This window comes from Nocardioides maradonensis, from assembly GCF_054777115.1.
The window spans coordinates 222,704-303,682 of record NZ_BAAHAZ010000006.1; the positions used below are offsets into that span (position 1 = coordinate 222,704).

Sequence of the window (80,979 nt, forward strand, 5' to 3'; positions counted from 1 at the left end):
CTGCTTCCCGCCCTCGTTCGGCTCGTTCTCGAAGATGGACAGGCCCTGGTCGCTCATCGCGGAGTGCTCCATACGGAATCGGGGGTGATCGGGTCCGGACAATGATCCCCGATGGAACCAGCAGATCCCACCCCGGCATGCCGGAGTGGGATCTGCGGAAGGTGAGGTACGCCGCGGCGTACGGGCTCAGATGCCTCGGAACAGGTTGATCTTGTCGAGGTGCTGGGCGCGCATCTCCTCGTTCTTGACGCCCAGGCCCTCCTCGGGGGAGAGGCACAGGACGCCGACCTTGCCCTGGTGCTTGTTGTGGTGCACGTCGAGGGCCGCCTGGCCGGTCTCCTCGAGCTTGTAGGTGCGCGACAGCGTCGGGTGGATCTTGCCCTGCGCGATGAGGCGGTTGGCCTCCCACGACTCGCGGTAGTTGGCGAAGTGGCTGGAGATGATCCTCTTGAGGTTCATCCACAGGTAGCGGTTGTCGTACTCGTGCATGTAGCCCGAGGTCGACGCACAGGTCGTGATGGTGCCGCCCTTGCGGGTGACGAAGACCGAGGCGCCGAAGGTCTCGCGGCCCGGGTGCTCGAAGACGATGTCGATGTCCTCCCCGCCGGTGAGCTCGCGGATGGCCTTGCCCAGGCGCAGCCACTCCTTCGGGTTCTGCTGGGTGCCGTCCTCGTTCCAGAACTTGAAGTCCATCTCGGAGCGGTTGATGATCTTGTCCGCGCCCATGTTGCGCACGATCTGGGCCTTCTCCTCGTTGGAGACCACGCAGATCGGGTTCGCGCCACCGTTGAGGGCGTACTGGGTGGCGAAGCCGCCGAGGCCGCCGGAGGCGCCCCAGATCAGGACGTTGTCGCCCTGCTTCATGTTGCCGCCGTTGGCGGAGACCAGCTGGCGGTAGGCGGTGCAGTTGACCAGACCCGGCGACGCGGCCTCCTCCCAGGTGAGGTGCTCGGGCTTGGGCATGAGCTGGTTGGCCTTGACCATCGCGACGTCGGCGAGACCGCCGAAGTTGGTCTCGAAGCCCCAGATGCGCTGGGACGGGTCCATCATCGTGTCGTTGTGGCCGTCGGGCGCCTCGAGCTCGACGCTCAGGCAGTGCGCGACGACCCGGTCGCCCGGCTTCCACTTGGTGACGCCCGCACCCACGGCGAGGACGACGCCGGACAGGTCGGAGCCGACGATGTGGTACGGCAGGTTGTGGCGGGCGCCGAGGTCGGACTCGCGGCCGTAGCGCTCGAGGAAGCCGAAGGTGGAGACGGGCTCGAAGATCGAGGTCCACACGGTGTTGTAGTTGATGGCGGAGGCCATCACGGCCACGAACGCCTCGCCCGGGCCGAGCTCGGGGAGCGGTACGTCGTCGACGTGGAGGGACTTGCGCGGGTCCTTCTCCTTCGAGGGGATGCCCTCGAACATGTCGACCTCGTCCTTGTGGACGGTCACGGCCCGGTAGGACTCGGGAAGCTCGAGGTTGGCGAAGTCCTCCGCAGAGGCTTCGGCCTGGATGGCGTCGAGGATGTGCTGCACGGTCGTCTTCTCCCTGACCTCTGTTGTTCGGGGTGTTCGGGGGCTCACGGGGGCGGAGCCCCCGTGCGTGTGGCAATACGGCCGTCGGGCAGGTTACCGTTCGGTAACCGATTCAGGGCCGGTTCGTGACGGCCGTCTCACTGCGCCGACCGCCATCCGGACACGTGCGCGCGCCCGCCGTGGCTCGCCATGGGTCACCATAGGCGCGTGGTCGACCTCAACGCGGATGTGGGCGAATCGTTCGGAAGGTGGACGCTCGGCGACGACGCCGCGCTGCTCCCGCATCTCACCTCCGCCAACGTGGCGTGTGGGTTCCACGCGGGTGACCCGCTGACGTTGCGTCGTACCGTCGCGACGTGCGTGGCGCACGGCGTCCGGATCGGCGCCCAGGTCGGCTACCGCGACCTGGCCGGCTTCGGGCGGCGCTTCATCGACGTCCCCGCGGCCGAGCTGACCGCTGAGGTGCTCTACCAGCTCGGCGCCCTCGACGGCCTGGCCCGGGTCGCGGGCGACCGGGTCCGCTACCTCAAGCCGCACGGGGCGCTCTACCACGCCGTCAACGTTCGGCCGGCGCAGGCGCAGGCCGTCATCGACGCCGTGGTGGAGTACGGCGGCCTGCCGGTTCTGGGCCTGCCCGACTCGCCCTTCCTGCTGCTCGCCGAGGCGTCCGGGCTGCCGGTCGTGACCGAGGGGTTCGCCGACCGCGGCTACCTGCCCGACGGCAACCTCGTCCCGCGCGGGCAAGCGGGGGCGATGATCGAGTCGCCCGCGCTGGCCGCGGAGCAGGCGGTCGCGCTGGCGTCCTCGGTCGACTCGCTGTGCGTCCACGGTGACTCGGCGGGTGCCGTCGCCATCGCGGAATCGGTCCGCGCCGCCCTGGAGCGCGCCGGGGTCGAGGTCGCCCCCTTCGCATGAACGTCCTGCCGTACGGCGACCGCGCGCTGCTCGTCGAGCTGCCCGACACCGCCGCGGTGGTGGCGCTGACCGACCAGCTCCGCGGCTCGGCCTCCGTCGCGGAGGTCGTCGAGGACGTCGTACCGGGCGCGCGCACGGTGCTCCTCGTGGGGCGGGCCGGGGTGGGGCTGGACCGGCTCCGCTCCGTCGTACCTGACCTTCTGGTTGGGAATTCGGCGCAAACCCAACCAGAAGGTCAGGTACGACGCATCCCCACCCGGTACGACGGACCCGACCTACCCGAGGTGGCACGACTCACCGGGCTGGCCGAGGACGAGGTGGTGGCCGCCCACACAGGGAGCGCCTGGAGGGTCGCGTTCGGCGGGTTCGCGCCCGGTTTCGCGTACCTGGTCGGCGGCGACCCCCGGCTGCAGGTGGCGCGCCGCGCGACGCCGCGGACCCATGTCCCGGCCGGTTCGGTGGGGCTGGCGGGGGAGTTCAGCGGGGTCTACCCGCGGGAGTCGCCGGGCGGTTGGCAGCTGATCGGGCGCACCGACGTCGTCCTGTGGGACCTCGCCCGCGAGGAGCCCGCGCTGCTGACCGCGGGCGCCGTCGTCCGGTTCGAGGCCGTCGATGGCTGAGCTCGTCGTCCGCGCCGTCGGCGGTCCCGTCCTCGTGCAGGACGCCGGTCGGCCAGGGCACGCCGCGATCGGGGTCGGGGCGAGCGGCGCGGCCGACCGGGCGTCGTACGAGCTCGGCAACCGGCTGGTCGGCAACCGGGCGGGTGCCGCGGCCCTCGAGGTCGTCCTCGGCGGGCTCGACCTCGAGGTGACCGGCACGACCTGGTTCGTCGTGACCGGTGCCCCCACGCCGATCGAGGTCGACGGTCGCCAGGAGCCGCCCGGGGTCGTGCTGGTCGCCCGGCCCGGCCAGCGGGTCCGGCTGGGCACTCCGACGACCGGCCTGCGTTCCTACCTGGCCGTCCGCGGCGGGATCGACGAGGCGGCCGTGCTGGGCTCGGCCTCCCGCGACACGCTCGCCGACATCGGGCGGGCGCCGCTGTCGGCCGGCGACCGGCTGCGGACCGGGCACGCCGTGGACGGCGACATCCGCACCGAGGGCCTCCCGGCGCCCGGCTATGCCGACCACCCGGTCCTCCAGGTCGTCCGTGGTCCGCGCGTCGACTGGATCTCCGATCCCGAGGTCCTCACGGCGACCCGCTGGACGGTCGGGGCCGCCAGCGACCGGGTCGGCCTGCGCCTGTCCGGCTCCCGCCTCCACCTCACCGATCCGACCCGCCAGGTCCCGAGCGAGGGCGCGACCCGCGGCGCGATCCAGGTCCCGCCGAGCGGGGAGCCGATCGTGTTCGGGCCGGACCACCCGGTGACCGGCGGCTACCCGGTGATCGGGGTCGTCACCGGAAAAGACACCGACCGCCTCGCCCAGCTCAGGCCGGGGGAGACGGTCGGGTTCAGGTGGGTGCAGGGATCCCCGGTCGGCCGGTGATCCCGTCGCTTGACGTGCGTTGCAATGCCCGTCAAGTGCAGGAATCCCCGGTCGACCGGGGATTCCTGCACACCAGAGTGATCAGTGAGCAGCGTCCGCCGCCGGCTCCACCAGCTCCACCAGCACGCCGCCGGCGTCCTTGGGGTGGATGAAGTTGACCCGGCTGTTCGACGTACCGCGCTTCGGGGCGTCGTACAGCAGACGCAGGCCGCGCTCACGCAGGGTCGCGGAGACGGCGTCGATGTCGGCGACCCGGTAGGCCAGCTGCTGCAGGCCGGGGCCGGACTTGGCCAGGAACTTGCCGATCGTGGACTCTGGCGAGAGCGGCGCCAGGAGCTGGATGCAGGAGTCGGTGTCGCCGACGCGGACCATCGCCTCGCGTACGCCCTGCTCCTCGTTGGTCTCCTCGTGGGCGACCGTCATGCCGTAGGTGCCGGTGTAGAACGCGATCGCCTCGTCCAGGTCGGGCACGGCGATCCCGACGTGGTCGATGGCGGTGAACAGGTGCTGCACGTCGCTGAGGCTCATGACGCCCATCATGCCGGGAGACCGCTGTGACGAGGGCCTCAGACCGCCCGGGGTTGAGACCCTCCCCGCGCTCGTCTACCGCCGAGTAGTGTCATCAAGGTTCACCGGTTCTCTTCAACGGAGGAAGCATGTCCGACAACCCCAGCGTCATCGTCGCCGGCGCTCGTACGCCGATCGGCCGCCTGCTCGGCGGGCTCGCATCGCTGTCCGCAGCCGACCTCGGCGCGGTCGCGATCAAGGGTGCCCTCGAGAAGGCCGGTGTCGCGGCCGACAAGGTCGACTACGTCATCATGGGTCAGGTGATCCAGGCCGGTGCCGGCCAGAACCCCGCGCGCATGGCGGCCACCGACGCCGGCATCCCGATGGCGGTGCCGACGATCACCATCAACAAGGTCTGCCTGTCCGGTCTCAACGCGATCGCGCTGGCCGACCAGCTCGTCCGCGCCGGTGAGGTCGAGATCGTCGTGGCCGGTGGCATGGAGTCGATGACCAACGCTCCGCACCTGCTGCCGAAGTCCCGCGAGGGCTTCAAGTACGGCGACACCACCCTGGTGGACTCGATGGCGTACGACGCCCTGTACGACCAGTTCACCAAGCAGGCCATGATCAACCTGACCGACGGCTGCAACGCCGCCACGGACCAGTTCTCCCGCGAGGAGCAGGACGCGTTCGCGGCCCAGTCGCACCAGCGCGCCGCCGAGGCCCAGAAGAACGGCCTCTTCGACGACGAGATCGTCCCCGTGACGATCTCCAGCCGCCGCGGCGACGTCGTGGTCAGCCAGGACGAGGGCGTCCGTGGCGACACCACCGTCGAGTCGCTGTCGGGCCTCCGCCCGGTCGCCAAGGACGGGACCATCACCGCCGGCTCCGCCTCGCAGATCTCCGACGGTGCGGCCGCGGTCGTCGTCATGAGCAAGGCCAAGGCCGAGGAACTCGGCCTGGAGTGGCTCGCCGAGATCGGCGCGCACGGCATGGTGGCTGGTCCGGACTCCAGCCTGCAGCTGCAGCCCGCGAACGCGACCGCGAAGGCCCTCGAGAAGGAGGGCATCACCGCCGCCGACCTCGACCTGGTCGAGTTCAACGAGGCGTTCGCGGCCGTCGGCATCGCTTCGGCCCGTGCCCTCGGCATCGACGACGAGAAGGTCAACGTCAACGGCGGCGCGATCGCGCTCGGCCACCCGGTCGGCATGTCCGGCGCCCGCGTGGTGCTGCACCTCGCCAACGAGCTCAAGCGCCGCGGTGGCGGCACCGGTGCCGCTGCCCTCTGTGGTGGCGGCGGCCAGGGCGACGCGCTGATCGTGCGCGTGCCGAAGGCCTGATGACCGAAAGCAGCAACGGGGGCGGCCGCCGCGGGATCACCGCGGCGGCCGTTCCTGGCTTGGTGGAGAAGGCACGCGCCGGCGACCAGCGCTCGGTGGGCCGCCTCGTCTCGCTCGTCGAGGACGAGTCGCCGGTCCTGCCCGACCTGATGCGGGCCCTGGCGCCGTACGCCGGACAGGCGCACGTCGTCGGTCTCACCGGTGCTCCCGGCGTCGGGAAGTCGACGTCCACGAGCGCGCTGGTGGGGGAGCTGCGCAAGCGCGACCTGCGGGTCGCGGTGCTCGCCGTCGACCCGTCCTCGCCGTTCTCGGGCGGCGCGCTGCTCGGCGACCGGATCCGGATGGGCGACCACGTCCTCGACCCCGGGGTGTTCATCCGCAGCATGGCGGCCCGCGGTCACCTCGGTGGCCTGGCCTGGGCGGCTCCGCAGGCGATGCGTGTCCTCGACGCGTGCGGCTTCGACGTGGTGCTCGTGGAGACGGTGGGCGTCGGTCAGAGCGAGGTCGAGATCGCCGGTCTGGCGGACACGACGATCGTGCTGCTCGCGCCGGGCATGGGCGACGGCATCCAGGCCGCGAAGGCCGGCATCCTCGAGATCGGCGACCTGTACGTCGTCAACAAGGCCGACCGCGACGGAGCCCAGAAGGTACGCCGGGACCTCCGCTCCATGCTCGGCCTGGCCGAGCGGCGCGACGGTGCGTGGAAGCCGCCGGTGCTGATGACGACCGCCGCCACGGGCACGGGTGTGGACGAGGTCGCGGACGCGCTGGCCGAGCACCGCGCGTGGCTCGGGGGGTCGGGCGAGGGTGCGCGTCGGCGTACCCGTCGGGCACGCGAGGAGATCGAGGCGCTCGCGCTGACGGCGATGCGCCGGCGCTGGGCCGACGTCGGCCGTTCCGACCGGCTGGCCGGGCTGGCCGAGGCCGTCGTCGCGGGCGAGCTCGACCCGCACACGGCGGCGGACCGCCTGCTCAGCGACTGAAGGGGCGGTAGCCGACCGGCCATCTCGGGTGGCCGTTCCGGTCGAGCTCCACGAAGCAGTAGCCGCGCCGCCGCGCGGCGCGCACCACGATCGGCACGGCCCGGACCGAGATCGGGGACCGGTCGACGCCGTCGTGCTGCAGCACGACGTTGTCCGGTCCGGGGCGCAGCGCGGACAGGATGCGGTGGGCGATCTGCCGCGTGCTCCCGCTCTGCCAGTCGAGGGAGTCGATCGTCCAGAGCACCGGGACCAGCCCGAGGCTGCGGATCACCTGTCGTGCCGTGCCGTCCAGCGATCCGTACGGCGGACGCATCAGCCGACCGGTGCCCACGCCCGCCCGACGCAACGCACGCTCCGTGCGGACCAGCGCGACCCGGGCGTCTGCGGCCGACTGCAGCGCGAGGTCACGGTGTGCCCACGTGTGGTTCCCGATGGCGAAGCCCGCGTCGGTGACCGCGCGCACCGTCCGCTCCGCGGCCGCCACCCGGTAGCCGACCATGAAGAACGTGGCCCGCACCCCGAGGTGCTGCAGGATCCGGACCAGGTGCTCGGTCGTGCCCGGCGCAGGGCCGTCGTCGAAAGTGAGTGCCACCAAGCCGCGGCAGTGGGCGCCGCCGCTCGGCTGGCGGCTCGACGCCGTGCCGGCCGGCTCGTTCGAGGCCCCGACGTCGGCCGCGACCGCGCGTGCCGTCACCGGTCCCTTCGCCGAGCCGCTCGCCTCGCCGAAGAAGGTCGCCACGAGCAGGACCAGGGCGATGGCCGACGCGAGCAGCGCGTGGCCGCGAAGGCGGGCGATCACGGGTCAAGGATCCAGCAGAACCCCCGTGGATCCTGGCAATCCGACGCGTTGGGGCCCGTGTCGTCGACAACATCCGGGAGGCCGGTGCCGCGGCCGTCGGGAGTTGAGAGGATGGCCGGGTGAAGGACGTCGTCATCCTCGGTTCCACCGGCTCGATCGGCACCCAGGCGCTGGAGCTGGTGCGTGCCAACCCGGACCGGTTCCGGGTGGTCGGCCTGACCGCGGGCGGCAGCAACCCCGAGCTGTTCGCGCAGCAGGTGGACGAGTTCGCGCCGGCGTGCTCGGGCCTGGGGGAGGAGGCGAGCGTCGAGGCCGCCGGGCACCCCTGCGACGTCGTCCTCAACGGCATCACGGGTGCGGTCGGGCTGCGGCCGACGCTGGCCGCGCTCGACGCCGGGACCAGCCTCGCCCTGGCCAACAAGGAGTCGCTCATCATGGGCGGTCCGCTCGTCCTCGAGCGCGCGAAGCCGGGCCAGATCGTGCCCGTCGACTCCGAGCACAGCGCCATCGCCCAGTGCCTGCGGGCCGGCGACGCCCGGGAGGTACGCCGGCTGGTGCTCACCGCGAGCGGTGGCCCGTTCCGCGGCCGCACCCGTGCCGAGCTCGCCGACGTCACCCCGGAGCAGGCCGGCAACCACCCCACCTGGGACATGGGTCCGGTCATCACCATCAACTCCGCGACCCTGGTCAACAAGGGGCTCGAGGTGATCGAGGCGCACCTGCTCTTCGGGGTGCCCTTCGACCGGATCGAGGTCGTGGTCCACCCCACGAGCGTGGTCCACTCGATGGTCGAGTACGTCGACGGCTCGACCATCCTCCAGGCCAGCCCGCCGACGATGCTGATCCCCATCGCCCTCGGCCTCACCTGGCCCGACCGCGTCCCGGACGCCGCGCCGGCCGTGGACTGGAGCCGGCCGGAGGCCTGGGAGTTCCTCCCGCTCGACGACGAGGCGTTTCCGGCGGTCGCGCTCGCCCGCGAGGCCGGCACGGCCGGCGGCACCGCACCCGCGGTCTACAACGCCGCCAACGAGGTCTGCGTCGAGGCGTTCCGCACCGGTCGCCTCGGCTTCACCGGGATCGTCGACACGATCGCAGACGTGGTGCACACCCACGACGTACGCTCGGAGGGGCTGACCGTCGACGACATCGTGGCGGCCGACGCCTGGGCGCGCGCGACCGCCGCCGCCCTGATCCAGGACCGAGGTGACCGATGACCGCGCTGCTCTACACGCTCGGGGTCCTCGCGTTCGCGCTCGCGATCCTCGCCTCGATCGGCCTGCACGAGCTCGGCCACATGATCCCGGCGAAGAGGTTCGGCGGGAAGGTGACGCAGTACTTCATCGGCTTCGGTCCGACCGTCTGGAGCAAGCAGGTCGGGGAGACCGAGTACGGCGTCAAGGCGATCCCGCTCGGCGGCTACGTCAAGATCGTCGGGATGCTGCCGCCGGCGGCGGTCGACGCCGCCGACGAGGTCGAGGTGGACGCCGACGGCAACACCGTCGTGAGGGTCCGCAAGTCCAACACCGGCATGTTCACCCAGCTCATCTCCGACGCCCGTGCGGCGGAGTGGGAGACGATCCGGCCCGAGGACGGCGACCGGCTGTTCTACAAGATGCCGTCCTGGAAGAAGATCGTCGTGATGGCCGGGGGGCCCACGGTGAACCTGCTCATCGCCTTCGGCATCTTCGCGGCCGTCTTCGCGACGTACGGCAACACCAACGACATCCACCTCGGCACGACCGTCTCCGAGGTGCAGGGCTGCATCGTCCCCGTCGAGCAGGACGGCCGGGTGTGCAAGCCTGCCGACCCGAAGAGCCCCGCCGCGAAGGCGGGCATCCACGTCGGCGATCGGATCGTCGCCTTCAACGGCACTCGGATCGACAGCTGGACCCAGGTGCAGCAGCTGATCCGAGCGAACGGCGACGGCACCGCCCGGATCACCGTGGTCCGCGACGGGCGCGAGATGACCCTGCGCCCGACGAAGACGACCGTGACGCCCCGGTTCCTCACCGACGACGCGACGACCACGACCAAGGTCGGCTTCCTGGGCGTCTCGCCGACGCAGACGCCGGTCACCGGCGGCCCGCTCTACACGCTGCAGCAGATGGGCGCCATGACCAAGCACGTGGTGTCGTCGCTGGCCACGCTGCCGGTCAAGGTCTGGGGCGTCGCCCGCGCCATCGTGGGACTGCAGCAGCGCGACCCGAACGGCCCGGTCAGCATCGTCGGCGGCGGCCGGTTCGCGGGCGAGATCGGCGCCAGCAGGAGCATCGATGTGCAGGAGAAGGCCGTCTTCCTGCTGATGCTCATCGCCGGCTTCAACTTCTTCATCGGCATGTTCAACTTCGTGCCGCTGCTCCCGCTCGACGGCGGCCACATCGCGAGCGCCCTGTGGGAAGCCGTGCGCCGCGGCGTCGCGCGGCTCCGTCGCCGTCCTGACCCCGGCTACGTCGACGCGGCCAAGCTGCTCCCGGTCGCGTACGTCGTGGCCTCGGCGCTGCTCGTCATGGGCGTCGTGCTGATCGTCGCGGACTTCGTCGTACCGGTCCACATCGCCTCCTGACCCGTCCTCGCACCGCGGAAAGTAGGCTGGACACCATGACTGCCATCGGCCTCGGCATGCCCTCCGCCCCGCCTCCGGTGCTCGCCCCGCGACGCCCGACGCGGCAGATCCAGGTCGGCAAGGTCGGGGTGGGGAGCGACCACCCGATCTCGGTGCAGTCGATGACCACGACGCTCACCAGCGACGTCAACACCACCCTCCAGCAGATCGCCGAGCTCACCGCCGCCGGCTGCGACATCGTCCGTGTCGCGTGCCCGAGCCAGGACGACGCCGACGCGCTCCCCGAGATCGCGCGGCACTCCCAGATCCCTGTCATCGCCGACATCCACTTCCAGCCCAAGTACGTCTTCGCGGCGATCGAGGCCGGCTGCGCCGCGGTCCGCGTCAACCCGGGCAACATCAAGAAGTTCGACGACCAGGTCAAGGAGATCGCCGCCGCGGCCAAGGACCACGGCACGAGCATCCGGATCGGCGTCAACGCAGGCTCGCTCGACAAGCGGTTGCTGGAGAAGTACGGCAAGGCCACGCCCGAGGCGCTCGTCGAGAGCGCGATCTGGGAGGCGAGCCTGTTCGAGGAGCACGGCTTCCGCGACTTCAAGATCTCGGTCAAGCACAACGACCCGGTCGTCATGGTGCGTGCCTACGAGCTGCTCGCCGAACAGGGCGACTGGCCGCTGCACCTCGGCGTCACCGAGGCGGGCCCGGCGTTCCAGGGCACGATCAAGTCGGCCACCGCGTTCGGCGCGCTGCTCAGCAAGGGCATCGGAGACACGATCCGGGTCTCTCTCTCCGCCCCGCCGGTGGAGGAGGTCAAGGTCGGCATCCAGATCCTGCAGAGCCTCAACCTGCGTCCCCGCAAGCTCGAGATCGTCTCGTGCCCGTCCTGCGGCCGGGCCCAGGTCGACGTCTACAAGCTCGCCGAGCAGGTGACCGCGGGCCTCGAGGGCATGGAGGTCCCGCTGCGCGTCGCCGTCATGGGCTGCGTCGTCAACGGCCCGGGCGAGGCGCGCGAGGCGGATCTCGGCGTCGCGTCCGGCAACGGCAAGGGCCAGATCTTCGTCAAGGGCGAGGTCATCAAGACCGTCCCCGAGTCCGAGATCGTCGAGACCCTGATCGAGGAGGCGATGAAGATCGCCGAGGGCATGGAGCCCGTCGAGGGCGCCGCCGCCGAGGTCAGCGTCTCCTGACCGTCCCGGGGGCCGGCGCCGACGACCGGTGGGCTACTTCCAGGCCTTCACGTAGTCGACCTCGTAGGTGGCCGGCAGCGAGGTCTGGCTGTTCACGGGGTTGTCGCTGGAGTCGTCGACCGCCATGTTCATGATGAGGTTGAACGGCTGGTCGAACGGCTGCGGAGCGACGAGCGGCGAGCTCGGCGACCAGCCCTCGCTGAAGCAGACGGTGCCGTCGATGGCGAACGTCATCTGCGTGCGCTCCCACACCAGCGTGTAGTCGTGCCACACCGTCGGGTCGCTGACGGTGCACCCCCAGCCGGAGTCGCCGAAGAGGCTGCTGCCGCTGTAGTGCAGCGTCGGCAGCACCGTGTTCGGCACGCTGGACCACCACTCGGCGACGTCGATCTCGCCGGAGGCGGGCCACGCGCCGTAGGTCATCTTCGCGGGGTAGAGCCAGTAGCCGCCATGGAGCCCGGAGCCGCTGCGGGGGTAGCGGGCGCGGACGTCGAAGCGTCCGTACGCCTGCGCCCACTTGCCGACGGTGCCGACGTGCGCTCCGGTGTAGCGGGTGGTGAAGGAGCCGTACGGCGACGAGCAGGTGATGTCGTGGCCGAGGTCGCGCGCGGTGAGCCGCAGCTCGCCGCCCGACTCCACGACGTTGTCCGCCGTGAAGCAGGTCTTGCCCATCACGAAGCCGGAGGTGGACGTCTGGCCGACGCTCCACTTCGTGCTGTCCAGCCGGGAGTCGGAGAAGGTGTCGGAGAAGGTGCAGGTCCAGGGCGTCCCGTCGGCCTTGAGCACGGTGGCGCCGCAGGGGTCGGCGGACGGACGGGCCCAGGCCGCCGAGCCGCCGGGCGCGGCGATCAGGGCGGCTCCGCCGAGTGCGATGGCGGCCAGGGCGGAGCCGCGGCGGCGGCGTCCGGCGGATCCGAGCGTGAACATCGTGCGGACTCCTCGATAGGGAGGGGCCGGTCCCGACGCTGCCCCCAGTGGTTCGGCTGCACCACTGTGCAGGTTGCCCGGGATCCGACGGATCGGGACTTCGGGCCGCAGCCTATAGTCAATTGGGACTAGGTGAACAGGGGCGAGCATCGGAACGAGTAGCCTCGGCCGCGTGCTGACCACCCGCCGAGGCGTTCGCGTCCTCAGCAGCGCCGACCTCGGCGCGTTCCTGAGCCTGGCGGCCCAGGACCCGGTGGTGAACGTGTTCGTGATCCACCGCGCCGAGACGACGAACCTCGAGCCGCGCTGGCTCGGTGGCGAGATGTGGGGCAAGTTCGAGGGCGGCGAGCTGGTCGCGGCGTGCCACGTCGCCGCGAACCTGGTGCCGGTCGAGGCCGACCCCGACGACGCCGTCGACTTCGCCGACGCGGCACTGGCCCGCCGGCGTACCGCCTCGACGATCGTGGGACCCCAGGACGCCGTCCGCCCCTTCTGGGAGCGGGTGGCCCCGGACTGGGGCCGGCCCCGTGACGTGCGCTGGGACCAGCGCCACCTCGCGATCTCGGCGGCACCGCTCGTCGAGCCGGACCCGTTCGTGCGGCCCAGCGTCCGTGCCGACCTCGGCGTGCTCTACCCGGCCTGCGTGGCGATGTACACCGAGGAGGTCGGCATCTCGCCGGAGGTGGGCGGAGGCTCCGACCTGTACCGGGCGCGCGTCCTGCAGCTGGTCAACCGCAGCTGGTCCTTCGCCCGGTACGACGACGGCCAGCTCGTCTTCAAGGCGGAGGTCGCCTGCGCGACCCGCGACGCCGCCCAGATCCAGGGGGTGTGGGTGCCGCCGCACCTGCGGGGACAGGGCCTGGCGACGGCCGGCATGGCCGCGGTCGTGGAGCAGGTGCGGGCCACGATCGCCCCCAACGTCTCGCTCTACGTCAACGACTGGAACGAGGCGGCGCGTGCCGTCTACGAGCGGGTCGGGTTCGTCGAGACCGACCGCTTCGCCACCATCATGTTCTGAGGAGCCCGCATGTCTCTCCGCCCCGACGCCAAGGTCGTCATCGGCGCCTTCCTCGCCAGCGGCACGGTCCACCTCGTCAAGCCGGAGGTCTTCGAGCCGCTGATGCCGTCGTGGGTGCCCGCGCACCGTGAGGTCATCGTGTGGTCCGGCGTCGCCGAGCTGGTCTGCGCGGTCGGGATGATGGTTCCCCGCACTCGGCGCCCCGCCGCGCTGGCCAGTGCTGCGCTGCTCGTCGGGGTCTTCCCGGGCAACGTGCACATGGCGACCGAGGCCCTGAAGGGCCGCAACCGGGGGCTGCAGGCAGCGTCCGTGGCGCGGCTCCCGCTTCAGCTGCCGCTGGTCCGGGCCGCGTGGCGGGCCCGCTTGGCGACGTACTGACCCGCGTCGGCGGCGGCCAGGAGCCGCTCCACGGTGGCGATCCCGCCGTCCGCGACCGACGTACCGATGCTGACGGAGATCGCTCGATCGGCTCCGGACGGGCCGACCCGCACGCCCGCGATCGCCTCGTCGAACGCTGCCAGGCAGGCGTCCAGGTCTCGTACATCCCCGTGGCCGAGGACCGCGTCGGCCTCCGCGATCATCCGTACGCCGGCAGGGTCGACCAGCCCGAGCTCCACCGAGCTGCGGCCGAGCAGCTCGGCACGCGTGTAGCCGGTCAGTCGGCAGAACGAGTCGCTCACCTCGAGGTAGGCACCGGTCACCCGTTCGCAGAGCACGACGGCGTCGAACGACGTCCGCAGGATCGTGTCGAACAGGTCGCGCATGAGGGCCGGGCCGACCTCGGCGGGTACGTCGGCGTACTCCCCGGCTCCCGCCCGGACCCGCGCCGCACGCTCCTGCCACGGCATCGCCTCACCCACCGCGACTCCCTCCTGCCACACCCTGTGCATCGGCACCGTCGCCCCAACCCGAACTGGTTGGAGGCGACGGACCTCAGCGCCGTAACCTTCTCCCCATGCTGGCCCGGATGTCGACCCTGTTCCTCCGCACCCTCCGTGAGGACCCCTCCGACGCCGAGGTCGCGAGCCACCGGCTCCTGGTCCGCGCCGGCTACATCCGCCGCGCTGCGCCGGGCATCTACACCTGGCTGCCGCTGGGCCTGCGGGTCCTCGGCAAGGTCGAGGGCATCATCCGCGAGGAGATGGCCGCGATCGGCTCGCAGGAGGTGCACTTCCCGGCGCTGCTGCCGCGCGAGCCCTACGAGGCCACCAACCGCTGGACCGAGTACGGCGACGGCATCTTCCGGCTCAAGGACCGCAAGGAGGCCGACTACCTCCTGGGCCCCACGCACGAGGAGATGTTCACGCTCCTGGTGAAGGACATGTACGGCTCCTACAAGGACCTGCCGGTGAGCCTCTACCAGATCCAGAACAAGTACCGCGACGAGGCGCGGCCGCGCGCGGGCCTGCTGCGGGGCCGTGAGTTCGTCATGAAGGACAGCTACTCCTTCGACGTCGACGACGCCGGGCTGCAGGCCGCCTACGATGCCCACCGGGCGGCGTACGTGAAGATCTTCGACCGCTTCGGCTTCGAGTACGTCATCGTGCGGGCCACGTCCGGTGCGATGGGTGGCTCGGCCTCCGAGGAGTTCCTGGCCAAGGCCGAGGTCGGCGAGGACACCTACGTGCGCTGCACGCACTGCGACTACGCGGCCAACGTCGAGGCGGTCGAGGTGCGGGCGCCCCAGCCGCAGGCGTACGACGACGTGCCCGCCGCCCACGCCGAGGCAACGCCGGGCACGCCCACCATCGCGTCCCTGGTCGACCACCTCAACGCGGCCTTCCCGCGCGAGGACCGGGCCTGGGAGGCCCGCGACACCCTGAAGAACGTGCTGCTCGTCCTGACCCACCCCGACGGCACCCGCGAGCCCCTCGCGGTCGGGGTGCCGGGTGACCGCGAGATCGACGTCAAGCGTCTCGAGGGGCAGCTGGAGCCGATCACCGTCGAGCCGATGGACGAGGCCGAGCTGCGCAAGCACCCCGCGCTCGTCAAGGGCTACATCGGTCCCGGCGTGCTGGGCGAGGAGGGCAAGACGGGCATCCGCTTCCTCGTCGACCCGCGCATCGTCGAGGGCACCCGTTGGGTCACTGGCGCGGACGTCGACGGCTCGCACACCATCGACATGGTCGTCGGTCGTGACTTCACGCCCGACGGCACGATCGAGGCCGCCGAGGTGCGCGACGGCGACAGCTGCCCGCGCTGCGAGGACGGCACGCTCGAGACCGCGCGTGGCATCGAGATGGGCCACGTCTTCCAGCTCGGCCGCAAGTACGCCGAGGCGCTGGACCTCAAGGTCCTCGACGAGAACGGCAAGCTGGTCACCGTCACGATGGGCTCCTACGGCATCGGCGTCACCCGCGCCGTGGCCGCCATCGCCGAGGACACCCTCGACGACATCGGCCTGTGCTGGCCCCGCAACATCGCGCCGTACGACGTGCACGTGGTCGCCGCCGGCAAGGAGGAGGCCGTCTTCGCGGCCGCCGACCAGCTGGTCGCCGAGCTCGACGCGGCCGGCATCGACGTCCTGTACGACGACCGCGCCGGCAAGATCAGCCCCGGGGTGAAGTTCAAGGACGCCGAGCTGATCGGCGTGCCGACCATCGTCACGGTCGGGCGCGGCGTGGCCGACGGGGTCATCGAGGTCAAGGACCGCCGTACCGGCGAGCGCACCGAGATCGGGCTGTCCGACGCCGCGGCCGAGATCGGCGCGCTCGTCCGCGGCTGACCGCGCTCAGACCAGCAGACCGGTGAGGACCGCCAGGAGCGCGTCGCGCACCTCGGCGGTCGCCCGCGTGCGGTCCTCGGCCTGCGCGCAGTACAGCGCCGCCTCGTCGAGCGCGCCGACGAGGACGTGGGCGAGGGGGCGGACCGGCCGGTCGGCCACCAGGCCCGCGTCGATGAGCGAGCGCAGCGCGGACTCGACGAGCCCGACGCCGTACCGGAGCCCGACCTCGCGCCAGCGCTCCCAGCCGAGCACGGCGGGTGCCTCGATCAGCGCGATCCGGTGGAAGTCCGGCTCGGCGCAGGTGGCGAGCCAGGCGTCGATGTTGGCACCGAGCATCGACTCCACGTCGGTGGGTGCGGCGGCCTCGATGAACGCGTCGATCCGCTCGGCGATCTCGGACTCGACCTGCTCGAAGACCGCCGCGAACAGCTCCTCCTTGCCGTCGAACTGGTGGTAGAGCGCGCCTCGGGTCACGCCGGCCGCCTTGGCGATCTGGTCGGTCGACAGGGCGGCGTACCCGTGCTCGGCGGCGAGGGAGCGCGCAGCGGTGACGAGGGCGGCGCGCGTGGTCGCCGAACGCTCGGCCTGGGTCCTCTTGATTTCCATACAACCTGTCCGTAAGTTACGTACAACTTGTTCGTAACTTTAGTGGAGGCAATGATGGAAGCACGACCGACGCGCCGCAGCATCGACCTTCCCGCGGGGACGGTCCACTACCGCGAGCTCGGGCCCGTCGACGGTCCGGCCGTCGTGCTCGTCCACGGCTTCCTGGTCGATGACACGCTCTGGTCCGACGTCCCCGAACGCCTCGCGGACCAGGGATTCCGAGCCTTCGCGCCGACCTGGCCGCTCGGGTCCCACACGACGGCGATGCGTCCCGGTGCCGAGCTCTCGCCGCGCGGCGTCGCCCGGGTGGTGCTGTCGTTCCTCGAGGCTCTCGACCTCCACGACGTCACGCTGGTCGGCAACGACACCGGGGGAGCGGTGTGCCAGTTCCTGCTCGACGAGGACGCGTCGCGCATCGGTCGGCTCGTGCTCACCAACTGCGACGCCTACGACCAGTTCCCGCCGGCGCCCTTCGGCGCGCTGTTCCGGGTCGCACGGCGCCCCGTGATCGCCCGGCCGCTCATGGAGACCATGCGCGTCGCCGGCCTGCGCACCGGGCTGCCCGGCTTCGGAGGGCTCGTGGAGCGCCGGCTCACCGCCGAGGAGACGTGGCGCTGGGTGGCGCCGTACCTGACCGACGCGGAGGTACGCCGGGACGTCGCCACCTTCGCGCGCGGTTGGGACCGCGCCGACCTCGTGGACGTCGCCACGCGGCTGCCGCGCTTCGACCGTCCCGTGCTGTTGTGCTGGGCGCCGGCGGACCGCTTCTTCCGGATCGAGCTGGCGCGCCGTCTCGCCGCGGACTTCCCGGACGCGCGGCTGGTCGAGGTCCCCGATGCCAAGACGTTCGTCGCTCTCGACCAGCCGGGTCGGTTGGCCGCGGAGATCACATCCTTCGCGCGTGCGGGTGTCGGGAGTGGGCAATAGGGTTCGGCGCATGGCGGAGCGGGCGGGCGTGCAGGCGGTCATCTTCGACTGGGGCGGCACTCTCACCCGTTGGCACGATGTGGACTTCCACGCCGAGTCGCTCGCCCTCGCCGCGGCCGTCGCGGCCGAGCACGGTGGCGACCCCGCGACCCATGCCCGTGCCCTGCACCAGGCGGGCAGCGTGGTCTGGGGTCGGAGCCGCGACCACCAGCAGAGCGCCACGATCGGTGACCTGTTCACCGAGGCCGGCCTGCCGCACGACCCCGACCTCCTCGGCGCCTACTACGACTTCTGGGTCCCCCACACCGAGACCGATCCCGAGGTCCGCCCGATGTGGGAGGCCCTGCGCGCCGCGGGGATCAGGGTCGGGGTGCTGTCCAACACGATCTGGCCGCGCTCGTGGCACGAGGGCTTCTTCGACCGCGACGGCGTGGCCGACCTGATCGACGGCGACGTGTACACCAGCGAGATCGCGTGGACGAAGCCGTCGCCGCTCGCCTTCCGGGCGGCCATGGACGCCGTCGGGGTGAGCGACCCCGCCGCCTGCGTCTACGTCGGCGACCGGTTGTACGACGACGTCTGGGGTGCCCAGCAGGCCGGCATGCGGGCCATCCACATCCCGCACAGCACGATCCCTGCCGAGCAGGTGGGCCCCAGCGAGGGGACGCCGGACGCGGTCGCGCACAGCCTGGCCGAGATCCCGGGCCTCATCGCGCCCTGGCGCTGACCCGCAGGCCTGCCGCCATGTCGAGGCGGGACCTACGTGACGGCTGCGCGCGCGCTCGCGCCCAACAAAAGCCGCCGCGGCCCCGAACTCCGAGGAACTCCCGAGACGTCCCCCGAAGCACGAGGCCGCGGACTCCAGCGACCCTGTGGGGAGGTCGCCAGCGAGGGGAGAGGTGGGGCTCACCCGTCGCTTATGCAAGATCATGCAACGTCGCGCGTCCGGACGTGGTCACTATCGATCCTCATATATCTGCAGTGCACGAACCTGCAACGCGGCGTCGCGGGTTCCTGTCGCGCGCGTCAGAGCCCCGGGAGGACCTCCGGGGCACCGCCGAACCCGATCTCCCGGGTCGCGGCGTCGAGCAGGGCCGTGGTCTGCCAGGCCCGGTTCGGGCCGGACGTGTTGGCGATCGCATAGGCGTACGCCGCCGCGCAGCCGCGCTCGATCCGCAGCGCCGCCGCCTCGACCCGCGCGGGCGTCGAGAGGTCGGCCGGGACCTGGTAGGCGACCTCGGCCGCCACGGGATCGGCTCCGAGCGCGGTCAGGGTCGCGATCAGCTCGTCGCGGCGCTGCCGGTGGACGACGAACGCGGACGTCAGCCGCGCGTACAACGTCGGCTGCTGGGACTGGGAGGTCTGCGCGCCGAGAACACCCAGGACGTAGACGGCGGCGTGCTCGCCGGCGAGCACGTCCTGCAGGGCGGCGATCTCGGGGCTGCTCACGCGTTCACCAGCCGCTGGTCGATCGCGGCGGCCATCGAGGCGAGGACCTGCGCGAGCGCGCCGCTCTCGGCACGTCCGGCCGCACCGACCAGTGCCTGCCGCAGGACCCCCTCGGCAGCGGCGAGGGCCGCCGGCGTACGGGCCGACGACGGAGCGGCGTGGGCGGCGGTCGCGCCCAGCTTGCGCAGGTGCTGCTGGTGCAGGGAGGCAAGGTCGAGCGCCCACGAGCGCCTGCCCGGGGACCGCTTCGCCACGGCCGTCGCCGCGACCCGGAGGCCGGCGATGTGCTGCGCGAGGACGTCGACCAGCCCGGCGTCGGCGGCGGCCGCACCGGCCGTCGGGCGTACGCCGGTCGAGCGGCCCTGTGTGGTGTCGGTCGCATCGCAGGCGCTGATCAACGGCACCGCGAGCGCTGCGCAGGCGAGGGACCGCAACGCCGCGCGCCGATGGGTCTGCAGCGGGGCCTTGGTCACCGGGCGAGGATAGTCGGACCTGCTGTGCGTCGGCGCTAGGGTGGTGCCACAACCAGCCACACAACAGGACACAGGGAGACTCCCGATGGGATCGAGCAAGCAGTCGAGCGATGCCATGAAGGTCGAGTCCCTCGTGTCCGGCCCGCTGGGCGAGCTCGGGCTGGACGTCGAGGCCGTCGAGCTGACGCCGGCCGGGAAGCGCCGGGTGCTCCGGATCGCCGTCGACAAGGACGGCGGCGTCGACCTCGACGACGTCGCCGCTGCGACCCGCGCGCTGAACGCCGTCCTCGACGAGTCCGACGTGATGGGCGAGCTGCCGTACACGCTCGAGGTCACCTCGCGCGGCGTCGACCGCCCGCTGACCCTGCCGCGGCACTGGCGCCGCAACCTGGACCGCCTCGTGAAGGTCACGCTCACCGACGGTGAGAGCGTGACCGGCCGTGCGACGTCGTACGACGACGACGCCGACGGGGCAGCGACCCTCACCGTCGACGGTGCCGAGCGGGTGATCGCCTACGGCGACATCGCCAAGGCGCTCGTCCAGATCGAGTTCAACCGCAAGGAGAAGTGACGTGGACATCGACCTCAACATCCTCCGGACCCTGGAGCGGGAGAAGGAGATCAAGTTCGACGTCCTCGTCGAGGCGATCGAGCAGGCCCTGCTGACGGCCTACCACAAGACGCCGGGTGCCTACGAGAAGGCGCGGGTCGACCTGGACCGCAAGACCGGTCACGTGCGGGTCATGGCGGTCGAGTACGACAACGCCGACAACGAGATCGGCGAGTTCGACGACACCCCCGAGGGCTTCGGCCGGATCGCGGCCATGACGGCGAAGCAGATCATGCTGCAGCGCCTGCGCGACGCCGAGGACGAGGTCAGGTTCGGTGAGTTCTCCGGCAAGGAGGGCGACATCATCTCCGGCATCATCCAGCAGGGGCGCAACCCCGACGACGTGCTCGTCGACCTCGGCAAGATCGAGGCGGTCCTGCCGGTGAGCGAGCGCGTCCCTGGCGAGGAGTACAAGCACGGAACGCGTATCAAGTGCCTGGTCGTGTCGGTCCGCAAGGGCATGCGTGGCCCGCAGGTCACGCTGTCGCGCTCCCACCCGAACCTGGTCAAGAAGCTGTTCGCGCTCGAGGTGCCCGAGATCGCCGACGGCTCGGTGGAGATCTCGGCGATCGCCCGCGAGGCCGGGCACCGCACCAAGATCGCGGTCCGTACGTCGGTCGCCGGACTCAATGCCAAGGGCGCCTGCATCGGCCCGATGGGCCAGCGGGTCCGCAACGTGATGTCGGAGCTGCACGGCGAGAAGATCGACATCGTCGACTGGTCCGACGACCCCCGCCAGCTGGTCGCGCACGCCCTCTCGCCGGCGCAGGTGCAGTCGGTGACCGTGGTCGACGAGGAGGCGCGGTCGGCCCGCGTCGTCGTACCGGACTTCCAGCTGTCGCTGGCGATCGGCAAGGAGGGGCAGAACGCCCGTCTCGCCGCCCGGCTGACCGGGTGGCGCATCGACATCCACTCCGATGAGGAGCCCAGCGGCGAGTGAGCCTCCCGGTTCGGGTCTTCCTGGCCCGACACGGTAAGGTTGATGCTCGGTGGCTCGACGAAGGCAATCTCCGGCGCGGACCGACGAATCCCCGGTGACGGGGCCCGTCCGGACCTGCATCGGATGCCGGGTCCGGGCCGCCAAACGCGAGTTGTTGCGGGTGACCGTCGGCTCGGATCCGAGGACCGGGACACCGGTCGTCGTACCCGATCCCGAGGCCACCGCACCCGGCCGCGGGGCGCACCTGCACCCCACGTCCGCGTGCTACGACCTCGCGGTGCGGCGGAAGGCCTTCGCTCGCGCGCTCCGGTTCACCGGGGCTGCGGGTGGGCTGTCCAGCGCACCGGTGGGGGAGTACCTCCGCGACTCGCACCAGACCGACACGACCGGATCCCGACCTGGGGCCGGTCCGACAGAAACGGGAGCACCCCGCTCATGAGCACTCGATGAGTACTTCGCGATGAGCATGTTCACCTCGCTTCACCCATCTACGGTCTAAGACTCACCACCGGGTCTGGGCCAAAAGGAGAATTGTGGCCAAGACCCGAGTTTCCGAACTCGCGAAGACGTACGGCATCACCAGCAAGGAAGCGCTGGAGAAGCTGAGCGCGATCGGCGAGTTCGCCAAGACGGCGTCCTCCAGCGTCGAGCTTCCTGCTGTGAAGAAGTTCGAGGCCGCGTACGGCGCCGAGCTTCTCGCCAAGAAGGACGGCGGCGCCGCTGCCGAGCCTGCCAAGAAGGCCACGCCGGCCAAGAAGGCTGCGGCCGCTCCGGCGCCCGCCGCCGAGGCACCCGCGGCCCCCGAGGCCCCCGCTACCTCTGCCGAGCCCGCCGCCGCGGCGCCGGCCGTTCCGGCGGTCAAGCCCGGTCCGCGTCCGGGCCCGGCCAGCGCGAAGCGGGCGGGGAGCGAAGCGACCGACGCCGTGAAGGCTGCTCCGGCGCCCGAGCCCGAGGCCCCCGCGGCCCCGGCCGCCCAGGCTCCGGCCGCCCCGGCGGCTCCCGCCGCTCCGGCCGCCCCCGAGGGTGGCAGCGCGGCCCCGAAGCCGCCGACCCCCAAGGCGCCCGCGCCGCGTCCGGTCGGCAAGCCCGGCGGCACGCCGCGTCCCGGCAACAACCCGTTCGCGTCCAGCCAGGGCATGGGCCGTCGGCCCGCTCCGGCTCCGCGTGACGGCGCGCCGGCCGACGACAACCGCCCGCCCCGTCCGCCGGCGCCCGGCGGTGGCCGTCCCGGCATGCCGCGCCCGAACCCGGCGATGATGCCGAAGTCCCCGGCCGCCTTCGCGGCCGGTCCCGCCGGTCGTCGTGGCCCCGGTGGCCCCGGTGCCGGTCGTCCCGGCGGTGGCCCCGGTCGCCCGGGTGCCCCGGGTCGTCCCGGTGGTGCCGGTGCCGGTGCTCCCGGTCGTCCCGGTGGCGCTCCCGGCGGCGGTTTCGCCGGTCGTCCCGGTGGCGGCGGTGGCCGTCCTGGCCAGCGTGGTCAGACCCAGGGTGCCTTCGGTCGCCCGGGTGGTCCGGCCCGTCGTGGTCGCAAGTCGAAGCGGGCACGTCGCCAGGAGTTCGAGGCCATGGAGGCCCCGACCCTGGGCGGCATGCGCGTCCGCAAGGGCAACGGCGAGACCGTGCGTCTGGCCCGTGGCTCCTCGCTGACCGACTTCGCCGAGAAGATCGGTCTGGACGCCGCCTCGCTGGTGCAGATGCTGTTCCACCTCGGCGAGATGGTCACCTCGACCCAGTCGGTGGGCGACGAGACGCTCGAGCTGCTCGGTGAGGAGCTCAACTACGTCGTCGAGATCGTCTCCCCGGAGGACGAGGACCGCGAGCTGCTCGAGAGCTTCGACCTGGAGTTCGGTGCCGACGAGGGCGACGAGTCCGACCTGGTGGTCCGACCGCCGGTCGTGACCGTCATGGGTCACGTCGACCACGGAAAGACCAAGCTCCTCGACGCGCTGCGTGGCGCGAACGTGGTGGCGGGCGAGGCCGGTGGCATCACCCAGCACATCGGCGCCTACCAGGTGCACACCGAGGTCGACGGCAACGACCGCCGCATCACCTTCATCGACACCCCGGGTCACGAGGCGTTCACCGCCATGCGTGCCCGCGGCTCGCAGTCCTCGGACATCGCGATCCTCGTGGTCGCGGCGGACGACGGCGTGATGCCCCAGACGGTCGAGGCGCTCAACCACGCCAAGGCCGCCGGTGTCCCGATCGTGGTCGCGGTCAACAAGATCGACAAGCCCGAGGCCGACCCGACCAAGGTCCGCGGTCAGCTCACCGAGTACGGCCTGATCCCCGAGGAGTACGGCGGCGACGCGATGTTCGTCGACGTCTCGGCCAAGGCCGGCCTCAACCTGGACAAGCTGCTCGAGGCCGTCGTGCTCACCGCCGACGCGTCCCTCGACCTGCGGGCCAACCCGACGCAGGACGCGCAGGGTCTGGTCGTCGAGGCGCACCTGGACCGCGGTCGCGGCCCTGTCGCCACGGTCCTGGTCCAGCGCGGAACGCTCCGCGTCGGCGACTCGATCGTCGCCGGTCCGGCCCACGGCCGGGTCCGCGCGATGCTCGACGAGTTCGGCAAGGAGATGGCGGAGGCCGACCCGGGTCGCCCGGCGATGGTCCTCGGTCTCTCGGCCGTGCCCGGTGCGGGTCAGAACTTCATCGTGGTGGAGGACGACCGTGTCGCCCGCCAGATCGCGGAGAAGCGCGAGGCGCGCGAGCGGGCCGCCCTGCAGGCCAAGCGCCGCGTCCGTCGTACCCTCGAGGACTTCATGGCCTCCATGGAGAGCGGGGAGAGCCAGGAGCTCAACCTCATCCTCAAGGGCGACGTGTCCGGTTCCGTCGAGGCCCTCGAGGACGCCCTCGCGGCGATCGAGGTCGGCGACGAGGTCTCGCTGCGGGTCATCGACCGCGGTGTCGGTGCGATCACCGAGGCCAACGTCAACCTGGCCGCCGCCTCGGACGCGATCATCATCGGCTTCAACGTCCGTGCGCAGGGCAAGGCCGCCGAGCTCGCCGACAAGGAAGGTGTCGAGGTCAAGTACTACTCGGTCATCTACCAGGCGATCGAGGAGATCGAGGCCGCGCTCAAGGGCATGCTCAAGCCGGAGTACGAGGAGGTCACCCTCGGTCAGGCCGAGATCCGGGCCATCTTCCGCTCCAGCAAGATCGGCAACATCGCCGGTTGCATGGTCACCAGCGGCCTGATCCGACGCAACGCCAAGGTGCGCCTGCTCCGCGACGGTGCGGTCATCGCCGACAACCTCGACCTGGCCTCGCTCAAGCGGGAGAAGGACGACGCCGCCGAGGTCCGCGAGGGCTTCGAGTGCGGTCTGGTGCTGCGGAACTTCCAGGACATCAAGGAAGGCGACATCGTCGAAGCCTTCGAGATGAAGGAGATCCCCAGGAGCTGACGCTCCTCGAGGCTCGGAGCTCGCTTCGCTCGCGGCCCGGCGGTCAACCTCGCTCGCTGGCGCTCCCTTCGGTTGAAGGGGGCGCCGGTGGCGATTCACCTGATAGGAACAGACCATGAGTAGCCCGCGCGTGCGCAGGATCGCCGACCGGATCAAGGTCGTCGTCGCCGAGATGCTCGAGCGCCGGATCAAGGACCCGCGCCTCGGGTTCGTGACGATCACCGACGTCCGGCTCACCGGCGACGGTCAGCAGGCGTCGATCTTCTACACCGTCCTCGACAGTGACGAGACCGAGACCGCCAAGGCGCTGGAGTCGGCCAAGGGCGTCATCCGCTCCGAGGTCTCCAAGCAGCTCGGCATGCGGATCGTGCCCACGCTGACCTTCATCCACGACGCGCTCCCGGAGACGGCCCGTCACCTCGACGAGGTGCTCGAGCGGGCGCGGCTCGCCGACGCCGAGGTCGCCGCCCGACGCGAGGGGGCGGCGTACGCCGCCGGCGAGGACCCGTACAAGAAGCCGCACGAGGACGAGGACCTCGAGGACGAGGGCTGGGACGAGGACGAGTGACCGAGTCCGGGCTGGTCATCGTCGACAAGCCCGCCGGGATCACCTCGCACACCGTCGTGGCGCGGATCCGGCGGCTGGCCGGGACCCGCAAGGTCGGCCACGCCGGCACCCTGGACCCGATGGCCACCGGGGTGCTGGTCGTCGGGGTCGAGCGCGCGACCCGGCTGCTGGGTCACCTGATGCTCACCGAGAAGGCGTACGACGCCACGGTTCGCCTCGGACGGACCAGCACCACCGACGACGCCGAGGGTGAGCTCGGCGAGCCGGTCGCGACCGACGGGCTCACCGACGAGACCGTGCGCGCCGCCTTCGCCACCCAGGTCGGTGACATCGAGCAGGTGCCGACCGCCGTCAGTGCCATCAAGATCGACGGCAAGCGCGCCTACCAGCGCGTCCGCGACGGTGAGGACGTCGAGCTCCAGGCACGGCCGGTGACCGTCCACGAGCTCACGGTGCACGCGCTCCGGCGTACCGACGGGTACCTGGACGCCGACATCTCCGTCCGTTGCTCCTCGGGCACCTACATCCGGGCGATCGCGCGCGACGTCGGCGCGGCGCTCGGGGTCGGCGGGCACCTCACCGCGCTCCGGCGCACAGCGGTCGGGCCCTACGGCCTGGACGTGGCGCACACCCTCGACGACCTCGGCGAGGACTTCCGGCTGCTGCCCATCGCTGCTGCCGCTCGCGCCGCCTTCCCCTCGGTCGACCTCGACGCCGAGCAGGAGCAGGAGGTCCGCTACGGGCGGCGCCTCCGGCTCATCCTGGACGGGCTCACCGCGGTCTTCGCGCCCGACGGCACCTTCCTCGCGCTGTACCGACCGGACGGGTCGCACGCGCGACCCGAGGCGGTGTTCGTAGGATGAGCGGCGTGCGAGCGTGGCGCGACTTCGGCGAGGTGCCGGCCGACCTGGGCCGCACGGTCGTCACGATCGGCAACTTCGACGGCATGCACCTGGGCCACCAGCACGTCGTACGACGAGCGCGGGAGATGGCTGAGCGGGTCGGTGCCGACGCGGTCGTGGCGGTCACCTTCGACCCGCACCCGATCGCGGTGCTGCGGCCCGAGCACGCGCCGCCGACCCTGACCACGATGCCGGTCCGGCTGGACCTGCTCGCCGCGGCGGGCGTCGACGACGTGCTCGTCATCCCGTTCAGCCGCGAGATCGCCGCGTGGACGCCGCAGGAGTTCATCGACCGGATCATCGTCGAGGCCCTGCACGCGAAGGCGGTCGTGGTCGGCGCGAACTTCCGCTTCGGCAACCGCGCCGCCGGCGACTGCAACGCGCTGCGGGCCGCGGGCCTCGAGCACGACTTCGTCGTCGACGAGGTGTCCCTCGACGGTGGGCCGCAGGTGTGGTCCTCGACGTACGTCCGCACCTGTCTGGCGGCCGGCGACGTCACGGGTGCGGCGGAGGCGCTCGGTCGTCCGTTCAGCGTCCGCGGCGTCGTGGTCAAGGGCGACCAGCGCGGTCGCGAGCTCGGCTACCCGACGGCGAACGTCCCGCTGCGTCCCGGCGCCGCGGCCCCCGCCGACGGTGTGTACGCCGGCAGGCTGACCGTCCTCGACGGGCCGGACGCCGGCACGGCGTACCCCGCGGCGATCTCGGTCGGCACGAACCCGACCTTCGACGGCGAGCGGGAGCGGCGGGTGGAGTCCTACGTGCTCGACCGCACCGACCTGGACCTGTACGGCAGGGAGGTCGAGGTGGCGTTCGCCGACCGGTTGCGGGGGATGGTGCGCTTCGACTCCGTCGACGACCTGCTCGTGGCGATGGCCGACGACGTCGCGCGCGCGAGGGATCTGCTCGGCGTGAGCTGAACTCGCTCCGGTGTCCAACTGGAGAAAGTTGATCGTATTAGTGTCGATACATGGCAGGCATGCGTCTCTCCCGTCGGTCCCTCCTCGGCTCCGCCCTCGGCGGTGCGGTCGCCCTCTCCGCCGCTGACCTGCTGCCCGGTCTCGCCCAGCGCGCCGTCGCCGGCGCGCCCGCGATCCTCAAGCCCTTGCCGGCCGAGTGGTTCGTCGACTACGGCACCAACGCGGAGATGCGCTGGGACTCGGTAGACCCCGCGGCGTACGCCACCACCCAGGAGCGCCTGTTCGTGCGCGACCACGTCTCGACGCCGACGATCGACCCCTCGACGTACGCGCTGCGGATCTTCGGGGACGGCCTCGCGGACCCGGCAGGGGTGAGCCTCACCCTGGACCAGGTCAAGTCGTTCCCCAACGTCCGGCACACCTCGGTGCACGAGTGCACCGGGAACGGCCGCAGCTTCTTCGCCTCCCAGCAGGGGCAGGCGGTGGCCGGCACCCAGTGGACCCTGGGAGCCGTGGCGTCGGTGCAGTGGGACGGGGTGCGGCTGGCCGACGTGCTGCAGGCTGTCGGGATTCGGCCTGACGCCGTCTCGGTCATGTCCACCGGGCTCGACCCGCACTACGTGACCGGCGGCGTCGACTACGGCCCGGTGCGTCGCCCGTTCCCCGTGGAGAAGGCCCTCGACGACGCCCTCCTGGCGTGGGGCGTCGACGGGGCGCCGCTGCTGCCCGACCACGGCTACCCGCTGCGCCTGGTGCTGCCCGGCTGGATCGGGATCGCCTCGACCAAGTGGTTGGGCTCCCTCGAGGTGTCGACCAGCGAGCAGGCCTCCCCGTGGAGCACGACCTGGTACAACATCGACGGCCCGCTGACCGTCAACCCGGTCCGATCGGCCTTCGAGCTGCCGTGGAACGCCCGGATCCCCGCGGCGCCGTCCGTCACGGTCACCGGGCGCTCCTGGAGCGGTCTGGCGCCCATCGCGGCGGTCGAGGTCAGCGTGGACGGGGGAGCGACCTGGAGGCACGCGGATCTCGGGCGCACCTACGTCGGCAGGGGAGAGCCGCACCGGGGCGCGGGGCGCCCCGCCGGGGTCGGCGACGGCGGCTTCGGCTGGACCCAGTGGTCCCTGACCCTGCGTCGGCCCGCCACGGGGGCGCACACGCTGATGGCCCGGGCGACCGACCTGGCGGGCCGCACGCAGCCCGACGTGGCGGCGTACAACCCCAACGGGTACTTCTTCGACGCGGTGGTCAAGCACCCGGTCACGGTGGTCTAGGAGGTGGCCGGGGCGCTCCGCGTGGTGGTCACCGCGGTCCCCTGCGGGACTTCGTCGGCGTCCGGCTCGAGGAACACCATCGCCACGACGCCCGCGAACAGCACGAAGAAGAACGCCTCGACCGGCGCGTCCCACCGGTCGATCAGGTAGGACAGGGCGAGTGCCGGGTAGCCCACGAGCAGGCCGATGGCCAGCGCCGAGGCGATCGTCGACCACACGTGGACGGCCCCGGTGTGCAACCGGCGCCACATGAGCACGATCGCCAGGGTGGCGAAGCCGAACTCGGCGATGCCGGAGACCATGTGGACGTAGTGGTGCAGCGGCAGCTGGAAGCTCCACTCGGCGGCTCGGCAGGCGTCGTCGCGGCCCTCGGGGCACGCGTAGGGGTACATCCCGCCGATCACGCCCGCGATGCCGAAGCCCATGAGCAGCTTCCACTCCCGCACGCGGTCGTTCGCGACGGGCGGGCCGAGCACCATGAGGCCCACGCAGATGAGGAGCCCGGACGCGACGTCGAGGTGCTCGAAGACGGACGCATGGGGGACGCCTGTCGCCTCGAGATCGCTGAACATCCCGTCCGGGCTCGGCATCAGACCCACCGCGACCGCGCCGACCCACCAGTTGTAGGTGAGCACGCTGAGCAGGCCCAGGAACCGGGCCGTGCGTCGGGCGGCAGGAGTGTGGGGAGCCACGTACCGCATTCTCCCGGACTTTGGTTGGGTGCGCCAACGGTTTAACGCAAAAAGTCGAGCGGCGCGCGTCACGTCCGGCTCGGTCGCCGTCCGGCGTCGATTCGGCCGGGCCCCGCACGCGTTGGTAGCCTTTCCCGGTTGCCCGCACGGGCGACGTACGCCGTCAGACGGCCGCGGACCGAGAGCGCTCCAGGAATTCAGGCTGGGGCACCGCGCAACGAACCGGAAGAAGGAATCCACATGGCAGTCGGAACCGACGCTGCGACCAAGGCGAGCATCATCGCCGAGTACGCCACCACCGAGGGTGACACCGGTTCGCCGGAGGTCCAGATCGCGCTGCTCAGCCACCGCATCTCGCACCTGACCGAGCACCTCAAGCAGCACAAGCACGACCACCACAGCCGTCGTGGCCTGCTCCTCCTGGTCGGCCAGCGCCGCCGCCTCCTGAACTACCTGAAGAAGACCGACATCGAGCGCTACCGCTCCATTGTCGAGCGCCTCGGCCTGCGCCGCTGATTTCCGCCGCTCGGCGGAGCGTCTCCGGCGTTGCGGGCCCTCGGCGGCCCGCTCCGCTTGACGGCCGCCTTCGGGCCCGCGCCTTGGAGCCGCACGCGCCGAGCGACGGAAATACCATGGAACGGACGACCTTCCGGTCGTCCGTTCTGGCTTTTGTCGGCCCGCTGGATAGGCTGACCTGCGACAACAAGTCCAATCCCTGTGGGGCAGCGTGCTCCACGACGTACGAATAAGAGAACATCTTGACTGATCCTGTGATCTCCGCCGTCGAGACCGTGATTGACAACGGCAAGTTCGGCACCCGCACCGTCAAGTTCGAGACGGGCCTGCTGGCCCGCCAGGCCGCCGGCTCGGTGAGCGCCTACCTCGACGACGACACCATGCTCCTGTCGGCCACCACCGCCGGCAAGCACCCGAAGGACCACTTCGACTTCTTCCCGCTGACCATCGACGTCGAGGAGCGGATGTACGCCGCGGGCAAGATCCCCGGCTCGTTCTTCCGTTCCGAGGGTCGCCCGGGCGAGGACGCGATCCTCGCCTGCCGCCTCATCGACCGCCCGCTGCGCCCCACCTTCAAGAAGGGCCTGCGCAACGAGGTCCAGGTCGTCATCACCGTGATGGCGCTCAATCCGGACACGCCGTACGACGTGCTCGCGATCAATGCCGCGTCGCTCTCCACCCAGCTCTCCGGCCTGCCGTTCTCCGGCCCGGTCGGCGCCACCCGCGTGGCGCTCATCGACGGCCAGTGGGTCGCGTTCCCGACCCACACCCAGCTCGAGAAGGCCGTCTTCGACATGGTCGTCGCCGGTCGGGTCACCGAGACCGGTGACGTCGCGATCATGATGGTCGAGGCCGAGGCGCCCGAGGCGACGTACGAGCTCATCCAGGCCGGCGCCGGTGCGCCGACCGAGGAGGTCGTCGCCGGTGGTCTCGACGCCGCGAAGCCCTTCATCAAGCAGCTGTGCGAGGCGCAGGCCGAGCTCGCGAACGTGGCCGCCAAGCCCGTCCAGGAGTTCCCGATCTTCCTCGACTACCAGGACGACGTCTACGAGGCCGTCGAGGCCGCGGTGGGCCAGGACGTCCACGACCTCTACACGGTCGGCGGCAAGCGCGAGAAGGTCCTGTCCAAGCAGGAGCGCGAGGAGGAGGGTGACCGGATCAAGGCCGCCCTGCTCGACAAGATCGGTGCCCAGTTCGAGGGCCGCGAGGGCGAGATCGGTGCGGCGTACAAGGCGCTCACCAAGAAGGCCATCCGCACCCAGGTCCTGCGCGACAAGGTCCGCATCGACGGCCGTGGCCTCGCCGACATCCGTCCCCTCCACGCCGAGGTCGGCGTGATCCCGCGCGTGCACGGCTCGTCGCTGTTCGAGCGTGGCGAGACCCAGATCCTGGGCGTCACCACGCTGGACATGCTGAAGATGGAGCAGCAGCTCGACACGCTGTCGCCGGAGACCCACCGGCGCTACATGCACAAGTACATCTTCCCGCCGTTCTCCACCGGCGAGACCGGTCGCGTCGGCTCGCCGAAGCGCCGCGAGATCGGCCACGGCGCGCTCGCGCGTCGCGCCCTCCTGCCGGTGCTGCCGAGCCGCGAGGAGTTCCCCTACGCGATCCGCCAGCTCTCCGAGGCCATGGGCTCCAACGGCTCGACCTCGATGGGCTCGGTCTGCGCGTCCACCCTGGCGCTGCTCCAGGCCGGTGTGCCGCTGAAGGCGTCGGTCGCCGGTATCGCCATGGGTCTGATCTCCGGTGAGGTCGACGGCAAGACGGAGTACGTCGCGCTGACCGACATCCTCGGCGCTGAGGACGCGTTCGGTGACATGGACTTCAAGGTCGCCGGCACCAAGGAGTTCGTGACCGCGCTCCAGCTCGACACCAAGCTCGACGGCATCCCGGCGGAGGTCCTCGGTGCGGCGCTCAAGCAGGCCAAGGACGCCCGCCTCTCCATCTTGGAGGTCATGGCCGAGGCCATCGACGCTCCCGAGGAGATGTCGGTCCACGCCCCGCGGATCATCACCGTGAAGGTCCCCGTCGACAAGATCGGCGAGGTCATCGGCCCGAAGGGCAAGGTGATCAACCAGATCCAGGACGACACCGGCGCGACCCTGTCCATCGAGGACGACGGCACGGTCTACATCGGTGCGACCAACGGCGAGGCCGCCGAGGCCGCCCGCGCGGCGGTCAACGCGATCGCCAACCCGACGATGCCCGAGGTCGGCGAGCGCTACCTCGGCACCGTCGTGAAGACGACCAACTTCGGCGCGTTCGTCGCGCTGCTCCCCGGCAAGGACGGCCTGCTGCACATCAGCAAGCTGCGTGGCCTCGCCGGTGGCAAGCGCGTCGACAACGTCGAGGACGTCGTGTCGGTCGGTCAGAAGCTCCAGGTCGAGATCGCCGAGATCGACGACCGCGGCAAGCTCTCGCTGATCCCGGTCGTCGAGGACGCCGAGGGCGAGGCGGCCGAGGCTGTCGAGACCGAGGGCTCCGAGGAGGAGTGACCACTCCGCTCCACCCGACGGCCGGCCAGCGCTTCGCTGGCCGGCCGTCGGCCTTCCACCCCGCGGCCCGCGCGTCGACCCGCACGCTCGAGACGTTGCGCGACGCCGCCGGCCAGGTCACCTCGCAGGTACGCCGCACGACGCTCCCGTCGGGGCTGCGGATCATCACCGAGCAGATGGCCGGGGCCAGGTCCGCGTCGGTCGGCGTGTGGGTCGGCGTCGGCTCGCGCGACGAGCGGCCGACCACTCATGGTGCGTCGCACTTCCTCGAGCACGTGCTGTTCAAGGGCACCCGCTCGCGGTCGGCGCTCGACATCTCCATCGCCCTCGACGCGGTCGGCGGGGAGTTCAACGCCTTCACCGCGAAGGAGTACACCTGCTTCCACGCGCGGGTGCTCGCCGAGGACCTCCCGCTCGCGGTGGACGTGCTCGGCGACATGATCACCGACTCGGTGATCACCACCCACGACGTGGACGCCGAGCGCGACGTCATCCTCGACGAGATCGCCATGCACGACGACGACCCCGACGACGTGGTGCACAACCTCTTCGCGGAGGTGGCGTGGGGGAGCGACAGCCCGCTGGGTCGGGCCATCGCGGGCTCGACCGAGTCGATCGAGCAGATGCCACGCGACACCATCCGGCGGTTCTGGAGGCGGCACTACACACCGGCGACGATGGTGATCGCCGCTGCGGGTGCTGTCGACCACGCCACCGTCGTACGACTCGTGCAGAGGGCGTTCGCCCGCAACGACTTCCTGTCCGGCACGGCCGACCCCGAGCCGCCCCGCACCGCCGGACGCCGCCCGAAGGTCTCGCCCGGGCATGCGCGGGTCGAGCGTCCCTTCGAGCAGGTCAACCTGGTCGTCGGGTCGGAGGGCCCGGCGCGTGACGACGACAACCGCTTCGCGCTCGGCGTGCTGTCGACCGCGCTCGGTGGCGGTACGTCGAGCAGGCTGTTCCAGGAGATCCGGGAACGTCGTGGCCTCGCCTACTCGGTCTACTCCTTCGCCAGCCACTACTCCGACTCCGGCCTCGTCGGCGTCGCGCTCGGCTGCCTGCCCGACCGAGCCGACCAGGCCCTGGCCGTGGTGCGCGACGAGCTGGCGAAGATCGCCGCCCACGGCATCGACGCCGACGAGCTGCGCCGTGGCAAGGGCCAGCTGGTCGGCGGCCTGGTGCTCGGCCTCGAGGACTCGGGTGCCCGGATGATGCGCCTCGGCAAGGGCGAGCTCACCCACTCCCAGCTCTACGGCATCGACGAGGTCATCGCCAAGATCGACGCCGTCACCCTGGAGGAGTGCGCTGCGGTCGCCGCCGACGTCTTCGCGCGGCCCGAGGTGCTGGCCGTCGTGGGCCCCGCCTGACCGCGAATCCGGACTTCTGGTGCGCCGAATCCGGCCTCGTGGTCGACCGAAACGCCGGTTTCGGTCGACCACGAGGCCGGATTCGCGCTATCGGCGGCCGATGATGCCGATGACGGGCGGGTTCTTGCTGTCGACGATGTAGACCCGGAAGCCGCCCTCGGTGAGGGCGGCGGAGGTCTTCGCGAGGATCTCGGGGACGTCCTCCTCACGGGTCGTGTTGTAGAAGAGGTTGACCGAGCCGCCGGGCAGGACGCGCTCGTGCAGCAGGGCCACCTCCTCCTTGCAGTCGCGCACCCAGAACAGGTTGACGTCGAAGGCGAAGACCTTGGTGAGTCGCTTGACCGGCACCCGCAGCGTGGCGAGGTCGATCTGGCGGACCGTGAGCCGGCCGGCCTCGATGTGCTCGGCGCAGCGCTGCTTGGTGCGGTCGACGCCGGCCTCGGACCGGTCGATCGCGAACATCTTGCCCTTGCCCTCGAGCCGACGGCAGATCAGGTCGGCGGCCGCACCGGAGCCGCAGCCGATCTCGAGCACGTGGTCGTTGTGCTGCACGTCCATGAAGTCGACCGCCCAGCGCAGGCGCGCGGGGATGCTCTGAACTGCCATGGGGCCAGCCTGCCAGAAATGGGCACCGACCGGCGCGCAGGTCGCTCCCCATAGACTCCTGTGTCGTGAGCGAGCAACTGCGGGTCGGGGTGATCGGTGCCCGCGGCAAGGTCGGGTCCGAGGTCGTCAAGGCGGTCGAGTCGGCCGAGGACCTGACGTTCACCGTCGGTGTGGACCAGGGTGATCCGATCGATTCGCTGGTCGAGAGCGGCACCCAGGTGATCGTCGACTTCACCCACCCCGACGTGGTGATGGACAACCTCGAGTACTGCATCCGCAACGGCATCCACGCCGTCGTCGGCACCACCGGCTTCGACGACGCGCGCCTCGACGCCCTGCGCGGCTGGCTGGCCGACAGCCCCGGCACCGGCGTGCTGATCGCCCCCAACTTCTCGATCGGCGCGATCCTGATGATGCGGTTCGCCGCACTCGCCGCTCCGCTCTTCGAGTCCGTCGAGATCGTCGAGCTGCACCACCCGACGAAGGCCGACGCCCCGAGCGGCACGGCCGGACGCACCGCCGAGCTGATCGCCGCCGCGCGCCGCGAGGCTGGCTCCGCGCCGATGCCGGACGCCACGTCCACCGGCCTGGACGGCGCCCGCGGCGCCGACGTCGACGGCGTGCGGGTGCACAGCGTGCGGGTGCGCGGACTGGTCGCCCACCAGGAGGTGATCCTCGGCGGGCTGGGGGAGACGCTGACGATCCGCCACGACTCGCTGGACCGGGTCTCGTTCACGCCCGGAGTCCTCACCGGCGTACGACGCATCGCCGCGAACCCGGGCCTGACCGTGGGACTGGAGCACTTCCTCGACCTCGGGTGAGCCGCGCCGGGGTCGGTCGGCCTCAGCGCAGCGCGGTGTGCAGGCGCACTTGGCGCAGCGGATGGCCGGTGAGCTCGTCGACGAGCTCACGGGTCGCCCCGTCCGCCGCCCAACCGGCCGACTCGAGGAAGGCACGCCGGACGTCGTCGGTGGTCGCGAGCCAGCAGGTCGCGCGGGCGAACCGGTCGGCGGTCAGCGTGTCCGCGCACGCCTGGAGCAGGCGGGACCCGTGCCCGGCGCCCGTCGCATCGGGCGAGACGAGGAGCTCGGCGATCTCGCCGTCGACAGCAGGATCGGCGTCGGGGTCGGTGGCCGGACCGGTCTGGGCGACACCGACGACGGTGGCGCCGGCGAGCGCCACGAGGCAGCGCCGCCGGGCCTCGGGCGGCTGCGCCAGACCTCGTCGTACGGCGTCCACGAGGTCGTCGCGTCCCAGGCCGAGCTCGCGCAGGCGGCCGGCCAGCTCCTCGGCGTACCAGCTCGAGAGCTGCAGGTCGGCGATGCCCTCGGCGTCAGCCGGCCAGGCGATCCGGACCGAGACGTCTGCATCCACGCCACCCATCCAACCAGCCGGCGCAGAACCTTCTCCGAGGGGTTGCCCGCCTCACTAGGGTCGAGCCCATGGAGATCCGCAACCTCGGGGCGAGTGGCCTGAAGATCTCGGCCATCGCCTACGGCAACTGGCTGACCCACGGTTCGCAGGTCGAGGAGGACGCGGCAGCAGCCTGCGTCCGGCAGGCGCTCGACGAGGGCATCACGACCTTCGACACCGCGGACGTGTACGCCAACACGGCAGCCGAGAGCGTCCTCGGCCGGGCCCTGGCAGGGGAGAGGCGCGAAGGGCTGGAGATCTTCACGAAGGTCTACTGGCCGACCGGTCCTGGCAAGCACAACGACCACGGCCTCTCGCGCAAGCACATCCTCGAGTCGATCAACGGCTCGCTGAAGCGCCTCGGCACGGACTACGTCGACCTCTACCAGGCGCACCGTTACGACTACGACACGCCGCTGGAGGAGACGATGCTGGCGTTCGCCGACGTCGTGCGGTCCGGCAAGGCGCTCTACATCGGCGTCTCGGAGTGGAAGGCCTCGCAGATCCGCGAGGCGGCCTCGCTCGCGCGCGAGCTGCACGTGCCGCTGGTGTCCAACCAGCCCCAGTACTCCATGCTCTACCGGGTCATCGAGGCCGAGGTCGTGCCGGCCTGCCGCGAGCTCGGTCTGGGGCAGCTCGTCTGGTCACCCGTGGCCCAAGGCGTGCTGACGGGCAAGTACCTGCCCGGCCAGCCGCCTCCGGCGGGCTCGCGGGCGACCGACGAGAAGGGCGGCTCCACCTTCGTGGCGCGGCTGATGCGCGACGAGGTGCTGGAGCGGGTCCAGCTGCTGCAGCCGATCGCAGCCGACTGCGGGCTCACCCTGGCCCAGCTGGCCGTCGCCTGGGTGCTGCAGAACGACAACGTGTCGGCCGCGCTGATCGGAGCGAGCCGCCCCGAGCAGGTCACCGAGAACGTGAAGGCCGCCGGCGTGAGGCTGCCGCCCGAGGCGCTCGATGCGATCGACGAGGCGCTCGACGGAGTCGTCGTGACCGACCCGGCGCTCACCGAGTCGCCCCGTCGCTCCGAGTGGGGCTGACCTACTTCGAATAATCTTCCGGGAGCTGCTGGCCGACCTTGACCCGGGCCTTGGGCATCCGGAGGAACTTCATCTGCATCGAGCGGGTCGCGGCGTAGAAGGTCGCGCCCTTCGTCGACTGGTCGGGGAAGCGCAGCTTCAGGTGGCGGCGCAGCCGGATGCTGAGCAGCAGGATGTCGATGACGACGAACAGGAAGGTCACCATCAGCACCAGCGAGCTCGCGGTCCGCAGGTTCTGGTTGCCGCTCCAGCCGAGGAACAGCGAGACGACCAGCAGCGGGATCAGCATCTCGACGATGGAGAAGCGGGAGTCCACGAAGTCGCGCACGAAGCGTCGTACCGGACCCTTGTCGCGCGCCGGGAGGTAGCGGTCGTCGCCGGTCTTCATGGCCTCGCGCGCCTTCTGCTGCGCGGACGTCCTGCGCTGACGGTCGGCGGCGGCCATCTCCTTGCGGGTCCGCGGAACCTTGGCGCGCTCCTTGGCCGCGGCCTCCGCCTCCTTGCGGGTCGGCGTCGGGCGGCCCTTGCCGCCCTCCTTGGCCGCCTGGTCCGCGGCAGGTACGGCGTCGGACTTGGTCCGCTTGAACATCGGTTGCTTCCTAACTCGGGTGGTGCCGGCTCAGTCGCGGTGCGTCTTGCCGGGGAGGTCGAGCATCCGCTGCAGAGCCGTGAGGGCGTCGGCCTCGGTCTGCGGGTCGACCTCGATCCGGTTGACGACGTTGCCGGCGACGAGGTTCTCCAGCGCCCACACGAAGTGAGGGAGGTCGATCCGGTTCATCGTCGAGCAGTAGCAGACGTTGCGGTCGAGGAAGACGATGTTCTTGTCCGGGTGGGCGTTCTTCAGCCGCTGGACGAGGTTGAGCTCGGTGCCGATCGCCCAGCTGGAGCCGGCGGGCGCGTCCTCGATCGTCTTGATGATGAACTCCGTCGAGCCGACCAGGTCTGCCTTCAGTACGACCTCGTGCTGGCACTCCGGGTGCACGATCACGTTGAGCCCGTCGATCTTCGCGCGCAGCTCGTCGATCACGTCGGCCGAGAAGCGTCCGTGGACCGAGCAGTGGCCCTGCCACAGGATGATCTTCGCGTCCTGGACCTGCTGCCGGGTCAGGCCGCCGTTGGGCTTCAGCGGGTTCCAGACCACGCAGTCCTCGAGGCTGTAGCCGAGCTTGAGCACGGCTGTGTTGCGCCCGAGGTGCTGGTCGGGGAGGAAGAGGACCTTGGTGTCCGCGCCCTTCTGCTGGAAGGCCCAGTCGAGGGCGACCTCCGCGTTCGACGAGGTGCACACGACACCGCCGTTGCGGCCGCAGAACGCCTTGATGGCGGCGCTGGAGTTCATGTAGGTGACCGGGACGACGAGGTCCTGGACGCCCGCCTCGGCGAGCGCCTCCCAGGCCTTCTCGACCTGGAAGATCCGGGCCATGTCGGCCATCGAGCAGCCCGCGGCCAGGTCGGGCAGCACGACCTGCTGCTCGGCGGTGGTGAGGATGTCGGCGGACTCGGCCATGAAGTGCACGCCGCAGAACACGATGTACTCGGCCTCGGGCCGGGCCGCCGCGTCGCGCGCGAGCTTGAAGGAGTCGCCCGTGACGTCGGCGAACTGGATGACCTCGTCACGCTGGTAGTGGTGACCGAGGACGAAGAGCTTGTCGCCGAGTGCCTCCTTCGCGGCGCGGGCGCGCGCGACCAGGTCGGGGTCGGACGGCTCCGGCAGGTCGCCCGGGCAGTCGACGCCGCGCTCCGACAGCGGGTCGATGCCGCGGCCGAGCGGAAGCAGCGGAAGGTCCACGGTGCTCATGCCCGAATCCTATTGCGGCATCCGAGCAGCGCCGATTCGCGTCCGGCGGCGCCGGTCAGAGCAGCGCGCCGTTGTGGATGTACGTCGTGGGCGGCTCCATCCCGCGCAGTCCCAGGAAGCCCCGCGGTGCCTCCGCCAGCCCGACCCGCAGCGCCATCTCGCGCGCCCACGCGTTCGCGGCCGTGACGTGGTGCAGGGCGAAGTCCTCGCCCGCCGCCCGCAGCGCGTGGGCGAGCAACCGCTCGGCGCTCGCCGACGAGCGTGCGGCGAGCAGGGCCACCGACCGCCCGTTCGTGTAGGCGTAGCCGGAACGATCCGCCAGGACATACAGCGGGCCGGCGGCATCGAGCGCCGCGCGGTCCGGGGCGTGCGAGCCGCCCCGCAGCTCGCGATCCAGGTCGTCGATCCAGCCGTGGTCGGCGACACCTCCCTCGCGGATCCCGCTGACGCTGGGCAGGGAGCCGCGGTCGATCGACCCGTGGAAGGACGCCTGCGCGGTCAGCGTGAACCCTGCGGCTTCGTAGCGTCGGTAGGCCTTCGGGTCAGCGGTCGCCGACAGCATCCAGCGCGGGCAGGGCTCGGCGTAGGTCAGCGCGGCGTCGAGCAGCCGCCGGCCGACGCCGCGACCTTGCAGCGCCGGCCTGACGGCGTACGTCGCCAGGCACCACACCTGCTCCCGGCGGTACCCGGTCGCGAAGCCGACGACCTCGCCGTGCTGCTCAGCGACGACGCACCCGCCCGGATCGGTCGCCACGGTGGTCGCCGTGCGGGCGATCCAGTGCGCGGTGTGCTCCGCGGTCCGCCGCCGGGGCTCCGGGAGCCCCGGCCGGTGGATCGCGCGGTCGACGGCGAGGAACGCGTCGTCGCTGATCGCCGCGCAGACCGGCACGTCCTCGACGGTCATCGCGCGGATCTCCACCTGGCCAACCCTAGGGTTGCCGCATGCGAGTCCTCGTCGCCCCCGACAAGTACGCCGGCACCCTGACCGCCGTCGAGGCGGCGGAGGCCATCGCCGAGGGCTGGCGCCGGCACTCGCCCGGCGACGACGTCGACCTCGCGCCGATGTCGGACGGCGGACCCGGCTTCGTCGACGTCGTCCAGGCGGCCGTCGGGGGTGAGCTCCTGGCCACGGCGGTGACGAGCCTGCCCGACCAGGACGTCCAGTACGACGCCCTTCCGGCAACCCTGCTCCGGGTCGAGGACACCGTCTACCTGGAGTGCGCGCAGGCGGTCGGCCTCGCCGTGGCCGGTGACTCGGACCCGGTGCGGCGCAGCAGCCACGCCGTCGGGGTGCTGCTCGCCCACGCCCTCGAGGCCGGCGCCCGACGGATCGTGGTCGGCGTCGGCGGTACGGCGACCACCGACGGGGGAGCCGGCCTGCTCGCCGCCCTCGGTGCGTACGCCGACGGCGGGGACCTCGACGACGGACCGCACGGCCTGACGACGATCGAGGCGGTGGACCTGAGCGGACCGCAGGCCCTGTTCGCCGGCGTCGAGCTGGTGCTGGCCAGCGACGTCGACAGCCCGCTCACCGGCCTGTTCGGGGCGGCGAAGACCTTCGGCCCGCAGAAGGGCCTCGCCGAGGCGGACCTGCCCTGGGTCGACGTCACCCTCCAGCGCTTCGCGGACCTCACCGACAAGCGGCTGGCGCTCGAGCCGGGCGCCGGAGCGGGCGGGGGCATCGGGTTCGGGTTGATGCTGCTGGGCGCTCAGCGGGTCTCCGGCGTCGACCTGGTCGCCGAGCTGACCGACCTCGCAGCCCGCGCCGCCGCCGCTGACCTGGTCGTCACCGGTGAGGGCGCCTTCGACTTCAGCAGCCGAGCCGGGAAGGTACCGGCCGGCGTCGCGGCGGTCGCCGCCGAGGCCCTCCGGCCGTGCGTCGTCATCGCCGGGCGGGTGGACGTGGGCGCGCGGGAGATGCGGGCGCTGGGCATGGACGCGGCGTACTCGCTGGCGGAGAGCGCGGGCCACGACCGCGCGCTCGCCGAACCGGCCGCCGTCCTCGCCGAGGTCGCCGAGCGGGTCGCCCGGACCTGGTCCCGATAGCGCAGTTCTGAAACGTGTTCTAGTTTGGTCCCATGACTGACGACCTGTCGCCGGAGTGCGAGGCATGAGGACCACCGTCGCCCTGGTCGAGCAACCGGGCGGACCGTTCGTCCTCTCCGAGGTCGAGCTCGACGACCCTCGTCCTGACGAGGTGCTGGTCCGCGTCGTGGCGACGGGTCTGTGCCACACCGACCTGACGGTCCCCACGATGCTGCCCGCCGAGATGTTCCCGATGGTGGCGGGCCACGAGGGCGCCGGCGTCGTCGAGGCGGTCGGCGCCGACGTGACCGGGATCGAGGTCGGCGACCACGTCGTGATGAGCTTCCGCTCCTGCCGCGCGTGCGCACCCTGCCGGGCCGGTGACGTCGGCTACTGCGAGCAGTCGCTGCTGCTCAACTACATGGGCATGCGGGCCGACGGCTCTACCACGATGCGCCGCGGCGAGCAGACCGTCCTCGGCAGCTTCTTCGGCCAGTCCAGCTTCGCCCGGCACGCGTTGGCGTACGCCGACAACTGCGTCGTCGTCGACAGGTCGCTCGACCTGACCCGGCTGGCGCCCTTCGGCTGCGGGTTCCAGACCGGGGCCGGCGCGGTCCTCAACCTGGTGCTCGGCGGCGCGGACCCGACGCCGGGAACGAGCCTCGTCGTCTTCGGCGCGGGTGCGGTCGGCCTCGCCGCCGTCGCCGCCGCCCGCGGCGCCGGCATGGAGACGGTCGTCGCCGTCGACCCGGTCGCCTCACGCCGCAAGGTCGCCGAGGGGTACGGCGCTGTCGCGCTCGACCCGACCGACGACAGCTCCCCGGTCGAGGAGCGGGTCAGGGCGGCGGCCGGTGGTGGGGCGACGTACGCCATCGACACCACCGCGATCCCCGCCGTGGTGCTGCAGGCGCAGCACTCGCTGCGGCCGAAGGGCCTGCTCATCGCGCTGGGCCTCGGGGCCGCGGAGTACACGATCGACGCGATCGACCTGCTGCAGTCGGGAAAGGTCGTGCGCTCCTCGATGGAGGGGGAGTGCGACCCGCTGACGGCGGTCCCCGAGCTCGTGGCGCGTCGGGGAGACGGTCGGTTCGATGTAGACGACCTGATCTCGACGTACCCCTTCGACCGGATCGCCGACGCGGTGGCCGACAGCGCCGCGGGCACCGTGATCAAGCCGGTTCTCGTCTGGGAGTGAGGGAATAACCGCCGCTGTGCGACCATTGGTCTAGTTGAAAAGTTCTGCTCGACGAGATGGAGTCACCATGAGCGACGGATGCGGCTGCGGCCACAGCCACGGCGCGACCACCGAGACCCCGGCGACCGCTGCGGGCGCGACCCAGACGGTCGCCGCCCCGGTGCTGACCGACCGCCGCGAGGACCAGATCAACGTCAGCCCGGTTGCGGCTGCGAAGGTCAAGAGCCTGCTGGAGCAGGAGGGTCGTGACGACCTCCAGCTGCGCATCTCCGTCCAGCCGGGCGGCTGCAGCGGCCTGCGCTACCAGCTGTTCTTCGACGAGCGCACCCTCGACGGCGACGTCGTCACCGACTTCGACGGCGTGTCCGTGGTCGTCGACCGGATGAGCGTCCCCTACCTCAACGGTGCGGTCATCGACTTCGTGGACACGATCGAGAAGCAGGGCTTCACGATCGACAACCCGAACGCCACGGGCTCGTGCGCGTGCGGGGACTCCTTCCACTGACGCGAGACCCGGATTTTGGTTTCTCGAGATCCGGAAAATGGCTGAGGCCCCACGACGTGATGTCGTGGGGCCTCAGCCATTTTCCGGATCTCGAGAAACCAAAATCCGGGTCTCGCGCTAATCGAAGATGGCAGCGGCGAGGCGCTGGGCGGCCTCGGAGATCTCGATGCCCTTCTTCGGCAGGTCCTGGGCGAACTCGTCGAAGTGGATGCTGGGGGCGGGCCGGACGGCCTTGGCCGCGGCGCTCTGGAGCCGACGGGTGACGGCCTCGCAGTCGGTCTTCATCTGGGCGAGCGGGGCGAGCTCCTCGTACGGCGTCATGCCTCGACGCTAGGCGTTACCGCGGGGTAGACCCAGCCGTACCGATCGGTAGCTTCAGGAGTTTTCGCCCGGTTAACAACGCGTGCGATTTCGGGCCGCGTAGGGTTGCGGCCCGTGACTGCTCCCAACGGCCCCCTGCTCATCGCCGGATCGATCGCGACCGACCACCTGATGACCTTCGGCGGGAAGTTCGCCGACTCGCTGGTCGCCGACCAGCTCGACAAGCTGTCGGTGTCCTTCCTCGTGGACGACCTGGAGGTACGCCGCGGTGGCGTCGCCCCGAACATGTGCTTCGGCCTCGCCAAGCTGGGCCTGCGCCCGGTCCTGGTCGGTGCCGCGGGCGAGGACTTCGCCGACTACCGCTCCTGGCTGGAGCGCAACGGCGTCGACTGCGACTCGGTCCACATCTCCGAGAGCAAGCACACCGCGCGCTTCGTGTGCACCACCGACAGGTCGATGGCGCAGTTCGCGTCCTTCTACCCGGGCGCCATGAGCGAGGCCAGCCAGATCGAGCTGCTGCCGATCGTGGAGCGGGTCGGCACCCCGTCGTACGTCCTGGTCGGTGCGGACGACCCCGAGGGCATGCGCCGGCACACGCACGAGTGCCGTCAGCGCGGCTACGCCTTCATCGCGGACTGCTCCCAGCAGCTCGCCTTCGCGGAGGGCGACCTGATCCGGGACCTCATCGACGGCGCCGCGATCCTGTTCTCGAACGAGTACGAGTCGCACGTCATCGAGAAGAAGACGGGCTGGACGGCCGGCGAGGTGCTCGACCGGGTCGGCCTGCAGGTCACCACGCTCGGCAAGGACGGCGTCCGGGTGACCGACAAGGACGGCCTCAAGCTCGAGGTCCCGGCCGCGGCCGACGTGACCGCGATCGAGCCGACCGGGGTCGGCGACGCCTTCCGCTCCGGCTTCCTCGCCGCGCTCGCCTGGGGCCTGGGCCTCGAGCGCGCCTGCCAGGTGGGCTGCGTCCTCGCCGCGTACGTCGTCGAGACGGTCGGCACCCAGGAGTACGACTTCACGCCCGAGCAGTTCGTCGCCCGGATCCGCGCGTCCTACGGCGACGAGGCCGCGACCGAGGTCGCCGAGCACGTCAAGTAGCGCGTCGCACCACGTAGCGGGGGTCGCCGGCCTCGGTGACCTCCGCTCCGACGTACTCCTGGCCGCGCATGCGGCACCAGGCAGGGACGTCGTACTGCGCGGCCGGGTCGCGCGCGACCACGGCTAGCTCCTCGCCGACGGGCACGTCACCGATCGCCTTGGCCAGCTCGATGATCGGGCGCGGGCAGGGCTGGTCCCGGCAGTCGATCTCGCGCCTGCTCACAGGTCCACCAGCTTCCTGGGCGTTCACGAACTCACAGGCCCGCTCCACGACGGATCTCGGTGACCACCTCGGTCACCGCCGCGCAGAACCTGTCGACGTCGGCGTCGGTGGTGTCCCGGCCCAGCGACACCCGCACGTTGCCGTGGGTCAGCGCGCCCATCGCAGCGAGCACGTGGCTCGGCTCGAGGGTCGAGGCGGTGCAGGCAGAGCCGCTCGCGACGGCGAAGCCGCGCCGATCCAGCGCCGAGACGAGCTCGTCGCCGGCGACGTACAGGCACGAGAAGGTGACCAGGTGCGGGAGCCGGCCGACGGGGTCCCCGAGCACCTCGGTGTCCGGCAGCCCGCCGAGCGCCTGCCGGATCCGCTCCACCTGGCGGAACTGCCGGTCCGCAACCGTCTCCTGCTCCGCCAGCACCGCCTGGAGGGCCGCCGCCGAGGCCAGGGCCGCCGGCACGTCCGCGAACCCGGGTGCGTCCAGCCCCTCGTCACCGGGGAAGGGCGTCGACCACCGGGTGCCACGGCGTACGACGAGCACACCGACCCCCGCCGGTCCGCCCCACTTGTGCGCGGAGGCCGTCAGGACGTCCCAGCGGCGGGGGAGCGGCGTCCGTCCGGTCGAGGCCGCCGCATCCACGAGCAGAGGTACGCCGGCGGGCAGGTCGAGGTCGTCGACAGGCTGCAGCGTCCCGACCTCCTGGTTCGCGTGCTGGACCGCGACGGCGGCCACACCGGGGGTGGCCGCTGCGGCCCCGACCTCGACGGGGTCGACCCTGCCGAGGGCGTCGACGGGCACGCTGACGTGCGGTCCGGGACGCCACTGGGCGGCGTGCAGGACGGCGGAGTGCTCGATCGCGGAGTGGACGATGCCGCCGCCGGCCGGGACCAGGCCCAGCAGCCCCCGGTGCACCGCATCGGTCCCGGACGCCACGAACCCGACCTCGTCGGGGTGCGCCCCGAGGCAGTCGGCGACCACGGCCCGGGCGTTGTCCAGCAGCAGCCGCGCGTCGCGGCCCTCGTGGTGGAGCCGTCGCGGATCGGCGTACCCCCGATCCAGCGCCGCGAGCATCACCTCGCGTGCCGCGGGGTGCAGGGGCTCGGTCGAGGCGGTGTCGAGATAGCGCCGCGAAACCGGTTCCACACGTCGAGATTAGGACATGGCGAGGGGCGGGCGACGCGACCCGAATCGAAACCCGACCCTGCGGTCACCGGGCCCACGGATTCCGATACTCTTCGGATGTTCTGACCCTCGAGAGGAAGGCTCGTTCGTGGGCTTCAAGCTCCCCGAGCGCACGCGGGTGTCCCGTCGGCGGCTGCGCCGGCCGGTCCTGCTCGCCGGCTTCGTCGTCCTGGCGTTGAGCCTGAGCGGCTGTGCGACCGACAACCAGTGGGAACGCTTCGGCATGCCGCAGCAGGCCAGCACCACCGGCCAGCACGTCCTCGCCCTCTGGCAGGGCGCATGGATCGCAGCGCTGGCGACCGGTGTCGTCACCTGGGCGCTGATCCTCGGGTCCGCCTGGTGGTTCCGCCGTCGCAGCGACGACGAGATCCCGGTCCAGACCCGGTACAACCTGCCGATCGAGATCTTCTACACGATCTTCCCGATCATCATGGTGGTCGCCTTCTTCGCCCACACCGTGCGCGTGCAGAACTTCGCTCTCGAGGTCAGCCCGCACCCGGACGTGACCGTCAACGTGGTCGGCCAGAAGTGGGAGTGGACCTTCAACCAGACGGTGCCGTCGGGCCCGGACAAGGGCAAGAACGTCTTCGTGTCCGGCACCGGTGAGGACATCCCCACGCTGGAGATCCCCGTCGACAAGACGGTGCTCTTCAAGCTGTACAGCCCCGACGTCATCCACGACTTCGGCATCCCGGCCTTCGGCATGCGGATGGACGTCGTGCCGGGCGAGCACAACCAGTACCAGATCACCCCGATCGCCACCGGCACCTATGACGGCAAGTGCTACGAGCTCTGTGGCACCTACCACTCGCGGATGCTGTTCAACGTCGAGGTCGTCAGCTGGGACCAGTACGTCGCTGACATGGCCAAGCTCGCCACCAACCCGGCTCACGTCTCGGGCCAGCCGGTGCTCGGTGGGTCGTACGCGAGCACCCCGTACCTGAACGGCAACACCCTCGAGGGAGGCTCCGAGTGACCGCCACCGCCGCTCGCTCCGCCGACACGGTCGAGCGCAAGCCCCTGGGCAAGCTCCTCGTCCGCGCGCTCACCACGACCGACCACAAGCTGATCGGCAACCTGTACTTCGTCACGGCGATGTTCTGGTTCATCGCGGCCGGCATCATGGCGCTGATCATCCGCGCCGAGCTCGCCTACCCGGGCCAGCAGATCGTGAACGAGGAGCTCTACAACCAGCTCTTCACCATGCACGGCACGATCATGCTGCTGCTGTTCGCGACGCCGCTGTTCTTCGGCTTCGGCAACGCGGTGATGCCGCTCCAGATCGGTGCCCCCGACGTCGCGTTCCCGCGACTCAACATGTTCAGCTACTGGCTGTACCTGCTCGGCGGCCTGATCGCGGGTGCCGGCTTCTTCACCCCGCAGGGCGCGGCCTCCTTCGGCTGGTTCGCCTACACGCCGCTCTCGGACTCGGTGAACAGCCCGGGCGCCGGCGGTGACCTGTGGATCATGGGTCTGTGGATGGCCGGTCTCGGCACCATCCTCGGCGCGGTCAACTTCATCACCACGATCATCTGCATGCGTGCTCCTGGCATGACCATGTTCCGGATGCCGATCTTCGTGTGGACCGTGCTGATCACCGCGATCCTGGTCCTGGTGGCCTTCCCGATCCTCGCGGGTGCCCTGCTCTCGCTGGAGGCCGACCGCCAGCTCGGCGCCCACGTCTTCGACACCTCGACCGGTGGCGCGATCCTGTGGCAGCACCTGTTCTGGTTCTTCGGTCACCCCGAGGTGTACATCATCGCGCTGCCGTTCTTCGGCATCATCTCCGAGGTCCTGCCGGTCTTCAGCCGCAAGCCGATCTTCGGGTACGTCGGCCTCGTGGCCGCCACGCTCGGCATCGCGATCCTGTCGGTGGCCGTGTGGGCGCACCACATGTTCGTGACCGGCGCGGTGAACCTGCCGTTCTTCTCCGGCATGACGTTCCTGATCGCCGTGCCGACCGGCGTGAAGTTCTTCAACTGGATCGGCACCATGTGGGGCGGGTCCATCAGGTTCGACACCCCGATGCTGTGGGCGATGGGCTTCCTCACGACCTTCCTCTTCGGTGGTCTGACGGGCGTCATCCTGGCCAGCCCGCCGCTGGACTTCCACGTCTCCGACTCGTACTTCGTGGTCGCGCACTTCCACTACGTCGTCTTCGGCACTGTCGTGTTCGCGATGTTCGCCGGCTACTACTTCTGGTGGCCCAAGCTGACCGGCAAGATGCTCGACGAGCGGCTCGGCAAGATCCACTTCTGGTTGCTGTTCATCGGCTTCCACACGACCTTCCTGGTCCAGCACTGGCTGGGCATCGAGGGCATGCCGCGTCGGTACGCCGACTACCTGCCGGGTGACGGGTTCACGACGCTCAACCAGATCTCGACGCTGGGCTCGTTCATCCTCGCGACGTCGTTCATCCCGTTCTTCTACAACGTCTGGATCACCAGCAAGAAGGCGCCGATGGTCAACACCGACGACCCGTGGGGCTGGGGCCGTTCGCTGGAGTGGGCGACGAGCTGCCCGCCGCCGCGCCACAACTTCCACAGCCTGCCGCGGATCCGGTCGGAGTCCCCGGCGTTCGACCTGCACCACCCGGAGATCGCCGCCATCGAGATGGACGACGACCTGACCGAGCTCGTCGACACCACGGGCGACACGATCAAGAAGGACGGACACGCCTGATGAAGGTCGAGAGCTGGATCTTCGGTCTCACCACGGTCTTCCTGATCCTGGTGACGCCGGCCTACTGGCTGGTGACGGACGCAGGCACGCACTGCGGCCACGTCGCCGACGCGAGCGGCAGCTACCACTGCGGTGACTGGACGGGCACCTCCGCCCTGATCATGACCACGCTCCTGTGCTCCATGGTCACCCTCTACCTGGGCTTCCACGCCAAGCGCATGGACGCCCGACCGGAGGACCGCAAGGACGGCGAGATCGCGGAGGGCGCCGGCGAGCTCGGCTTCTTCCCGCCGTACTCCTGGTGGCCGATGTGGTGTGGGCTGGCGCTCGGCGTCATCGTGTTCGCCGTCGCGATGAAGGCCTACTGGCTGATCATCATCGGCGTCGTGCTCGGAGCCCTCGCCCTCAGCGGCATGGTCTTCGAGTACTACCGGGGCGAGCACGCCCACTGATATATCGGCCGAGCGTGTCGCCGCTATCGGTGTCTCCCTGGGTTCTCCCCGTCACTTCGTTCCGGTGAGAACCCAGGCTCGTCACCGGCGGCGACACGCTGCCGGCCTTGGGGCGGCTCCGTCGTTTGTGCGTGCGTGAGGAGGTACGACGCCTCGGGACGGCTCCTGGTTGCACCCCGACGGCGTGAGATGTCCGACTGCTCGCGGATCCCTGGTCCGGAGGTAGGCGCAGTTATCCTCATCCGGTGCGCAAGACTCTGAATTTCCCGAGCGGGCCGACCGTCGCCGTGATCGGCGTCGCCGTGCTGGTCCTCGCCGGCTGCGGTACCGGCGAGAAGGCCGCCAGCGGCCCTGGAGCCGCCTCTGGCGGCACGACCGGGGTTGCAGCGGACACCACCGCCGTCGTGTCGGCGAACGTCCGCAAGGGCGCCCGTGACGTGCCCGTGTCGACCTTGGTCTCGGTGCACGCCGAGCACGCGACGCTGTCGTCGGTGAAGCTCAGCTCCGCCAAGGGTGCCGTGGCCGGGGCCCTCGCCAAGGACGGCCGCTCGTGGACCGCCGGAGACCGGCTCGAGCCGGCGACGTCGTACACGCTGACCTCGATGGGCACCGACGAGGCGGGGCAGACGGTCACGCGCACGGCCCGCTTCACCACCCAGGCGCTGACGCTGCAGCAGCAGACCTACCCCTCGATCGCGCCCCTGCAGGGGGAGACGGTCGGTGTCGGCATGCCGGTCATCGTGACCTTCGACGTGCCGGTCACGGACCGCAAGTCGATCGAGAAGAACCTGCACGTCTCCTCGACCCCCGCGCAGCCGGGGAGCTGGCACTGGATCAGCAGCAACGAAGTGCGCTGGCGCCCGAAGAGCTACTGGAAGCCGGGCACCCACGTGCAGGTGTCGGCGGACGTCAACGGCGTCGACGCGGGCAACGGCATCTACGGCCAGCTCGACAAGGACATCAGCTTCGACGTCGGTGCCGCGCACATCTACAAGGTCAACACCAGGACCGACCAGATGCGGGTCTACTCCAACGGCAAGCTGCTGCGGACCATCCCGATCACGACCGGCCAGCAGCCGGCGTACACCACCCGCTCGGGCACGAAGGTGATCATCGAGAAGTTCGCGTCCAAGGACATGAACTCCGAGACGGTGGGGATCACCGGCGCGGACGCGTACAACATCAAGGGCGTCAAGTGGGCCATGCGGCTCACCTACTCGGGTGAGTTCATCCACGCCGCTCCGTGGTCGGTCGGGTACCAGGGCCACGCCAACGTCTCGCACGGGTGCACCGGCATGAGCACCGAGAACGCCGGGTGGCTGTTCGCGATGAGCCGCCGGGGCGACGTCGTCGAGTACACCGGCACCTCGCGGGCCATGGAGCCGACCAACGGCTACGGCGACTGGAACATCCCGTTCCAGCAGTACAAGGCGGACTCCGCGCTCTGAGAAGCAACGGGATGAGCAATCCTTTCCGTCGATCTGGCGGGGGCAGGTGCGCTCTCCTTGGTCGGGATGGAAGTCTCGTCCCATGACGCACACTGCACCCCGCATCGGGATCGTCGTGGTCGCCTACAACGCGGAGCGCAAGCTCCTCGCGACCCTGGACCGCATCCCGGAGGAGTTCCGGACCCGCCTCGACGAGGTGATCGTCCTCGACGACGCCAGCGACGACGACACGATCGCCAAGGCGCGTGAGTGGGCCGAACGGGTCTCCGACCACACCGCCGTGGTCGTGAGGCACACCAAGAACCTGGGCTACGGGGGCAACCAGAAGGCGGCGTACCGGATGGCCGCCGAACGGGGCCTCGACATCGTCGTGCTGCTGCACGGCGACGGCCAGTACGCGCCAGAGCTGCTCCCGCTGATGGTCGAGCCCATCATCGCCGGCGAGGCCGACGCGGTCTTCGGGTCGCGGATGATGACGCCCAAGGCCGCGAAGGCCGGCGGCATGCCGGCGTACAAGCGGCTGGGGAACCGGGTGCTGACCGGCTTCGAGAACCGGATGCTGGGGACCTCGCTCAGCGAGTTCCACTCGGGGTACCGCGCCTACCGGGTGGCGGCCCTGCAGGAGCTGCCGATCCAGAACAACACCGACGACTTCGACTTCGACACCCAGATCATCATCCAGCTGGTCGATGCCGGGAAGACGATCGTGGAGATCCCCATCCCGACCTACTACGGCGACGAGATCTGCTACGTGAACGGCATGCGCTACGCGCGCGACGTGGCCAAGGACGTCGTCGAGTACCGGCTGAGCAAGGCGGGCTTCGGGACGAGTCGGTGGGTCACGCCGCAGCCCGAGTACGCGCTGAAGATGTGCGACGGGTCCTCGCACCGGCAGATCCTCGATATCCTCGACGTCGACGTACCGTTGTCGATCCTCGACCTCGGCTGCGGTCCGGGGGAGCTCGGCGCCCAGGCAGCCAAGCTCGGCCACCGCGTGACCGGCGTCGACGCGACGGAGTCCGAGGGTGTCCGCGACAGGCTCGACGCGTTCTTCCTCGCCGACCTGACGGAGGGCATCCCGGACGAGGTCGGGCAGGGGTACGACGTCGTCGTGCTCGCCGACGTCATCGAGCACGTCCCCGACCCCGAGGCGCTGCTCCGGGCGGCGCGCGAGCGGCTGCGGCCGGGCGGGCGCGTGCTGCTCTCGGTGCCCAACGCGGCGCACTGGTACCCCCGCGCGCGGATGGCGACCGGGCTCTTCGGCTACGACCAGCGAGGGATCCTGGACGAGACCCACCTGCGCTTCTTCACCCGACGGACGCTGCGCCACCTCGTCACCCGAGCAGGGTTCGACATCCTCGCCGAGGACGTGACGGGGATCCCGTTCGGCGGCGCGGACGAGACCGGCGAGGGCACGCTGTTCACGCGCATGAACCGGGCTCTCGCGAAGGCTCGGCCGCAGCTGTTCGCCTACCAGTTCGTGATGCAGCTGACCCCGCACGTAGCGCAAGAGGTCGTCGACATCTACGAACCCGCCGAACGTCCGTGACGGGGGAGGGGGGCCGCGCGTCGGTACCGGGTGGGCTGCGCTCGGTCGAGCCCCACCTGCTGCTCGGCGTGCTGCTGGTGGCTCCGAGCATCCTGCTCTCGAGCATGTTCGAGCTGCAGATCGTGGGCCAGCTGCTCGCCGCGGCCCTGGCGGCGACCCTGCTGCTCGGCCGGCGCGTGGTCGGCCCGGTCAGCGTGGGTTTCGCGGCGGTCGTGCTGCTCGCGCTCTGCTGCGTCGACGTCGTGTCGTGGAGCGGTGCCGACCTCACGATGCCGATGGGGGTGGCACGAGCGATCGGGATCGGCCTGTTGGGCGCCGTGGTAGCGGCCGCGGCGGCCGTCGTGACCGGCCGTCGCCGGCTGGCGCTCGCGGCAACGGTCCTGGCCCTGGTGGGTCTCGCCTCCTTCGGGTTGGCGACCGACACGGTGATCGACGTGCTGGTCTTCCTCCGCGACAGCGCCCACGGGATCCTGCACGGGCGTGATCCCTACGCGATGACGTTCCGGAGCCCGTTCACCGACAAGGAGAACGCGCGCTTCTACAGCCCTGCCGTGCTGAGCGGCCACACGGTGACCGCGGGCTTCCCCTACCCGCCGGTCGTCCTGGTCGGTGCGTGCCTCGGATGGCTGCTCGGCGACGTACGCATCGCGGCGGTGCTCGCGCTCGTCGCGACGGCCGTCGTCATCCACACGCTCCGTGGAGCGGCGCCCGCTGCGTTCGTGGTCCTGCTGCCCGGACTCGTGTGGGTGCTCGCCCACGGCTGGGTGGAGCCGATCGCGGTGCTCCTGCTCGCGCTCACGGTCGTCTCCTTCATCCGTGGCGACCGGATGGCACCGGTGTGGCTCGGTCTGCTCCTGGTCTCGAAGCAGTACTTCGTCGTCGTGCTTCCGCTGCTGCTCCTGCTGCACCGCCCCGGGACCCGGGGGAGGGACGCCTGGCGTCCGGTCGTGGTCGCGGTGGCGACGGGCGCGCTGACGCTCCTCCCGTTCGCGGTCTGGGACTTCCACGGTCTCTGGCGCAGCCTGGTCGAGTTCCAGTTCCTGCAGCCCTACCGCGCCGACTCGAACTCGCTCCTGGTCTGGCTGGTGAACCGCACCGGGTGGCCGCCGGCGGCGGTCTACGGCGTCCTGCCGCTCGGCGCCGGTCTCGTGGTCGCCTGCTTCCTCGCGTGGCGCGCGCCGCGGCACCCGGCGGCCTTCGCCGCTGCGATCGCCCTCACCCTGACCGTGCTGATCACGCTGTCGAAGCAGGCGTTCTCGAACTACTGGTTCTTCGTCGCCGGCGCCCTGATGATCGCGGCGCTGACCTGGGACGTCTCGGAGCGTGCGACCCCGGAGGCGGATCGCACGCGCTGATCCGTCGGACCGCGGCACCGACACGAAAACGACAGGGCGGCGGCACCCTCGGGGTGCCGCCGCCCTGTTCTGTGCGGATCAGTGACCGACGGTCGGACCGTGCCGGTTGGGGCCGATCGCGATCGTCTCCTCGATCTCGTGCAGCTCGTGCTCGGCGTGGTGCTGAGCCTCGTGGAGCTCGGCCGGGGTCACGTTCGGGATGTTGTCCGCGAAGTACAGGCGCTGGAGTCGCGCCCGCAGCTTCGGGAACTTGCCCGTGTACTCGGCCTCGTCCTCCTCGATCTGCTCCTCGTCGAGGTAGGTGTCGGTCGTCCGCGCGGTGAGCGCGTAGGCCTTGCCCTCCGGGAGCGGCAGGTGCTTCTCGGCGTACCCACCGGCCGCGGTGCGGACGAGGACGCCGGACTCGAAGCCGTGGAGCAGCTTCTCGTGGTCCGCACGCTGCAGCGAGATGCACCACCGACGCGTCACGATGAACGCGATCGCCGGGAGGATGAAGATCGCTCCCCGCAGGAAGTAGGTGATCTCGTTGATGCTCATGTGGAACTTGATCGCGATGATGTCGTTGCCACCGGCGGTCCAGGCGCAGGCGTAGAACGTCATCAGCGAGACCATGATCGCGGTCCGCGTCGGGGCGTTGCGCGGGCGCTGCAGCAGGTGGTGCTCGCGCTTGTCACCGGACACCCAGTTCTCGATGAACGGGAGCAGGATGAGCACGACCAGCAGCGTCGGCGGAGCGATCAGGATCGGGACCATGATGTTCCACGAGATCGTGTGACCCCACAGGTGCGTCTCCCACGCCGGCATGATGCGCAGCAGGCCGTCGGGCCAGCCCATGTACCAGTCGGGCTGCGAGCCCGCGGTGACCTTGGACGGGTCGTAGGGGCCGAACTTCCAGACCGGGTTCAGCGAGAACAGGCCGCCCAGCAGGGCGATGGTGCCGAACACGATGAAGAAGAAGCCGCCGGCCTTGGCCATGTAGACCGGGAGCATCGGGTAGCCGACCACGTTCTCCTCGGTGCGGCCGGGGCCAGGCCACTGCGTGTGCTTGTGGTAGACGAGCAGCATCATGTGGGCCGCGATGAGACCCAGCAGGATGCCCGGGATCAGCAGGATGTGGATCGAGTAGAGCCTGGGGATGATCGCGCTGCCCGGGAACTCCCCGCCGAACAGGAAGAACGACAGGTAGGTGCCGACGATGGGGGAGGCCTTCATGAAGCCGTCCGCCGCGCGGACGCCCGTGCCGGAGAGCAGGTCGTCGGGCAGGGAGTAGCCGGTGAAGCCCTCCAGGGTGCCCAGCAGGAGCAGCAGGCAGCCGATGACCCAGTTGACCTCACGCGGCTTGCGGAACGCGCCGGTGAAGTAGACGCGCATGAGGTGGATCATCATCGACGCGATGAAGATCATCGCCGCCCAGTGGTGCATCTGCCGGAGCAGGAGACCGCCGCGCACGTCGAAGGAGATGTTCATCGCCGAGGCGTACGCCGAGGACACCTCGATGCCGCGCAGCGGCGCGTAGGAGCCGTTGTAGGTCACCTCGGACATGCTCGGGTCGAACCACAGGGTCAGGAACACACCCGTCAGGAGCAGGACCACGAAGCTCCACAGGGCGATCTCGCCCAGCATGAAGGACCAGTGGTCCGGGAAGACCTTGCGCAGGTTCTTCTTCGCGAGGCTCGCGAGACCGAGCCGCTCGTCAGCCCAGTTGGCCACGACGCCGGCGGTCTTGCCGCCGCCGGTCACCGTCGCCGGCTTCGTACCGTTGGTCTTCGCCACGGTCTCAGACGTGCTGATAGTAATCACGCTCCCAGAAGCTAGGTCCGACCGGTTCGTCGAAGTCACGCTGTGCGACCAGGTACCCCTCGCTGTCGACCGTGATCGGCAGCTGGGGGAGCGGGCGGCCGGCCGGGCCGAAGACGACCTTGCCCGAGTTGGACAGGTCGAACGTCGACTGGTGGCAGGGGCACAGCAGGTGGTGGGTCGTCCGCTCGTTCAGCGAGATCGGGCAGCCGACGTGGGTGCAGATCTTGGAGTAGGCGACGATGCCCTGGTAGCTCCAGTTGGCGGTGGAGTTGCCGTTGACGTCCTTGCCCGGCTTGATGTCCGCAGGGTCCATCCGGAGCAGGATGAGCGAGGCCTTCGACTTCTGGACCTGCAGCTCGGTGCCCTCCACGAGCGCGGGGTCGATGCCGTAGCGCTCGGGATTCTTGTAGGCGTCGGGCTGGCAGTTGACCAGGTCGCCGATCTCCAGGTCGGAGGCCAGGATCGGCGTCCAGATGGCGTCGCGGACGATGCGCATCGGGTGCTCCGGCGTACCCATGCCCCAGATCGTGTGGTACAGCTTGTCGCCCGGCAGCGGGCCGAGGTCGCGCAGCACCAGGATGGCGGGTACGCCGACCAGGCCGACCGCGCCGAGCAGCGAGTTGCGGATCAGGGGGCGACGGGCGATGCCCGCCTCGTCGAGGCCCTGGGCGATCGCGGCGAGCGTGCCCTCGCGGGCGTCGTCGTCGGAACGCGCCGGGTGGCGCAGCTCGCTGATCTCGTGGTCACCCATGAGCTTGCGCGCCCACTGGATGATGCCGATGCCGATGAACAGCAGGGCCAGGCCGAGCGTCAGGCCGAGGGCGATCGTGGAGACGCCGTGGCCCAGCCACACCGTCCAGTGCTCACCGACGTGGAAGACGAAGTACGAGACGACGAAGAGGATCGTGCACAGCGCGGAGAGGCCGAAGAGGCCCGCGACCTGGCGCTCGGCGCGCTTCTCGGCGTGCGGGTCGACGTCGGTCGGCCGCCAGACATGCTCAGGCAGTCCCGGGTCGGCGATGGGCCCGGCCTGGACCAGCTCGCCTCCGTCAGACTCGCCACTGGTCGGCGGAGTGTTGTCGGTCACGCCGAAGCACCGTCCTTCTTCTTGGTCGTGCGCGTGGTGTGGGCCGCGATCCAGACGGCGAAGCCGACGAGGAAGCCGAGGCCGACCACCCATGCGATGAGACCCTCGCTCACCGGGCCGAGACCGCCGAGGGTCAGGCCGCTGTAGCTGGGCGTCTCGTTGAGGTTGTTGAGGTAGGCGATGACGGCCTTCTTGTCCTCGGGCGGGATGTTGCCGTCGGAGAAGGTGTCCATCGACTGGGGGCCGGTGAGCATCGCCTCGTAGATGTACTTGGAGTCGACGCCGCGGATGCGGGGAGCGAAGCCGCCGCGCGGCATGGCGCCGCCGGAACCCTCGAAGTTGTGGCAGGCGGTGCAGTTCGCCAGGAAGATCTGGCCACCACGCTGGACGAGCTCCTCGACCTGCGACTGCGACATGCCCTCGGTGGAGTACATGCCGGTGTCGGGGATCGCCGGGCCGGTGCCGAGCGAGGCGACGTACGCCGCCAGGTCCGCGATCTCGGACTCGCTGAAGACGGGCTCCTTGCGCACGGCCTGGACACCGGGCTGGGCCATCGGCATGCGGCCGGTGCCGACCTGGAAGTCGACGGCGGCGGCGCCGACGTCGGTCAGGGCCGGGCCGTACTGGCTGCCGCCCTGGGTGAGGACGCCCTCACCGTTCTGGCCGTGGCAGAACGCGCAGCTGACGAGGAAGAGCTGACGGCCCTTCTCGACCTGCGCCTGCTTCGCGGCCGCGGAGTCGGAGCTGGCCTGGGCCGGCGAGAAGGCGGCGTACAGGCCTCCGGTGAGGAGGAGGCCGAGCAGCAGCACCACGAGGCCGGCGATCGGGCCGCGGCGGTACCGCGACAGGCGACCGGCGGAGCGGTTCAGGAGGCGCACATTCAGTCCTTGCTGGTCCGGTGGGAGCTGGTCAGTTCAGGGGTCACTTGACGAGGTAGATCGTCGCGAACAGGCCGATCCACACCACGTCGACGAAGTGCCAGTAGTAGGACACGACGATGGCGCTGACCGCCTGCTCGTGCGTGAACCGCTTGGCGACGTAGGTGCGACCGAGCACGAAGAGGAACGCGATGAGACCGCCGGTCACGTGGAGCCCGTGGAAGCCCGTGGTCAGGTAGAACATCGTGCCGTAGCCGTCGTGCGGGATGGTGATGCCCTCGTGGATCAGCGCGGCGTACTCCTTGGCCTGGCCGCCGATGAACATCGCGCCCATGACGTAGGTGAGGATGAACCACTCGCGCAGGCCCCACTTCATGACGTCGAAGAGGGAGCCCTGGCGCGACACCTGGCCACGCTCGGCCGCGAAGACGCCCATCTGGCAGGTCAGCGAGGACAGCACCAGGATCGTGGTGTTCACCGACGCGAACGGCACCGCGAGGTGGGAGGTGTTCTGTGCCCACATGTCGCTGGAGACCGCGCGGATCGTGAAGTACGACGCGAACAGGGCCGCGAAGAACATCAGCTCGCTGGACAGCCAGATGATCGTTCCGACGGCCACCATGCTGGGTCGGTCGTGCTGGCCGTGCAGGCGCGAGGCAGGAAGGGTTGCCGATGCAGAAGTCGCCACGGGCGTCATTATTGCCTGACCCGTGGCTCATGGCATCCCGACCCCCTGGAAACGGTCTACTTGATTCGGTGCCTACGCTCGACTGGTGTCGAGTGCTCTGCTCCCGGCCAGCATCCAGCCGCTTCCCCCGCTGTCCTGGCACACCTCGGTCAGCCTGTGGTCGATGGACCCGCTGGCCACCGTCCTGACGGTCTGGGCGGTCGGTCTGTACGCCGTCGGGGTGGTCACGCTGCGGCGACGGGGAGACCGCTGGCCGATCGGCCGGACGATCGCGTGGCTGGTCGGGTGGCTGGCGTTCTACGTGGCGACCTGCTCGGGGTTCGCGACGTACGACCTGACCCTGCTCAGCGTGCATATGGCCCAGCACATGGTGCTCTCGATGGCGGTGCCGCTGTCCCTGGCGCTCGGCGCCCCGGTCACCCTCGGCCTGCGCACCCTGCCGCCGATGCCGCGCCGCTGGCTGCTCGCGGTGGTCCACTCGCGCGTGGTGAAGGTGTTGTCCTTCCCGCCGCTGGCGTTCCTGCTCTACGTGCTCTCTCCGTGGGCGCTCTACTTCTCCGGCTGGTACACCGCCTCGCTGCACAGCGCCTACGTCCACGAGCTGATGCACGGCCACCTGGTGCTCGTCGGCAGCCTGTTCTTCTGGCCGCTGGTCGGCGTCGACCCGATCCCCGGCCGGGTGGACCACCCGTTCCGGGTGCTGCTCGCGGTGCTGACGCTGCCGTTCCACGCGTTCCTGGGGATCACGATCATGAGCCAGGACAACCTGATCGGCGGCTCCTGGTACCCCGACCTCCACCGGATCGACCCGTGGCTGCCGACCCCGATGGCCGACCAGCACCTCGCGGGCGGGATCCTCTGGGGCTCCGGGGACGTCGTGGGGCTCATCTTCTTCGTGGTCCTGTTCGTGCAGTGGGTGCAGTCGTCGATGAAGGAGGCGAAGCGGGAGGACCGCCGCCTCGACCGCCTCGAGGCGCAGGAGCGCGCCCGGAAGGCGAGGAACACCGCGTTGCACCAGCAGGCCGCGACGCACCGGACCGAGTAGGGTGCACGCGTGAGCAGCCCCAAGCCGCTGAAGGTGCTCGTCTACAGCGACGACGTGCACACCCGCGAGCAGGTCATCCTGGCCCTGGGACGGCGTCCGCACCCGGACCTCCCCGAGCTGGAGTACGTCGAGGTCGCGACCGAGCCGGTCGTGATCCAGAACATGGACGCGGGCCACATCGCGCTGGCCGTCCTGGACGGCGAGGCCGTCCCGGCGGGCGGCATGGGTATCGCCAAGCAGCTCAAGGACGAGCTGCGCGACTGCCCGCCGCTGCTGGTGCTGACCGGCCGCCCGCAGGACGCCTGGCTGGCGACCTGGTCGCGCGCGGACGCCGCCGTACCGCACCCGATCGACCCGCTGCACCTCGCCGAGGTCGTGATCGCGCTGCTGCGCGAGCGCGTCCCCGCCACGGCGTCGTGAGCGCTTGGCCGGAGGTCCTCGACGCCGTCGTGTCGGGGCGCGACCTGGCGCCCGAGCAGGCGCGGTGGGCGATGGGGGAGATCCTCGCCGGCGACGCGACGCCGGTCCAGATCGCCGGGTTCGCGGTCGCCATGCGGGCGAAGGGCGAGACCAGCGACGAGCTGCTGGGCCTGGTCGACGCCATGTACGACGTCGCCACCCCGCTCTCGGTCTCGGGCCGCACGCTGGACGTGGTGGGCACCGGTGGTGACCGCTCGTTCTCGGTGAACGTGTCGACGATGTCCGCGATCGTCGCGGCGGGCGCCGGTGCCCGCGTCGTCAAGCACGGCAACCGCTCGGCGTCCTCGAAGGCCGGCACCGCGGACGTGCTCGAGGAGCTCGGCGTCCGCCTCGACCTGCCCGTCGACCGGGTCGGACCGGTCGCCGAGGAGGCCGGGATCACGTTCTGCTTCGCCCCGGCGTTCCACCCGGCGCTGCGGCACGCGGCCGTGCCCCGGCGCGAGCTCGGCATCGGGACCCTGTTCAACCTGCTCGGCCCGCTCGCCAACCCGGCGAAGCCGCGCGCCCAGGCGATCGGCTGCGCCTTCGACGGCAAGGCGCCGGTCATGGCCGGCGTGTTCGCCCGCCGCGGCGCGGACGCGTGGGTGTTCCGCGGCGACGACGGGCTCGACGAGCTCACCACGACGACGACCTCGCAGGTCTGGGCCGCCCACGACGGAGCCGTCTCCTCGTTCACGGTCGACCCGACCGAGCTCGGCCTCCCGTTGGTGACCGCTGAGGACCTCCGGGGCGGCGACGCGGCGTACAACGCCTCGGTGGTGCGCGCCCTGCTCGCGGGGGAGACCGGACCCGTGCGCGACGCCGTGCTCCTCAACGCGGGGGCGGCGCTCGCCGTGTACGACGCTCCCGGCGAGCCCCACCTCGACGCGCTCCGGGCCGGGATGGCCCGGGCCGCGGACGCCATCGACACGGGCGCTGCCGCCGCGACCCTGGACCGCTGGGTGGCGGCGGCCTCGGCCTGACGCCAGGGGCAGATGGCCCGTGGCTTAGTCAGATCTGACTAGGCGGAGCGGCGGATCGACCGTGCCGAAGTCCTGCGTCGGCCACCTAGCGTGGCGCGCAAGGGACTATCGGGGAGGAATTCGCCGTGACGAGTAATCGTTGGGCTGCTCTGGCGTGCGCCGCATCGCTCGGGGGAGCAGCGCTCGGGATCGTATCGATGGCTGCGCCGGCTCACGCCGATGTGACACCGAGCGATGCCACGACCGCACTGGACCTCCCGTCGGGGGTGACGGCCGTCGTCGCCGGCAGCGGTGTGGTCAGCACCCAGCCGTTCAACGACTTCCCGTCGGCTGGTTCGAGCTACCTGACGTTGTCGACCGGGGATGCGAGCCAGGTGTTCGGGAGCGCGCAGGACGCGCAGCTCAGCACCGACGTCGGCAACGACGGACAGCCCGACAGCGCGAGCGTGACCTTCACGGTGTCCCAGGCGTCCAACGCCCAGTGCCTGCTCGTCGACTACGCGATGGGGACCGAAGAGCCGGTCCACACCTACACGACGGCCTCTCCGAGCGACACGCTCTCCATCGTCAAGACCGGAGACGTCGCCCAGTACGCCATGAATGCCGGCAACGCGTACTTCAGCCAGGATGGCTACGATCCCGCGCCGAAGCCGTACGCCGTCAACGCGATCAACTACTGGCACGCTCCCGGTGATCCGACGGACGCGGCCCCGGGCGCGTACTCAGCCACCGAGATCGCACCACGCCTCCCGGGCGTGACCGGCATCAACGACTGGACCAGCCGGGACACGGCTCGGGTGCCGCTCGATCTCTCCGGAGGCGATGCCACGGTCACGCTCTCGGTGAGCGACGCGACCAACGGCGACCTGGACTCGGTCGCGACCGTCGACCACGTCCGGCTGCTGACCACCGGGTGCTCCAACGGCACCGGCGTCGAGCCGAACCCGGCCAACAACGGCGGGGTGATCGGCGGCATCAAGCAGGTGGGCGCGCAGCTGTACTACGACCCGGTGCCGAGCACGTCGGTCATCGAGGGTTCGGCCGACCTCGCGAACGGCTGGCGCTCACCGTCCAACGTGCCGGTCGAGCTCCGTTACCGCTGGTACCGGACGACCGCGAGCACCGGGCACACCGGCGACATGAACAGCTGGACGGCGATCCCGGACGCGGATCGCCAGTCGTACGTCCCGACGGCCATCGACTGGGGCAAGTACCTGATCGTGCTGGTGTCCGGCGTCGTCGACGGCCGGCGCATCGAGACGTACCCGTCGACCGGGACGGCTACCACGTGGTACGTCACCACGGCGATCGAGAAGGGCACCTTCGAGTCGGGCAGCGCTCCGATCATCACAGGGCCCGACGGGCGCACCGCCGGGGTGGGAGACGTCCTGAGCGCCCAGATCGACAACACCTTCCCGCGCCAGGACTCCTGGACGTGGCAGTGGTTCGCGAACGGACTCATGATCTCGGGTGCCACGGCGCAGACCCTGACGCTGGATGCCGCCCAGGCGGGCAAGACGATCACCGTGAAGGCCACGGCGGTGCGGGACAAGTTCGACTCGAAGTCGTGGACGAGCAACGGCTACGGTCCCGTGACGTACGAGGAGTTCGGCGCCGTCGGCAAGCCGACGATCGTCACGGACGGCACCCCGACGGTCGGCGAGACGGTGAACGTCGATCCCGGAGCCGGGTGGTCGCCTGCGCCGACGTCGTACTCGTACCAGTGGAAGCGGAACGGCACCGTGATCTCCGGGGCGACGCTGTCCGCGTACACGCTGAAGGCGGCGGACGCGGGTGTCCAGCTGACCGTCGCGGTCTCGGGCGTGCTGCCGGGCTACCGGCAGGTTCCCCAGGACAGCGACCCTGTCGCGGTCCTGGGGTCGACCCAGCTCGGCGCGACGCCGACGGTCAGCGGCAGCGCCCAGGTCGGCCAGACCCTCACCGGTACCGTCGTGGGCTGGGACCCGTCCGGAGCCACCCTCCGCTGGGACTGGTACGCCGGCGGGACCGTCGTCCAGACGGGCAGCAGCCACACGCTGAAGGTGCCCGCGGCCGCCGTCGGTAAGGCGATCACCCTGCAGGTGACCGGAACCCGGACGGGTTACGCCCCGCTGACGAGGGCGAGCGCGCCGACGTCGATCGTGACCCGCGGAGTCCTCACCAGCGCTCAGCCGAAGATCATCGGACTGGCGAAGGTCGGCGTCACCCTGTACGTGTCGAAGGGCTACTGGGGGCCGACCGGCGTCGCGCTCAGCTACCAGTGGAGGATCAACGGGAGTGCCGTGGCAGGAGCCGCGGGCAAGGCGTCGACCTTCCGGGTCCCGAACTCGGCCCGCGGCAAGAGGATCACGGTCTCCGTCACCGGACGGCTGTCCGGCTACACGACGGTGACCCGGACCAGTCCAGCGACCGCGAAGGTGCTGCACGCCTAGTGAGAGGCCCGGCGCGCAGGGCCTCGTAGGAGCTCGCGCCCGCTGGCGGTGCGTTCGACCACCCATCCCCGGGCGACCAGCGCAGAGGCGAGGGGTGTGCTGATCGGCAGCAGCGCGTCATGGATGCCGAGCCTGCGCAGCGTCCTGTCCCAGCCCGGTTCGAGTGCGAACATGGCGAGGTACGTCCTGAGGTCGTCGTCGGTGTAGACGTCGAAGTAACCGTGGAAGGGGATATCGAGCTCGGGGTGCGTCCAGAGCAACGGGCCACCATCCGGCCACGTGGTGAGCAGGGGTGTCGCCGCGGGGAGCATGGCCAGCTCCTGGTCGAAGTCGTGGGTGTAACCAGGCGGCTCGGTGGCACGGTGGGGCGCGATCACTGCGACGGCGAGCACGACGGCGGTGCACAGGGACGTCGCGACGATGCGCTCGCCCCGGCTGACCTCCACACGGCTGCCGATCGCTGCCTGCAGCCGTGGTGCCAGCGTCGGGAGCAGGATGCAGACAGCCACGGGAAGCGTGCGGTCGGAGTAGACGGCGAAGACTGAGCTGAGGCCCAGGCTGGCGATCTCGTACCAGGAAGCATCGCGCGAGTGGATCAGGAACAGGGCGGTCAGCGCCAGGAGCCCGAGGGCGACGGCGCCCGTCACGCTGGTGAAGTCGGGAGCGGCCCACTCGGGGATGTAGGCGCGTCGTCCGTTCACGGCGAGGACGGCCGAGACCAGACGCGGCCCGACCGGGGTCAGCAGCGCGATGCTCAGCGATCCGAGGCCGACCAGCAGCGCTCGCGGTCGCTGGGCCCGCGAGGCGACGAGGCCGGCAGCAAGCGCCAGGCTCGTGATCACGCCGAGGATCCACATGCCGTGGACGAGCGCCCAGAACCAGGTGAGGGGAACCAGCAGCCACGGGACGCGTCCGCTGTCGGCTGCACGACGCCACGCCATCGCCGTCCAGGTGATCAGGAGCAGGCTGGCCACCTGCGGTCGCGCGGACAGGGACCCGCTCGAGACGACGAGGGCGAGCGCGGTGAGCAGAAGAGCAGGCAGCGGATCGCTGCCGCGACGAGCACTGGCGTACCAGCTCGCCAGCAGAGCGGTGATCACCATCGTCGAGAGCACCGCGACCCCCGCGAGACCGAACGCGTGCTGCACGCCGTACATCCCCAGCTCGGAGAGCCATTGGGTCGGCACCCAGTGTGCGGACGAGTAGCGGTCGAGGTGACCGGGATGCCACGGCTGCCAGCTCCCGGCGAACTTCTCGCCGAAGCGCAGGTGGAAGTAGGTGTCCGGGTTGGTGAGCGGGCCGGAACCGCTGGCGATCAGCTTGCCGGCCAGCACGACCGCTGCGACAGCCGGAGCGATCCAGGTGATCAGGCGGGAACGACGCCCGCGCTGAGGGGGCGGCTCAGTCGACGCCGATGGCAAAGGCCGACTCGAGGTCGTGGCGCGAGTACGCGCGGTACGCGATGTGGGTCTCGGTGTCGACGACCCCGGGCACCTTGTTGAGCTGGTCCGAGACCACGTCGGCGATGTCCTCGTGGCGGCGGACCCGGACCAGCGCGATGAGGTCGATCTGGCCGGTCACCGAGTAGACCTCGCTCACGCCGTCGAGGGCGGCGATGGCCTCGGCGACCTCGGGGATCCGGGCGGTCTCGGCCTGCACGAAGACGATGGCGGTGATCATGCGCCAACTCTAGGACCGGCCGGTGCCAGGTTGAACCGTTCGACATGCCGGCCCGCACCGGCCAACGGGCAGGTCCACTCGCCGTCGACCTCGACCAGCCGGACGCCCGGCATTTCCAACCACCGCAGGATCCGCTCGGACTCCTCGGCGGAGGCGGCCGGGATCGGGCCGGCCGCGGGGAGCACGGTGTCGGCAGAGGCACGCAGGCCCTCGACGTACGCCGGTGCGTTGGCCAGCGGCGGGATCACTCCCGCGGCGGCGAGGCGTCCGTAGCGGACCACGTGCACCGCCCAGCGTCCCTGCTCGTCGCGGCGCGTCGCGATGACCTCCGGGCAGCGGGTCAACGAGGTCAGCCGCTGGGTGCGCGCCGCAGCCCGGACGAACGAGGCGAGCCGGTCCCGGTGGACCTTGGCCTCCTCGAACCGCTCCTCGTCGGCCAGGGCCGCCATCTTGGCGTTGATGAGCTCGACCACGTCGTCGGGCGCCTCGAGGACGGCATCGCGCAGCTGGCGGACCACGGCGGCGTACGTCATCAGGTCGACGCTGCCGTCGCACGGCGCCAGGCAACGCGCCATCTCGGCGAGCACGCACGCCGACCGGTTCGGCTCGCGCGCGAACCGGTCGGTGCACTGGCGGATCGGGAAGACCTCGTGCAGGGCGACCAGGCAGCTCTCCGCTGAGGCGCGCGAGGAGAACGGGCCGAGGTAGTCGGCGTCGTCGTCGAGCACCTGCTTGACGATCGAGAGCCGCGGCCAGACCTCGCGGGTGAGCTTGAGGAAGCTGACCTTCTCGGGGAAGCGCGAGCGTCGGTTGTAGCTCGGCTTGTGCTCGGCGATCAGCCGCAGCTCGCGGACCTCGGCCTCGAGGGGAGTGGCGCACTCGATGCCCTGGACGGACGCGGCGAGGCCGACCATCTCACCCATCCGCGAGCGGGTCTCGGAGGCGGTGAAGTAGGTGCGCACCCGCTTGCGCAGGTCCTTGGAAGTGCCGACGTAGAGCACCCGCCCGCGCTCGTCGCGGAAGAGGTAGACGCCTGGGGCGTGGGGCAGGTGGTCGGCAAGGTGGCGCTTGCGGCGCTGGGCGGCGACGACCTTGGAGGAGTAGCCCTGCAGCTCCTCGAGGGTGTGCACACCGAGCGATCCGAGCCGTTCCATGCAGCCGTGCAGGACGTCGACCGTCGCGCGGGCGTCGGCCAGCGCGCGGTGGTTGGGGGTCGTGCCGGCCCGGAAGACGCGGGCGAGCGAGGAGAGCTTGTGGTCGGGCGTCTCGTCGCGCGGGACGACGTGGCGAGCCAGCTTGACGGTGTCGAGCACCTCGAAGTCGGGCCAGACCAGGCCCTGCTCGGCGCTGAAGTGCTTGAGGAAACCGACGTCGAAGCGTGCGTTGTGCGCGACCAGCACCGCCCCACGGGCGAACTCGAGGAACGCCGGGAGCGCGGAGGTGATGGGTGGCGCGTCGGCGACCATCCGGTTGGTGATGCCGGTCAGGACGGCGATGAACGCCGGGATCGCGGTGTGCGGGTTGACCAGCGTCTGGAACTCGCCGAGCACCTCGCCGCCCCGCACGAGCACGGCTCCGATCTCGGTGATCCGGTCGCCGTCGGCGTACGAGCCCCCGGTGGTCTCGAGGTCGACTACGCAGAAGGTGACCCCGTGCAGCGGGCGGCCCATCTGGTCGAAGCTGAGCTGCTCGCCGACGCGCAGGACATCAGCGGCGGCGGTCATGGTTCGACGGTACGGGGGATCACCGACAGTAATCCGGAGGCACGGCTAGCGTGTGGGCGTGACGATGACGGGCGAGGACTGGCGGCGTCTTGCGCGCACCGCAGGGTTCATGACGCTGTGGGTCCTCGCCGCCATCTTCGCGCAGACGGCGGTGCGCACCTTCGTCGACCGAGGCTGGATGGGCGCGGACGCACACGCCTACTGGCTGGCCGGGCGGTCGACCGTGCCGTACCAGCTCGCCGCTCCGGGCCACATGGACGCGTTCGAGTACTCCCCGGTCTTCCTCCAGGTCGTCCGTCCGTTCACGCACCTGCCCTTCACCGTCTTCGCGGTCGGCTGGTCGCTCGTCGAGCTCGTGATCTTCTGGTGGATGACGAACGGTCTTGCCTGGCGGTGGAGGGTTCCCGTCCTGCTGGTGTGCGTTCCCGAGCTGGCGCTCGGGAACATCAACGCCTTCCTCGGGCTGGTCATCGTGTTCGGCTTCTCCCGACCGGAGCTCTGGGCATTCCCCGCACTCACCAAGATCACCCCGACGTGTGTCGGTGTCGTCTGGTTCCTGGTGCGCGGTGAGTGGGGGGCGGTCGTCCGCATCGCAGCAGCGACCGTGGTGCTCGTAGGCATCTCCTACCTGTTCGACCCCGGGCTGTGGTCGGACTGGTTCCACTACCTGACGTCGCACTCGACCGACACCCTGCCGCGCGGAGGCTGGCACCTCGCGAACCAGCGTCTGGACGTCGGGATCCGACTCGCCGTGGCGTGTGTTGCCACTGCACTGCTCGCGCGGCGTGACCTCCGGTGGCCTCTTCCCCTGGCGTTGATCGTCGCCGTGCCCGTCTTCGGGTATGCGGCGGGTCAGATCCTCGCGATGGTCCCGCCCATGATCCGGCTGGCCCTTCACGACCGTCGCGTCGCAGAACGGGCCGTGACGGTCGCCGCGGATTAGTGTCGGCACCTCCTGTCACTCTCGTCCCATGACGACCAGGATCGATTGCGACACCTGCGTGGTGCGGGGTCTGGCGTGCCACGACTGCGTGGTCACCGTGCTGCTCGGACCACCTCCGGAGCTCACCTTCGACGACGACGAGATGCGGGCGCTGGACGTGCTCGCCGACGGGGGACTGGTGCCTCCGCTGCGGCTCGTCACCCCGATGTCCGCCCCCGTCGTCGAGTCCGCCTGATCGGTGGGACGAGGGTGGCCGGAGGGACCGGTGGGGATCGTGTGATGTGGACCTCACGGAGTTCTCCCCAACACGCCCGCCGAGTTTTTGCGGGCCCGCTGGCCCGCGACTACCCTCGTCATCCAGGTGTCCGTGGAAGTGGGCCAAAGAGGTCCGCGCGGGCACCGCGCTGAGTCTGGACCGCGTGCGGTCCGGAGCCGGGGAACCACCAACTCTGGGGTGAATCCTGCACAAGGCGCGACGACGCGATCGGGCGGGTCGGAGCGAGGAGTGCGGGTAGGGCGAGTCGTGCCCGAATCCGTCAGCTCACCCGGTAGGCGTACGACACCAGAGGGGACCCGCCAGCTCATGCTGAACGGCCGCAACCGCTTCACCGCCAGCCTTGCCGCCCTGGCTCTGACCGGCACCGTCGGTATCGCCCTGTCCGGCTCGCAGAGCCCGGCCAGCGCCGACCAGAACATCTCCAAGGTCCGCGACCGCGTCAACACGTTGATGCACCAGGCCGAGCAGGCCGCCGAGGACTACAACAACGCGCGGATCCAGCTCAAGAACCTCAAGGGTGAGCTGACGTCGCTGAAGGTCGCCGAGACGCGTCAGGGCGCGAAGCTCCAGGGCGTCCGCGCCGACGTCCGCGACGCGGTGATCTCTCAGTACCAGAGCGAGACCCTCGGTGGCGCCGGTGGCCTCCTGGAGTCGAACCCCGACCAGTTCCTCGGCGAGGTCTCCACGCTGTCCACGGTCAACGACCTGCAGGACAACCGCCTCGCCGACTACGGCGCGCAGGCGACCGCCTTCGAGATCCGCCGGGCCCAGACCCAGCAGCGCATCGACAAGATCGCGTCGCTCAAGGCCGAGCTGGCCAAGGACAAGAAGAACGCCGACAGCCAGTACGCCGCCGCCAAGTCGATCCTCGACGGCCTCGAGGCGAAGGCCCGCGAGGCGATCCTGTCGCGTGGCGCGGCCGTCCGCCCGGGCGACATCCAGGCCAGCGGCCGCGCTGCCGCGGCCGTGCACTACGCCATGGCGCAGGTCGGCAAGGCCTACGTGTGGGGCGCCGCCGGCCCGAGCGCCTTCGACTGCTCCGGCCTGACCATGATGGCGTGGGCGCAGGCCGGCGTGAGCCTGCCGCACTCGTCCTCGGCGCAGTACTCGATGGGTCCGCACATCGCGGAGAGCGACCTCCAGCCCGGCGACCTCGTCTTCTACTACAGCCCGATCAGCCACGTCGGGATGTACATCGGCAACGGCCTGATCGTGAACGCGGAGAACCCCAGCGTCGGTGTGAAGGTGACCAGCCTGCACGCCATGCCGTACGTCGGTGCCGTCCGCCCTGGATGAGCCGCTGTCCTCACGAGTGAGCGCTGCCGTCGTCCTGACGGCAGCGCTCCTCGCGCTTTCCGCCCTGCTCACGGCGTGTGGTGGGAACGGCACCTACGTCGTGCCGACCCCGACCGCGGTCGCGACGATCGACCCCGGTCGGGCCACGACCACGCTGCAGGAGCTGCAGGCCGTTCTCCGCCGGGGTGACACCGTCGCCGCCCGGCGCTTCGGGGCCGACCCGGCCGCCGCCGACCTGTTGGCCGCGGTCGCGGGCAACGTGCGCCGCATCGGCCTGGACAGCGTCGTCCTCACCTACCTCACCGAGAACGGCGGCGGGTCGTTCCAGGGCGCCTGGGGAGCCACGGTGCAGGTGTCGTGGCGGGTCAAGGGCTTCGACCACGGCATCGCCCAGCGTGACCTCGCCTTCTCGTTCGCCGACGGCGGCCGGACGATCAGCAGGATCGGGGGCGGCAGCGAGGCCACCCCGCTGTGGCTGAGCGGACCGGTCACGGTGCGTCGCTCGGCCGACGTCCTCGTCATCGCCACCGCGCCGGCCAAGGAGGCCGATGCTCTGCTGGCCGAGGCCGAGACCGGCATCGCCCGCGACCGCCGGGTCCTCGGCGGTCGACGCTCGGTGGTGATCGAGGCGCCGGCCACCGTGGCGGGCATGGAGCGCGCCCTGGGCGTCCAGCCGCCGACGTACGACGGGATCGCCGGAATCACCGCGCCGGTCGACGGCAACCGGCTGCCCGGCGCTCCGGTCCACGTGTTCATCAACCCCGTCGTGTATCGATCGATGGATCATGTGGCCGCGCAGGTGGTGATCACCCACGAAACCGTGCACGCCGTCACCGACGCGCCGTTGGCCGCCGGTGTGCCGTTGTGGCTGATCGAGGGGTTCGCGGACTACGTCGCCCTGAGCGACGTCTCGCTCCCGCTGTCGACGACGGCCGGTGGCATCGCGCAACGGGTACGTCGCCACGGTGCGCCTCACCAGCTGCCGGCGGACTCCGACTTCGGTGGTGACAACAACCTCGACCCCACGTACGAGGCGGCCTGGTTGGCCTGCGTCACCATCGCCGACCACGCCGGGCAGCGCGCGCTGGTCCGGTTCTACCGTGACGCCCTCGCGGGCACGCCGGTGGCGACCGCCCTGCCCCGCGACACCGGTCTCACGGTGGCCTCGCTGACGTCTGCCTGGAGGTCGAAGCTGACCGCTGTGGCGGCCGTGGCACGCTAGTCACTCGTGGGAAGCAAGCGGACCCGGGAGGCCGGTGGGACGACCCGGGTCGCGCTGGCGACCGCGATGGTCGGCGGAGCGTTGTTCGTCCTCCTCGCCGGGTGGCTGGTGCCCTGGCACCCGGTGCCGGGAGGTACGCCGCCGCCGGTTCCCGCGGGCTCGGTCTTCAGCGCCGCCCAGATCGACCGGACCGAGAGCTTCTCGCTGTGGGCGCGGGTCTGGAGCTGGTCGGGTCTGGCGATCTCGCTCGGCGTCGCCGTCTGGCTCGGGTTCAGCCACCGCGCACGGGCGTGGGCCGAGCGCTGGCGTGGGCCGTGGTGGGTGCAGGTGGCGGGCCTGGTCGCCGTGGTCACGGCGCTCGGTCAGCTGGCCGCGCTGCCGTCCGCGATCGGGCTGCAGCGGCTGTACCTCGCGCACGGCCTGGCGACCGACTCCTGGAGCTCGTGGGCGACCGACCTGCTCAAGTCGGCCGGGGTCACGATCGTCACGACCTCGTTCGGCGTGCTGTTCGTGCTGGGCTGTGCGCGGCGCTGGTCGCGGACCTGGCCGGCGATCGCCGGGGGAGGGCTCGCGGCGCTGGTCGTGCTCGGCTCCTTCGTGTACCCGGTCCTCGTCGAGCCGATGTTCAACCAGTTCCACCCGCTGCCCGACGGCGCCCTGCGCACGGCGATCCTGCGCCTGGCCGATGAGGAGGGCGTGCACGTCGACGACGTGCTGGTGTCGGACGCGTCGCGCCGGACGACCGAGCTCAACGCCTACGTCTCCGGGTTCGGCTCGACCCGTCGGGTGGTGCTGTACGACACCGTCGTGCACTCGCTGCCGCGCGACCAGGTCCTGTCGATCGTGGCGCACGAGCTCGGCCACGCCAAGCACGACGACGTCGCGACCGGCACGGCTCTCGGCGCGGCCGGGGCGCTGTTCGCGGTGGGGCTGCTCGGCTCGCTGGCGCTCGCCCTGGAGCGGCGGGGGTGGGCCCCGGTGGGGTCGCCCGCCGGCGTACCGACGGTGCTGGCGATGGTGGCCGTCGGCACCTTCCTGGCACTCCCGGTCCAGAACGCCGTGAGCAGGAAGATCGAGACCCGCGCGGACGTGACCGCGCTCGAGGTGACGCGGGCGCCGGAGCCGTTCGTCACGATGCAGCGGGAGCTGGCGCTGCGCTCCCTGTCCGACCCCACGCCACCGGCATTGTCCCAGTGGTGGTTCGGCTCGCACCCGACGGTGCTGGAGCGGGTGGCGATCGCCCGGCAGATGACCCGCGGAGGCTGAACGCCTCGTCGGATCAGGGCCAGGCCAGGACGAACAGGTCAGCGACCTTCGGCCCGAGGACGAGGACCACCGAGATGATCACTCCCGCGATCAAGGACGCCAGCAGCCCGTACTCGACGGAACTGGCACCCCGCGTGTTCGGCATGGCCGGACCCTCCACCTTCGGAAACGAATCACGGCCGCAGACCTCGTCGAGGTCCGCGGCCGTGATCGCGTGTGACTGCCTGATCACCTCAGGCCGTCGGTCAGAGCTGGTCGACGACGGTCTGGAACGCGTCGGACAGCTTGCCGCCGAGGACCACGACGACGCTGATGATGACGGCGGCGATGAGGGCGACCAGCAGGCCGTACTCGACGGCCGACGCGCCACGCTCCTCCATCTTGGCGAAGCGGGCGTTGAGCAGGATCTGCAGGTACTGGACCATCGGGGTTCTCCTAGATAGAGGTGGTGCGAGTTCGTGTCCCCGGGGAGATGCTTCCCCGATGCCGAGAACTCTGCCTGAGCCGCGGTCCTGTCACTATCGGGAGTTCGGCCGCACTGTCGTAGTCCCAACGGACTACAGACCCGAGGCCGAATTCCTGGCCCTACCGCGCGGCCGGCGCGACCGTGGAGAGCAGCCCGATCCGCATCGCTGTGACCAGCGCCTGGGCGCGGTTGACCGCCCCGAGCTTCTGGTAGATCCGGGCGATGTGGGACTTCGTCGTGGACTCCGAGAGGTACAGCTTGGCGCCGATCTGGGCGGCGTTCAGGCCGTCGGCGAGGAGCAGCAGCACGTCGTGCTCGCGCTCGGTCAGCGCGGTCGACTCGCCGGATGCGCGCCGCATCATCGCGCCCACCAGGCCGGCGCACACGAAGGCCTTGGGGGACACCGAGGCGTGCCGCGCGGCCTTGATCACCTCGGTCGAGGGCGCGTCCTTGCCGACGAAACCGGACGCCCCCGCCTGCATCGCGGCGAAGATCTGCTCGTCACCGGAGTGCATCGTGAGGACCACCAGCCCGATCTGGTCGCTCTTCTTGCGCAGCGTCCGGACGATGTCCAGGCCGGTGCCGTCCTGGAGCTGCAGGTCGGTGACGACCACGTCGGGCCGCAGTCGGTCGAAGGCGGCGAGGCCCTCCGCCACGGTCGCGGCGGTGCCGACGACGTCCATGTCCGGCTCCAGGTCGATGACCGCGCCGAGGCCGTTGCGGATCAGCTCGTGGTCGTCGATCAGGAGGACCTTGATGTTCGTGTCGCTCATGGGAGTCTCCTTCTCGAGGGGTGGGGGTGACGCGTCAGTGGTCGGCGTAGATCGGTGAGCGCAACGCGACCGAGACGGTGAGCCCTCTGCTGGCATTGTCGCGCACGGTCAGGTCGGCGCCTATCAGCTTCGCCCGTTCCCTCATGATCTTCAGTCCATGCGAGTCGTCGCGTCCCTGTTGCAGACCGGTGCCGTCGTCGGTGACGGTGATCCGTGCCTGCGGTGGGTAGACGTGGCAGAGGACGTCGATCGAGTTCGCCCGAGCGTGCTTGACGGCGTTGTTCATCGCCTCCTGGGCGATCCGGAAGAGCTCGGCCTCGACCTCGGGCCGGAGCCGCGCCGGCTGCTCGTCCAGCCGCACCCGGATCGGGATGCCGGAGGCCTCGGACAGGTGCCGGGCGATCGCGCTGATGGCGGCGCCCAGGCTCTCGCTCTCGCCGATGCTGGTGCGCAGGTTCATCACCGACCGGCGTACCTCGGCGACGACCTTGGTCACCCGGTCGCGGAGCATCTGGAGCTGCTGGGCCTGCGTCTCGTCGGTGGCGCGACCTGCGATGGCGTCGATCAGGTAGCCGAGCGAGGCGATGTCCTGCGCGACGCCGTCGTGCATCTCGCGGGCGAGGCGTTGCCGCTCGTCGGCCGTGGCCGCATCGCGGAAGTGGGCGAACAGCAGCGCGGTGTCGAGGCGTACGGCGCTCGGGGTGAGCTCCTCGGCGAGCGCTGCCAGGTCGAGCTCGGCCAGAGTCTCGGGGTCGGCGCTGCTCTGGCCGGCCACCACGGCGTAGTCGCCGGCGAGGAAGGCGAACCCCGCGCCGTCGACGACCGGTGCGTCCCTGGCCCAGGCCTGCACGGCCAGCTGCTCGCAGGCCACCGCGGCGTCGGGGTCGTCGATCGTGGAGGCGATGGGGGTGAGGCTCTCCCCGCGGGGGACGAAGGCGTAGAGCACCTTGCACGGGTGGTGGTCACCCACCGTTCCGAGCAGCTCCCCGCCGAGGGCCGTGACGTCGAGGCCGGAGCTCAGGTTGCTGGACAGGTCGATCAGCTGCCGGATCAGGTGCTGGGCGTCCCGGTAGGGGCGCAGCGCGTCGGCGTTCATCCGATCCGCAGCGAACGTGACGCCGGCGACGAGGCTCAGCCCGATGCCGGCCATCGACCAGGTGAAGATCGAGACGCCGAGGTCCGACGAGATCGTCTGCCACCACATCAGCCCGATGCTGACCGTGGCAACGGCCTGGATCGCCGCTACCCGGTACATCGTCCGGGTGCCGACCGTCAGCGTGGCGTAGAGCGGAGGCACCACCAGGGCGGCCAGGGTGGCGGAGGAGTAGTGCATGCCGAGCGCGCAGAGGATGCCGACCGCGCCCGCCTCGACCGAGGGGGAGAGGGACAGCTCGAGGTCACGGCGGATCGCGGTGATGGTCTGGTAGGCCCACAGCACCCCGATCGCGCACATGACGAGCACCGCGTGGGTGTCGCGGAACCACAGCGCCGGGCCGGCGATCGCCAGCAGGGCGAACAACCGTGCGGCAGCGAGGACCCCGTAGGCCTGGTTGGTGGGCATCGCTCAGTGCTGGGAGAACTCGCGCACCATGTTGACGGCGGCCGGCCCCATGATCACGACGAACAGGCAGGGCAGCACGCACAGCACGAGTGGGACCATGATCTTGACCGGCACCTGCTGGGCCTTGGCCTCGGCATACTGACGTCGCTTCGTGCGCATCTCCTGAGTCTGCACCCTGAGCACCTGCGCGATCGAGATGCCGAACGAGTCGGCTTGCACCATCGAGCCGACGAAGGACTTCAGGTCGTCGACGTTGGTGCGGTCGCCGAGCGCCTTGAGCGCGTCGGCGCGCCCCATGCCGAGCTGCATCTCGCGCAGGACCCGGGAGAACTCCTCGGCCAGAGCACCCGTGGTGTTGCGCGCCACCTGCTGGAGCGCGGCATCGAAGCCGAGGCCCGCCTCGACGCTGATGGTGAGCAGGTCGACGGCGTCGGCCAGGGTGCGCCGGATCTCCTCGGAACGGTCGTACGCGCGCTGGTAGAGGTACAGGTCGGGTCCGAAGAACCCGAGAACGGCACCGCCGATCCCCACGAGGACGACGAGCCCGACCCCGAATCCGAGCAGGACACCCCATGCCATGCCCACCAGGGGCACCACGACGGCGGCGAAGACCTTGAGCGAGATGACCCGGTCGACCGACCAGTCGCGCGGGTTGCCCGCGAGGTCGAGCTTGTGGCGCAGCCGCTCCGCCTGGTCGGCTCCGGTGAGCCGACGCCCGATCTTCAGGCTGCGCTCCTGGAACGGGGCCAGGACCCGGTCTGCGAAGGGGAGCTCGGCCTCGGCGACCAGCTGGTCGGCGCCGGCGCTGCCCATCTGCTCGAGCGCCTGCAGCGAGCGGGCGAGACCGACGGGCTGCTCGTGCTTGGCGAGCGCGACGCCGAGGACCGCGATGGCTCCGATGAAGAGGACGAGCGCGAGGAACAGTGCCATCAGATCTCCACCTTCACCAGTCGGCTCATCCAGAAGATGCCGATGCCGAGCCAGACCACGGCGCCGATCAGCAGGATCCACCCGAGGAACGTCGTGAACATCGGCTGCATGTAGCTGCCGTTGGTGAGCAGGACGAACCCGCCCACTCCCGGCGGCAGGATGCTCAGGATCGCGGCCGACAGCTTGCCCTCCGCGGCCAGGGCGTTCACCTGGCGTCGCAGGTAAGCGCGCTCCCGCATCGTGCCGGCCACCGTCGTCAGCAGCTCGGCAAGGTTGCCGCCGACCTGCCGCTGGATCCGGATCGCCATGACGACCCAGGCGAAGTCCCTGCTGTCGAACCGCTGCGCCACGCCTTCGAAGGCGTCCTCGATCGAGACGCCGATCCGCGACTCGACGAGCACTCGCTTGAACTCACCGGCGATCGGGTCAGGTCCTTCGCGGGTGACCGTGTCGACGGCCTGCGGCAGCGAGAGACCGGCGGACAGGGCGCCGGACAGCAGCTGCAGCACCTCGGGGAGCGAGTCGTCGAACGCTCGACGTCGCCGTTTGGCGCGCCAGCTCAGGTAGATCGGGGGAGCGATGGCCCCCAGCGCCGCGAAGAGCAGCGCGATCCAGATGTTGCCGACACTGACCAGGGCACCGACCAACGTCGCACCGATCACCACACCGACGTGCAGCAGCAGCCACTCGGAGGGCTTGAAGCCGCTGCCCGCGGCGGAGAGGCGCTGGCCCAGGCGGTGGTCCAGGTTCTGGTTGCGTTCGAGGATGCTGGCCGCGGCCGCCTTGGCCTGGTCCAGCACGGGCTCGCTGGCCGGCTTCTGGGAGACGACCGCGGGACCGCTCGTGCGGGCGGTGTACTCGGTCAGCCGGTCGGCGATCGTCATGGGCGCCGGTTTGCCCGGCACCAGCAGGACCGCACCACCCACCACGCCGAGCGCGAGCACGCCGATGCCGACGTACAGCAGCCAGGTCGGGGTGTTCCAGCCCGTTGAGGAGTCCGGGTTCGCGAGCGTCGCGGGGGCCGGGGCGCTGGCGACCTCGATGGGTGCGAGCGCGCTGGCGACGAGCTGCCCCTGGTTGCTGGGCAGGGTCACCCGGACGGTGGCCTGCGAGCGCGTGAAGTCGGCGGGCACCGGCGCGGTCACGAGGATCTGGCTCGCGAGGACGTCGGCCTCGCGACGGAACGCGTTGGACAGCGCGGCACCCGTGGACTGGATGAGCACGCCGTCGCCGGCCGCGGCGATGTTGCGCAGCGCCGTCAGGTCGCTGCCCTGCTGCCCGAGCGAGACCGCGTCGAGCAGCGTGTTCGTCGACCGGACGGTGTCCGCGACCTCGGAGAGGGTGGCGGACGAGCCGGTGTCGGCGCCGTCGGAGAGGAGCAGGACCGAGCGCTGGCCGCTCGTGCCGGCCGTCTGGACGGCGGTCCTGAGTCCGTCGTACAGCAGGGTGCCGCGGCTCAGCCGGAGACCGTTGACCACGAACCGCGCCTGGTCGCGGTCGGTCGTGGGGGAGAGGGCGACGCTGACGTGGCTGTCGAAGGTGACCACGCCGACCTTGACGTCCGCGGGGACGGTCTGCAGGTAGGTGAGGGCCGCCTGCTTGGCCGCCGTGAAGCGTCCCTGGGAGGCCATCGAGTCGCTGGTGTCCATCGCCAGGACCGCCGTGCGCTCCACGGTGGAGCCGGTCCGGGCCGAGGTCGCGGTGGCGTCGAGGGCGGCACCGTCGAGCGTCGCCGTGACGCCGTCGAGGTTGACCGTCGCCCCGGGCGGTACGTCGACGAGCACCTGCAGGGTGCCGCCGGAGGTCTGGACATGGGCGATCGTGGCCTGGCCGGCGGCGTACGACGGTGCGCCGAGCAGCACGCTGAGGACGATCCCGAGCGCGCCGGCGAGAACGACTGCGGCGCGCCGCATCAGAACCGGTCCAACCGGAAGAGCGCCGGGTCGACGGCGACGTTCGCGTTGGCCAACTTGTCCAGGAACTTCGGCCGCAGCCCGGTCGAGCGGAGCCGACCGAGCACCCGTCCGTTCTCGTCGAAGCCGGCGCTGTGGTCGAAGACGAAGATGTCCTGGAGGGTGATCACGTCGCCCTCCATCCGCTCCACCTCGGTGATGTGGGTGATCCGCCGCGACCCGTCCTTGAACCGGGTCTGGTGCACGATCAGGTCGATCGCGGAGGCCACCTGCTCCCGGATCGCCTTGATGGGCAGCTCCATGCCGGCCATCATCACCATCGTCTCGATGCGGGCCAGGGTGTCGCGGGGGCCGTTGGAGTGGACGGTCGTGATCGAGCCGTCGTGACCGGTGTTCATCGCCTGCAGCATGTCCAGCGCGGAGGCGTCGCGGACCTCGCCGACGACGATGCGGTCGGGACGCATGCGCAGGCTGTTCTTCACCAGGTCGCGGATGCTCACGGCGCCCTTGCCCTCGATGTTCGCCGGGCGCGACTCCAGCCGGACCACGTGGTCCTGCTTGAGCTGGAGCTCGGCCGCGTCCTCGATGGTGACGATGCGCTCGTCGCCGGGGATGAACGACGACAGCACGTTGAGGGTGGTCGTCTTCCCCGCGCCGGTGCCACCGGACACGATGACGTTGAGCCGCCCGCGCACGCAGGCCGACAGGAAGTCGGAGGTCACCGGCGACAGCGACCCGAAGTTGATCAGGTCCTGCACCGTCAGCGGGTCGGCAGAGAACTTCCGGATCGTCAGCGCCGAGCCGTCGATGGCCAGCGGCGGCACGATCGCGTTGACACGGCTGCCGTCGGGCAGGCGGGCGTCGACCATCGGGCTCGACTCGTCGACACGGCGTCCGATCCGCGACACGATCTTGTCGATGGTGCGGCGCAGGTGGGCCTCGTCGGCGAAGTGGGCCTCCGCCTTCACCAGGCGCCCGCTGCGCTCCAGCCACACGCTGTCGTGCCCGTTGACCATGACCTCGGAGACCTCGGGATCGCGCAGGAACGGGTCGATCGGGCCGTAGCCGAGGATGTCGTCGCTGATCTCGCTGGTCACCCGGGCGCGGTCGGCGTTGCTCAGCGGCCGGTCCTGCGAGCCGAGCACCTCGGACAGGATCGTGCGGACCTTCTGGTCGAGGTCGGCCTGGTCCATGTCCGCGTCGTACAGGTGCGGGCCGAGCTGCTTGAGCAGCTCGGAGTGGACGCTCGCCTTGAGGTCCTCGATGCGGTCGGCCTCGTGGCTGGCCATCGCGCGGCGCTGCGCGGAGCGGTTGTCCGCCCCGGCCGCGGCCGCCCGTGCGGCGAGCGGGCCCGCGGCTGCCGGTGCGGGGGCCTCGGCGACCGGGGTCTCGTCGACCTCCTCGGCCGGGGCTTCGGCGGCGTGCTTGCCGGCTGCCTCGCGACGGGCCGCCTCCAGGCGTTCGGACAGGCTCGACATGGTCAGCTCCTCCCGCGGCGGAACAGGCCGCGTGACCGGTTCGGGTCGTGGTGCGGGTCGGTCGGAGCGCCGTACGCCGCCGGCAGGCTGATCGGCTCGCCGGTGACGGTCGACGCGAGCTCGGCGTACGCGACGCTGGCCGCGTGGCCGGGCTTCTCGGCGATGATCGGGTTGCCGGCGTTGGTCGACGCCGCGATCTCGACGGCGGTGGCGACCTGCGCGGCGACGGGCATGCCCAGGATCGCCTCGACCTTCTCGATGCTGATGCCGACCGCGTCGTCCGCGCGGTTGAGCAGCAGGTGCCGGTGACCGCGGGCGATGTTGAGCATGTCCATGGTCTCCAGGGCGACCTTGACGTTCTTCAGCGTCGGGACGTCGAGGGTGGCGATGATGACGCACTCGTCGGTCTCGTCGAGCGCGGTCAGCGTCGCGTCGTCGAAGGACGGCGAGGTGTCGACCACGATGTAGTCGAAGCCGTCGCGCAGCGCGCGGAGGATGCGGGAGATGAGCAGCGGCGTCACCCGTTCCCGTACGTCGGGGTGGGCGGGCGCCGCGAGGATGCTCAGTGAGCTCTCGTGGCGGGTCAGCAGTCCTTCGAGCATCGCGAGGTCGACGGAGTCCTCCGAGCCGACGGCTTGCTCGATGGAGTGCGTCGGGAAGATCTGCATGGTGATCGCGACGTCGCCGAACGCGAGGTCGAGGTCGACCAGGCAGACCTTGCGCGCCCCCTTGTCGGAGAGCGCGAGCGCCAGGTTCACCGAGGACGTCGTCTTGCCGACGCCGCCCTTGGGGGAGAAGACGGTCACGATGCGGCCCATCTGCCGGGCGCCACCGGGGCCGCGGAGGGCGGCGTACAGCTGGTGGGCGCGCTCGACGGCCTTGGTGAGGCCCTTCTCGTCGGTCGAGGTGACGACGTCGCGGATGCCGGCCTGCATCGCGCTGGTGAGCACCTCGGTGTCGAGGTGGTCGCGCACCAGCACCACGCTGATGGTCGGCCGCTTGATGCGCAGCTCCTCGGCGACCCCGAGCACGTGCTCGAGCGGGAGCGACGGGCCGAGCGCCACGACGTACTCATCGGAGTGCTGGTCCAGCCAGGCGAACATCCGGTCCAGGCCGGCGACGCCGTGCGCGCCGGCCGGCATGCCCGGCTGCAGCCGGGCGAGGTTGCCCTGGTCGGGCTCGACGAGGATGGGCATCGCTCAGCCCTTTCCGAAGATGGTGCCGGGGCCGACGCCGCTGCCCTGCGTCACCTTGCTGTCGCTGCTCAGCAGACCCAGCGACAGCGAGCCGATGGTCTGGCCGAGGCGGACGCGTTCCGCGTCCTTCTGCGACACGGCGAGGGTGACCAGGAACTTCTGGTCCGTGGTGGCGGTCCCGCTCGTGTCGTTGGTGTTGTCCGACGGCACGAAGGTCGACTGGCCGAACGCCAGCACCTGGACCCGGGGGAGGAGGACCTTGCTCGAGACGCCGTCCTGGGTGAGGAACACGGTGACGTTGGAGCCCGGGCTCACGAAGGTGCCGACGCGGGCGTCGTCCTCCACCGAGATCGAGATGGCGATCTTGCCCGCCGGGATCGGCAGGGTCGCAGCCGACTGGACCTGGTCGGCCCCGCCGAACTTCTGCGGCACCAGCTGCTCGCCGGGGTAGATCGTCGTGAGGACCAGCTTCCCCTGGAAGGCCTGCGCGTCGTTGGTCGCGCCGGCGAGCACCTGGCCCTGGGCGACGTCCGCCGACGTGATCTTGCCGGCCTGGAACGCCTCGTCGAAGCTCTCGCCCGGCTGCAGCGTCTGCGACGCGGTGATGATCTTGACGGCCTGGTACTTCGCGGCGGCGCGGTTGTCGGCGCCCTTGGTGTAGACGAACACCAGCAAGACGCCGAGCACTGCGATCACTGCGGCGACGACCAGCAGCAGCCTGCGACGGTCCATGAAGAGCCCTCCGCTCCCGTTGTCGGACCGACGACCCTCCCGAAAGGAGGCCGGTCTCGATGAAGATCTCCCGATGCGCGTCCCGGCCTGGTGGCCATCGGACGCATCGGCGAGGTTATCGGGACCAAGGGCCCAATGGGTGACGTCGATCGCATTTCTGGCCGTTCGCGATCCACGAATAGCCCGAAAGGACTACCGGTCGGAAACCGACCTCCGTCGAGGGTTCTGGAGCCCGTCGGGAGCGGCTCAGGAGTACAGCGCGGCGATCTCGTCGCGACACTCGCGCATGACCACGTTGCGCTTGAGCTTGAGGCTCGGCGTGACCTGTCCGGCCTCCTCGGTCCAGTCCTCCGGGAGTACGACGAACTTCCGGATCGACTCCGCCTTCGACACCGCCAGGTTGGCGTCGTCGACGGCCGACTGGATCTCGGCCAGCAGCTCCGGGTTGTCGACGAGGTCGGCCGGTACGGCGGTGGTGCCGTGGGCCGCGGCCCAGGCGGGGAGCGCCTCCGTGTCGAGGGTGATCAGGGCCGCGATGAACGGCTGGCCGTCGCCCACCACGAGGCACTGGCTCACCAGGGGGTGCGCGCGCACCCGGTCCTCGAGCACGGCCGGCGCGACGTTCTTGCCACCCGCCGTCACCAGGATCTCCTTCTTGCGGCCGGTGATCCGCACGAAGCCCTCGTCGTCGACCTCGCCGACGTCGCCGGTGTGGAACCAGCCCCCGTCGGCGAGCGCCTCCGCCGACGCCTCGGGGTTGTTCCAGTAGCCCCGGAACACCTGCCCGCCGCGGAAGAGCAGCTCGCCGTCGTCGCTGACCCGCACGGTCGTGCCCGCCAGCGGTCGACCGACGGTTCCGACCTTCTGCGCATCCGGCAGGTTCACCGTCAGCGCGCCCGTCGTCTCGGTCAGCCCGTAGCCCTCGAGCACGCTGACCCCGATGCCCCGGTAGAAGTGGCCGAGCCGCTCGCCCAACGGCGCGCCACCGGAGATCGCGAACTCGCAGCTGCCGCCGAGGGCCTGCTGCAGCTTGCCGTAGACCAGCCGGGTGAACAGGGCGTGCTCGGTGCGGATCCGCAGCGGCACCCGGCCGCCGTCCAGTGCGCGCGAGTAGGCGATCGCGACCTCGGCGGCGCGGTCGAACACCCGGCCGCGACCGTCGGCGGCGGCGCGCTGCGACGCCGTGTTGAACACCTTCTCGAAGATGCGGGGGACGGCCAGGATGAAGGTCGGCTGGTAGCTGGCGAGCTGCGGCAGCAGGTTCTTGATGTCGGAGGTGTGCGCCATCGTCGTACGCGACTTCACGCAGCCGACCTGGATGATCCGGGCGAACACGTGCGCCAGCGGCAGGAAGAGCAGGGTGCGTGCGTTCTCGCCGTCGAAGAGCTGCTCCAGCTCGTCGACCGCCACGCCCAGCTCGGACATGAAGTTGCCGTGCGTGACCATGCAGCCCTTGGGACGCCCGGTGGTACCGGAGGTGTAGATCAGGGTGGCGACGTCGCCCGGACCCGCAGTCGTACGACGCTCCTCGACGACCGCGTCCTCGACGTCGGCTCCGAGGCTGGTGAGGACGTCGACCGCGTTGTCCTCGAACGCCCACAGGTGGTGCAGCTCCTCCAACCGCGACCGCACGCCGCTCACCCGGGTGACGTGGGCGGCGTCCTCGACGATCGCCGCGCGGGCGCCGGAGTCGCCGAGGATCCACTCGACCTGCTCGGCCGAGGAGGACTCGTAGATCGGCACCGTGATGGCGCCCGCGAACCAGACGGCGTAGTCCACGAGCGTCCACTCGTAGCGGGTGCGCGACAGCAGCGCGACCCTGTCGCCGGGCTCGATCCCCGCAGCCACGAGGCCTTTCGCGACCGCGCGGACCTCGTCGAGGAAGGCGGTCGAGGTCACGTCGTCCCAGGAGCCGTCCGCCGCGAGTCGTCGGAAGGCGACCGCCTCGGGCGCCTCGGCCGCGTTGCGGACCACGTCGTCGGTCAGGTTCCCCGTGATGGGGATCGTCACGGTCTGCGGGGTGGAGTACTCGCGCACGCCCTGCACGCTACTAGCCTCGATCTTTCGTGTGGCCGGCTGAGGATGGTTTCGGTGTAGGGCGGTTCGTTCGGTAGCAGTAGCGCGCGTGTGATCGCCGGCGCTGGGGC

The 80,979-nt window shown here is 70.6% G+C and carries 80 protein-coding genes and 1 riboswitch (1 of these 81 running past the window's edge); of the genes, 45 read left to right on the top strand and 35 right to left on the bottom strand.

Going from position 1 to position 80,979, the window contains the following annotated elements; all coding sequences use genetic code 11:
* A protein-coding gene (locus ACYVAQ_RS09215) for a hypothetical protein (RefSeq protein ID WP_460788537.1) crosses the window boundary here: on the bottom strand, positions 1–57 show its start. Its footprint begins 1,155 nt before the window's first position; 57 of the gene's 1,212 nt are visible here — the first part of the coding sequence; the start codon lies at positions 55–57; the stop codon falls past the left edge of the window.
* Positions 58–186: 129 nt separating this feature from the next.
* Positions 187–1,524, bottom strand: a complete 1,338-nt coding sequence (gene ccrA, locus ACYVAQ_RS09220) for a crotonyl-CoA carboxylase/reductase (protein WP_460788539.1) — start codon at positions 1,522–1,524, stop codon at positions 187–189.
* Positions 1,525–1,713: 189 nt separating this feature from the next.
* Here ccrA and ACYVAQ_RS09225 point away from each other — a divergent pair, with 189 nt between their 5' ends.
* Genes ACYVAQ_RS09225 through ACYVAQ_RS09235 form a run of 3 tightly spaced genes read left to right on the top strand, consistent with a single transcriptional unit; the run spans position 1,714 to position 3,924 of the window.
* Entirely contained in the window at positions 1,714–2,439 is a 726-nt protein-coding gene (locus ACYVAQ_RS09225; RefSeq protein WP_460788541.1) for a LamB/YcsF family protein, read from the top strand.
* Positions 2,436–3,059, top strand: coding sequence for a 5-oxoprolinase subunit B family protein (locus ACYVAQ_RS09230; RefSeq protein WP_460788542.1), 624 nt, complete (start codon positions 2,436–2,438; stop codon positions 3,057–3,059). The genes ACYVAQ_RS09225 and ACYVAQ_RS09230 overlap by 4 nt, the downstream gene beginning before the upstream one ends.
* Positions 3,052–3,924: a 5-oxoprolinase subunit C family protein gene (locus ACYVAQ_RS09235; RefSeq protein WP_460788544.1), complete on the top strand. Its 873-nt coding sequence runs from the start codon at positions 3,052–3,054 to the stop codon at positions 3,922–3,924. The genes ACYVAQ_RS09230 and ACYVAQ_RS09235 overlap by 8 nt, the downstream gene beginning before the upstream one ends.
* A gap of 81 nt (positions 3,925–4,005) precedes the next feature.
* Here ACYVAQ_RS09235 and mce read toward each other — a convergent pair whose 3' ends face one another.
* Positions 4,006–4,452: a methylmalonyl-CoA epimerase gene (gene mce, locus ACYVAQ_RS09240; protein ID WP_460788546.1), complete on the bottom strand. Its 447-nt coding sequence runs from the start codon at positions 4,450–4,452 to the stop codon at positions 4,006–4,008.
* Positions 4,453–4,580: 128 nt separating this feature from the next.
* Between mce and ACYVAQ_RS09245 the strand changes: the two genes are divergently transcribed.
* Together ACYVAQ_RS09245 and meaB are read left to right on the top strand one after the other, a co-directional pair.
* On the top strand, positions 4,581–5,771 hold the full coding sequence (locus ACYVAQ_RS09245; protein WP_460788548.1) for an acetyl-CoA C-acetyltransferase: 1,191 nt from the start codon (positions 4,581–4,583) through the stop codon (positions 5,769–5,771).
* Positions 5,771–6,754 (top strand): methylmalonyl Co-A mutase-associated GTPase MeaB, encoded by a 984-nt coding sequence (gene meaB / locus ACYVAQ_RS09250; protein ID WP_460788550.1) that lies wholly within the window; start codon positions 5,771–5,773, stop codon positions 6,752–6,754. Before ACYVAQ_RS09245 ends, meaB begins: the two co-directional genes overlap by 1 nt.
* Here the strand turns inward: meaB and ACYVAQ_RS09255 are convergent.
* Entirely contained in the window at positions 6,744–7,553 is an 810-nt protein-coding gene (locus ACYVAQ_RS09255) for a polysaccharide deacetylase family protein (RefSeq protein ID WP_460788552.1), read from the bottom strand. The two genes, meaB and ACYVAQ_RS09255, sit on opposite strands and share 11 nt — an antisense overlap.
* Before the next feature lie 119 nt (positions 7,554–7,672).
* Between ACYVAQ_RS09255 and ACYVAQ_RS09260 the strand changes: the two genes are divergently transcribed.
* From ACYVAQ_RS09260 to ispG, 3 genes are read left to right on the top strand one after another with little or no spacing between them, the layout of a single operon-like run.
* Positions 7,673–8,767, top strand: a complete 1,095-nt coding sequence (locus tag ACYVAQ_RS09260; protein ID WP_460788553.1) for a 1-deoxy-D-xylulose-5-phosphate reductoisomerase — start codon at positions 7,673–7,675, stop codon at positions 8,765–8,767.
* Positions 8,764–10,116 (top strand): M50 family metallopeptidase, encoded by a 1,353-nt coding sequence (locus tag ACYVAQ_RS09265; protein ID WP_460788555.1) that lies wholly within the window; start codon positions 8,764–8,766, stop codon positions 10,114–10,116. Before ACYVAQ_RS09260 ends, ACYVAQ_RS09265 begins: the two co-directional genes overlap by 4 nt.
* 35 nt (positions 10,117–10,151) lie before the next feature.
* On the top strand, positions 10,152–11,303 hold the full coding sequence (gene ispG / locus ACYVAQ_RS09270) for a flavodoxin-dependent (E)-4-hydroxy-3-methylbut-2-enyl-diphosphate synthase (protein WP_460788557.1): 1,152 nt from the start codon (positions 10,152–10,154) through the stop codon (positions 11,301–11,303).
* Between the two features lie 33 nt (positions 11,304–11,336).
* On the opposite strand, the gene ACYVAQ_RS09275 is transcribed toward ispG, so the two are convergent.
* Positions 11,337–12,230 (bottom strand): glycoside hydrolase family 16 protein, encoded by an 894-nt coding sequence (locus ACYVAQ_RS09275; protein ID WP_460788559.1) that lies wholly within the window; start codon positions 12,228–12,230, stop codon positions 11,337–11,339.
* Between the two features lie 172 nt (positions 12,231–12,402).
* Between ACYVAQ_RS09275 and ACYVAQ_RS09280 the strand changes: the two genes are divergently transcribed.
* Both ACYVAQ_RS09280 and ACYVAQ_RS09285 read left to right on the top strand, forming a co-directional pair.
* Complete coding sequence (locus tag ACYVAQ_RS09280) at positions 12,403–13,248, top strand: GNAT family N-acetyltransferase (RefSeq protein WP_460788562.1); 846 nt, start codon at positions 12,403–12,405, stop codon at positions 13,246–13,248.
* 9 nt (positions 13,249–13,257) lie between these two features.
* The gene (locus ACYVAQ_RS09285; RefSeq protein WP_460788564.1) at positions 13,258–13,626 is read left to right on the top strand and encodes a DoxX family protein; all 369 of its coding nucleotides are present in this window, start codon (positions 13,258–13,260) and stop codon (positions 13,624–13,626) included.
* On the opposite strand, the gene ACYVAQ_RS09290 is transcribed toward ACYVAQ_RS09285, so the two are convergent.
* Complete coding sequence (locus ACYVAQ_RS09290; protein ID WP_460788566.1) at positions 13,575–14,108, bottom strand: PAS domain S-box protein; 534 nt, start codon at positions 14,106–14,108, stop codon at positions 13,575–13,577. The two genes, ACYVAQ_RS09285 and ACYVAQ_RS09290, sit on opposite strands and share 52 nt — an antisense overlap.
* Positions 14,109–14,203: 95 nt before the next feature.
* Between ACYVAQ_RS09290 and ACYVAQ_RS09295 the strand changes: the two genes are divergently transcribed.
* Positions 14,204–15,973: a proline--tRNA ligase gene (locus ACYVAQ_RS09295; RefSeq protein ID WP_460788568.1), complete on the top strand. Its 1,770-nt coding sequence runs from the start codon at positions 14,204–14,206 to the stop codon at positions 15,971–15,973.
* A 6-nt stretch (positions 15,974–15,979) separates the two neighbouring features.
* On the opposite strand, the gene ACYVAQ_RS09300 is transcribed toward ACYVAQ_RS09295, so the two are convergent.
* On the bottom strand, positions 15,980–16,579 hold the full coding sequence (locus ACYVAQ_RS09300) for a TetR/AcrR family transcriptional regulator (protein ID WP_460788569.1): 600 nt from the start codon (positions 16,577–16,579) through the stop codon (positions 15,980–15,982).
* 54 nt (positions 16,580–16,633) lie between these two features.
* On the opposite strand from ACYVAQ_RS09300, the gene ACYVAQ_RS09305 reads away from it, so the two are divergent.
* The gene (locus tag ACYVAQ_RS09305) at positions 16,634–17,506 is read left to right on the top strand and encodes an alpha/beta fold hydrolase (RefSeq protein WP_460788571.1); all 873 of its coding nucleotides are present in this window, start codon (positions 16,634–16,636) and stop codon (positions 17,504–17,506) included.
* 10 nt (positions 17,507–17,516) lie between these two features.
* A complete protein-coding gene (locus ACYVAQ_RS09310; RefSeq protein ID WP_460788573.1) occupies positions 17,517–18,233 on the top strand; it encodes an HAD family hydrolase in 717 nt (238 codons plus the stop codon).
* 299 nt (positions 18,234–18,532) lie between these two features.
* Here the strand turns inward: ACYVAQ_RS09310 and ACYVAQ_RS09315 are convergent, their stop codons facing one another.
* Together ACYVAQ_RS09315 and ACYVAQ_RS09320 are read right to left on the bottom strand one after the other, a co-directional pair.
* Positions 18,533–18,955, bottom strand: a complete 423-nt coding sequence (locus ACYVAQ_RS09315; RefSeq protein WP_460788575.1) for a ferritin-like domain-containing protein — start codon at positions 18,953–18,955, stop codon at positions 18,533–18,535.
* The gene (locus ACYVAQ_RS09320; protein WP_460788577.1) at positions 18,952–19,428 is read right to left on the bottom strand and encodes a hypothetical protein; all 477 of its coding nucleotides are present in this window, start codon (positions 19,426–19,428) and stop codon (positions 18,952–18,954) included. The genes ACYVAQ_RS09315 and ACYVAQ_RS09320 overlap by 4 nt, the downstream gene beginning before the upstream one ends.
* 85 nt (positions 19,429–19,513) lie before the next feature.
* Here ACYVAQ_RS09320 and rimP point away from each other — a divergent pair, with 85 nt between their 5' ends.
* The 8 genes from rimP to ACYVAQ_RS09360 all read left to right on the top strand — a co-directional run bounded on the left by rimP (position 19,514) and on the right by ACYVAQ_RS09360 (position 28,043).
* Complete coding sequence (rimP, locus tag ACYVAQ_RS09325) at positions 19,514–19,999, top strand: ribosome maturation factor RimP (RefSeq protein WP_460788580.1); 486 nt, start codon at positions 19,514–19,516, stop codon at positions 19,997–19,999.
* A 1-nt stretch (position 20,000) separates the two neighbouring features.
* On the top strand, positions 20,001–20,978 hold the full coding sequence (gene nusA, locus ACYVAQ_RS09330) for a transcription termination factor NusA (protein WP_460788582.1): 978 nt from the start codon (positions 20,001–20,003) through the stop codon (positions 20,976–20,978).
* A gap of 94 nt (positions 20,979–21,072) precedes the next feature.
* The gene (locus ACYVAQ_RS09335; protein ID WP_460788584.1) at positions 21,073–21,417 is read left to right on the top strand and encodes a YlxR family protein; all 345 of its coding nucleotides are present in this window, start codon (positions 21,073–21,075) and stop codon (positions 21,415–21,417) included.
* 94 nt (positions 21,418–21,511) lie between these two features.
* Positions 21,512–24,382 carry a translation initiation factor IF-2 gene (gene infB, locus ACYVAQ_RS09340; RefSeq protein WP_460788586.1) on the top strand — a complete coding sequence of 957 codons (2,871 nt, stop codon included), beginning with the start codon at positions 21,512–21,514 and terminating at the stop codon, positions 24,380–24,382.
* A 115-nt stretch (positions 24,383–24,497) separates the two neighbouring features.
* Positions 24,498–24,950: a 30S ribosome-binding factor RbfA gene (rbfA, locus tag ACYVAQ_RS09345; protein ID WP_460788588.1), complete on the top strand. Its 453-nt coding sequence runs from the start codon at positions 24,498–24,500 to the stop codon at positions 24,948–24,950.
* Positions 24,947–25,813, top strand: coding sequence for a tRNA pseudouridine(55) synthase TruB (truB, locus tag ACYVAQ_RS09350; RefSeq protein ID WP_460788590.1), 867 nt, complete (start codon positions 24,947–24,949; stop codon positions 25,811–25,813). Before rbfA ends, truB begins: the two co-directional genes overlap by 4 nt.
* A gap of 5 nt (positions 25,814–25,818) precedes the next feature.
* A complete protein-coding gene (locus ACYVAQ_RS09355; RefSeq protein WP_460788591.1) occupies positions 25,819–26,769 on the top strand; it encodes a bifunctional riboflavin kinase/FAD synthetase in 951 nt (316 codons plus the stop codon).
* A 50-nt stretch (positions 26,770–26,819) separates the two neighbouring features.
* Positions 26,820–28,043 (top strand): molybdopterin-dependent oxidoreductase, encoded by a 1,224-nt coding sequence (locus ACYVAQ_RS09360; RefSeq protein WP_460788594.1) that lies wholly within the window; start codon positions 26,820–26,822, stop codon positions 28,041–28,043.
* Here the strand turns inward: ACYVAQ_RS09360 and ACYVAQ_RS09365 are convergent.
* Positions 28,040–28,735 carry a DUF998 domain-containing protein gene (locus tag ACYVAQ_RS09365; protein ID WP_460788596.1) on the bottom strand — a complete coding sequence of 232 codons (696 nt, stop codon included), beginning with the start codon at positions 28,733–28,735 and terminating at the stop codon, positions 28,040–28,042. The genes ACYVAQ_RS09360 and ACYVAQ_RS09365 overlap by 4 nt on opposite strands.
* 240 nt (positions 28,736–28,975) lie before the next feature.
* Between ACYVAQ_RS09365 and rpsO the strand changes: the two genes are divergently transcribed.
* The 3 genes from rpsO to ACYVAQ_RS09380 all read left to right on the top strand — a co-directional run bounded on the left by rpsO (position 28,976) and on the right by ACYVAQ_RS09380 (position 33,116).
* Entirely contained in the window at positions 28,976–29,251 is a 276-nt protein-coding gene (rpsO, locus tag ACYVAQ_RS09370; RefSeq protein ID WP_460788597.1) for a 30S ribosomal protein S15, read from the top strand.
* A gap of 254 nt (positions 29,252–29,505) precedes the next feature.
* Complete coding sequence (locus ACYVAQ_RS09375; RefSeq protein ID WP_460788704.1) at positions 29,506–31,749, top strand: polyribonucleotide nucleotidyltransferase; 2,244 nt, start codon at positions 29,506–29,508, stop codon at positions 31,747–31,749.
* Positions 31,746–33,116, top strand: a complete 1,371-nt coding sequence (locus ACYVAQ_RS09380) for a M16 family metallopeptidase (RefSeq protein WP_460788600.1) — start codon at positions 31,746–31,748, stop codon at positions 33,114–33,116. Before ACYVAQ_RS09375 ends, ACYVAQ_RS09380 begins: the two co-directional genes overlap by 4 nt.
* Positions 33,117–33,203: 87 nt before the next feature.
* On the opposite strand, the gene ACYVAQ_RS09385 is transcribed toward ACYVAQ_RS09380, so the two are convergent.
* On the bottom strand, positions 33,204–33,722 hold the full coding sequence (locus ACYVAQ_RS09385; RefSeq protein WP_460788602.1) for a class I SAM-dependent methyltransferase: 519 nt from the start codon (positions 33,720–33,722) through the stop codon (positions 33,204–33,206).
* A gap of 65 nt (positions 33,723–33,787) precedes the next feature.
* On the opposite strand from ACYVAQ_RS09385, the gene dapB reads away from it, so the two are divergent.
* Positions 33,788–34,543: a 4-hydroxy-tetrahydrodipicolinate reductase gene (gene dapB / locus ACYVAQ_RS09390; RefSeq protein WP_460788605.1), complete on the top strand. Its 756-nt coding sequence runs from the start codon at positions 33,788–33,790 to the stop codon at positions 34,541–34,543.
* 22 nt (positions 34,544–34,565) lie between these two features.
* Here the strand turns inward: dapB and ACYVAQ_RS09395 are convergent, their stop codons facing one another.
* The gene (locus ACYVAQ_RS09395; protein ID WP_460788608.1) at positions 34,566–35,105 is read right to left on the bottom strand and encodes a GNAT family N-acetyltransferase; all 540 of its coding nucleotides are present in this window, start codon (positions 35,103–35,105) and stop codon (positions 34,566–34,568) included.
* Between the two features lie 59 nt (positions 35,106–35,164).
* Between ACYVAQ_RS09395 and ACYVAQ_RS09400 the strand changes: the two genes are divergently transcribed.
* Positions 35,165–36,172 carry an aldo/keto reductase family protein gene (locus ACYVAQ_RS09400; RefSeq protein WP_460788610.1) on the top strand — a complete coding sequence of 336 codons (1,008 nt, stop codon included), beginning with the start codon at positions 35,165–35,167 and terminating at the stop codon, positions 36,170–36,172.
* Position 36,173: 1 nt separating this feature from the next.
* Here ACYVAQ_RS09400 and ACYVAQ_RS09405 read toward each other — a convergent pair whose 3' ends face one another.
* From ACYVAQ_RS09405 to ACYVAQ_RS09415, 3 genes are read right to left on the bottom strand one after another with little or no spacing between them, the layout of a single operon-like run.
* A complete protein-coding gene (locus ACYVAQ_RS09405; RefSeq protein ID WP_460788612.1) occupies positions 36,174–36,761 on the bottom strand; it encodes a DUF3043 domain-containing protein in 588 nt (195 codons plus the stop codon).
* Positions 36,762–36,791: 30 nt separating this feature from the next.
* Positions 36,792–37,967, bottom strand: a complete 1,176-nt coding sequence (gene nadA / locus ACYVAQ_RS09410) for a quinolinate synthase NadA (RefSeq protein WP_460788614.1) — start codon at positions 37,965–37,967, stop codon at positions 36,792–36,794.
* Between the two features lie 55 nt (positions 37,968–38,022).
* Entirely contained in the window at positions 38,023–38,886 is an 864-nt protein-coding gene (locus ACYVAQ_RS09415) for a GNAT family N-acetyltransferase (RefSeq protein ID WP_460788616.1), read from the bottom strand.
* 23 nt (positions 38,887–38,909) lie between these two features.
* Here ACYVAQ_RS09415 and ACYVAQ_RS09420 point away from each other — a divergent pair, with 23 nt between their 5' ends.
* From ACYVAQ_RS09420 to erpA, 3 genes are all read left to right on the top strand, one after another.
* Positions 38,910–40,013 carry a glycerate kinase family protein gene (locus ACYVAQ_RS09420; protein WP_460788618.1) on the top strand — a complete coding sequence of 368 codons (1,104 nt, stop codon included), beginning with the start codon at positions 38,910–38,912 and terminating at the stop codon, positions 40,011–40,013.
* A 64-nt stretch (positions 40,014–40,077) separates the two neighbouring features.
* Positions 40,078–41,187, top strand: coding sequence for an NAD(P)-dependent alcohol dehydrogenase (locus ACYVAQ_RS09425; protein ID WP_460788620.1), 1,110 nt, complete (start codon positions 40,078–40,080; stop codon positions 41,185–41,187).
* A 67-nt stretch (positions 41,188–41,254) separates the two neighbouring features.
* Entirely contained in the window at positions 41,255–41,692 is a 438-nt protein-coding gene (gene erpA, locus ACYVAQ_RS09430) for an iron-sulfur cluster insertion protein ErpA (protein WP_460788622.1), read from the top strand.
* A 117-nt stretch (positions 41,693–41,809) separates the two neighbouring features.
* Here the strand turns inward: erpA and ACYVAQ_RS09435 are convergent, their stop codons facing one another.
* Complete coding sequence (locus tag ACYVAQ_RS09435) at positions 41,810–42,013, bottom strand: hypothetical protein (RefSeq protein WP_460788624.1); 204 nt, start codon at positions 42,011–42,013, stop codon at positions 41,810–41,812.
* A gap of 171 nt (positions 42,014–42,184) precedes the next feature.
* Between ACYVAQ_RS09435 and ACYVAQ_RS09440 the strand changes: the two genes are divergently transcribed.
* Entirely contained in the window at positions 42,185–43,117 is a 933-nt protein-coding gene (locus tag ACYVAQ_RS09440) for a carbohydrate kinase family protein (RefSeq protein WP_460788706.1), read from the top strand.
* On the opposite strand, the gene ACYVAQ_RS09445 is transcribed toward ACYVAQ_RS09440, so the two are convergent.
* Positions 43,110–43,340 carry a sulfurtransferase TusA family protein gene (locus ACYVAQ_RS09445; protein WP_460788626.1) on the bottom strand — a complete coding sequence of 77 codons (231 nt, stop codon included), beginning with the start codon at positions 43,338–43,340 and terminating at the stop codon, positions 43,110–43,112. The genes ACYVAQ_RS09440 and ACYVAQ_RS09445 overlap by 8 nt on opposite strands.
* Before the next feature lie 31 nt (positions 43,341–43,371).
* Positions 43,372–44,478: a cysteine desulfurase family protein gene (locus ACYVAQ_RS09450; protein WP_460788628.1), complete on the bottom strand. Its 1,107-nt coding sequence runs from the start codon at positions 44,476–44,478 to the stop codon at positions 43,372–43,374.
* A 127-nt stretch (positions 44,479–44,605) separates the two neighbouring features.
* Between ACYVAQ_RS09450 and ctaC the strand changes: the two genes are divergently transcribed.
* The 6 genes from ctaC to ACYVAQ_RS09480 all read left to right on the top strand — a co-directional run bounded on the left by ctaC (position 44,606) and on the right by ACYVAQ_RS09480 (position 52,003).
* Positions 44,606–45,493, top strand: a complete 888-nt coding sequence (ctaC, locus tag ACYVAQ_RS09455; protein ID WP_460788630.1) for an aa3-type cytochrome oxidase subunit II — start codon at positions 44,606–44,608, stop codon at positions 45,491–45,493.
* Positions 45,490–47,199 (top strand): aa3-type cytochrome oxidase subunit I, encoded by a 1,710-nt coding sequence (gene ctaD, locus ACYVAQ_RS09460; protein WP_460788633.1) that lies wholly within the window; start codon positions 45,490–45,492, stop codon positions 47,197–47,199. Before ctaC ends, ctaD begins: the two co-directional genes overlap by 4 nt.
* Positions 47,199–47,651 carry a cytochrome c oxidase subunit 4 gene (locus ACYVAQ_RS09465; protein WP_460788635.1) on the top strand — a complete coding sequence of 151 codons (453 nt, stop codon included), beginning with the start codon at positions 47,199–47,201 and terminating at the stop codon, positions 47,649–47,651. The genes ctaD and ACYVAQ_RS09465 overlap by 1 nt, the downstream gene beginning before the upstream one ends.
* A gap of 245 nt (positions 47,652–47,896) precedes the next feature.
* A complete protein-coding gene (locus tag ACYVAQ_RS09470; RefSeq protein ID WP_460788636.1) occupies positions 47,897–49,099 on the top strand; it encodes a L,D-transpeptidase in 1,203 nt (400 codons plus the stop codon).
* An 82-nt stretch (positions 49,100–49,181) separates the two neighbouring features.
* Positions 49,182–50,648, top strand: a complete 1,467-nt coding sequence (locus ACYVAQ_RS09475) for a methyltransferase domain-containing protein (RefSeq protein ID WP_460788638.1) — start codon at positions 49,182–49,184, stop codon at positions 50,646–50,648.
* Positions 50,645–52,003 carry a hypothetical protein gene (locus tag ACYVAQ_RS09480; RefSeq protein WP_460788640.1) on the top strand — a complete coding sequence of 453 codons (1,359 nt, stop codon included), beginning with the start codon at positions 50,645–50,647 and terminating at the stop codon, positions 52,001–52,003. Before ACYVAQ_RS09475 ends, ACYVAQ_RS09480 begins: the two co-directional genes overlap by 4 nt.
* Positions 52,004–52,081: 78 nt before the next feature.
* Here the strand turns inward: ACYVAQ_RS09480 and qcrB are convergent, their stop codons facing one another.
* Genes qcrB through ctaE form a run of 4 tightly spaced genes read right to left on the bottom strand, consistent with a single transcriptional unit; the run spans position 52,082 to position 56,465 of the window.
* On the bottom strand, positions 52,082–53,776 hold the full coding sequence (qcrB, locus tag ACYVAQ_RS09485) for a cytochrome bc1 complex cytochrome b subunit (RefSeq protein WP_460788641.1): 1,695 nt from the start codon (positions 53,774–53,776) through the stop codon (positions 52,082–52,084).
* 4 nt (positions 53,777–53,780) lie between these two features.
* Positions 53,781–54,890, bottom strand: a complete 1,110-nt coding sequence (qcrA, locus tag ACYVAQ_RS09490) for a cytochrome bc1 complex Rieske iron-sulfur subunit (RefSeq protein WP_460788644.1) — start codon at positions 54,888–54,890, stop codon at positions 53,781–53,783.
* Complete coding sequence (gene qcrC, locus ACYVAQ_RS09495; RefSeq protein WP_460788646.1) at positions 54,887–55,768, bottom strand: cytochrome bc1 complex diheme cytochrome c subunit; 882 nt, start codon at positions 55,766–55,768, stop codon at positions 54,887–54,889. Before qcrC ends, qcrA begins: the two co-directional genes overlap by 4 nt.
* Before the next feature lie 43 nt (positions 55,769–55,811).
* Positions 55,812–56,465: an aa3-type cytochrome oxidase subunit III gene (gene ctaE / locus ACYVAQ_RS09500; RefSeq protein ID WP_460788648.1), complete on the bottom strand. Its 654-nt coding sequence runs from the start codon at positions 56,463–56,465 to the stop codon at positions 55,812–55,814.
* Positions 56,466–56,541: 76 nt separating this feature from the next.
* Here ctaE and ACYVAQ_RS09505 point away from each other — a divergent pair, with 76 nt between their 5' ends.
* The 4 genes from ACYVAQ_RS09505 to ACYVAQ_RS09520 all read left to right on the top strand — a co-directional run bounded on the left by ACYVAQ_RS09505 (position 56,542) and on the right by ACYVAQ_RS09520 (position 61,375).
* Positions 56,542–57,501, top strand: coding sequence for a cytochrome c oxidase assembly protein (locus ACYVAQ_RS09505; RefSeq protein ID WP_460788650.1), 960 nt, complete (start codon positions 56,542–56,544; stop codon positions 57,499–57,501).
* 9 nt (positions 57,502–57,510) lie between these two features.
* The gene (locus ACYVAQ_RS09510; RefSeq protein ID WP_460788652.1) at positions 57,511–57,921 is read left to right on the top strand and encodes an Rv3143 family two-component system response regulator; all 411 of its coding nucleotides are present in this window, start codon (positions 57,511–57,513) and stop codon (positions 57,919–57,921) included.
* Positions 57,918–58,943, top strand: a complete 1,026-nt coding sequence (trpD, locus tag ACYVAQ_RS09515) for an anthranilate phosphoribosyltransferase (RefSeq protein ID WP_460788654.1) — start codon at positions 57,918–57,920, stop codon at positions 58,941–58,943. The genes ACYVAQ_RS09510 and trpD overlap by 4 nt, the downstream gene beginning before the upstream one ends.
* 197 nt (positions 58,944–59,140) lie before the next feature.
* Complete coding sequence (locus tag ACYVAQ_RS09520) at positions 59,141–61,375, top strand: hypothetical protein (RefSeq protein WP_460788656.1); 2,235 nt, start codon at positions 59,141–59,143, stop codon at positions 61,373–61,375.
* Here the strand turns inward: ACYVAQ_RS09520 and ACYVAQ_RS09525 are convergent.
* From ACYVAQ_RS09525 to ACYVAQ_RS09535, 3 genes are all read right to left on the bottom strand, one after another.
* A complete protein-coding gene (locus ACYVAQ_RS09525; RefSeq protein ID WP_460788658.1) occupies positions 61,372–62,709 on the bottom strand; it encodes a hypothetical protein in 1,338 nt (445 codons plus the stop codon). The genes ACYVAQ_RS09520 and ACYVAQ_RS09525 overlap by 4 nt on opposite strands.
* A gap of 67 nt (positions 62,710–62,776) precedes the next feature.
* Positions 62,777–63,055, bottom strand: coding sequence for an Lrp/AsnC family transcriptional regulator (locus ACYVAQ_RS09530; RefSeq protein ID WP_460788660.1), 279 nt, complete (start codon positions 63,053–63,055; stop codon positions 62,777–62,779).
* Positions 63,052–64,779, bottom strand: a complete 1,728-nt coding sequence (locus tag ACYVAQ_RS09535; RefSeq protein WP_460788662.1) for a DEDD exonuclease domain-containing protein — start codon at positions 64,777–64,779, stop codon at positions 63,052–63,054. Before ACYVAQ_RS09535 ends, ACYVAQ_RS09530 begins: the two co-directional genes overlap by 4 nt.
* A 64-nt stretch (positions 64,780–64,843) precedes the next feature.
* Between ACYVAQ_RS09535 and ACYVAQ_RS09540 the strand changes: the two genes are divergently transcribed.
* The 5 genes from ACYVAQ_RS09540 (at position 64,844) to ACYVAQ_RS09560 (ending at position 69,783) form a co-directional block, all read left to right on the top strand.
* Positions 64,844–65,722: a glycosyltransferase family 87 protein gene (locus tag ACYVAQ_RS09540; protein ID WP_460788709.1), complete on the top strand. Its 879-nt coding sequence runs from the start codon at positions 64,844–64,846 to the stop codon at positions 65,720–65,722.
* A 28-nt stretch (positions 65,723–65,750) separates the two neighbouring features.
* Positions 65,751–65,957 (top strand): hypothetical protein, encoded by a 207-nt coding sequence (locus ACYVAQ_RS09545; RefSeq protein ID WP_460788664.1) that lies wholly within the window; start codon positions 65,751–65,753, stop codon positions 65,955–65,957.
* 167 nt (positions 65,958–66,124) lie between these two features.
* A riboswitch (cyclic di-AMP (ydaO/yuaA leader) is annotated at positions 66,125–66,279 on the top strand.
* A gap of 26 nt (positions 66,280–66,305) precedes the next feature.
* Positions 66,306–67,295: a C40 family peptidase gene (locus tag ACYVAQ_RS09550; RefSeq protein WP_460788666.1), complete on the top strand. Its 990-nt coding sequence runs from the start codon at positions 66,306–66,308 to the stop codon at positions 67,293–67,295.
* Entirely contained in the window at positions 67,276–68,517 is a 1,242-nt protein-coding gene (locus tag ACYVAQ_RS09555; RefSeq protein WP_460788669.1) for a hypothetical protein, read from the top strand. Before ACYVAQ_RS09550 ends, ACYVAQ_RS09555 begins: the two co-directional genes overlap by 20 nt.
* Positions 68,518–68,523: 6 nt before the next feature.
* A complete protein-coding gene (locus ACYVAQ_RS09560; protein WP_460788671.1) occupies positions 68,524–69,783 on the top strand; it encodes a M48 family metallopeptidase in 1,260 nt (419 codons plus the stop codon).
* Between the two features lie 13 nt (positions 69,784–69,796).
* On the opposite strand, the gene ACYVAQ_RS09565 is transcribed toward ACYVAQ_RS09560, so the two are convergent.
* The 10 genes from ACYVAQ_RS09565 to ACYVAQ_RS09610 all read right to left on the bottom strand — a co-directional run bounded on the left by ACYVAQ_RS09565 (position 69,797) and on the right by ACYVAQ_RS09610 (position 80,869).
* Complete coding sequence (locus tag ACYVAQ_RS09565; RefSeq protein WP_460788673.1) at positions 69,797–69,928, bottom strand: Flp family type IVb pilin; 132 nt, start codon at positions 69,926–69,928, stop codon at positions 69,797–69,799.
* A gap of 100 nt (positions 69,929–70,028) precedes the next feature.
* On the bottom strand, positions 70,029–70,208 hold the full coding sequence (locus ACYVAQ_RS09570; protein WP_460788675.1) for a Flp family type IVb pilin: 180 nt from the start codon (positions 70,206–70,208) through the stop codon (positions 70,029–70,031).
* A 160-nt stretch (positions 70,209–70,368) separates the two neighbouring features.
* Positions 70,369–71,022 carry a response regulator gene (locus ACYVAQ_RS09575; RefSeq protein WP_460788677.1) on the bottom strand — a complete coding sequence of 218 codons (654 nt, stop codon included), beginning with the start codon at positions 71,020–71,022 and terminating at the stop codon, positions 70,369–70,371.
* A 34-nt stretch (positions 71,023–71,056) separates the two neighbouring features.
* Positions 71,057–72,583, bottom strand: coding sequence for a sensor histidine kinase (locus tag ACYVAQ_RS09580; protein ID WP_460788679.1), 1,527 nt, complete (start codon positions 72,581–72,583; stop codon positions 71,057–71,059).
* 3 nt (positions 72,584–72,586) lie between these two features.
* The gene (locus tag ACYVAQ_RS09585) at positions 72,587–73,513 is read right to left on the bottom strand and encodes a type II secretion system F family protein (RefSeq protein ID WP_460788682.1); all 927 of its coding nucleotides are present in this window, start codon (positions 73,511–73,513) and stop codon (positions 72,587–72,589) included.
* Positions 73,513–75,426, bottom strand: a complete 1,914-nt coding sequence (locus ACYVAQ_RS09590) for a type II secretion system F family protein (RefSeq protein WP_460788684.1) — start codon at positions 75,424–75,426, stop codon at positions 73,513–73,515. The genes ACYVAQ_RS09585 and ACYVAQ_RS09590 overlap by 1 nt, the downstream gene beginning before the upstream one ends.
* On the bottom strand, positions 75,426–76,904 hold the full coding sequence (locus ACYVAQ_RS09595; protein WP_460788686.1) for a CpaF family protein: 1,479 nt from the start codon (positions 76,902–76,904) through the stop codon (positions 75,426–75,428). Before ACYVAQ_RS09595 ends, ACYVAQ_RS09590 begins: the two co-directional genes overlap by 1 nt.
* 2 nt (positions 76,905–76,906) lie before the next feature.
* On the bottom strand, positions 76,907–78,100 hold the full coding sequence (locus ACYVAQ_RS09600; RefSeq protein ID WP_460788688.1) for an AAA family ATPase: 1,194 nt from the start codon (positions 78,098–78,100) through the stop codon (positions 76,907–76,909).
* Positions 78,101–78,103: 3 nt separating this feature from the next.
* Entirely contained in the window at positions 78,104–78,832 is a 729-nt protein-coding gene (cpaB, locus tag ACYVAQ_RS09605; RefSeq protein ID WP_460788690.1) for a Flp pilus assembly protein CpaB, read from the bottom strand.
* Positions 78,833–79,078: 246 nt separating this feature from the next.
* A complete protein-coding gene (locus ACYVAQ_RS09610; protein WP_460788692.1) occupies positions 79,079–80,869 on the bottom strand; it encodes an AMP-dependent synthetase/ligase in 1,791 nt (596 codons plus the stop codon).
* Between the last annotated feature and the right edge of the window lie 110 nt (positions 80,870–80,979).

Excerpts from the sequence above, each read along its gene's own strand:
- ACYVAQ_RS09225 (WP_460788541.1), top strand. The coding sequence starts at position 1,714 with ATGGGTCACCATAGGCGCGTGGTCGACCTCAACGCGGATGTGGGCGAA.
- ACYVAQ_RS09230 (WP_460788542.1), top strand. The coding sequence starts at position 2,436 with ATGAACGTCCTGCCGTACGGCGACCGCGCGCTGCTCGTCGAGCTGCCC.
- ACYVAQ_RS09235 (WP_460788544.1), top strand. The coding sequence starts at position 3,052 with ATGGCTGAGCTCGTCGTCCGCGCCGTCGGCGGTCCCGTCCTCGTGCAG.
- mce (WP_460788546.1), bottom strand. The coding sequence starts at position 4,452 with ATGAGCCTCAGCGACGTGCAGCACCTGTTCACCGCCATCGACCACGTC.
- ACYVAQ_RS09245 (WP_460788548.1), top strand. The coding sequence starts at position 4,581 with ATGTCCGACAACCCCAGCGTCATCGTCGCCGGCGCTCGTACGCCGATC.
- meaB (WP_460788550.1), top strand. The coding sequence starts at position 5,771 with ATGACCGAAAGCAGCAACGGGGGCGGCCGCCGCGGGATCACCGCGGCG.
- ACYVAQ_RS09265 (WP_460788555.1), top strand. The coding sequence starts at position 8,764 with ATGACCGCGCTGCTCTACACGCTCGGGGTCCTCGCGTTCGCGCTCGCG.
- ispG (WP_460788557.1), top strand. The coding sequence starts at position 10,152 with ATGACTGCCATCGGCCTCGGCATGCCCTCCGCCCCGCCTCCGGTGCTC.
- ACYVAQ_RS09275 (WP_460788559.1), bottom strand. The coding sequence starts at position 12,230 with ATGTTCACGCTCGGATCCGCCGGACGCCGCCGCCGCGGCTCCGCCCTG.
- ACYVAQ_RS09285 (WP_460788564.1), top strand. The coding sequence starts at position 13,258 with ATGTCTCTCCGCCCCGACGCCAAGGTCGTCATCGGCGCCTTCCTCGCC.
- ACYVAQ_RS09295 (WP_460788568.1), top strand. The coding sequence starts at position 14,204 with ATGCTGGCCCGGATGTCGACCCTGTTCCTCCGCACCCTCCGTGAGGAC.
- ACYVAQ_RS09300 (WP_460788569.1), bottom strand. The coding sequence starts at position 16,579 with ATGGAAATCAAGAGGACCCAGGCCGAGCGTTCGGCGACCACGCGCGCC.
- ACYVAQ_RS09305 (WP_460788571.1), top strand. The coding sequence starts at position 16,634 with ATGGAAGCACGACCGACGCGCCGCAGCATCGACCTTCCCGCGGGGACG.
- ACYVAQ_RS09310 (WP_460788573.1), top strand. The coding sequence starts at position 17,517 with ATGGCGGAGCGGGCGGGCGTGCAGGCGGTCATCTTCGACTGGGGCGGC.
- rimP (WP_460788580.1), top strand. The coding sequence starts at position 19,514 with ATGGGATCGAGCAAGCAGTCGAGCGATGCCATGAAGGTCGAGTCCCTC.
- rbfA (WP_460788588.1), top strand. The coding sequence starts at position 24,498 with ATGAGTAGCCCGCGCGTGCGCAGGATCGCCGACCGGATCAAGGTCGTC.
- ACYVAQ_RS09360 (WP_460788594.1), top strand. The coding sequence starts at position 26,820 with ATGGCAGGCATGCGTCTCTCCCGTCGGTCCCTCCTCGGCTCCGCCCTC.
- rpsO (WP_460788597.1), top strand. The coding sequence starts at position 28,976 with ATGGCAGTCGGAACCGACGCTGCGACCAAGGCGAGCATCATCGCCGAG.
- ACYVAQ_RS09385 (WP_460788602.1), bottom strand. The coding sequence starts at position 33,722 with ATGGCAGTTCAGAGCATCCCCGCGCGCCTGCGCTGGGCGGTCGACTTC.
- ACYVAQ_RS09395 (WP_460788608.1), bottom strand. The coding sequence starts at position 35,105 with ATGGGTGGCGTGGATGCAGACGTCTCGGTCCGGATCGCCTGGCCGGCT.
- ACYVAQ_RS09400 (WP_460788610.1), top strand. The coding sequence starts at position 35,165 with ATGGAGATCCGCAACCTCGGGGCGAGTGGCCTGAAGATCTCGGCCATC.
- ACYVAQ_RS09405 (WP_460788612.1), bottom strand. The coding sequence starts at position 36,761 with ATGTTCAAGCGGACCAAGTCCGACGCCGTACCTGCCGCGGACCAGGCG.
- nadA (WP_460788614.1), bottom strand. The coding sequence starts at position 37,967 with ATGAGCACCGTGGACCTTCCGCTGCTTCCGCTCGGCCGCGGCATCGAC.
- ACYVAQ_RS09420 (WP_460788618.1), top strand. The coding sequence starts at position 38,910 with ATGCGAGTCCTCGTCGCCCCCGACAAGTACGCCGGCACCCTGACCGCC.
- ACYVAQ_RS09425 (WP_460788620.1), top strand. The coding sequence starts at position 40,078 with ATGAGGACCACCGTCGCCCTGGTCGAGCAACCGGGCGGACCGTTCGTC.
- erpA (WP_460788622.1), top strand. The coding sequence starts at position 41,255 with ATGAGCGACGGATGCGGCTGCGGCCACAGCCACGGCGCGACCACCGAG.
- ACYVAQ_RS09435 (WP_460788624.1), bottom strand. The coding sequence starts at position 42,013 with ATGACGCCGTACGAGGAGCTCGCCCCGCTCGCCCAGATGAAGACCGAC.
- ACYVAQ_RS09440 (WP_460788706.1), top strand. The coding sequence starts at position 42,185 with ATGACCTTCGGCGGGAAGTTCGCCGACTCGCTGGTCGCCGACCAGCTC.
- ACYVAQ_RS09465 (WP_460788635.1), top strand. The coding sequence starts at position 47,199 with ATGAAGGTCGAGAGCTGGATCTTCGGTCTCACCACGGTCTTCCTGATC.
- ACYVAQ_RS09475 (WP_460788638.1), top strand. The coding sequence starts at position 49,182 with ATGACGCACACTGCACCCCGCATCGGGATCGTCGTGGTCGCCTACAAC.
- ctaE (WP_460788648.1), bottom strand. The coding sequence starts at position 56,465 with ATGACGCCCGTGGCGACTTCTGCATCGGCAACCCTTCCTGCCTCGCGC.
- ACYVAQ_RS09520 (WP_460788656.1), top strand. The coding sequence starts at position 59,141 with ATGGCTGCGCCGGCTCACGCCGATGTGACACCGAGCGATGCCACGACC.
- ACYVAQ_RS09530 (WP_460788660.1), bottom strand. The coding sequence starts at position 63,055 with ATGATCACCGCCATCGTCTTCGTGCAGGCCGAGACCGCCCGGATCCCC.
- ACYVAQ_RS09535 (WP_460788662.1), bottom strand. The coding sequence starts at position 64,779 with ATGACCGCCGCCGCTGATGTCCTGCGCGTCGGCGAGCAGCTCAGCTTC.
- ACYVAQ_RS09540 (WP_460788709.1), top strand. The coding sequence starts at position 64,844 with ATGACGGGCGAGGACTGGCGGCGTCTTGCGCGCACCGCAGGGTTCATG.
- ACYVAQ_RS09545 (WP_460788664.1), top strand. The coding sequence starts at position 65,751 with ATGACGACCAGGATCGATTGCGACACCTGCGTGGTGCGGGGTCTGGCG.
- ACYVAQ_RS09550 (WP_460788666.1), top strand. The coding sequence starts at position 66,306 with ATGCTGAACGGCCGCAACCGCTTCACCGCCAGCCTTGCCGCCCTGGCT.
- ACYVAQ_RS09565 (WP_460788673.1), bottom strand. The coding sequence starts at position 69,928 with ATGCCGAACACGCGGGGTGCCAGTTCCGTCGAGTACGGGCTGCTGGCG.
- ACYVAQ_RS09570 (WP_460788675.1), bottom strand. The coding sequence starts at position 70,208 with ATGGTCCAGTACCTGCAGATCCTGCTCAACGCCCGCTTCGCCAAGATG.
- ACYVAQ_RS09575 (WP_460788677.1), bottom strand. The coding sequence starts at position 71,022 with ATGAGCGACACGAACATCAAGGTCCTCCTGATCGACGACCACGAGCTG.
- ACYVAQ_RS09580 (WP_460788679.1), bottom strand. The coding sequence starts at position 72,583 with ATGCCCACCAACCAGGCCTACGGGGTCCTCGCTGCCGCACGGTTGTTC.
- ACYVAQ_RS09585 (WP_460788682.1), bottom strand. The coding sequence starts at position 73,513 with ATGGCACTGTTCCTCGCGCTCGTCCTCTTCATCGGAGCCATCGCGGTC.
- ACYVAQ_RS09590 (WP_460788684.1), bottom strand. The coding sequence starts at position 75,426 with ATGCGGCGCGCCGCAGTCGTTCTCGCCGGCGCGCTCGGGATCGTCCTC.
- ACYVAQ_RS09595 (WP_460788686.1), bottom strand. The coding sequence starts at position 76,904 with ATGTCGAGCCTGTCCGAACGCCTGGAGGCGGCCCGTCGCGAGGCAGCC.
- ACYVAQ_RS09600 (WP_460788688.1), bottom strand. The coding sequence starts at position 78,100 with ATGCCCATCCTCGTCGAGCCCGACCAGGGCAACCTCGCCCGGCTGCAG.
- cpaB (WP_460788690.1), bottom strand. The coding sequence starts at position 78,832 with ATGGACCGTCGCAGGCTGCTGCTGGTCGTCGCCGCAGTGATCGCAGTG.